Below are 115,343 nucleotides of genomic sequence, written 5' to 3' on the forward strand. Positions count from 1 at the left end.
AATCGTAACCTTGATTAGTTGAGGGTTGACCGTTGTTGGTTGATGGATTCTGGCTCTTCTGGATAGAACTGCCCGAAACCAGGTATTGCCCATCAATCGTAATGGCTAAGCCCGAAAGAAAATCCTGGGTATTGGACTCAATGTTCTTTTGCCACGAAACTTTTTGTGAAAAAAGCACGGCAGAAGACAACAGCAATAGCGTGGTAGAAATCTTTTTCATATTTGAGTTTTCTTATTAGTTATGGTTCACGGTGCAATAATAGCACAGCAATGCGTCAAATCTTGTCGCATTATAATTCTTGCGCAAAAATAATGTTATTTCTTAATCCTCAATTACGGGAAAACCGTAAAACACAAACTTTTACAGCATTTTTTCGGAAATAATGCTACCATCGAACCAACATCGAACAAAGGATATGGAAGGGATATACAACGGATATAGAATGGTTATACAACTATCGAAGAATGGATATACAAGGGATATACAAAGGATATACAACTACTCATATTATGTTAAATAAAAATTCGTAAACAACAAAATATCAGTAGATTAAAAATAAAAAAACATTCGCAACTTCAAGCACTTAATATTAGAAATGTCACACTGAGCGGAGTCGAAGTGCCTTAACATTTCACCATCAATCAAAAAACACATTCAGGTTAAAGCTCTCGAAGCCACATAAACAAAATTCCTTGATGAGCGAAGCATCCTCGCGCCTCCTAAAACATACCCAAAAACAAAAACTTCGCGTCTTTGCGTTTAAAAAAACTCCAATAATCCCACAGCATAACACTGTCACACTGATCGGCGTCAAAGTGTCTTAACATTTCACCATCAATCAAAAAAACACAGTCAGGCTAAAGCTCTCGAAGCCACATAAACAAAATTCCTTGATGAGTGAAGCGTCCTTGCGCCTCCTAAAACATACCCCAAAACAAAAAACCTTGCGCCTTTGCGTTTAAAAACATCTCCAATAATCCCGCAGCATAACAATGTCACACTGAGCGGAGTCGAAGTGTCTTAACATTTCACCATCAATCATAAACCAATGTCAGGCTGAGGCTCTCGAAGCAAAATAAAAACCAACTCCTTGATGAGCGAAGCGTTCTTGCACCTCCTAAAACACACCAAACCAAAAAACTTCCGCCTTTGCGTTTAAAAACCACCTCAACAATCCAGCAGCATAACAGTGTCACACTGAGCGGAGTCGAAGTGCCTTAACATTTCACCATCAATCAAAAAAACACAGTCAGGCTAAAACTCTCGAAGCCACATAAACAAAATTCCCTGATGAGCGAAGCATCCTTGCGCCTTTGCGTTAAAAAAACCTCCAATAATCCAGCAGCATAACAGTGTCACACTGAGCGGATTCGAAGTGTCTTAACATTTCACCATCAATCAAAAAAACACAGTCAGGCTAAAACTCTCGAAGCTACATAAACAAAATTCCCTGATGAGCGAAGCATCCTCGCGCCTTCTAAAACACACCCAACCAAAAAACTTCGCGCCTTTGCGTTAAAAAAATATTCAAAAAAAATAAATCACGTCAACTTTTGACGCCACACCCCAATACTTTTGACCCATCAGCTGATACAAAACAATTTTCAACAAATCATTAAAAAAAACATCTATTATGGGAAAATTATATGACTCATTACTATCAGGCACTTCAGGACGCACAGGACGTATCGTAGTAGCCAATGTTTCCGGAAACGAAATCTCCAGAGTTCGTCCAAAAAAACGCTCAGGACAACCAACAGTCAAACAACTTCTGATTCAGAACCGGATGAAAAAATGCGCTCTCTTTATGCAATCCTACCGCGGCTATGCTTGCAAATATTTTGGTACTCGTACGGGGATGAAATCCTCTTACAATCTGGCTATGACCAATCTGATGGAAAACTTCAAGATCAATTTTGCGGATGCCACCATCACACCCAACTATCCAATGCTATCTTTTTCCAAGGGTAATCTTTTAGCACCGGTTCCGCTTGCTTTGAACCTAGCTACAGCTAGTACACTGGAGGTCACCTGGCAGGATAATTCAGCAGGAAACACAGAAAGGGAAAACGATTTTTTACAGATTCTGGTGGCTATTGAAGAAGAAGATATCTCCATCTTTGTAGAGAATGCCGCAAAACGTGCCGATGCCGCTTACACAGTTAACCTACCAGTCAACTTTCAGAACAAACCGCTTCATATCTGGATGGCTTTCCGGACAGAGGATGGCGAAATGGCTTCCAACTCTCAGTATGCAGGCACTGTTTCTTAAAACAAATCAGTCGTAGGATTTCTTACGGCTGATTTTTTTTATCTATTTCCGAATCTGAACTGAAAATAATAAATTCTTAATATTAAAAGTTTGTTAAATATTAGTTTATTACACTGTAAACCTTTATTTTTGTATTGTTATTGATTCGGTCTATTAAAATCAGAAATGATTTCAGCGAAATAAATAATGATAAATAAACGTTTAAAATGGCAAAGTCGTACGAAGCTATTTTCGAGAACAATAAGAAGTGGGTAGAGTCTAAAATCTCGGACAATCCGGAATATTTTCACCAACTCGCTAAAACACAAAATCCCGAATACCTGTACATCGGATGTTCCGACAGCCGGGTAACAGCAGAAGATATGATGGGTGCAGAACCGGGCGAAGTGTTTGTTCACAGGAACGTAGCCAATGTCATCAACACTTTGGATATGAGTTCAACAGCAGTCATTCAGTACGCTGTGGAACATCTGAAAGTAAAGCATATTATCGTATGTGGCCATTATAACTGTGGTGGTGTAAAAGCAGCGATGACATCTCAGGATCTCGGACTACTGAATCCTTGGCTGAGAAACATCCGGGATGTGTACAGACTGCACCAGATAGAACTGGACGCTATAGAAGATGAAGCCAAAAGATATGATCGCCTGGTGGAGCTGAATGTTCAGGAACAATGCATCAACGTCATCAAGATGGCTTGCGTACAGGAACGTTATATTTTGGAAGAACAGCCTGTTGTCCACGGCTGGGTGTTCGACCTCAGAACAGGAAAAATAATCGACCTCGAAATCGATTTTGAAAAAATATTAAAAGACATTCAGAAGATCTACAACCTGACAGATTCTGACTGGGTGATGAGCCGAAAAAAATAAAGCTCATACCATAAAAAATGATATGAAGTATTTAAGTATCTTAATATTAGGGATTTTTCTCAACTTTACAGCTTTACCCAGTTTAGCTGCAATATTTGGTTGGGAATTGCCAAGAACTAATGTTGTGATCAGTGAGGAAGAACATTCCCACTCCAACAATACGATCATTATCTACGAAAAAACCATTCCTAAAACAATGGATATCCACGATTTCCTGAAGTTTTATGAAGCGGATACACACAACAAAATCGCTGTAAGCTGGGAATCTACACTATATTTCCCGCCATCTCTCAGCATCTTCTCTCCACCTCCGGAAGCATAAATAACATTCTGTTTTTCTCAGAAAACGCTTGAGCATTGGCTGTAATCACACAGCGAAGAGCATCTGCTGTTTTTTGAATTCATTTTAACCAATTGTTATTGGTTATCAATTATATCTGTTATTTATATTGATGTTGTCGCCTTTAGGTCAGGTTACGACATCAGACAAACTTTATTATTTTCTTATGAAAAAGTCACAATCTTTGTTTGGAGGAATCAAAGAGAACTTTCCATCCGGTCTTGTCGTATTTCTTGTGGCATTACCATTATGTTTAGGTATTGCATTGGCATCCGGAGCTCCTCCATTATCCGGTATTATTGCAGGTATTGTTGGAGGTATTGTAGTGGGATCAATCAGTAACTCCAACATCTCGGTTTCAGGACCAGCGGCTGGTCTTACGGCTATTGTTTTGGTAGCAATTACCGATATTGGTGCATTTGAGTTATTTCTATGTGCCGGGATTATTGCCGGAGTGATTCAGTTGATTCTGGGTTTTATCCGTGCAGGTAGCATCTCCAATTATTTCCCGAACAATGTTATAGAAGGAATGTTGGCCGGTATCGGAATCATTATTATTTTGAAACAGCTGTCGCACGCAGTGGGATTTGATAAAGATTATGAAGGGCATCAATCCTTATTCGATAATGGGTTTAATACGGGTTATTTCACCGAATTATTTGCGGCGATCCATCCGGGAGCTATCATCGTGACATTGGTATCGATGGGAATTCTATTGGCTTGGGATCATGTAACAGCTTTGAAGAGATTGAAATTATTACCTGGAGCATTAGTTGCAGTGATTGCCGGAATCTTGATGAATGAGTTTTTCAAATTATCAGGAAGCTCATTAGCAATCTCTCCGGAGCACTTGGTAACACTGCCGGTTCCAACCACATTGGACGAGTTCAAGAATCTGGTAACTTTTCCGGATTTGGCTGGATTTACTAATCCTAAAGTTTGGATCACAGGCGCAACAATTGCTATTGTAGCATCGATTGAGACTTTACTTTGTATCGAAGCTTCAGACAGATTAGACGTAAGAAGAAGAATCACAGACACCAACCTGGAGCTTAAAGCACAGGGAATTGGAAATTTAATCAGTTCATTTATTGGAGGATTACCAATGACATCCGTAGTGGTTAGAAGTTCTGCTAACGCAAGTGCAGGTGCGACTTCTAAAGCGTCAGCGATAATCCATGGGGTTTTGTTATTGATTTGTGTTCTAACAATTCCTGTCATACTGAATTTGATTCCATTAGCGACATTAGCAGCGGTATTGATTTTGGTAGGCTATAAATTGGCGAAACCGGCAACTTTCAAGCATTTTTGGCACAACGGAAAGTATCAGTTTATCCCATTTGTGGCAACTGTGGTGGCTGTTGTGGCAACGGATTTGCTGAAAGGGGTTGGGATTGGATTATTAATTTCAATTATTTATATTTTACAGGGAAATATGAAGCGTGCTTATTACCTGAGCAGAGAAACATTGAACGATGCCGACGAGATCACCATCAAATTGGCAGAAGAAGTTTCTTTCCTGAACAAGGCGGCAATCAAAAAAACATTGAAGAATATCAAGTCTGGTTCCAAGGTAATTATCGATGCCAAGACGACTTCATATATAACAACAGATGTATTGGAAATGATTCAGGATTTTGCCAATGTAAGAGCAAAAGAAGAGGATATAGAAGTAGAACTGGTGGGATTCAAAACCTCGTATAGAGATTATGCGAGCGACCAGGACTCCCACGTGGTGGTCAACCACAAAAGAGCAATGTAACCAAATTATTTATTATTAAATTTTAACAATCAAAAAACACAAATATTAAAACATTTTAAAAATATGAAAGCACATACATCAGAAACGCAAGCGACTATCACTCCGGAAAAAGCATTGGAAATCCTTAAAGAAGGCAATGCAAGATTCGTCAACAACCTAAAAGCGAATAGAGATCTTCTGGAGCAGGTGAATGCAACGCGCGCAGGACAATGGCCATTTGCAGTTATTTTGAGCTGTATAGACAGCCGTACTTCCGCTGAACTAATATTTGACCAAGGTCTGGGAGATATCTTCAGTGTAAGAATTGCCGGTAACTTTGTGAATCAGGACATCCTTGGTTCTATGGAATTTGGCTGCAACGTAGCGGGTTCCAAATTGGTTGTCGTTTTGGGACACTCCAAATGCGGTGCATTGAAAGGTGGTCTGGACGCAGCAGCTATCGAAGGAATGGGAATGGATAACTTGAATCACTTGATCGGACATTTTGATCCTATCATCAAAAATATCATTAAGGATGGCGAGGAGCGTTCTTCTAAAAACGAAGATCTTCTTGAGAGACTGAACCATCATAATGTAAAACATGCGATAGAAGACATTCGTAAGCAAAGCTCCACTTTGAAAAGGCTGGAAGACGAAGGTAAAATCAAAGTAGTTGGTGCAAATTACGACGTAGAAACTGGCGTTGTAAATTGGTTATAGGAAACATTTTTTCTTCATACAATTAGGGTGGTAGGCCGGGTAATTTATTATCCGGCTTACTTTTTTAAACAAGACAATATATTATATGCTCAAATAGTTATAGAATAAACTATTAATATGAAATGGCTTATAAGGATTATTCTAATTGTAATAAGTATTCCGATTATATTCTTCTTGGTATTTTCAATTTACTACGCCAATCACAAGTCAAAATTCTTTAAAGTCAAGAATGGAATGCAATTGTCCAATGCAAGAGCAATATTAGGAAATCCCGACGAATCAAAATACTATGATAATCAAATCATGGATGTTTACTACTATTTTCCGATGTCAGAAGCCAGATTTTTTTATTCGAAAAAAGATAGCACGTTAGTCCGCTCTTGGAGAACAGATGCGGATTGAGATTTATTTGCCGTTGAATGAAGTCATAGTATTCTGAACACCGGCAAACACAAAAGATAAAGCTGCTTGCGAAAACTTCTCTATTCTTTCAGATAGCTTTTCTCTTTCCTCCTCGTTCCATTTTCCGAGAACATAATCCGCTTGTTTTCCTTCGGAGAAATCCGCAGAAATCCCAAATCTTAATCTGGTGTAATTTTGAGTATTCAGTTGTGCCTGGATACTTTTCAGCCCATTATGGCCGGCATCAGAACCTTTCATTTTCATTCTCAGAGAACCAAATGGTAAAGCCAAATCATCAGTTATAATCAGAATATTTTCTAACGGGATATTCTCTTTCTGCATCCAGAATTTAACCGCATTACCGGAAAGGTTGACGTAAGTGTCAGGTTTTAGAATAAAGACTTTTCTGCCTTTATATTTGCCTTCAGCCAAAAGACCAAAGTTGGAAGATTTGAAAGGTGTTTCTATTTTCTCAGCAATCTTTTCAGCAACTTTGAAACCGATATTATGTCGGGTTTCCGCATACTCTTCCCCTTTGTTCCCGATGCCGACAATAAGATATTTCATTATTTATATTGGAAATTTAATTTATCACCTGCATTAGAAGTCATCTCTGTAGGATAGCTATCAGAGTTGTATTGATATGTCATTGTAAGAGATTGAGACATTCCCATTGCTGTAACTTTGACAGTTTTGTAGTTATTTGCAGAAAGTCCTAACATACCTTGATTAGAAGTATTATAATGCGTTGATAAAATATTGTAAGCTAAAGGTAACGAAGCAAAAGGATTTTTGTTCGTATCATAGTTGCTTAATGCAGATTCAATAACAATTGGTGGAATTGTAATAGGACCAGCGCTAGCAGTAGTCGTTGCCAATTTCCAGTTAGAAATATTATTTCCGGCATAAGTCAGATTACTTGTCACTTCATATTCTAAAATGAATTGTCCAGGATTATCAGGATCTTCAGCATTCATTTTAGTTAGAACCTTTGTAACTTTTTCACCGCTGTAAGTTATATCTGTTGTTGATTTATATAAAAGTGTTCCACCAGATTCTGTAGTTCCGCTGACAGATTTTAATTTCCCAGAATCATAAACTAAATCCAGTTTCGTGAGTTTTGTTTCGCCAGATTCTACATTGGTAATATCCATATGTGTAATCTGATTATTGCTATTGTATGTCAGAACGGCATTTTCATTACCATCGTCAAATTGACTTTTAACTGATGTAAGTTTGCTTCCCGTATAGATATAATCTACAGTCGTTCTTTCTCCGTCAGAATCAATACCAGAAACTTTACTTAAAAACCTAGTTGTGGTCGATCCACCATTGCCACTTCCGGTATTAGTACTCGTATCATATTCAACGCCTCTTAAAAAATCTCCATTCACATCCTGATTAGGACTGCAAGATGACAGGATAAAAAATCCGAATATATAATAAAGTATATTTTTCATTGCTTAGTTTTCTGTTTGCAAAGTTAATTTTTTAAAATAAATAGTTTATTAAGCCAAAATCCTATTCAAAACCAGATTCACTTCATCCACATTTGTCACATTATCTTTTCGCATCATCAGCTGGTTGTTCTTTTCTTTTAACGTCGCTTCTGCCGGATTTTGTGTGAGATAAGATATGATTTTTTTGAATTTTTCGCTTTGGTAGAATTTGTCCTGAGGATTCGCTGGGAAATAACCAAGAAACACTTTATTCTTCACCACCAGCTTATCAAATCCAATTTCAGCCGCCAGCCATTTCAGTTCTACAGATTTCAGAAGGTTAATGGCTTCATCCGGCAGTTTTCCGAAACGGTCTTTTAGTTCATTTTCAAATTGTTGCAATTCCTTAGCATTCTGAACATCGGCCAGCTTTTGATACAATGACAACCGTTCTTCCGTAGAACTCACATAATCATCTGGCAACATCAATTCCAGATCAGTATCGATATTCACTTCTTTCGTGGATTTGAACAGCTTGTTTCTATCTTCTTCATTTTCAAAAAGATTTTCAAAATTCTCATCATCTTTGAGTTCTTCTAAAGCTTCCTGCATCATTTTCTGATACGTCTCAAATCCCATTTCGTTGATGAATCCACTCTGTTCTCCGCCCAACAAATCACCTGCACCACGAATTTCCAAATCCTTCATCGCAATCTGGAAACCACTTCCAAGATCCGAGAATTGCTCAATCGCTTCCAGACGTTTTCTCGCATCAGACGTCATCATATCGAACGGTGGCGTTATCAAGTAACAAAATGCTTTCCTGTTGCTTCGCCCGACTCTTCCACGCATCTGGTGCAGGTCTGCCATCCCGAATCGTTGCGCATCATTGATGAAAATAGTATTTGCGTTTGGGACATCCACGCCGGATTCTACAATAGTTGTAGAAACGAGAACATCATATTTTCCTTCCATAAAATCGAGGATGTTGGTTTCCATTTGTTTCCCGTCCATTTGTCCGTGACCGGTAATCACTCTCGCATCGGGAACCAGTCTTTGGATTAATCCTGCAATATCTTTCAGGTTTTCGATTCTGTTGTTGATGAAATAAACCTGTCCGTCTCTCTGCAATTCATAAGAAATCGCATCACGCAAAATTTCTTCATTAAATCCAATGATTTGCGTTTCCACAGGCTGACGGTTAGGCGGCGGCGTTTTGATAACTGATAAATCTCGCGCTGCCATTAATGAAAATTGCAAAGTTCTCGGGATTGGCGTCGCAGTCAATGTTAAGGTGTCCACATCGGTTTTTAGCGTTTTCAATTTGTCTTTAACAGAAACACCAAACTTATGTTCCTCATCAATAATCAACAAACCTAAATCCTTGAACTTGATATCTTTTCCAACCAACTGGTGGGTCCCGATGACAATATCGATTTTACCATTTTTAAGACCTTCTTTGGTTTCCGATTTCTGTTTGGCGGTCCGGAATCGGTTCATATAAGAGATATTCACCGGAAAATCCTTCAATCGTTCTTTGAAACTTCTGTAATGTTGGAAAGCCAGAATTGTTGTCGGAACCAGAATCGCAACCTGTTTTCCGTCGGTTGCTGCTTTAAACGCAGCACGAATCGCAACTTCTGTTTTACCAAAACCAACGTCACCGCAAATCAAACGGTCCATCACACCTTCCGCTTCCATATCCTTTTTCACATCCAGCGTTGCTTTTTCCTGGTCTGGCGTATCTTCGTAAAGGAAACTCGCTTCCAACTCATTTTGAAGGTAAGAATCCGGCGAATACTGGAAGCCTTTTGCAGTTTTTCTTTCCGCATAGAGTTTTATCAAATCAAAAGCAATCTGCTTAACTCTGGCTTTGGTTTTTTGTTTTAATGATTTCCAGGCTGGTGAACCGAGTTTACTGAGAACGATTTCTCTTCCTTCAGGTCCGTTATATTTCGAAATTTTATGAAGTGAATGGATACTTACGTAAAGCAAATCTCCATTTTTGTAAGTCAGTTTGAAACATTCCTGGATCTTGCCGTCATTATTAACCTTAACCAAACCCATAAATTTCCCGATGCCGTGGTCGATATGCGCAATGTAATCACCGACTTTCAAAGACATCAGATCTTTGAGTGTCAGTTGCTCTGACTTTGCAAAAGTGTTCTTGGATTGATATCTCTGGTAACGGTCAAAAATCTGGTGATCTGTGTAAATCAGAATCTTATTATCAGAATCTACAAAACCTTCGTGCAATTCCGATTTGAAGCTTTTGAACGGAATCTCGTGCTCTAATTCCTCAAAAATCGATTCTAATCTTTCTTTTTGTTTTTCACTTGAAAATGAAATCCAGGTGTCAAAACCTTGACTTTGTTTTTCCTCTAAATCCTGAATCAGCAATTCAAAGTTTTTATGAAAACTAGGCTGTTGTGTTTGGTTGAGTTCTACGTTCTGAATCTTTGGAAGTTCAAATGACTGAGAACTGAAATCTATTGTTTTGAATTTGATTAATTTATTCTGAAATTCAGGCTCAGAAATAAATAATTCGTCTGGACTTCTATGTTTGATGTCTTTGCTCAGCGTTTCGAATTTCTCTAATGCTTTTTCATAAAAATCTCTGATTCTTTTGGTGGAAAGGTAAAGATTCTTTGAAACTACAAAACTGTCTTCCGCTAATAGTTCAAACAAAGAAACTTTGGTCCCTGAAACCGAAAAATTCATATTGGAAACCAACTGGAATTCATCAATCTTATCCAAAGAAAGTTGGGATTCTATGTCAAAAGTCTTGATGCTTTCGACCTCATTTCCAAAAAATGTGATTCGGAAAGGCTTCTCGTTAGAAAAAGAAAAAACATCCACAATCCCGCCTCGGACAGAGAATTCTCCAGGCTCAGAAACAAAATCTGTTTGGTTGAATTGATAATGATTCAGCAACTCATCCACAAAATCAAAATCCAACTGGTCACCCACTTTTATCTGATGAGAAATTGCTTTGAAATCTTCTTTCTTCAGAACTTTTTCAGACAACGCACCAATGAAGGCGACAATCACTTTTGGCGATTTCCCGGAATTCAGTTTATTGATGACTTCAGTTCTCAGAACCAGATTCGCATTCTGGGTTTTCTCGATTTGATATGGCTCAAGATGTGTTGCTGGAAAATAAAGAACGTTGTCGCTTCCCAACAAATCTTCCATTTCCGCATTGATGTAAAGCGCATCCTCTTTGTCATCAATCAAATAAAGAATCGTTTTGTTCTGAGTCAAAAACAATTCCGAAGCCAGAATTGAACCCGCAGAACCCGCACTTCCTTTAACCGAAATATGCTGATGTTTTGATATTTGTGAAAAAATCTCATTCCCGAATTGTTTCTGAAGCAAGTCCGGCAAAAGATTTTGATTGATTTTTTTTAATTCCATTAATACAGGTATAAACGCAAAAAGCGATTCCGAGAAAATTTCGGAACCGTTATTTGTTTTACAAAGATACTATTTTTCAAAAAAATTAGTTTTAATTTTACGACCTTAAACTATGCATATTTGAAATTAGGTTTCAAAATATTATCCCTTTTCTGTCTGTTATCTATTCTTTTAACGCAGTGTAAAGATGACGACGCCAACATTTTCCGTGCTTATGTGGAAGGGAAATTCACTTATTCTGATGGGAAATTTTTAGAAGAGCCGATTCATCTTGTAGTCGATAAAAAAATAATTGCAGAAAGTTTTCCGAAAGAAAGCGGAAGTTTTGTTTTGGCCGGACCTTATGACAAAGGTGCTTACAAACTTCAACTCAAAGATTTTAAAATCAAGTCTTTTTCTACCGATACGCCGGGTTGTAAAATATCCAGCGATTCTCTCAGCATCGAGATTCCGGATGGGGTGACATACGTTATTTTCAATGATATTACTTTGAAATAATGAAGAAACTTCTACTTTTTTCTTTACTCTTAATATCGATCTCTATTTTTTCTCAAAGAAGAAAAAAGCAGGATTGGACAGAAAATGTCCGTTCTTCTATAGACCCGCACGTTAAAGTAATGACTGTACTTGGTGATAATTTTCTAAAAGACACCTTCGATTATTTTTACGGTTTCGGGATTGGCGGAAATTTGAATCTTTATAAAAATTTTGGACTTGGAGTAGAATATACTTATTTCTTAGCCAATGTCAAAAATGCTGAAAAATTCGGTTATCTAGGTGCGCCTTCAATGAACAATTTTGACTGGTATGTTTTTCATAAAGACAAAATCACAGAAGATTTTTTTGTGGAAGAAATCGTAGGTTACAGTACGTACCGAATGAAAAGTCCTTATCTCGACAATTCCGGCAAATTTTCTGAAGGAAATGGTGGACTCAATTTCGGCGCAAAAGCTATTTATACCATTGATAACGAGGGTTTTCAACAGGTAGTCTTCGGAACCAGAATTAATTTCTACAATGCTAAAATCGGAAATCAAAATCCTGATATCGCCGATTATTACTCCAAAGCGCTATTTCTCAACTTCAGTTTAGCTTATCGTTATAATTTTTAAGCCGTTTTTAAGTTGTTATAATTTCTGGTTAAAGTTTTTTATTCTTAATTTTAAATCAATTAATAATATAAATTTGTTGAATCAAAACGACACTAAAATGAAAAATTTACTTACAACATTGTTGTTAACATTCGGATTAGGAATGGCTACAGCACAAACAACACCAGCAGCTGCAACTGCAACAAAAAAACAAGCTCAAAAAACAGAGAAAAAAGCAACAAAATCTGTAGAAGCTCAAGCTGCCAAAGTAGCGAACACACCTGATGTTAAATTGAAAAAAGACGGAACTCCGGACAAAAGATACAAAGCCGCAAAAACGTTGAAAAAGGACGGAACTCCTGACAAACGTTACAAGGTCAACAAATAATTATCCTAATCAGTGAAGAAGAGAAGGACAATTAATTTTTCATAACTTTTATTTTTTTAAGACTTTACAAAATTTGTGAAGTCTTTTTTTTTGGTTCACGATTTGATTATATCTCCACATCAATCCATAAAAAATATCGTTATGAGCCCAAAACCAATGCTAACTCTGTCACAAGTTATGGAGAAGCTTAGAGAAAAAGGAATTACAGATGAGATAAGGATGACAGAGGATAAAAGATTTGTCATCTCAGGAACAGAAAAAACCCATCGTGCAGAAGATTTGAAGATTATCCGTGTTTACAGATTCGAAGGGGCGAGTGACCCGGACGATAACGTTGCTCTTTATCTGGTAGAGGATGTCTATGGCAACAAGGCGATGATTATCGATTCTTACGGTGCCAATAGTAATTATGAAGGCCGCGAATTCGATGATTTTTTAAAATCTCTACCGACAGAAGAAAAAGAAGAATATGATTTCTAAACAAGAATCCATATATTAATAAAGCTTTTCTATTTTGAATAGCTTTATTTTTTTATTAAATTTTGATAACGAGAAGCGACTTTTTTAAACCATCTTCTATGCCTTTCCAATAGAAATTGAAGAACGAGCGTTCTTTGTTTCGTTCCACATAAATATCTACAGATTCAGGGAATTTCTGAGAATCTTTTTTCACGACCAGATTGGCAATGGCTGACAGAAATTTCTTTTTCTCTTTGGTGTCTTTATCCAGAACGCTCACTTTTAAATCTTTGTGTGTGATTCTGAATTTTCCATTCATAATATCATTATTGCCTTTGAAATCATAATTGAGGCTTGTAATGGTTCCAGTTGCAGTGATGTTCATATAAGGTTTGATGAACGGATTGATGTCATTTGCTGGAAGATTGTTGATATAACCGCCAATTGTAAACTGATCACGCATATTTCCTGTGTCAAAGTTCCAATTCACCTTCATCGGAGAAACGCCCATAAACTTACAATTGATAACTATCGGAACTTTGGTATTAGCCCCTTTTTGTTTATTTGAATTAAGGTTTTTAACGTTCATATTGAAATCCGTAAAGAACACTTTTCCAGGTCCGTTAGAATCTGGCTTATCTTCTTCGTACACCAATTTGGACTTAATAAGATTCAGATTTTCAACAACTAAAGGAATTTTTATTGTTCGTAATAATTTGGAATACAACAATTTTTCTTTCGGATTATCTTTCGGGATTTTGCTTCGGAAAATGTTCGCATCTACCTGATGAAGCTTTACGGTTTTAAGGGAAATATTCGGTTGGTCATTTTCGAATTTCCATTTTAATCCGCTTAACTGAATTCTGTTTGCAGAAATATCAAATAAGTCATCTTCCATCGGAATCATTCTTACAAACTCTGCTCTGGAAACTTTTGGATTTAATTTAAAATTCAGTAAATCAATATTTTGCGGAGTCATGTTAAAGGTTGACAAATTCATTCTATAATATCGTCCCGCATCATAAAAAAACTGCTTTCCTGTAATTTTATAATCTTGGTAAGTAAAAGGAATTTTATTTTTCGAAGTTTCTTCATCCATCAAAAAATCTTTGATATTAGCATTGAACTGAACTAAGGAAAGTGATGGGTTTCCATTGGATTTTAACATTGATAATTTGCCATTAATAATATCTAAATTCTGAAAATCAATGTTAAAGTTTGACTTCTTATCATTTGACTTAATAATTTTATTATCACGGTTTTGAATGATAAATTCCGGTTCCTGGATCTTTGCATTTTTAAGACTTAATTTCGTTTTGCTAAAAATCAAATCATCGAAAGAGAGATTCTTACTTTTGATATGAAAAAGACTCTTCTGATTTTTGAAACTCTTCTCCCAATCTTTGAAATCCAACATCGGTTTCAGTTGAAAATCATTGATTGACAATTGACCATTATTGGTAACAACTTTGGAAGAATTGATGGAATAAGCCGGACTTAATAAAAAGAAAAAGGCATTTGCTGTGATTTTGTAACTATCCAAAGCAAAAGGCAATTCGCTGGGATTATCGTTGAGACTTAAATTTTTAATGTTAAGATTAAGTTTTCTTGATGAGAAATATTTTGTTCCGTTGAATTGTGTCACATAAAGATTTCCGTTTTCAATTTCGATATTTTTGATGAAAAAAGGAGTTGCCTCTTTGGCGACTTTATCAGCTTTCGGTTTGGATAAACGGATTTTTAAATTGGGATTTTTTAGCTTGATAGAATTGGCTTCAATCTGATTATCTTTTAAAAATTTAATCAAACCTAATCTGCTGATATACAATTCCTCCAGAGCTCCATCCAAAGCTATGGCTTCCAAATTGTCCGGCTGTTTTGTTGTGACTTTGATTTGGTTGGCTGAAATGCTTCCGCTTAGGATTTCGACATTCAGAGATTGGTAAGAAATCTCGTAAGGTGTTTTGTTTTTGAGGTAGTCGGGAAGTTTGTATTTTAACCAGAGACTGAATCCGATGTTCAGTAATAAAGTTAGAGCCAAAAGACTTCCAAGAACGATCAGTGAGATTTTTAAAGTTTTTTTCATCGAATTTTTTCTAATTAATTGATTACTAAAAACCGTTCCAAGTTTACAGACTCAGTTCTATCATATAACCTTCGTGTCCTCTAACGTTGATAAAATCATCTCCCTCAAAATGAAGATATTGTCCTTTGATACCTTTCAAAACGCCATTGAATTCTGGTTTTTTGTCCAAGGTAAAGACATTGATTTTCTCCGGTTTTTCATAAGGAAAATCTAACTTTACAACATTGTCTTCTGTTACCGCAAATTTCTTGAAATCGTTGGGAAAGTATTCCGCAATTTTGTTTCGGAAATCAATCAAATCCAAAGTATCTTCATAATCATCAGCAAGCATTTTTTTCGGATTAGTTTTGTCTGCAATGTGTTTTTTCAATTCAACTTCAATCATTCCGGCTTCATAACGATTATCGGTAACCGCAATTGGTAAAGCAAAAGTGGCGCCTTGGTCGATCCAACGAGTGGGGATTTGATGTTCTCTTGTCACACCAACTTTTACATCGCCCGTGTAAGCCAGATAAACGATGTGCGGAACCAATTGAATTTCCTTTTCAATTTCCAGATCTCTTTCTGCAACGCCAAGATGCGCCGTCGATAATTCCGGACGAATGATTGTATCACTCGCATATGGACTTTCGAAAAAGCATTTTTTACAAAATCCCATTCGGTAGACTTTTTCATCGCTTCCGCAATTCACACATTCGTAACCGATATGTTTGATGTGAAGTTCTTTCCCGAAAAGCTGATTCATATTAATCAAATCGCCTTTAAGATTTAGAAAATACTGAATCGGTTGTCCGTTTTGGGAAATCATTTTTAGAATTTGTCCGGAAAATTGCATCGTTTAAAATTTTAGTAAAAGTACAGAAAAAAAGGTTATTTTTGTTTAAAACACAATTGAAATGGATGACCTACAAAATACAAGAAAGCATTTTACTTTTTTATTAAATTACGTTTTAGATTGTTCTAAAAAATCATTTTTAAGTGCAGATGATTTGGTTTTAGTTTCTAATGAAGTTAAAAATTTTAAAAAGTATATTCAAAAAGCGAACATCTATAATGATTTGAAGGAAAATTGGATAAAATCCATTTTAATTATTCCTCGACTAGAGCCGACCTCTCATCTTCTTTTCTCGTGGCAATTTTAGTCATTTTCACTTTAGGCCTTTATCTTATTTTTATGAAAGTTCAGGAATTGGAACGAAAGCGATTGCTAACCAGTTTTCTGAATAGATACGAAGATTTATTAAAACTTTTTTAGAGAGATAAAATATTTGCTGAAATAAACATTTGATAATTTTTAATTTGATTTTAAATAATAGATTTGTCAACTTTTAAAACATTTTATATGAAAAATATTTATTCATTATTGTTATTAGCAATAACAAATTTCGCATTTTCTCAAACAACAATTTATTCTGAAAATTTTGGAGCTGGTGATGGTTCTAATAATCCTGTTGTAACAAGTTATTCGGGCTATCAAAGCACATCAACCACTTATTCTGGAACTGCTGATATCAGGATAACTACGCCTTCAACAGGATATACAGGAGCAAGTGGAAACGGTTGTGTGTTTTTGGGAGCAGTAACTACAACAAATGGTTTACCCGAAAAAAACATTATAATTTCAGGAATCAATACTACTAATTATAGTGATTTAATATTGACTTTAGGACAGCAAAAAAGTACTAATGCGAGTAGCAACGAATTAAAAATTGACGTTAGTTCTGATGGAATCAATTATACCAATTTATCTTACACGAGATCAACTGGAAATTCTAACTGGGAACTTATAACACCATCAGGCGCTATTCCATCAACTTCAAACCTTCGAATTAAAATATACAACCCAAGAGATTCTAATGTTGGTTTTCGTATAGATGATGTGAAATTGACAGGAAATCAAACCTTGGCAGTGAGTAATTCTAAGAAAGAAAAATTCAACATTTATCCAACTGTCGTAACCACCGGAATAATCTGTGTGACTTCTGCAACCAATCAAACCAAGAAAGTAACTATTTATGATTCTACTGCAAAATTAGTAATCAGCAGAGGAACTGATAAAGAAGTTAATGTTTCTCAACTTCCAAGCGGAACTTACGTAATGAATGTCGAAGAAAATGGTGTGGTTGAATCTAAAAAATTTATTGTTAAGTAAATAATTAATAAAACGATATTAAAAAGAATCTCTGAATAAGGGATTCTTTTTTTTGTTAAATCCTTATATTCGCAACACAATTGATGTTATGAACTATTTAGTTACCGGCGGAAGCGGATTTATTGGTTCTCATTTAGTAGAACAACTTTTAAAAAACGGACATTCTGTCATAAACATTGACAACTTCGAAGATTTCTATCATTATAAAATTAAAGTTCAAAACACTTTAGATTCTTTAGACAATAAAATTGAGTTTAATTTTACTGATAAAGACGCTGATATTAACAATTTAATATCTTTAACAAAATCAGAATCTTACCAACTTTATTATCAAGACATTCGTGATAAGCAAGGTCTTGAGGAAATATTCAAAAAATATAAAATTGATCTGGTAATTCATTTGGCTGCTCTAGCAGGCGTTCGCCCTTCTATTGAAAGACCTTTGGACTATGAAGCGGTAAATATTCGTGGGACTCAGAATCTTTGGGAATTGTGTAAAGAATTCGGAGTTAAAAAATTCATTTGCGCTTCATCTTCAAGCGTTTATGGAAATAAAGAAAAAATCCCGTTTTCCGAATCTGACAATGTAGATAATCCAATTTCGCCTTATGCAGCAACTAAAAAAGCTGGTGAGATTTTGGGTCACGTTTATCATCATCTTTATAATATGGATATGATTCAGCTTAGGTTTTTTACAGTTTACGGACCAAGACAAAGACCCGATTTGGCAATTCACAAATTCACGAAACTGATTTTTGAAAACAAAGAAATCCCTTTCTATGGCGATGGTTCTACTGCCAGAGATTATACTTTTATTGATGATATTATTGATGGAGTTCTTAAGTCCATCAATTACCTCGAGAATAATAATGATGTTTATGAGATTGTAAATCTTGGGGAAAGTGAAGTAATCACGTTGAATGAAATGGTTTCAACATTAGAAAATGCAATTGGCAAAAAAGCAGTCAGAAAAAATCTGCCAATGCAAGCCGGAGATGTCATAAAAACCAATGCGGACATCACAAAAGCCAAGTCTCTGATTGGCTATAATCCGACAACAAACTTCCAAAATGGCACAAAAAAATTTGTGGAATGGTTTTTGGGAAATCGGCAATAACAGATCTCTGATAAGAGAAATTTTGGAAATAAGATGAATTTATTTTTAAATATTATTGAAAATCAGTAGAAATATGTATAAAGTATCACCTAATTTTTTACTTTTGCAAAAATTTTAAATTATGTATTGGACATTAGAATTAGCTTCATATTTAAGCGATGCACCTTGGCCGATGACCAAGGCAGAATTAATTGACTACGCCATCAGAACAGGAGCACCGATGGAAGTTGTAGAAAACCTTCAGGCTATTGAGGACGAAGGAGAAATCTATGACGCTATCGACGAAATCTGGAGTGACTATCCTACAGATGAGGATTATCTTTGGAACGAAGACGAATATTAATTCGTTTTTGGCTTTGGGCTATTAGCCTTTTGCCAATTTTTTTTAATATAAATTAAGCTGTTAGTCAAAAGCTAATAGCCAACCGCAAATAGCAAATTATGAGTTTTTTAAATACCGTTCTTAAAAGTTTTTTGGGAGACAAAAATGCAAAAGATCTTAAAGAAGTAAAAAAAGTTGTCGCAAAAATAAAAACAATAGAACCTGGCATCCAATCGTTATCTGATGATGGTTTGAGAGATAAAACTGCAGAATTTAAGGAAAAAATAAAATCTGCAACGGCTAAGTTTACAACCCAAATAGACGACATAAAAGAGCAAATAAAAAACTCAACCAACGTTGACGAAAAAGAAGCACTTTTCAACAAAATAGAAGGTCTTAAAAAAGATTCTTATGAGGTTGAAGAAAAAGTTCTTAATGAGATTCTTCCGGAAGCTTTTGCTTTAGTGAAAGAAACTTCAAGACGTTTGGCTCAAAATGGAGAGATTCGTGTTAAAGCGACAGATAAAGATCGTGAATTAGCAGCTACAAAAGATTTCGTTTCTCTGGATGGCGACATTGCTGTCTGGAAAAATTCTTGGGATGCAGCCGGAACACCTGTAGTTTGGGATATGGTTCATTACGACACGCAGTTTATTGGTGGGGTTGTATTACACTCAGGAAAAATTGCAGAAATGGCGACTGGTGAAGGTAAAACCTTGGTAGGTACTTTACCAATTTATCTTAATGCACTTCCAGAAAGAGGAGTTCACGTGGTAACGGTCAACGACTATTTGGCGAAACGTGACTCGGCTTGGATGGGTCCATTGTACCAATTCCACGGATTGACGATTGATTGTATCGATCTTCATCAGCCTAACTCAGATGCCAGAAGAAAAGCATATCAGGCAAGTATCACTTACGGAACGAATAACGAGTTCGGTTTCGATTATCTGAGAGATAATATGGTAACCAATCCTACTGAATTAGTTCAGGGAGAATTGAATTTTGCCATTGTCGATGAGGTTGATTCGGTTTTGATTGATGATGCAAGAACACCTTTAATTATTTCTGGTCCAGTTCCTCAAGGTGACAGACAGGAATATGATGTTCTTAAACCTTCTATCGACAGAATCGTTGAAGTTCAGAAAAAAACAGTTTCTGGTATTTTTAATGAAGCTAAAAAACTAATCGCCAACGGAAATACCAAAGAAGGTGGTTTCAAATTGCTTCAGGCTTACAGAGGTCTTCCAAAAAACAGACAATTGATCAAGTTCTTGTCAGAAAGTGGAAACCGAGCATTACTTCAGAAAGTTGAAGGTCAATATATGGCGGATAACAACCGTGATATGCCAATCGTAGATAAGGATCTTTATTTTGTAATCGATGAGAAAAATAACCAAATCGATTTGACGGATAAGGGTGTAGAATATATGTCTGCGGGTAATGAGGATCAACAATTCTTTGTTTTGACAGATATCGGGACAGAAATTGCTGACATCGAAAAGAAAAATCTTTCCAAGGAAGAAGAATTTGCTGCGAAAGAAGAATTATACAGAGAGTTTGCTGTAAAATCTGAGCGTATTCACACAATGAATCAATTGCTTAAAGCTTATACATTATTTGAAAAAGATGATGAGTATGTGGTAATTGATGGAGAAGTGAAAATCGTGGATGAACAGACGGGTCGTATTATGGACGGTCGTCGTTATTCGGACGGACTTCACCAAGCGATTGAAGCTAAGGAAAATGTAAAAATCGAAGCGGCAACTCAAACATTTGCGACGATTACTTTACAAAACTACTTCCGTATGTACAACAAGTTGGCAGGTATGACTGGTACAGCGGAAACTGAAGCTGGAGAATTCTGGCAGATTTATAAATTGGATGTTGTGGTAATTCCTACCAATAGACCAATCCAAAGAGATGACAGACAAGATTTGGTTTTCAAAACCAATCGTGAAAAATACAATGCAGTAATTGAAGAAATCGAGAGATTGACCTCAGCAGGAAGACCTGTTTTGGTTGGTACAACTTCGGTTGAGATTTCTCAGTTATTATCAAAAGCATTAAGTTTAAGAAAAATCCAACACCAAGTTCTGAATGCAAAGCTTCATAAAAAAGAAGCAGAAATTGTAGCAGGAGCAGGTGGACCTGGCGTTGTAACCATTGCAACGAATATGGCTGGTAGAGGTACCGATATCAAACTGAAAGCTGAAGTTAAAGATGCCGGAGGTTTAGCAATTATCGGAACAGAAAGACACGATTCTCGTCGTGTTGACAGACAGTTGAGAGGTAGAGCTGGTCGTCAGGGAGATCCGGGAAGTTCTCAGTTCTATGTTTCCCTTGAAGATAACTTGATGCGTCTTTTCGGTTCGGAAAGAATTGCTAAGATGATGGACAGAATGGGTCATAAGGAAGGTGAAGTGATTCAGCATTCTATGATTTCCAAATCTATCGAAAGAGCTCAGAAAAAAGTTGAAGAGAATAACTTCGGTGTTAGAAAAAGATTGCTGGAGTATGATGATGTAATGAACAAACAGCGTGACGTTATCTACAAACGTAGAAAGAACGCTTTGTTCGGAGATCACCTGAAGTATGATATCGTCAATATGATTTACGATACTGCTGCTGCAATTGTTTCTTCAGCTAAAGCAGTTGGAAATTACAAAGATTTTGAATTCGAAATCATCAAGCATTTCACAATGGAGTCGCCGGTGAGTGAATCAGAATTTGGAAGTTTACAAATCCCTGCGCTTACAGATAAAGTATTCAAAGCTGCTAAAGAAGATTATGACTTAAGGTTGAATCTTCTGAAAGAAAACGCCTATCCAATTATCGAGAATGTTTATCTTAACCAAGGTTCTATGTTCAAGATGATCCAGGTTCCTTTCACAGATGGCATCAAAACAATGACTATTGTTACAGATTTGAAAGAGGCTTACGAAACCAAATGTGAATCATTGATCACAGATTTCGAGAAAAACATTTCATTAGCAATCATCGACGAAAACTGGAAAACACACTTAAGAGAAATGGATGATTTGAGACGTTCTTCCCAGGGTGCAGTTTACGAGCAAAAAGATCCATTGGTAATTTATAAACAAGAATCTTTCTATTTGTTCAGTGAAATGGTTGACAAAGTCAATAAAGAAATTGTATCGTTCTTGTATAAAGGTGAAATCCCTGCTTAGGAAAAGATTTAAACTATAAACAAAATAATCCTGTTGAGAAATCAATGGGATTTTTTATTTGGACTAATTCTTAATAATCTGATAAAAATCACAATTATTGTTAATTTAGAACAATTAAAAATAATATCTTTGCAAAAAATTATTCCCTTAATGAAGAAACTAATTGTGAGTGCTGTGGTCTTAACTTCCACTTTTGCTTATGCTCAGGAAAATGATACGATTAATAAAGCCAATGATATAGATGAAGTTGTGGTTCACGGTTATATCACCAGAGACAGAGAATCTGTGAATAAGATGCCTTTGAAGGAAATCGAAAACCCTCAGGTTTACAATACGGTTAATAAAAATGTTATTGCAGAGCAGGTTGTTACGAACTTCAATGATGCTCTTAAAAACGTGACTGGTATTGCAAGATTGTGGGAATCTACTGGTAGAGGAAATGATGGTGGGGAATATTACACAATGAGAGGTTTCTCTCTTCAGCCAACTTTGGTTAATGGAATGCCAAGTTTAAGTAATGGAACGCTTGATCCTGCAGGAATTGAAACTATCGAAGCTATCAAAGGGCCATCTGGAACTCTATATGGTGGAAGTGTGATTTCTTATGGGGGATTAATTAATGTAATCACTAAAAAACCATATAATTACTTCGGTGGAGAAGTGAATTATATTAATGGAAGTTATGGTCTCAACAGAATTAGTGCTGATGTTAATACGCCATTAAGCAAAAATCTATTTGCAAGAGTGAATGCTGCTTATCAGAAAAACAACACTTTCCAGGATGCTGGTTTTAACGAATCTTTCTACATTTCTCCTTCTGTGAAATTTGTTGCTAATGATAGATTAACGTTTTTTATCAATACAGAAATCAAATCAGGAGAATCTTCCAACGCTCCAATGGTTTTCTTGAATAGATATTTTGATCTTTCTTATCATTCTATTGGAATCTTTAAAGAAAACTATAAAAAATCATATACCAGCGATGATTTAACAATCAACAACAATTCTTTTAATCTACAGGCAACTGCCAACTATAAAATATCCGATAACTGGACATCAAAAACAATTGTTTCTAGAAGCAATACAAAAAGTAAAGGGTACTACCAATATTTGTGGGATCAATCTAACGGCAAAGATTTTCAAAGATATATTGCTAATATCAATGGAGAAACCAATACAACAGGAATCCAACAAAACATTAATGGTAGCTTTAACATTGGTAATCTTAAAAACAAATTATTGATTGGTTTAGATTATTTCCAACAAAATTTTATCCAAGGAGGTACAAACTATGCGGAATATGGAATGGTTGATATTGTCAGCCAAAGCGATACGATGGCTGGATATTTATCACAATCTGGCGTAGATTCTGTACTAAAAGATGCAAAACAATTACCTAGTAATGCAGAATCGAAAATCTACAGTGCTTATGTTTCTGATGTTGTAAATATTCTTCCTAACTTATCTGCAATGTTAAGTCTACGTGCTGATCATTTCACAGGAAGAGTTCTATATGCAACCACGGATTCAAAAGCAAAAACAACATTTTCTCCTAAATTTGGATTAGTTTATCAGCCTATTCAGGACAAGGTTTCAGTCTTTGGTAATTATATGAATGGATTCCAATACGTTGGTCCTCAAAATATAACAGATGCTAGCGGACAACCAACAAATGAATTTATATATTTTGATCCAGAGCACGCAAATCAATGGGAAATTGGAACTAAAGCAAATTTAGCCGGTGACAAATTCTCTATTACTGCAAGTTATTACGATATCAATGTAAAAAACAAGGTAATGGGTAATGGTGTAGGTACTACTCAAGGAGGAGAAGTAGATAGTAAAGGTTTTGAAGTAAGTGTTTTAGGAAGTCCAATTCCTGGAATGAACTTGATTGCGGGGTACAGTTATAATGATAGTAATGTTGTAAAAGGAGACGAAGGATATCCTGGCAACAGAACGGAAGAAGCGGGGCCTAAAAACTTGATCAATTTCTGGGGAACTTATAAAATCCAAAAAGGATCTCTCGAAAATTTTGGAATTGGTTTCGGTGGTAATTCTGCCAGCAGATTTTATACACTAAACCGAGGAAACATTGGTGCTTTCCCACTTCCGAGCTACATCATTATGAATGCTTCACTTTCTTATACAGAAAGTAAATACAGCATCATCCTGAAATTAGATAACATTGCCAACAAGAAGTATTTCTCTGGTTGGTCAACAGTTACACCGCAGAGACTTAGAACTCTATCTCTAAGCCTGAATTACAAATTCTAAAACAATAAAAGGCTAAGTTTGCAACTTGGCTTTTTAGATATTTATGAAGAAAAAACATCATCATAAGAAGAAACCTGGGTTCTTTAAAAAATGGTCAGCCAAACTACATTTGTGGTTTGGCTTATCCATTGGTATCCTGATATTTATTATTTCGATTACAGGAGCTCTTTATGTTTTCAAGGACGAGATAGAAAACTTTAGCCGTAAAGAATACATCTATCATAACGAACAAAATATCGAGTCCAAAAAAGTCATTCCGATTCGCGAATTGGAGAAACTGGTAGATCAACAAACCAAAGAAAAATATCCAATCCACTGGGTCAATGTTCCGATTGATAAAAAAATGTCTTATCAGTTCTATTGGTATGAGCATCAGCCGGATCAATGGAATTATTTTGATGAATTTCCGATTTACAAATTGGCTTACGTTAATCCATACAACGGAAAAGTTCTGCAGGTTTATGATGAGAAAAACGGATTCTTTGCCATTGTAAAGTCCATCCACTGGAGTTTTCTTTTGAAACAGGACTGGGGAACTTATGTTGTGGGGATTCCGGTCGTTATCTTTTTGATAATGTTAATTAGCGGAATTATACTTTGGTGGCCAAAAAATAAACCCGCAAGAAAACAACGCTTCAAATTCCAATGGAAAGACACCACACAATGGAAAAGAAAAAATTACGACCTTCATAACATCCTTGGCTTCTATTCTTCAATTTTCGCATTGATTCTCACAATTACAGGATTATTCTACGCATTTTTCGTCGTTCAGGCAATGATTTATTTTGTATTTTCAGGAGGAGAAACAGCTTATCCGGATTTTTCAAAAATCACGACCAAAGCACCAATTGAAATGAGAACCGACAAAACATTGGATAAAATTTCCGATAAAGTGATTGAGCTTTATCCTGATGCGTTTGCTTTTTCTTTGGACTTAGGACATCCGCATATTGATGATCACGAGCATCCACATTTCGAAGTTTATGTGAAACATCTTTCTTATTCTTATCACAAAAGCAGTAGTTTGATTTTTGATGAGAATTCTGGAGAGCTATTACACAGACACGATCCAAAAGATAAAAATTTTGGAGAAAAAGTTGTCGGTGCTAATTACGACATTCATGTTGGTGCTATATTAGGCTTGCCAACTAAAATTATTGCATTCATTGTAAGTTTGATTATTGCATCGATGCCAATTACAGGATTTATGATTTGGTGGGGAAGAAGAAAGAAAACACAAACAAAATAATTGATATTAAAACCTGAATTAAATCATTCGGGTTTTTTATTAAATTTAATTCATACTATTTTAGTATAGATTATTTATTTTCTACATTTGCTCATTAATTTTAAACTATGAGCAGACCTTCGACTTTTTTGAGAAAGGCAATTTTTGTATTTCTTATTTTGTCATTCACATTTTCTTTTGCACAAAATTCTATCTACGGGAAAATTCTTGACAGTATTAATAACAAATCTATCAGCGGTGTAAAAATATCATCGAAAACAGATAAAAATCTATCGATACAAACTGACCAAAATGGAAACTTTGTTTTGAATAATATCGATTCATTTCCTTTCGAATTAAAAATCCAGAAAAAAAGTTTCGAAACAAGATTCGTATCAATAAAAGAAATACCTACAGATACTTTATTCATAAAACTTCTTCCAAATGATGTTGTAATCACAGAAGTTGTTGTAACGGCAAGAAGAAGAGAAGAGACTGCACAGCAAGTTCCGATTCCTATCAATGTAATATCAGGGAAAAAAGCGGAAGAAACGGGCGCTTTCAATGTCAATCGATTGAAAGAATTTGTTCCATCTGTTCAATTTTACAGCTCAACGCCTAGAAACACAAGTCTCAGCATCCGAGGTTTGGGTTCTACTTATGGTTTAACCAATGACGGGCTCGACCCTGGTGTAGGATTTTATGTTGACGGCGTTTATTATGCAAGACCAGCGGCTACAACTTTGGATTTTGTCGATATAGAAAGAATCGAAGTTTTGCGAGGTCCGCAGGGAACTTTGTTTGGAAAAAATACAACTGCAGGAACTTTCAATGTTACGACAAAACAGCCAAGTTTTACAACTGGAGGAACAGCTGAAATCAGTTATGGAAATTATGGTTTCATTCAGGCAAAAACTTCTGTAACTGGAGCAATTACGGATAAATTTGCGAACAGGTTTTCTGCATCAGGAACTCACAGAGACGGAACAACTTATAATTCAAGAACCAATCAGGAGCTTAATGATATTAATTCAATCGCTATCCGAGACCAATTGTTATACAAGCCGAATGAAAACCTGAAATTCATTCTAACTGGAGATTACAATAGATTAAGAGCCAACGGATATGCGCAGGTCATTGCCGGAGTTGTGACGACCAAAAGAGCGGCTTACAGACAATTCAATAATATTATTTCTGACCTTGGTTATACTTTGCCAAAGATTGACCCCTTCAATAGAACAGTTGATACAGACACGCCTTGGAAAGCTGAACAAGATATGGGCGGACTTTCTTTGAATGTTGAATATAATCTCGGAAAAGGAAAAATTACTTCCACCTCAGCCTGGAGATTCTGGAATTGGAATCCTTCAAATGATAGAGATTTCACAGGACTTGCAGCTTTGGCAAAATCACAGGCACCGAGTAAACATCAGCAATGGAGTCAGGAAATCCGCTGGTCTGGAAACTTCAATGAAAAATTGAGCGGTGTTTTTGGAGTGTTTGGAATTTGGCAAAGATTAAGAGCCGATAAAGATGGACAAATCGAGGAAGCAGGAAAAGACCAATGGCGATTTTCACAGAATACAATAAGTTCTCTTTGGCAGACTGCAGGACTGTTAGATGGCTATGGAATCAAGTCTTATCCAAGTCTCAATTCCTTCAGTGGAGCAGTGTTTGGATAACTGGATTGGGCTTTTACCGAAAAATTTAGTTTGCTTCCCGGAATCAGAATTAATTATGATAAAAAAGAAATCGATTTTAAAAGAATCATTTACGGAGGATTGGAAATTTCTGATGATAATCCTGACAAAGAAGCATTGCAAGCAATTAAAAATTCAGTTTATAGTAATCAGGAATTCAACGCTTCAATTGATGACACCAATTTTTCTGGACAATTGACTTTAGCTTATAAACCAACTAAAAATTATAATCTTTTTGGAACTTTCTCAACTGGCTTTAAACCCGTTGGACTTAATCTAGGAGGTCTTCCCACGGACAACGGAAGAGTAATGACAGAACTTGCAGTTGTAAAACCAGAAAGAATTCTACACTATGAAATCGGGCTTAAATCTCAACCTCTTAAAAATTTGATTTTCAATTTAACGGTTTATAATTCTGATATCAAGGATTATCAAATACAAGTTCAGGCAGAAAGTTTGCAACTTAACAGAGGTTATCTTGCCAATGCACAAAAAGTACAAGTTCGAGGCATTGAAACTGATATTTCTTATACATTCAACAACTTTTATTTCTTCACGAATCTAGCTTACACAGAAGCGATTTATAAAAAATTCACCAATGCACCACCAGCTTTGGAAGACACAGGCGGTGCGAATTATGTTGATATTTCAGGCGGCGTTTTGCCTGGTGTTTCAAAATGGGCAGGTTCAACAGGAGGAGAATTTAATTTTGCTGGAAAATTCTTGAAATATGAAGGAGATTATTTCTTTGCTTTGGACAGTTATTATCGTTCAACTTTTTCATCCAGTCCGACTCCGTCTAAGTTTATGAATGTTGCCGGATATGCTTTATTCAACACAAGATTTGGTTTCCGAGTGAGACAAGGTGTTACAACATATATTTGGGTAAGAAATATTTTTAACAGAGATTATTTTGAGCAATTGCTTCCGGGAGCTGGGAACGCTGGACATTACGCTGGCGTTTTGGGAGACCCGAGAACTTTTGGATTAACGATAAAAGTCAGTTTCTAATTTTAAAATTAAATTAATATTTATCACATATTACATTGATTTTACCTAAATTTAGGGTCTTAAAAAATTAAAAATCGATGTCATTAATTGATCTATCCAAACAAATAGCAATCGGAATTGATATTGGCGGAACTAATACCAAATTCGGTTTGGTCAATCACCGTGGAGAAATTCTTGCTAAAGGAAGTATAAAAACTGAAGATTATAAACAAGTAGAGGATTTTATAGATGCTTTATACACCAATATCAAACCTCTAATAGATGAGGTTTCCGGCAGCGCCACTCTGGATGGTATTGGCGTTGGAGCACCTAATGCAAATTACTTCAAAGGTACAATAGAACTGGCTCCCAATCTTCCTTGGAAAGGTGTAGTTCCCTTTGCAGATTTGATGAAAGCCAAATTCGGAGTTCCGTGTAAAATGACAAATGATGCTAATGCAGCAGCGCTTGGAGAAATGATGTTTGGTGCAGCAAGAGGGATGAAAGATTTTATAATGATTACGCTTGGAACAGGTGTTGGAAGTGGAATCATCAGTGGAGGAAATCTGATTTATGGTCACGATGGATTTGCTGGCGAACTAGGACATACGATTGTAAAACCGGGCGGAAGAAAGCACTGGAGCACAGGTTCTGAAGGAAGTCTTGAGGCTTATGCTTCTGCAACAGGAATTGCCATTACGGCAAAGAAATTCCGTGCTGAGTTTCCAGATTCTATGCTGAATCAATACCCTGAAGATGCCATCAATTCTAAAACTGTTTTCGAATGTGCAGAGAAAGGTGACCCAACCGCGATTGAGGTTTTCAGATATACAGGACAAAAATTAGGTGAAGCTTTGGCTAATTTTGTGATGTTCTCTTCTCCGGAAGCGATATTGCTATTTGGTGGAGTAATTAAGGCTGGAGACTTTCTACTAAAACCAGCCAAATTGCATATGGAAAGAAACCTGCTTCCTATTTTTCGCTCAAAAGTAAAATTAGTTTTCAGCGAGTTGGACGAGGCAGACGCAGCTATACTCGGAGCTAGTGCTCTGGTATGGGAAAATAATAAATAATTGATATTAAGAATCCTTTGGACTTTCATATTTATTAATAGGAATAATTTTTGCTATTAAGATGTAGGAAAATCAAAGGATTTTTCTTTTCGAAGAATGACTCGTTATTTATTAATCATCTTATGTTTTTTCCTCGTCAACTGTAATGGACAGGAGAAAAAATCAAAACCCTTAACAAATCAAAAAATGGATAAGAACAATTTGGAATATGCCACTTTGGCAGGCGGATGTTTTTGGTGTGTAGAAAGTTGTTTTCATATGCTGAAAGGCGTAGAATCTGTAACTTCTGGTTATTCCGGAGGTCACAAGGATAACCCAACTTATGAAGAAGTTTGTACTGGAACTACCGGACACGCAGAAGTGGTAGAAATTGCATTTGACCCAAAGATTATTTCTTTCAAACAACTGCTGGAAGTATTCTGGTTCCTTCATAACCCTACGACGCTTAACAGACAAGGAAATGATATCGGAACGCAATACAGATCATCAATTTTCTATCATTCTGAGAAACAAAAACAAGAAGCAGAAGAGTCTATGAAAGAGTCCGAAGCAAAACAGGAATGGAACGGAAAATATGTAACGGAGATTGTTCCTTTCAAAAAATTCTGGCCTGCGGAAGCTTACCATCAAGGTTATTATAATGCCAACCCAACTCAGCCATATTGCAGTGCTGTTGTTGGACCAAAAATCCAAAAGTTCAAAAAACATTTTGGAGAAATGGGTTGGCTAAACGAAAAAGCGGAGAATTAATCTCCGCTTTTTTTATTTCAAATTTTTATTTTGTTTTCCATTCCTGGTTGCGTTTATCTTCCGAACGTTTTTGACCATTATCAATATTATACGCTAAACCAATTCCTAAGGTTTGCTTCAACTGTGTTTTCTTGATTTGATTATGATCATACAATAGATCCAAAGTAACGTTGGTCGATATATACTTATTGACTTTCATATTCAGAATTCCGGAATAGGACAAAACAAGCCTTTCGGGGTGATCCAGATAATTAGAAAAAACCGAAGCATTGTTTTGCAATGTAATATTTTCCATCAACTTTACTTTGTACTGCGCCGTTCCCAAGAAACCAAATTGGAACAGCATAGAATCGCCATCATTCTTCAGTCCATAATTCCCTGCCCATTGCAAATCTTTATCCAGAACAAAAGTGAATCTTGCGTTGGCCGGTCGTAATGTCATTGTAAAATTATCGCTGGGTTTATAAGTAAAACCTGCTCCCAGATTAACATAACCAGGAGACATGAAATTCGATATTTTAGAAGCTTCCGGATTATTGCCGTCTTCATAACCTGGCGCGAATTGGGAAATCAATCCAGCACCAACTGAAGCATACCAACTTCCCGAAAGTTTACGGCCGTAATTGGTAGAAAGATTAATCACATCCTGCGTTTTCCGGTTTCCTACACCTTGGGTATTATTCATCCCATAACCAAGAATAATGAGATTTTCCCAAAGATCTTTGTCCTTCTCATAAGTCATATTATAATTGACTCCAGCTTGCCAACCAATATTATTGGCACCACCGGCAACCCAATTGGAAAATGCCGATTGATTGAGCATCAATGTATTTTGTCCAACGATAGACCAAGCTTTGGTAGAATCTTGCACGGGCTGTTCTTGTGCATAGGAACTCAAGGCCCATAAAAGGCTTACTGATAATAGAACTTTCTTCATATTTATTTGTTTTTGGTTAAACAAATATAATAAAATAGAAGAATGATTAGTTAATGAACGGCTTTATAACACCTGTATTGCTATCTCTGTCAACCTTATAACCCAGATTATAAGTAACGCCAACTCCTAACGTTTGCTTTCTTTGGACTTTCTGAATCTGGTCGTGATCATACATTACGTCTATCGTTACAGAAGTCGTAATATACTTGTTGAATTTTAGATTAAGAGCGCCACTGTAATTGATATCAACTCTTTCCGAATGTTCCAGATAATTACTGAAGAAATTGATTTGGTTTACATAGGTTGCATCTTTGAAAAGTTTAATCTTATAAAGAACATTCACCATTGTACCAACCTCAGCTCTCATACTTTGCCCGTCTCTTTCCAAACCATAGTTACCTTTGGTTTGAAGTTTTTTATCCAATACAAAAGTGAATTTCCCATTCAAAGGACGAACAATCAGCTGGAAATTTTCATTGGGGTTATATGAAAGACCAATACCTAGGTTAAGGTAGCCTGGCGCCATAAATTTAGAAATTCTGTTATCATAAACAGGATCTGGTGTTGCAGAATAATTGAATCCCGGCGTGAATTGTGACAGAAACTGAAAACCGGTTGACAAATAATAATGCTGCGCTAACTCATACCCGTAATTGGTCATAATATTGATGTAATCATCTGTTTTTCTGGTAGATTGACCTGTAGACGAAACAAAACCATAACCTAGCTGGATATTATTATCGAGATAATGTTTATCTTTTTTATAGACAATATTATAATTCACTTTTCCGATGACACCAATGTTGTTATTTCCTCCAGCGTACCAATTGGCAAATGATGACTGGTTGAAAACTAAAGTATTTTGCCCGAATATAAACCAACGTTTCAATGTAGGTAAAGTCAAAATAGATGATGGTGTTAGCGGGCTTGCATCATTGTTAGGAACAATCACAACGCTATTATTGATTTGCACCTCGTCTCTTTTCAAAGATTTTATATCAATAATCCTTGGATTGGAAAGGCTGTCAAGATCTATAGATGTAGAGTCCCATTTTTTTCGACCGATGGAGTCGATGATTTTCTGATAATCAGTCACCTGTGCATTAAAGAAAACGCCCAACATTAGGACAAACAACACCAATACCTTTTTCATTAATATCTAAATTTTAAACAAAAATAATAAAACTAAATTTCTAATAATCTGACTTTATAACCAAATTCACATTTATTGACCTGTTTTTTACAGACAAAATTACCTTTTTTCAAAATTGGCTGTAAAATTGAGAATGTAAAATCAATGTTTTTAAAATCCTTCAATTTGCGATCTATTTTAGTACCAATTATTATGTTGGTTCTGATGTGGAGTTTTTTCCTGTTACAAAACATTGGATTTTTCCAAGGTTGTAATGGCGCTTTGATTCCTCTGATGCCGGAAGGACTGAAAGGTGTTCTCCTCGCGCCACTTCTGCACGGAAGCCTGGATCACATTATCGGAAACTCTATGCCGATTGCGATTCTCTTATTTTTACTTTTCGAATTTTATTCCAAAATAGCATTCCGTGTTTTCTTCATTGGCTGGATTGCAGCAGGATTATTGGTTTGGATGTTGCCGCCAATCGATATTACTACCGGAGAATGGAACTACAGTTGTATTATTGGAGCCAGCGGGTTGGTTTATATGTTGGCATTTTTCATTTTTTTCAGTGGTGTTTTCCGTTGGAATATGAAATTACTGACCATTTCTATGGTTGTCGCTTTGTATTACGGAAGTTTGATTTGGGGAATTTTTCCAGAAGAATTTTTCTCTAATCTGGAAGAGCCGAGCAGAATCAGTTGGCAGTCACACTTAGCAGGAAGTATAACCGGCGTTATATTGGCTGTTATTTTCAGAAAAATTGGCGATAAAAAAAAGAAATACATCTGGGAATTTCCTAATTATTATAACGAAAAGGATGATAAAATCTGGCAAGAATATATGACCAATCATCCCGAAGATTTTGAAGAATTACCTCAACTAAAACAAGAATCTATTTGGGATTATCTGGATGAAATTCGGAAAAGAGAAAAATAATTCTTAATTTGGTCATAACACAAATGACCTATGATTTCCGAAGAATATCTTTACATTCTAGCGCTGAAACAGTGCAAAAACATTGGTAACATCAATCTAAAAAAGCTGATTGCAAATATCGGCTCAGCCAAAAAAGTTTGGGAATCTTCTCCCAAATCTCTTCTTTCTACATCAGGAATTGGTAAACAAACAATTCAGAATATCGGGAATAAAGAATTTCTGCTCATTGCTGAAAAAGAAATTAAACTTTGTGAAAAACAAGGTATTAACATTATTTCTCAAACTCATCAACTCTATCCAAAACATCTTTTGAATTGCGACGATTCTCCCGTGGTTCTATTTTACAAAGGAAACCTGAATCCTGACAGAAATCCAGTTAGTATTGTTGGAACCAGAAAAATGACTTCTTACGGAAAGACTTTTATCCAAGAATTGCTTTCCGGATTATCTGGTTCAAAAGTTTCGACAGTTAGTGGTTTAGCTTTGGGCGTGGATTCCTGCGTTCACGAAGAATCGCTGAAAAATCAAATTCCGACCATTGCTGTTTTAGCACAAGGATTAAGTTCCATTTATCCTGCTAAAAACAAAACTTTAGCCAATAAAATTATAGAAAATGAAGGGGCGCTCATAACCGAATATGCATCGTTCGAAGGAATGGCCAAAGAAAATTTTCTGCAAAGAAATAGAATCATCGCCGGATTCTCTCCCAATCTGATTGTTGTAGAAACGGCTTACGGTGGCGGCTCTGTTACAACTGTTAGTTTTGCCAATCAATACAATCGCGATGTTTTTGCTTTGCCTGGTAAAATCACTGACATTTACAGTCAAGGCTGTAACCAGCTGATTTCTCTTAACAAAGCCGAAACTATTGTCGATATCAATTCATTAATCAAAAACCTGAACTTCATTCCTCAACCGGAATTATTCCCAAAGGAAGAAGTTAAAATTGAAATTGATCCTGAGAAAAAAGATCACCACAAAATTTTGGCAATTATCACAGAAAATAAGACGATTACGCTTGACGAATTAGCTGACAAATCGGGTGTTTTACATCACAAACTTTTGCCAATTCTTCTTGATTTAGAGATATATGGCTACATCAACTGTCTTTCCGGACGTCAATATCAATTAAATTAACAAAACCTACATTTTCGAAAATTGAAGTTATTTAATGTTAAATTCAAATATTGTTAACACAAAAGATGTAATTATACATTATGTAAAAAACTTAATCAATATCATTAAATTTTTAATAAAAATCAAAATATTACTTGCGAAATTCGAAAAAGAATTTAAATTTGTTGTCATAATTGTACAACAATGGAATTATTTAACGTTGAAGAAAAGATTCAGGAGTTTATGGCAAAAATCGAAGCCAAAAACCCTAACGAACCCGAGTTTATCCAAGCTGTAAAAGAAGTTGCGGTAACCGTAATCCCTTTCATCGCTACGAAAAAAGAATATACCGGAATGAAGCTCTTAGAGAGAATGGCAGAACCGGAAAGAGTAATCATCTTCCGTGTGCCTTGGATTGATGATAAAGGAGAAATCCAGGTAAACAGAGGTTTCAGAATCCAAATGAATTCTGCAATCGGGCCTTACAAAGGAGGAATCAGATTCCATCCAACGGTAAATCTTAGCGTATTGAAATTTTTGGCTTTTGAGCAAGTCTTCAAAAATAGTTTGACAACATTGCCAATGGGCGGTGGAAAAGGAGGTTCTGATTTTGATCCTCAAGGAAAATCTGATATGGAAGTTATGCGTTTCTGTCAGGCTTTTATGATGGAGCTTTGCAAACACATCGGTCCGGAAACCGATGTTCCTGCAGGAGATATCGGAGTTGGTGCAAGAGAAATCGGGTACCTTTTCGGAATGTACAAAAAAATCAGAAACGAGTTTACCGGAGTTTTGACTGGTAAAGGTTTGGCTTACGGTGGATCTTTGATCAGACCAGAAGCAACTGGCTATGGCGTTGTTTACTTTGCTGAGCAAATGCTGAAAACAATCAACGAAAAGATTGAAGGTAAAACGGTTGTAGTCTCAGGTTTCGGAAACGTGGCTTGGGGTGTTATCAAAAAAATTAATGACCTTGGTGGAAAAGTAGTGACTATTTCTGGGCCAGACGGTTATATCTATGATAAAGACGGAATCTCTGGAGAAAAAATTGAATACCTTCTTGAACTGAGAGCTAGTGGAAATAACAGGGCTGAGGATTATGCTAAAAAATATCCGGAAGCGCAATTCTTCGCTGGCAAAAGACCTTGGGAAGTAAAATGTGATATTGCTTTCCCTTCTGCAACTCAAAATGAATTAGACCTGGATGATGCAAGAGCATTGGTTGCAAATGGTTGCCTTTGTGTAACCGAAGCAGCGAATATGCCTTCGACTTTAGACGCTATCAATTATTTCTTGGACAACAAAGTACTATTCTCTCCAGGAAAAGCTTCTAACGCTGGTGGTGTAGCTACTTCCGGATTGGAGATGACACAAAACTCTATCAGACTGAACTGGACTTCCGACGAAGTAGATGCAAGACTGAAAGAGATTATGATTGGCATCCACAAAGCTTGTAGAGATTACGGTAAAGAAGAAGATGGTTTTGTGAACTATGTAAAAGGTGCAAACATCGCAGGTTTCGTAAAAGTAGCTGAGGCAATGTTGGCTCAAGGTGTAGTTTAAGCCAATTTCACTTATTATAAATAAAAATGCAACTCAATAATTGAGTTGCATTTTTATTTATTTTTGAAGATTGAATTATAATTACTTAGGCAATCCTCTTTTCAAAGCATAATTGGCTCTTGCGATTGCTTTTTTCTCTTTCCAATTCATATAATTGGCTTTGAAATTTTTCTTCATAAAATTATCAAAACCTCTTTGCACAGTAAGATTCCATAGAGAATGAGCTTTTACAGCCCAGCTTTTGTCCCAAGCTCTTAATGAGATAGAGAAACTTCCGTCCAGATATTTCATCCAGTGCCACCAACCTGTAGGCATAAAAAGTGTATCACCATGTTCCAGGAAACACTCAATTCCTTCTACACCATCCAATGCTGGAAAACTCTTAAAATCAGGATTCTCGATATCATAATCTTCCAAAGCATAGGTTGCGTAAGGAAGCTGATACAATCTCTCTTTCCATTTATAATCAAAAAGCAAAACATGTTTTCTACCGTTAAAATGCGTGTGGAAAATATGCGCCATATCTATGTCATAATGGAGAAAAGTTACAGAACCTTTACCGCCGAAAAACATAGACGGATATTTATCCAAAAATCCACCCATTAACTCTTTAGGAGAAAGATAATCTTTTAGGATTTTCGGAGCGTGCTTTATCGGATCAAAGAAGAAAATCCTAAGATCAGTCGGTTCTCTTTGGATTAGGTCGATATAATCCGCAAACTTCATCTCGGTAGTCGGCGCATTGATTGGAGCCGCAGGATCCGCTTTTGCACTGTCATATAAAGGGACTGTTACATCGCCTACAACTTCCTTTATATAATCCATCGTCCATTTTTGGTAGGCTGGCCAGTTTCTCGCCATATTTTTTATCACGACAGGCTTGCGTGGTTTTAGATACTTTTCCAGAAAATCTTCTTTAGAAATATCGTCTACTATATCAATTGGTTTTAGAATGATTCCCATATTAATGTAATATTAAGGCACAAATTTATTAAATTAATGTTTCCGAAGAGAAAAAACATTTCCTTTATTTATAACAATTACAAATAGTTTAAATCTATGTTATAATTTCTGCTTTATAAATTAATCAGTCATTTAACTTTTAATCTTTTTTACACTCCAAAAAAAACTTTGTAACATTTTGCAATTTTTAATTACTAACTATTTAGTGATACAATTAATAACAATGAGAAAATTATTATCAGTTCTATTTATCCTATCTTTTTCTATGATTGTTTTGGCACAAAAAACAATTTCCGGAGTGATAACCGATGCCGATGGAAAGCCGCTTGCAAGCGCAAGTGTAACAGTGGAAGAACCAGGAAAAAATGCAATCCTAGCATACGGCATTTCCAATGCAAAAGGAGAATACAAAGTTTCCGTCAACTCAGCGGAAGGTAATTTGGATTTAAAAATTAAAGCTTTTAATCAAAAACCAATTACACAAACTATAAAAAACGAAGATCAAAAACTTAACTTCTCAATGGATTCTCAGGCTACAGAAATCCAGGAAGTGAGACTTAAAACAAAACTGATTACCAAAAAAGGCGACACCATTTCATACGACTTAAAGTCTTTTGAAAATAAAAATGACAGAACCTTAGCTGATGTCTTGAAAAAAATCCCTGGGATTGAGGTTAATAAAGATGGAACTGTACTTTATCAAGGTGAAGCGATTAACAAATTCTATGTTAATGGAAAAGACTTGATGGAAGGTGGTTATGGAACAATCAATAACTCTTTACCAAAAGATGCTGTTTCCAAAGTAGAGGTTTTGGAAAATCACCAGCCAGTAAGTATTCTTAGAGATAAAGTTCCTTCTGAACAAGCAGCTCTTAACATCAAGTTAAAAAAATCTGTAACAATGACCGGTCGCGGCGAAATCGGCGTAGGTTTCAGCCCATTACTTTGGAATGTTAAATTAACACCGATGTTTTTTGGACAGAAAAATCAATGGGTTGTTAATTACAAAGCTAATAATAATGGTGAAAGTGTTGAGAATGAAGGAAATCTTTTATCTTTTGGTAGTAGATGGGAAGGCAGAAGAAGTCAAGTATCAGCAAACCGTTGGCTAAATGTAGAACAAGCTCAAACACCAGATTTACCAGAAAAAAGGTATTTATTGAATAATGTTCATTTTTTCTCTGCAAACCTATTAACAAGTCCTTTCAAAAATAAAGAATGGGAACTAAAACTAAATGCTAATTACACCAATAATGCTATTGAAAGAGATTCATATTCTAATGAAATATTAGTTAACGGGTCTAATATAGAAAGAACGATACATAATGATTTCTATACTAATAAAGCTAAAGGGGAAATGATCTTTACAAAGAATGCAAAAAAAGGCTTCTTTAAAAATACTACAACATGGACAGGAATGTGGTCAGATAATCAAGCTGATGCTTTTAACCAAATAAGTGCTGACGAAAACCTTAATGCGCCTACATTTAACTTTACAAACTCTTTAAGCACAATATTGCCTTGGAAGGATAAGTTATTCAATGTAATGAGCTATGTGAGTATCCAGAATGATAGACAAACATTAAGTTCGAGACCAGGAAGATATTCTAGCTTTGTCCCAGACCCATTAAGTACTCCTGAGCAATTTATTCCGAATAGTTTTGAAGCATTACGACAATATATTTCTTTAAAAAGCATCAATACAACTCATTCTGCGTCAGTTGGATTTAGCTACAGAAAATGGACTTTCACACCGGAAGCAGGAATTAGTGTTAATTTCAATTCGATGAAATCAAATCTTAATGGAATTAATGGGAATGAATCTACTTTATATGGTTTAGACTACCAAAATAATATCAATTGGAACGAAGTTCAGCCTTATACACAAGTTGGTGTCAACTACAAATCTCAAAATGTAAACTTGAATCTAACGCTTCCAGTAAACTTCTACGGAATTGATTATAACGATAACTTAAGAGGAACAGGACAAACTATTAATAAAACCAGATTTGAACCTACGATGTTTGGTTCCTATGATTTTGCTTCATTTTTCAAACTTTGGGTTTTTGGAAGTATTGCTAATAATTTTGGAAGTTTTGGAGATTTATACGCTGGAAATATTCTAACGAATCCAACTTTTGTACAAGTTAAGAGCTCTCAGTTACCTCAAAATACCTCTAGAAATGCAAGTTCAAGATTAGAATATAGAAATCCGCTTAATAATTTATTTTTCAATGTAAGTTATAGAATAGGGAACAATACTAATAATTTGGTTACCAATCAGAGAATATCACCAAACGGAACAATTCTATCAGAAATACTGGAAAGAGATAATACATCTACGTCCAACAGTCAAAGAGCAGAAATAGGAAAATATTTCCCAAGCTTCAAAACAAACTTCTCTGTTAATTTTACGAATAGCAATAGTAAAAACTATAGTATGATAAGTGATGTCAATGAAGATTTTGAAACAATCAATGAAAGATTTTACGCAATTACAAATGAGGGTCAGGCTTTTGGTCTTAAGTTCAATAACACATATTTTAGCTGGCTAAGCGTTGATTATAATCTGACAATGAATTGGAGAAAAAGCACAGATGATTCTAGCAATTTAACCAATAAAAATAGCGATTGGAATCATAACTTAGCAACATACATTTATCCTTCAGACAACCACACTTTCGGATTTATCTGGGATGATATAACAACAACACTTGCTACGGAAAGCTATAGAAATTCATTCTTTGATATTTCTTACCAATATACCTGGGTAAAAAAGAAAATTGATTTTGAGTTTAAGTGGTTAAACATCGGAAACAAAAAAGTTTATGAAACTGTTTCTGTGAATACTCTTACCAACTCTATAAGAAGAAATATATACAACATTCGTCCAAGCCAGTTTATGTTCACTGTAAAATTCAACTTCAAATAACACACTATTTTATTATAACCAAAAAGGTAGCGCGATTTTTTTTCGTCTGCCTTTTTATTTTTCTTAATTTTAAATCACTAAATCTTTAGTTATGAAGAAAACATTTTTATTATTGATGATTACTTTGAGCTTAGTATCATTTGCTCAGGGAACAAGAATTATGTACGAATACAAATTCGCATCTAATCTCGAAAAGAAAGATTCGCTTGAGACAGAACTGATGTATCTGGATATCAAAAAAGATGGTAGCAATTTCTACAGCAGGCAGAAGTTTGTGAGTGATTCTACAAGAGATGCATATTTTAAAAAACAAATTGCATCTGGCTCCACCAATTTTAACTACCGTGGCGGAAACGGCGGAAAGATAGGATATTCGGTTTCCAAATCTTATCCGGATTTCAATATTGTTTTACACACAGGTATTGGTAATTCCAGATTCAGTGTTAAAAATGAAAACCCGATGACGTGGAAAATACTTCCTGATAAGAAGATGATTGATAAATTCGAAGTTCAAAAAGCAACTCTCGACTTCGGTGGAAGAACCTGGACGGCTTGGTTTTCTCAGGATTTTCCTTTTCAGGACGGACCTTATAAATTTTCAGGATTACCCGGTTTGATTTTGGAAATGGAAGATTCTACTGGAACGCATATATTCAAGTTTGTCGGTAGCAAAAAGTTTGATGAAGTTGAGAAAATTGAAAAAGAAGAAATAGGAAGTACACGTGGCGGAATTGTTGTAAAAACCTTTGGTGTTCCTGGCGGAAAAGAAATCGAGGTTTCTGAAGAGCAGTTCAAAAAACAGTGGAAAGAATACAAAAATGATCCTGTAAAAGATACGCGCCAAATGCTATCGCAAGGCAATATGAAGTTAACACTGAATATGAATGGAAAAATGATGTCGGAACCTTCCGAAGTTCTCCGGGCAATGGAAAAAAATCAAAGAGAGGAAATCAAAAACAATAATAACAAAATTGAGCCAGCTCTTTACCCTTAATTAGACATAAAACACTATTTTTATAGTCCTCTTTCGAGAGGACTTTTTTGTGTCAATTTTTAAAAATATAAAATGAGTTACTTACCAAAACTTAAAAATATAAAAGCTTTCGTTTTTGATGTCGATGGCGTGTTTACAGATGGAAGCGTCTACCTTTTACCAGACCAGAATATGTCTCGTGTAATGAGCGTTTTGGATGGCTATGCAGTGGTTCAGTCTCTGAAACAAGGTTACATCATCGGCATTATCACTGGCGGAAATGATCCAATGGTAAAAAACAGGATGGAGTATCTTGGTATCAAAGATTATTATGCTAAATCTTCTCACAAAGTTTCTGATTACGAAGATTTCAAATCCAAATATAATTTACAAGATTCTGAAATTCTAATGATGGGTGACGATATTCCTGATATCGGAATTATGAAATTAGCTGAGATTTCTGCTTGTCCAGCGAATGCAGTTCCGGAAGTGAAAGCCATTTCAGATTATATTTCACCAGTTTATGGAGGCAAAGGTGCTGTTCGTGATGTGATAGAACAAGTGATGAAAGTCCAGGGAAAATGGAATCTGGACGAAGAAACAAAGTCAGCTTAATAATTATAAATAAAACGATTTGTCGTTCCATTTGACCATTTTAGAAAGTAGAAATAAGCAAATGAAATTATTATTAGCTTCCAACTCACCCAGACGAAAAGAATTATTAACACAATTAGGCTATCAGTTCGATGTTGTTAAAATCGATGTTGATGAGTCTTATCCTTCTGATTTGAATCCGGCTCAAATCGCTGAATATGTCTCAGCTAAAAAAGCAAAAGCTTTTGATGTTAATGAAAACGAAATTCTTTTAACCTCGGACACCATTGTTGCATTAGACCAAAAAATTCTTCTCAAACCAAAAGATGAGAGTGAAGCTTTTGAAATGATAAAAAGTCTTTCGGGAAAAATACATCAGGTTTATACGGCTTTTACAATCAAAACATCGGATTTAGAAATCAGTAAAACGAGTAAAACTGATGTGGAATTTTTTGAGATTAGCGATGAAGAAATTAAATTTTATATCAGCAATTATAAACCTTTTGACAAAGCCGGATCTTACGGAATCCAAGAATGGTTGGGAATGGCAAAGATCAAAAACATTTCCGGTTCTTTCTATTCTGTGATGGGTTTTCCAGTGGATTTGGTTTACGAAGAACTCAAAAAACTGAATTGTTTTCCAAGCAATTTGTAAAACTAACAGCTTTAGATAATTTTCCTTGCAAAATTTCGTTATTTTTACAGATTCAACCAGAAATTTCATTTTTGAAATAATTAGATGAGAAAATATTTACTAATCATACTTGCCGTCGTAAGCGTAATTGCCTGTAACCCGCGCCACAAAAAGAAAAAAACTAAAAGTGGCCCTATTAACCGGTTTATGACGTTTCATAATACTTTGTTCAACAGTAGAGAATCTTTTCTTGCCGAGATGGAAAGCAGAGACAAAGCGCACGTTGACAACTTTTACGATCCTTATATTTCTGTTTACACTACGGAAGACAATTTTACCGACGTCCAAAATGTTACAGCCACAACAGATAATTCTGATTCTGGACCAATGCCACTAAGAGGAGCTACCAGAAATACTTCTCCAGATGGTAACGAAAGAATGGGAGGTGCAAACCCCAATAAAAAAGGTGCTACAACTTTACAAATTACCGAAGCTAAAGCACTGAAAACTATTACCAAATATTCAGTTCTTGTTAACAGCGTAGAAAAGAATAAAAAGATTTTTGACGCTTATATTCTTTTGGCAAAAGCAAGATTATACCAAGGTAAATATTTGGAATCTCTGGACGCATTGGGTTACATTTTCAACACAATGAGCAAGGACAAAAGATTGCCTTTAGCGAGAATTTATCAAGCGGTTAATTATTCTAAACTGAAAGAGTATTATCGTGCTGATGAGGTTTTCAGAGATTTGGAAGAAGATCCGAAGATCAAATTAACCAAAGAACACAAAAGGATTCTGAAAGTTTATCAAGCTGATAATTTCCTGAAATGGGGCAAAAAAGAATTGGCTGCCGAAGTTTTGGAAGAAGCCTTTACTTATAATAAAAACAGAAAAATAAAAAGCAGAATTGCCTATTTACGTGGACAAATTCTTTCTAATCTTAATAGAAAAGATGAAGCCAGAGAATCTTTTGCTGCGGCTTACAAATATGCAAACAGCTATGAATTTGAAGTTAAATCTCAGATAGAAATCGCTAAAACTTTTGATGGAAAAGCCGATAGCTACGATGAGGCGATGGCTTACCTTACTAAAATTGCCAAAAAAGGAACTTATGCTTCCCGTAAAAATGAGTTGTATTATGCAAGTGGATTAATTGCTACTTCTGCTACAAAAGACTCTATCGCTGATTCTTTCTTTAGAAAAGCGTTGAAAGAAAAACAGTCTGATCCGCAGATTCGTGGACTCACTTATTCTGAATTGGCTAAAAAATATTTTGCAAAAGACGACTATTTGACTGCCGGTGTTTACTATGACAGTGCATTAGCTGTGATGACTTATAAACCTGAAAAAGACAGATTGACAGATCTTACAGCCAATATCAAGAAGCTTTCGAAGAATTATTACGTTGTTAAAAAGAATGACAGCATCCTGAATCTTTCTAAAATGAGTCTTGATGAAAAAAGAGAATATTTCGCAAAATACATTGAGAAAATCAAACAGAAAGAAGCGGTAGAAGAACTGGAAAAGAAGCGTGCTGAACGCAGCAAAGGTTTTGACAATTCGGATTATAATGCTAATTCTATTTTTGCTAATAACTCTACGGACGCAGGTAGCTTCCAAAATTTTGGAATTAATACCGGAGGCTCAACGTTCTATTTTGCTAATGCCAACAATATCCCAAGAGGAGAAACATCCTTTAAACAAACCTGGGGTAACAGAACTTTGATGGACAACTGGCGTTATTCGGCAAAAACGACAACGATTGAAGAAATGAAGAACGAAGCTTTAGGTATTGCTAATGCGCCGGATCCGAGACGTTTGGAACCAGAATTTTATATTGAGAAAATCCCAACTTCTCCGGAAGAATTGGGAAGATTAAAAAAAGACAGAGATACTGCAAGTCTAGGGATGGGAAGGATGTATGAGTCGTTTTTTGGAAACACCAAACTGGCAACTAAAACTTTGTATGACCTTGTAGATAATAAACCAGATGAGGAAACCGATTTGATGGCGTTGTACAATATCTTCATCTTCAATTATGAGAAAAATCCGGCTGATGCGGAAAAAGCAAAGCAGTTGATTTTAGAAAAATACCCATATACTTCTTACGCTGAGTTTGTGAAAAATCCGAAAAACAAGGATTTTAACAAGTCGTCAGAAGATGTGGAAAAACTCTATGCGGATGCTTATACGCTTTATCTGACAGAAAAATATGCTGAGTCCAATACAATGATTGATAAAGCTATTGCAGACAATCCAAAGGATGCGCTGGTTCCTAAGTTTTATTTACTGCAAGCCTACAATGCTGGAAAAACCGCCGGAAAAGAAATAATGATATTACAGTTGGAACAAATTGTTCTCAATTATGGTAAAACACCGGAAGGTAAGAAAGCAAAAGATCTTTTGAAATATCTGAAAAGTGATGTTAAGCTAGAACTTACAGATGAAAGCGGAAATGCAATATCTCAAAAACCGCAACCAACAAATACCGCGTCTGAAGAAACAAAACAACGATTGAAACAACAATTGGATGCTAGTGAAGGTGGTGTAGCGTCACCCGCCGCTCCTTCGATCAGCAGACCGGGAACTCCTGGAGGTAATGAAACAAATACCCAGCCTCAGCAAGTTGAATTCAAAACAACCAAAGCAGAGCAAGTTAAGAAAAACAAATAAAAAAAAATAGAGCAATTTGAATTGCTCTATTTTTATTTTATGCTTTGTCCAATTGAACTGTGAAGTGTCTCAAGATCTCTGGTTCTCTTTTGATTTTGTAACCTTTGGTGATCTCGTTTCTTCTTTCAAAAACATTGATTACTGCTGCAGCGACATAATCCATATGATTGTTCGTATAGGTTCTTCTTGGGATTGCCAACCTCAACAACTCCAGCTTTGGATAACGGTTTTCTCTTGTTTCCGGGTCTCTGTCAGCCAACAAAGTTCCGATTTCCACACCACGGATTCCAGCTTCTTTATAAAGCTCAATTGCCAAAGTCTGGGCTGGGAATTCTTCTCTTTTGATATTTGGTAAGAAGTTCAGTGCGTCTATGAAAACAGCGTGTCCACCAATTGGATTCTGAACGGGAATCCCGGCTTCCATCAATTTGTTTCCTAGATATTCTACTTGAGAGATTCGGCTTTCCAGATAAGGAAACTCTGTCGCCTCATCTAGTCCTGACGCTAAAGCTGACATATCTCTACCAGCCATTCCTCCATAAGTAATGAAACCTTCGTAGATAATGGTAAAATTAGAAGCTTGTTCAAAAATTTCTCTGTTCTTCAAAGCGATGAATCCCCCAATGTTTACCAAACCATCTTTCTTGGAGCTCATCGTCATTCCGTCACCGTACGAGAATAGTTCTTTACATATTTCTTTGATAGTTCTGCTTTCCTGACCTTTTTCTCTTTTCTTGATGAAGTAAGCATTCTCTGCAAACCTTGCCGAATCAAACAAAACCGGAATCCCATATCGGTCTGACAATTCTTTGACCGCTTTGATGTTCTCTAAAGAAACTGGTTGTCCGCCGGAGGAATTACAAGTAATCGTAATCAGACAAAACGGAATCTGTTCTTTTGGATGAGCTTTGTAAACCGCTTCCAGTTTTTCTAAATCCAGATTTCCTTTGAAAGGATGAAGGTCGTTAATGTCAAAAGCTTCATCAATGGTGCAATCTACAGCGTGCGCTTTTCTGATTTCTATGTGACCTTTTGTAGTGTCAAAATGGGAATTTCCTGGAACAATGTCACCTTCTTTTACCATTACTGAGAATAAAACATTTTCCGCCGCACGACCTTGGTGGGTTGGTAATAAATAAGGAAAACCTGTGATTTTTTCAACGGTTTGTTGCAACGCTTCAAAAGAACGGGAGCCAGCATAACTTTCGTCGCCAATCATCAATGCGCCCCACTGTTTATCGCTCATTGCGCCTGTCCCGCTGTCTGTCAGCAAATCGATGAAGACGTGGGAACTTCTGAGGTTGAATAGATTATAGTTGGCGTTTTTCAGCCATTCTTCGCGTTGTTCTTGTGTAGATTGGAATATTTCTTCAACCATTTTGATTCTAAATGGTTCTGCGTATGGTAGTTTCATAATAATGATAGTTTTAAGAATGAATAATTAATTTTTTGAGATTGAAATTAACTACAGCTTTTATCACGCTGAATTGCAGCAGCCCGGCTTGAGCGGAAATCCTTTTTGTATTGGCAAAAGCGTTGGCAAAAAAGATTGGGAGCGGAAGACGGATAAAGCTGCCCTAATAAAAAGTAATATTAATTTCGGGATGAATTGATTGATAATGAACAGAAATATCCATTACTAATCGTTAATTATTAATCAGAAACTACTCCGGTGCTTTGAAAACGTTGTCGTCTGAATGGAAGCCAGCAACACCGCCACTGACTGCAAACTTCATTGCCTCAGCGGAACTCATCCCTGTAACTTCCTTTACATTGGTATATTTGGTAATGATGACCCAGCCGGAAACGGCGTAAGAATGTGGCAGATAAACTGCGACCATTTGGTCAAGATTCACGGCGGACATATCGGATTGTGTGAGAAATCCGATTCTCCAGATTTCGGGATTTTCGTTGGTTTTAACCCAAACCGGAACATTGAATTTCTTTTTATCTCCGACGAAAGAACCTAAAACATCTTTCAGGGAAGTGTAGAGAAATTTGATTCCTGGTATGTGTTCCAAAACATAGTCCAAGCCATCAACTATTAATCTTCCGATGATGAACTTATTCCCGAAAAATCCGATAAATGTTGTGGTGAAAATAACAATGAAAAATATAAGTCCAGGGAATTTCCCCGAAACTGAAGGTACCAAATTATCAATACTACTCACAACACTCCAAATGACCCAAACCGTTATGGCAAAGGGTCCAATGATAATCAATCCTTGAATGAAGGATCGTATAAAGAGTCGAAGATAATCGTTGGGGCTTCTGTTCATTTAGCCGTGGATGGTTTCTTTGTTACCGTAGGATTTCATAATGCTAGCCTCGTATTCCAGCCATTCTTCCCAACGTTTGTTCACGGTTTCTGGATTGCCCAATTGTCTAGCAAACCCGATAAAGGCTGTATAATGATTGGCTTCTGAAACCATCAGGTCGTGGTAGAATTTCTTAAGTTCCTCATCTTTGATATTTTCTGTCAAGACTTTGAAACGTTCACAGCTTCTGGCTTCTATCATCGCAGCGAAAAGCATTTTATCGATAATCTGGTCTTCTCTTTTTCCGCCTCTTACCAGAAACTTCACAAGATCATTCACATAATCGTCTTTGCGGGTTCTTCCCAAAACGCCGCCTCTTTTCTTGATAATCTCGTGAACCTGATTGAAGTGATCCAATTCCTCCTGCGCAATGGCCAACAGTTCGGTGACCATTTCTGTATATTCTGGAACCATGGTGATGAGACCGATGGCATTGGTTGCTGCTTTTTGCTCGCACCAAGCGTGGTCGGTAAGAATCTCTTCCAGATTACCTTCTGCAATGTTAGCCCAACGTGGGTCTGTAAGGAGTTTAAGACGAAACATTTTATATTTTTTGTAAAAATAAGGATTTGATTGCTCTTTATTGAATATTTTGTTAATAAAAAATTATTTTCTGAATTCAATTACCATATAACTATACAATAATTGATTATATTAAAAATTGGCATAGATATTGAAAAATCATCATCAACCAAATAATAAAATTATGAAAAATTCAACCTTTATCAATCGAGCTAAATTATTTCTTTTTAGCTTTTTAGCGATTTTCTCATCTGCTTTCACATTTGCCCAGGATTCAGCAGTTGTAAAAACCACTAATGTAACTACAACAGCCACGGAAGAGTGGCATACCAATCCGACGTATTGGATTATTGGCGGCGTTGTACTGATTGTAATCGTCGCAATCGTAGCGATGAGCGGAAGAAAAAGAAATGATTAAAATTTATAAAGCGCTTTTAGGAGCGCTTTTTCTTGGTAAGTCTTCTTAAGAAATGAAATTACTGAGGCTTCACATTAACCAATCTGTCAAGTGAAATTAAATTTCCAAAATCATTGATTTGAGATTCAATTTTTAAATCGTTGAATTCGTTTTTTATTTTGTCAGCACTTTCTTGATAAACAACTTTAAGATTTGGAATTTCACACTCAAAATCTTCGAAGTACTTTCCCAATTTGGATTCTATTTGTTGAATTGAAACCAATCCACTTTCTTCGACATTTCTAAAAAACTTTTTATAATTTTTTTGAATAATGATAAAATCAACCGGTGGAATAATAATAGGAATATGATTTGGCCAAACACAAATTCTATAAATTTTTCCGTCATTAATATTTTTCAAAAGTATATATCCCGCAACAAAAATATCTTCATTCAAATTATCTTGAAGTTGATTTCTATTAAACTGATAATTCCAAATATAATCCGAATTCTCTTTTGAATAAAAATCGACTTGAAACGTTTCAAAATTATCTTTTACAAGTCTTTCATTTTGAACAATCCACTGATTTCCCAAATAATTTTTTTCAAATTTTTGTGGGTTATCCGGGTCTATTTCATCTTGCATATTCAAAATATACAAATCCAAGTCATCTATGATTTCATCCAAAATAGGAAAAGACTCATACCCGAAAAAATTTGGTCTGATAAAATTGATTGTAAAACAGAAGTTCAGATTTTCATAATCTTCAAAACTGTCCCAGATTTCTATTTCTTCAGCGTCTGTATTTGGTTCGTTCAAATCAATTCCAAAATAAACACCAGTTTCTTCATTATGATAACTCCATTGATTTCCATTTTCCTCAAGAACTAAATGATTTGATTTGTTTAAATAATCTTTTACTTGTTCTTCTGATAAACTGCTGGATTTTCTTTTATAGAAATATAAATCGTAGCTCATTTTAACAATATAAAAATTACGAAGCCTTTGTCTTTTCCCTCAAAAATTCCAACACCTTCCAACCCAAATCATCCACTTTTTTCAAACCTTTGGAAATCACAAACGCTAATAAAATATTCAGTGGATAAATAATCAATACCAACAAATACCAAGGCATAGAATCTTTCATCGGAACCACAAGAAAATAAACCAAGGACGAACTCATTCCTTGAGCAAAATAGAAAAAGATGGCGTTTTGCCCGACATTGGTGATGAAATTTGGTTTGGTAATTTTCAATCGGTTATAGAAAACGAACAATGTTACTAATGAGAATAATGTCCAAATAATGTAAGGAATCTTCGGCGGGAATTTTTGTTTGTTGAGTTTATAAAACATATCGCCTCCATAATTCCAGAACATCCAGGCGAGTGCAACAGCTACCAATCCGTACAAAGCCGGAATCAATTTAGTTGGAATCGTTTTGCCTTTCATTCGGTTTCCAATCAGGAATACAGCCATATAAAAAGCGACGTAGCCGCCCTGTCCATTAGGATAATATTGAGGAAGCAAATTGAATATTAAAGTCAAAGCCACACAAATCCCAATAAACCAATTGATATGTTTTGGAAAAAATCTCAGAATCAAAACACCAAGAACTGTCAGGATATAATAAACTTTCAAATACCAGAAACTTCCCATCACTACAGGAAAAGTATCACAATTGGAATACTCGTGCAAATACCAATTTCCCAATATCTGCCATTGTGGTTCAGACGAAATACTTCTCGGAACATATTTGCTTCCAAAAGTGGAATAAAAATCCTTCAGCCAATCAAAAGAGAAAAAACTTAATCCAAAAACTTTGAAAAAATAATCGAGGAAAAATAGAAACGTTACAAAAATCATATACGTGATTTGCAACTTCAACAATCTATAAAGTGTCTTTTCGATATTATTCCCAGACGTGATTCCGCTCAGTGCATAAAATAGCGCTACATCAAAAACCAAAGAAAAAACACGTGCTTCCACCGGCATATAAAACTGTCCGCTCCAAAACGCCGTGTGGATAAAGATGATGGAAATAGTTGCTAGCCCTTTGGCAAAATCAATATAGAGGTCTCTTTTCATCGATGATGGTTTTAATTGAAGTTCAACAAAGGCACAATTTACTTTTATTGATAATGTTTTAAGACACAATAAAACCGTGAGATTCTAAATTTGTGCTCTAAAGCATAACGATTGACTAATAAATACTTTGTGGCTTCGTGTTAAACAATTCTCAGCTTCAATTATCTGAAATTCAAAAATATCATAATTTTCCCAAGTTCTTTATAATTATTTAACTTTCATCGCTCGATTCTTATCCTTATTTTTGAAAGTTCAATTCTAGAGATGTCAGATATCATTCAACTTTTACCAGACCACGTTGCCAATCAAATTGCTGCAGGAGAAGTCGTGCAAAGACCTGCTTCTATTGTCAAGGAATTATTGGAGAACTCTGTGGATGCGGGTTCCAGTAAGATTCAGCTCATTATTCGTGATGCGGGAAAAAATTTGCTTCAGGTTGTTGATAACGGAATCGGAATGTCTGAAACTGACGCCAGATTAGCTTTTGAACGCCACGCAACTTCTAAAATTCGTTCTACGGAAGATATTTTCAAGATTGCGACCAAAGGTTTTCGTGGAGAAGCTTTAGCTTCTATTGCCGCAGTTGCTCAGGTTGAACTCAAAACCAAGCAGAAAGATGCGCCAGTCGGAACGAATATCTATATTGAAGGTGGAATTTTCCAGTTTCAAGACCCGATTCAAACCGTTGAAGGTTCCAATTTTTCTGTTAAGAATTTATTTTACAATGTTCCTGCGAGACGCAAGTTTTTGAAGAATGACAATGTGGAATTCCGTCATATCATCGATGAATTCCAAAGAGTTGTTTTGGCTCACGAGAATATCGAGTTTGAAATGTTCCATAATGACGAGCCTGTTTTCAAACTGAGAAAAGGGGGGCAAATGCAACGCATCATCGATGTTTTCGGGCGAAAATTGCAACCACTTTTGATTCCAATCAAAGAAGACCTTGGTTGGGCCAATTTGCAAGGTTATGTTGCAAAACCAGAAGGTGCAAAGAAAGTCCGAGGTGAGCAATTTTTCTTTGTCAATGGAAGATATTTCAAAAGTCCTTACTTGAGCAAAGCTGTTCAGGAGGCGTTTGATGGATTATTACAACCAGGTTATATTCCTTCATTTTTTCTTTATCTGGAAATGGATCCGGAGAAAATAGATGTGAATATACATCCGCAAAAAACGGAAGTTAAGTTTGAAGACGAAGCTTTGATATTCGCTTTGATGCGGTCTACCATCAAACGTTCTTTGGGAATTTATAACGTTGCGCCAAGTCTCGATTTCGAAAGAGATCCAAAAATGGAAGCATTCTTTTCCCCAACGCCAAGTAAAAGCAATTACAGCTCGCCGATGCCTTCTTCTATTAATGTGGATAGAGATTTCAATCCGTTTGCTGTAGAAAAAACTACGGAAGAGGAAAGGATTAATCTTGCCGAATTATATCAGGCAACAGCCACTGCGGCGCCTTCCAAAATCAACCTTTTTGAAGATGATGATTTGGACGAAGATCTTTTCCGATTGCCCAACGGTTATTGGCTTTTGAACAAGGACGGACAAACCTACATGTTGGATTTGGGCAGAATGCATCGTGTATTGATGTCTTCTCATCAGGAAAATCTGCCAACGAAAAAAGCGGGGCAAAGCTTGTTGTTTTCGTTAGAATATCATCTGAATGAAATCGAGAAAAATAAATACAAATCCATCAAAAAATATTTGCCGGATTTTGGTTTTGAAATGACCTTGGCTCAGGAAAATGTGTTGAGAATAGAAACTGTTCCGGAAGCTTTGAAGGAATCGCAGGTCATTAAATTTCTGGAAAAAATCTTCGAAGTTTTGGAATACAGAACGGAGGAAGACTTCTACAAATATTTTGAATACCAATGGGTTAAATTGAAAACCAAATCAAAATTCGATTTCATTTATAAAACTGAAGTTGAACAATTGGTAAAAGATTTTATCGACCTTGGTTTCCCACAATATACAGTAAACGGAAAAAAATGTTGGATGGAAGTTCCGTTTGACGATTTCAAAAATAAATTTTAAACTATGTTTCCCCAAATAACGCCTGTTACCCGAAATATAATCATCCTGAATGTCATCTTTTTTGTAGGAACACTTCTGCTTAAAAATCTGAACATTAATTTTGATGCACTTTTAGCGGGATATTTTCCATTGTCTCCAAACTTCAGGTCTTGGCAAATTATTACGCATATGTTTATGCACGGAAGTATTATGCATATTGTTTTTAATATGTTGACGCTTTACAGTTTCGGACCAGTTCTGGAGCAAGTTTTGGGACAAAAGAAATTCATTATTCTATATTTTGCAGCCGGTTTAGGTGGTTTCGTTTTATATAATATTTGGAACTATGTGGAAGTAAGTCAATTGACTAATTTCTTAAATAGTCAAGGTTTTGATATTCATGAAATATATAAAACAGTTGATACAAGTTACATAGAATATTATCCAAACTTTTCGAATGATGAAGTGATAAATGAAAAAGCGCAAAACCTTTTTGCAATCTTAAAAACTCCAATGGTTGGAGCATCAGGCGCGATCTTCGGAATCATTGCAGCGTTTTCTACATTATTTCCCGATGCCAAGTTGATGTTTATGTTTATTCCTTTTCCTGTCAAGGCAAAATATTTGACCCCAATTATTATCGTGGTTTCCATAGTTTTAGGATTTGGACAGTTCAGTGGCGATAATATTGCGCATTTTGCCCACCTTGGAGGTGCTTTAATTGGTTTTCTTTACATCAGAAACTGGAAAAAACACAGAGACAGAATCCAATAAATGGGAATCATTCGCTTAATTTTAACGGTATTTCATCTGATAATTATTGCTCTGCTTTTTGGAACAATAATGAATGCTTACATCCCGCCAAGTGTTTTTGGGTTTCTTAATCTTTTATCATTAGGATTCCCGATTCTCATTATTATTAATATTATTTTATTGCTATTCTGGATTATTACTTGGAAAAAAAGAGCGGTGGTTTTTCTTGTTGTATCTTTATTTTTTATCATTCCTACTAGACGTTGGATTAATTTCACGCCTTCGAAAAAGGAAATTCCAAACTTGAAATTGATTTCTCTTAATGGGAAATTTGGAAAAATGGGTGATGATGAGATTTATGATTTTCTCAACAAGCAGAATCCCGATGTTGTTTTCTTCCAAGAATATGATAACAAAAAGCCATTGGATGGATTTAAATATTTTGAAAACAGCCGCCCTATTACCAAGATTCAGTCTAAATTTCCGATTGTAGAAAGCGGTCAAGTAAGAACAGACGCTAACAATTCAGTTTGTATGTCTGCTGATATTAGGATTGACAACATAACAATTCGTTTCATCAACATTTATATGGAGCCGTTTTTCCTTGATAAAAAGATGGTAAAACCAAGTAAAGATATGGATGTCAACGAGCAGAAAGCTAAGAAAGTTTTGCATATGTTGATTCCGACATTCAAAAAACATCAGACGCAGATTGATCAAATTAAAGATTTTATTAATGCGTCACCTTATCCTGTAATTGTTGCCGGAGATTTCAATGCTGTGCCCAACTCCTATGAATATTACAAAGTTTCCGAAGATTTACAAGATGTTTTCCTTAAAGTAGGAAAAGGAAGCGGAACCAGTTTCCACGATTTCAAATTTCCGCTGAAAATAGACCACATTTTTGCTTCAGAATCCATCGAGCCCATCAGTTATAAAGTGGACAGAAGTGTCAGAATATCAGACCATTTTCCTGTTATTGCTGAATTTTATATCAAATAATTTTCGATATTTGCTGATATGAAACAATTCTACTTTTTTTTGATTCTTGCTTTAATGTTGTCTTGTTCAAAGAAAGCGCCTGTTCTGAACAATTCAGACCAGTTAGATGCTGCACCACAAATCACGTATGATACAACAGCTATCGATTCTTTTGGGCCGGGTGCAACTTCCGAAGCGGTAATGGCAAAAATCAATGCAGTGGCGATAAAACGAGAAAAAGATAGTCTTGCTGCGATTGCAAAAGTTGAACAGGAAAAACTTGATAAAGAGAAAGCAAAGTTAGAAGCTGAAAAAACGAAAGAGGAAAAGAAAGAATCAAAACCGGAAACTCAGACGGAAGTTTCAACAAATCAATAATATATATCAGATATTTCTTAAAAAATCATCCAGATTGTCATCTTTTTTCAGCATCAGTTTTTTCTTTAAGCGGTAACGCGCATTTTTGACGGTTTCTGTTGACACATTCAGGATTACAGCGACTTGCTTCATAGACATCCCCATTTTGAAATAGGCACACATCCTGAGATTATTTTCGGTAAGGTCTTTACAAATAGATTTTAATTTGCTGAAAAACTGGGGATGAACCTCATTAAAATGATGAATGAATTTGTGACTTTCCACTTCGGTATTCAGATTTTTTCTTACGATATCAATCACGTTCTCAGAGAAATGTTCAGTGTCATTTTCATTGTGCTCATTAGACTTCCCGGCTTTCTCCAAAATCTCCTGAAGCACATTGTTTTTATTAGATAAAATCAGCGAGTAAGACGTGACTTCCCGAACTTTAGCATCCAAAACCTCCTTATGCTTTTCCTCTCTAATTTGTTGTATGGATTTCTCATAAGCCAACTGCTTGCGAAGTGCTTCTTTTTCAGATTCTTTGACAAAAGCTTGTTGCTTTTTCTTCTGATAAAAAATAACTGATAAAGCGATTCCTAAAAGAATAATAAAAATTGAAGAAATAAGCGTAATGGTCAATTTTCGTTTTTCCAACATTGTCTTCTGTTTAGAAATCATCAGCTCTTTCTCAGCAGAAGCCATAAATGCCTCTACATAAGCTTGATAAGAATCTATGGTTTTGGAACTGCTTAAGATTTTCTCCTTTTGATTATTATATTTTTTGAGATAAGTAAATGCTTTTTCAGAAGAACCCTCTTTATCATATATTGTGTATTTTACGTTATAAACGAGTGAAAGCTGTTCTGCATTTCCAATTTCCTGAGACAGTTCTTCCGCTTTTTCGATATAAGATTCAGCCTCTTTGAAATTTCCGATTCCCAAGGAATAAACACTTTCATTAATGAGCAAAGAGGTCATAAAGGATTTATTCTCAATTTGATTTCCGATTTTCATCGCTTTTTCATAGTAGGAATGCGCCAATTCTGGTTTGTTTTCCAGCATATAGCAACCGCCAATATTGAGATATAAAACGGCAGAAACACCCAGATCATTTAATTTTTCGACCGTAGGAATCAGCTTTACCATGCCATTGATAGCTTTTTCAATTCCGGTTTTTGTAAAAGCCTGAGCGCAATACATATTGACCTGGGCTTTCATATATTCAGCTTTTGGAATCTTCGGCGAAAGTGACTGTTTATAAAATCTTTCAGAGATATCAAAATTTCTGGTTCTGAAACAAATAACGCCTAACAGAAGCTCAACACGAGATTCAAACAAAGTATTACCAAGTTCTTTATACCGAACCAATGCTTTTAAGGAATTGGTGAAGCTGTCCGTATAATTTCCAATGATGACATCATTATAAGCTAATGAATGTAACAGAAGTGCATTTTCAAATGGATATTTCTTTTCGTTAAAAAATTTCAGTTTGGAACGAATGACTGTATTGACCTTCGGGTCGGAAACGCCTTGTGCATAATTTACAAATGATTTCCAGTAAAGATATTGGGGAACTAATTCAGGATGATTTGCGGAAATCTTTTCTAATTCTTTTAGAAGATTTTGGGTCTCCAAATCTCGGACAAAGGCATTTTTACTGACCCTATTATAGATTGTTTCAAATCTTTGACTATCTGTGGCTCCAAAACAATGAGCAGTAAAAAATAAAAAGAAAAATGTAATGGATAAAAACCGCAAACGCATAGTAAATTAAATTTAGAATAAATTCTAATCCGAATTTATGAAAATTCATCAACAAGATGATAGGATTTCATAACTATTTAGAAATCAAAGATATTAAATATTACGCTCAACATTTTACAATTAATAATAACACGATGCACACCCTTTGCACACCGCCATTATTTGTTAAAAATCAGATTCGATTCTACTTTTGTTCTATACTTTTTTAACTAACAATTTTATGTACAAAATTAAATCTATTTTTTCCATCATTGTACTTTTGTTGATGTTCGTCGGCGCAAAAGCACAATTCTCCGGAACAGGAAATGGTACCGAAGCCAATCCTTATTTGATTACAAATGCCGTTCAACTTGACGAAATGAGAAATTACATTGGCTCTGCAAACAGCGATAAACATTTTTCTATAATTAATGACATCGATCTAGCAGTATTAATTGCAACTCAATATCCGAATGAAGGCTGGAAACCTATCGGATATGGAAGCGAAGAAGGTGAGAGTGCTTTTTATGGTTCATTAGAAGGCAATGGTTTTAAAATCAAAAATCTCTGGATTTCCAGGCAGGAAAGTAACTACATTGGACTTTTCAGTAATACAACGGATGCTGTTATTAATAATCTCAATATCCAGCTCGCAGCCAATGGGATTGCCGGACAAGATTACGTTGGTATTCTTGCAGGATCTACAAACGGCGGGACCATTAATAATGTAAAAGTAACCGGAATAGTAACCGCATATAACTATGTTGGCGGATTGATCGGGGAAAGCTCATCGCTAGTAAGCGACTGTCAGTCTTCCGGCGAAGTCAATACAGAAGGAGATAACATAGGTGGATTGATTGGAAAAACATCGGCCGAAGTTTCAGGTTCTAGTTCTTCCAGTAATGTTAAAAATACAGGCGGTTCTTTTACAGGAAACTTTATGGGCGGATTAATTGGTGTTAATCAAGCACCAGTTAATAACTCTAACGCTTCAGGAAATGTAACGGGAATCAGTACGCTTGGTGGATTGGTAGGAGATTCTTATGCACTTATCAGCAATTCTTATGCAACAGGCAATATTACCGGCAGGATGTGGGTTGGCGGTTTAGTTGGAACTTCTGATTCTGTTTCTAATTCCTATGCGACAGGCGTTGTATATGCAGATCAAAAAATCGGTGGCGGATTAGTTGGGCAATCTTATGGAACTATTACAGGAAGTCATGCGAGTGGATTTGTAAGTGGTAGTCAATCGCTTGGTGGATTAGTTGGGATTATGGGAGGTAATGTTTCTTTTAGTTATGCGACAGGCGATGTAACCCAAATTGTATCCGAAACCGTTCCGGAGGGTGGTTTTCTTGATATTGGTGGATTAGCTGGTTATAGTTTTTCACCATCTATTATTGATAATTGTTTTGCTTCCGGAGACGTAAAAGTCACGGATAACAATGCAATGTATGTTGGAGGATTGGTAGGTCTTAGTACTGGAATTTCCAATAGTTATGCTTATGGAACAGTTACTGGTGGATATTCGTTGGTAGGTGGATTAGCTGGTAGTACTTGGGAACCTATCGTGAATTCTGCCGCTCTTAACCCTTGGATTAAATCATCACCAACAGGAAATCTCAATAAAATCCACAGACTGGTTGGTGATATAGAGTTTGAAACAGAAGTAATCAACAGTTATGCGCTTGATAATATGCTGGTTAACGGTACAATTGTTACCGATGGCACCAGTGATTTTTGGTCTGGAGAAAATAAATCTATTGAAGAATTCCAAAAACAGTTAACATATGGAAACGGATTGAATTGGGATTTTGAGAGCGTTTGGAAAATACGCGAAAATCACGGATATCCTTATCTGCAATCAAGCGAGTATCTTACAAGTATCATATCTTCTGATATCAATAATAAAACTTGGGGAACTATTTCGCCAATGGGAATTGTAGCTATGAAAGATGGTTCATCCAAAACTTTCGAATTTACTTCTACTGATGGATATGAGATTGAATCCGTTTTGGTAGATAATGAGAATATTGGAAAACCAGATACTTACACGTTTTCAAATGTGACAGATAATCACACACTAATGGTAATTTTCAAATTGAAATCTCTTGGCACAAATGAAGCAAAAAACAAAAACATTACTGTTTATCCGAATCCAACCGCAGATTATATTTACGTTTCAGGAAACAAAAAGATTGCATCTCTGGAACTTTATAACAGCAATGGACAAAAAGTTTTGAAAGCTAACGAAAGCAAAATGGATTTAGCTCACTTAACAGCTGGAGTTTATATTTTAAAAATTATTACTGAAAATGGTGAGGTTTCCAGCAGCAAAATCATAAAAAAATAAACTACATTTAATCACGTAAAGCAAAAAACCATCAGAATTTCTGATGGTTTTTTATTTAGATAAATTTAATGTTATTTGTTATAAAGCTCTTCAACCTTATCCCAGTTAATCACATCAAAAAACGCAGACACATAATCAGGTCTTCTGTTTTGATAATTCAGGTAATAAGCGTGCTCCCAAACATCCAATCCAAGAATCGGGGTGCCTTTTACGTCAGCAACAGGCATTAGTGGGTTATCCTGGTTCGGACTTGAAGAAACAACCACAGAACCGTCAGCGTTTTTCACTAACCAAGCCCAACCAGAACCGAATCTAGTCTTAGCCGCATTAGAAAAATCTTCTTTGAATTTCTCAAAACCACCGATTTTTTCGATTTCTGCCTTTACGTTTCCAACTGGCTCTTTGCTTCCGCCTGGAGTCAGGATTTCCCAGAAAAGTGTGTGATTAAAATGTCCACCGCCGTTGTTTCTCACAGCCGGTTTATCTGTACCTGTTTTTTGGATGTCTTCAAGAGATTTTCCTTCAAGGTCTGTTCCTGCAATTGCATTATTAAGATTATCCACATAAGCCTGGTGATGCTTCGTGTGGTGGATTTCCATTGTTTTCGCATCAATCGTTGGTTCCAACGCATCGTACGAATAAGCAAATTTTGGTAATTCGAATGCCATAGTTTCGTATTTATTTTGTTATTAATAAATGAATTGGTCAAAAATACTCAATAATTATTCCTTAATCCAATAATCACAGTCATTTTATAAATATTTAACATCGAAATTTTTAATAAATTTTGTCGTAACTTTGAACCATTCTAAATAATTGTAACTAAATCTATAATTATTTGCGCAGCTTTATCCGCCTTCCGCTCCCAATCTTTTTTGCAGGAGAATTTCAGTATCAATAGAAATTGACTACAAGCAAAAAAGGATTTCCGCTCAAGTCGGGCTGCAACAATTCGACCTCAAAAATTCCCCTCCTATGGAGGGGGTGGCAAAAATTAGGAGAATTTTTGACGGGGTGGTTTAAAATAATAAAATTAAAATTCTACAATGCTCGACATCAATCATATCAGATCACAATTCCCAATCCTGAATCAGCAAGTCAACGGAAAACCATTGGTTTATCTGGACAACGCTGCGACGTCTCAAAAACCGATTTCAGTTTTGAAAACTTGGGAACAATACTACGAAACCATCAATGCGAATGTCCATCGTGGGATTCACACATTGAGCCAGTTGGCGACGGAAGAGATGGAACTTTCCAGAAAGAAAATCCAGAGATTCATCAACGCCAAACACGATTACGAAGTGATTTTTACCAAAGGAACAACCGAAGGAATCAATCTGGTGGCTTATGCTTTGACGAATCAAATCAAAAAAGATGACGAGATTATTATTTCTTATTTGGAACACCATTCCAACATCGTTCCGTGGCAGATGCTTTGCGAAAGAACCGGCGCAAAACTCCGCGTCATCCCAATGGACGAAAACGGAATCCTTCAAATCGATGTTTTGGATTCTTGGTTGAACGAAAAAACAAAAATTGTTTCTGTAAATCAGGTTTCTAACGCTTTAGGGATCATCAATCCAATCGAGCAAATTATTGAAAAAACAAGAAAACTTTCGAATGCTTACGTTTTAATTGACGGTGCTCAATCTGCACCGCATTTCAAAATCGATGTTCAGAATTTGGATTGTGATTTCTTCGTTTTCTCGGGACACAAGATGTATGCACCAATGGGAACCGGAATCCTTTACGGTAAAGAATCTGTGTTGGAAAATCTTCATCCGTTTCACGGCGGTGGAGAAATGATTGCAGTTTGCAGTTTTGAAAAAACAACTTACGCAGGTTTACCTTTCAAATTTGAAGCTGGAACTCCGAATGTTGGCGGAAATATTGCTCTTGGTTCTGCTGTTGATTTCATCAATCAAATTGGTCACGATAATCTTCAAATCCACGAAAACGAACTCCTGACTTACGCTCAGAAAAAACTTCTTGAATTAGACGGAATCAAAATCTATGGCGAAAAGGCCAATAGAACAGGTGTGGTTTCTTTCAATTTGGAAGGCGTCGGAATCGCATCTGACACGGGAATGATTCTCGACAAAATGGGAATTGCCGTGAGAACCGGTCATCATTGTACACAACCAATAATGGATTTCTTCAATATCGCCGGAACAGTCCGTGCAAGTTTTGCGGTTTACAATACTTTGGAAGAAATTGATATTCTGGTTGAAGGTGTGAAGAAAGCACAGAGAATGTTGGTTTAATTAATACCAATCATATTTCACGCAGATTATAAAATAATTCTGCAGATAATGAAAATCAGTTTAATCTGCTGAATCAACGAGAAAAAAATAACACTTACAACCCTTTCAGAGTTTAAAACTCTGAAAGGGTTTTTTGATAAAACTGACAAATTGTATTGTTTTTCCTTCTGGCATATCTCTTGCGAAATTATAATCTAACATAGAACCAGATTGATTTTCTAAGAAATATAGAGAATCAATCTTTATATCAATTAAGATTAATGACAATATGTCATCTACTATACTATGACAGAATTTGAAAATATCAATTTTGAAGAGATTCTTGATGAAGGTCTCGGAATAATTGCTGAAGAAATTAATTTCTCTGACTTCGATAACAAGGAAAGTGATGAATCTCAAACGATTTTCCCTATTCTTCCTGTAAGAAATATGGTAATGTTCCCCAAAGTGGTAACGCCAATTACGGCTGGGAGAGAAAAATCCAAAAAATTGCTGGAAGATGCTCAAAAGGAAAATAAGTACATTGGAATCATCAGTCAGAAAAATCCAAATGAGGAAAATCCTACTGAAAAAGATTTGTACGCAATTGGAACTTTGGCTAAGATTATCAAAATCATCAAACTTCCGGAAGGTAATATCACAGCGATAACAAGAGGTGTTCAGAGATTCAAGGTGAAAAAATTTGTTTCTCGGGAGCCATATTTTTTGGCAGAAATTACAAAGCAAAAAGATACGCAGCCAAAAGATAAAGAAGAATTCACCGCTTTGATGGACAACATCAAAGACTTAGCTGAGAAAATCATCAACATCGACCCCAATATTCCGAACGCAGCTCAGTTTGCACTTAAGAATATTGATGGACAGGAAGATTTATTGAACTTCATCTCTGCAAACGGAAATTATCCTTCAGATAAAAAACAAAAATTGCTGGACGAGAAATCTTTGTTGGGACGTGCAAGAACTTTGTACGAACTGATGCACGAGGACTTCCGTCATTTGGAATTGAAAAATCAAATCCATCAAAAAACAAGCAAAGACCTTGACAAACAGCAACGCGAATATTTTCTAAATCAACAGATTAGAACGATTCAGGATGAGTTGGGAGGCGGAGCAGAATCTGATGCCGACGAAATCAAGAAAAAAGCTTCCAAAATAAAGTGGAGTGCTGATGTTGAGGCTCATTTCCAAAAGGAAATACAAAGATTACAAAGACAGCACCCGAATTCTCCGGACTTCAATGTTCAGAGAAATTACTTGGATTTCTTTACAGATTTGCCTTGGGAACACTATTCCAAAGACCATTTTGATCTTAACAAAGCGGAAAAACTTCTGGATAAAGAACATTTTGGATTAGAAGATATCAAGAAAAGAATTTTGGAACATATCGCTGTTTTGAAATTGAAAAATGATATGAAATCTCCGATTCTTTGTTTGGTTGGTCCTCCGGGAGTTGGGAAAACTTCTTTGGGGAAATCTATTGCAGATGCACTTGGAAGAAAATATGTTCGTGTTTCGCTTGGTGGTTTGCACGACGAAAGCGAAATCCGTGGACATAGAAAAACCTATATTGGAGCGATGGCGGGAAGAATTCTTCAATCCATCAAAAAATCCGGAACATCCAATCCTGTAATTGTTTTGGATGAGATTGATAAAATCGGGCAAGGTGTTCACGGCGACCCAAGTTCGGCTTTGTTGGAAGTTCTTGACCCTGAACAAAATAACAATTTCTACGATAACTTCTTAGAAATGGGTTATGACCTTTCAAAAGTAATGTTCATCGCAACTGCTAATTCACTATCTACTATTCAGACTCCTTTGTTGGACAGAATGGAAGTTATCAGCATTGCCGGTTACACTTTGGAAGAGAAAATTGAAATTGCTAAGCGCCATTTGATCAAAAAACAACTTCAGGAAAATGGTTTGGATGCTAAATCCTTAAAACTAGGAAATACTGAATTAAAACATATCATAGAAGCTCATACGTCGGAAAGTGGGGTTAGAAGATTAGAGAAAAGAATTGCTGGGATTGCGCGTTGGGTAGCGCTTCAGATTGCAATGGAAAAAGATTTTGACCCGAAAATTTCTGTCGATAAAGTTGACGAAATATTGGGCGTTCCAAGACCAAAAACTTTATCCGAAATCACAGATGTTCCAGGTGTTGTCACAGGTTTGGCTTGGACAAGCGTTGGTGGCGACATTCTGTTCATAGAAAGTATTCTTTCTAAAGGAAAAGGAGGACTGACAATGACCGGAAATCTTGGAAATGTAATGAAAGAATCGGCTACAATTGCATTGGAATTCATCAAAGCACATTACGAAGAATTGGGAATTTCGGAAGAAGATATTGAGAAGAAAAACATCCACGTTCACGTTCCGGAAGGCGCGACACCAAAAGATGGTCCTTCTGCCGGAATTGCAATGTTAACATCAATGGTTTCAAGCTTTAAAAATAAAAAAGTTAAACCTCATCTGGCTATGACTGGCGAAATTACACTTCGTGGAAAAGTGTTGCCTGTTGGCGGAATCAAGGAAAAATTATTAGCTGCAACAAGAGCCGGAATCAAGGAGGTCATTCTTTGTGAGGCGAATAGAAAAGATGTGGAAGAAATTAAAAAAGATTACCTGAAACATCTGAAAGTCAATTATGTAAGAAACATGAGTGAAGTTATTGAAATCGCTTTGAAGTAAGCATTTCCATAAATTCATTTTAAAAATATCATCCGTTTGTGAAATTTCGCAAACGGATTTTTTTTTAAGTTATTTATAAAAAAGTTGTCTCAAGGCAATTCTTGAATTGGGAAAAAGAATTAATTTAGAATTCAATTAAAAAACTATTCGTCTTATGAAATATGTTAAATTTATTCTTTGCCTGCTTTTCGGATTGATGTTTATTAATGCAGGATTAGACAAGTTTCTGCATTATATGCCAATGCCGGAAATGAAACCGGAACAAATGAAATTATTTTCTGCTTTTGGGGAAATTGTTTGGTTGATGCCGTTAATTGGTACTGTTGAAGTTATTGGAGGATTATTATTTATTATTCCTAAAACCAGAGCTTTGGGCGCAATAGTAATCCTACCTGTACTGGTAGGAATTGTACTTCACAACTTCACTTTATTCCCAACGAACGAAGGCAGAATAATTGCGGTTGTTCTTTTATTAATCAATATTTGGGTGCTAATTGATAACCGAAAAAAATACAAAGCTTTATTAAGCTAAAAAATAAAAGGGAAGATTGTTTTGATCTTCCCTTTTCTATTATAATTGCTCAATTGCTTTTACGACTCTATCTTTGTCAACAACCATCGCCTGGATATGTTCTCCGGAAAATTCTAAAAACTGTTTAGGTTCTGGCGCATTGTTATAAATGACTTGACCGTGTTCAAAAGGAACTGTTGAGTCGCCTTTGCTATAAAGAAATAATTTTGGAAGTCCTTTCAAAGCTTTAATATCTTCTTTTGCAGAGTAAGGAGAAATCACATATCTTTCGATAATATCTTTCATTTCCGGTTTAAATTTGATGGCAATATCTGTGAAAGAGGACATTCCGCCGTCCAAAATCAGTCCTGATATTTTAGCCTGATTATCTTTAGCTAAGTGTGTCGAAATCTGAGACCCCAAAGAAGCTCCATAAATGTAGATTTTTGTATTCTTGATATCTTGGCGGGTCAATAGATAATTGAACATTTTTTGACCATCTTCTGCCACATTCAAATGTGTTGGTTTTCCTGTTGATTTTCCGTAACCTCTAACATCTACCATTACAACCTGAAACCCATCTTCAACCAAGGGTTTAGTAATATATTGATAAGTGGAGATATTTCCTGCCGCTCCATGGAAAAATAAAATGGTTTTTTGGATTGATTTTGATTCCGGCTTCAAAACAACTGCAGTAATAGTGTCATTTTCTACAGGCAGACTTACATTTTCGATATTTTTGAATTCCAAAGGTTTCATTTCCTTCTTTGGCTGATAGAATTTATCGTCCATTTGAGCCTTAGAAAAGATTGATAATAATATCAAGAATAGGGAGTAGAATACTGATGTTTTCATTGTTTTAATTTATTTGATGGTTCAAAAGTAGAGTGCCTGAGCATCAAAAAGAAAATTATCCGACCGAATCGTAAAAAACACTGACCGAATTGTCAATTTGAAGGATGAAGCAAAAAAAAGAGACTTAATAGTAAGTCTCTTTTTTATAATTGATTGAAATATTAATCTTTCATTCTTGCGATAACGTCCAAACCACCTTTGGTCTTGTCTCCAATTTTACAAAGGATTTCTGTATCCAAAGGAAGGAAAACATCCATTCTGGAACCAAATTTAATGAATCCGAATTCGTGTCCTGCTTTCGCCTTATCCTGAACATTACAATAGAAAACGATTCTTCTTGCTACATAACCTGCAATCTGGCGGAAAACCACTTGATGATTGGTCAAACTTTTTACAGCAACCGTAGTTCTTTCGTTCTCTGTAGAAGATTTTTCGTGCCACGCAACCAGATATTTTCCTGGGTGATACTTTTTGTAATTCACTTCTCCGCTAACAGGGTAACGGCAGATATGAACATTCAGCGGTGACATAAAAATAGAAACCTGAATACAATTAGCCTTCAAAACTTCATCTTCGAAAACTTCTTTTATCATTACCACTTTCCCATCAACAGGCGCCACTACATTTTCTGTATGGTCTAAAATTGCTCTTGTAGGAACTCGGAAAAACCAGAAAATCAATCCTAACATCACCAATAATGGAATTAGAATAACCAAAGACCATAATTGTAAATAATAAATAGATATGGTTCCGATAAATGCAATGAACAAAATTGCAACAATCAAGGTTCCTTTCGATTCTTTATGAAGTTTCATATAATTAATTTTAAACCAATTTTTCTAAAATAAAATATAAGTAAATAACCGGCGCACAAATGATAAAACTGTCCAATCTATCAAGAATACCGCCGTGACCCGGAATAATGTTTCCACTGTCTTTAACCGCAAAACTACGCTTTAACTGACTTTCTACCAAATCTCCCAACGGAGCGAATACAGAAACAAGGAATCCAACAATCATCCAATTCCCTCTCAGTTCAGGGAAATATTGTTCTACAAAGAAGCCTAAAACTAATGTCAAAACTACACCTCCGGCAAAACCTTCCCAAGTTTTTTTAGGCGAAATTCTTGGTGCCATTTTATGTTTTCCGAAGAATTTTCCTGTGAGATAAGCAAAAGTATCACTGCTCCAAATCAAAACAAAAAGCATAAATACTTCTAAAGTAAAAGGCTTACTTGGATCCAGTGTACTGAATTTTGGCAATCCTAAAGCAAAACCAAAAGGCAAAGCAAGATAAACCACAGTAAAAATCAATTTACCATTTTCGAAATAGAGTTCGCGGGAATATTTGAAAAGAGTAATCGCTGCAATTGGAATTAATGCCAAAGACAACATCTCGCTGAAGTTATAATCAAAGAAAAAACCGTGATAGAAAAACCGCTTAGAGAATTTGTAATAGATGAATGCTGCAATCGGGAAAACCAGCCATTTGTAAATGCTGTTATCAAATTTCATAATCTTGATACATTCATAAAGCCCTACAACCAGAAAGAACGTTATCAATCCGTAAAAAAGATACTGCTGCTTTACTTCTGGCAAAAAACTGCTAAACAGATATTCTCCCAAAGGTGTCGTACAAATCGCTATTACCAGAACATATATAAGTCCCGAAACAGAACGCTGAATGAAATTTTTATCCAAAACTGAAATTTAATCTTCCAGCAAAAGTAAGAAAAGTTTGGTATTATCCTTATTAGGAGTATCCAATTTGGACTGGCTTCCGCTGATAGAAGTCAAATTCTTGAGGTTTCCTGCACGTTTTACTTTCATCATCGCCTCGTTCAAATTGCTTGCAATCTGAGAAACATTGGCCATGATGATGATTTTGCTTGGTAGGCGTGAGGAGTGATAATGTAGAATATTATTATGGGACAGCATTATTCTGCCATCAAAAGCAATCAGATATTCGCAAGTGATGAAAGCGGCATCGTTATCTTCTGTAAGCTCAGGCGAGTTAGTCGTTTTGATAACATCCAGAAAATTTTTCAAATCCTGATCCCAGCAAAACACATTATTAATCTGCTCGATTTTTACAATCTGATTAAGTGTTTGCAAAGCTTCTGACTCATCCGCACAATAATTGAAAAAGCCACCAGAATGCGTAAAAAGTTGCGCAAACTTATAATCCAAATCTGCATCACGAAGCTGATCCGCCAGTTTTGTTACATCTGGTTCGGCCTCTTCGGGCTGGTTCATTATCTTATTTACGATTTTCTTAAACAGACTCAATTTCTGTGCTTTTTTTATTAATTATTACAAATGTAAAGAATTATTATAATACTCTAAAAACCAAAACTTTATTTTAATAAAAAAATCCTAAATAATATAGGATTTTTTTATTCTTTTATGAATAGATCATCAATTTAACTCTCTGTATTTAAGACATTTCCAGCATCAGCAGGATTGTCTAAACTAGACACAGGTTTTTCCGTTAATTCTGGATCCCAAGCACGTTTACCAAAGATTTCTTCAAGATCTTCACGGAAAATTACCTCTTTTTCCAGTAATTTATTGGCCAAAGCATCTAACTTATCTCTATTCTCAGTAAGAATTGTAATTGCTCTTTGGTACTGAGTTTCTACTAACTTAGAGATCTCTTCGTCAATCAGTTTGGCTGTTTGCTCAGAATAAGGTTTTCCAAAGCTATACTCAGACTGACCTGAACTGTCATAATAGGAAATGTTTCCTACTTTGTCATTCAGACCGTAGATTGTAACCATTGCCTGTGCTTGTTTTGTTACTCTTTCAAGATCCGATAATGCCCCAGTAGAAATGTTTCCAAAAACAGCTTGTTCAGCAGCTCTACCTCCAAGCGTTGCACAAATCTCGTCCAACATTTGCTGAGTCGTTGTCAACTGTCTTTCTTCTGGAAGATACCAGGCTGCTCCAAGAGAGCGTCCTCTAGGAACAATCGTCACTTTAAGAAGTGGCGCAGCATGTTCTACCAACCAAGAGATCGTTGCGTGACCAGCTTCGTGGAAAGCTACTCTTCTCTTTTCAGAAGGTTTGATGGCCTTATTTTTCTTTTCAAGACCACCTATGATTCTGTCAACAGCATCAAGAAAATCTTGTTTATTTACAGCTTCATGAGAATTTCTTGCTGCGATAAGAGCAGCCTCATTACAAACATTTGCGATATCAGCTCCACTGAAACCAGGTGTTTGCTTTGCCAAAAATTCTCTATCAATAGAATCGTCTAACTTGATTTTTTTCAAATGCACATCGAAGATTTGTTTTCTCTCGTGCAATTCCGGAAGGTCTACATAGATAGAACGGTCAAAACGTCCAGCTCTCATCAATGCTTTATCCAAAATATCAGCCCTGTTGGTTGCTGCCATTACGATGACGTTGACATCTGTCCCGAAACCATCCATTTCTGTAAGTAACTGATTCAGCGTATTTTCACGTTCGTCATTGCCGCCTTGAAAACCACCTTTTCCTCTTGCTCTACCAATCGCATCAATCTCATCGATGAAGATAATTGCCGGTGATTTTGCACGAGCCTGAGCAAAAAGGTCTCTAACTCTGGAAGCTCCAACGCCAACAAACATCTCTACGAAATCTGAACCTGAAAGTGAGAAGAACGGAACTTTAGCTTCTCCTGCAACAGCTTTCGCCAATAAGGTTTTACCAGTTCCCGGAGGCCCAACCAAAAGAACACCTTTTGGAATTTTACCTCCTAACTTTGTATATTTTTCAGAATTCTTCAAGAAATCTACAACTTCCTGAACTTCTTCTTTAGCACCTTCCAATCCTGCAACATCTTTGAAAGTAACCTGCAGTTTGTCTTTCTCATCAAATAATTTGGCTTTAGATTTTCCTATACTGAAGATTTGTCCGCCAGGACCTCCAGCACCACCTCCCATTTTTCTGAAGATGAAGAAATATATTAATGCGAAGAATCCTCCCCAAATCAATACCGTAAAGAATATCTCAGACATTCCGCTTTGGCTTTTTCCAAATTCCATTGTAGCTTGCTTCGGAAGTTTGGAATTGATTGTATCAAATTTTTCCTGAAAGTATCTCAAATCACCGTAAGTCAATACAAAATCCGGATTTGGTTTGATATTGATTACAGAAAGCGGATCGCTTTTTTTCTCTCCTTTTTCTAATTCTGCCTTTGCTGCTTTGGTAAGATAAACATCGGCTTTGGAATTATCCTTGAAGACCATTATCTCGTTTACCTTGCCTTGCTGCACAAGACTGTAAAAATCTTTTTCATCTATATTTTTCACCATAGAATCTCCCAAAAGTCCTGGAAGAAATATCAGTAAAATAAGTCCCAACAAAACCGGTATAAACCAATTGAATCCTTTGTTATTCATTCTTATTTTTTAAAATTGTTGATGCAAAATGCATCTGTTTTTAGCTTTCTACTTTCGTGATTTTGGCATCTCCCCAAAGTTCCTCGATATCGTAATAATCGCGGATTTCTTTCTGGAAAATGTGAACCACTACAGAAACGTAATCTACCAAAACCCACATAGAGTTCTCAGTCCCTTCTACGTGCCAAGGTCTGTCGTTGAGTTCGTTTCTAACTTTTTTTTCTACGTTACCAGCGATTGCAGAAACCTGTGTGTTTGAGTTTCCACTGCAGATGACAAATGTACCTGCTGCTGCATTTTCTATGTTTGATAAGTCGAAGATTTGAATGTCTTCTCCTTTTGTATCTTGAATCGCTTCTACGATTTTGTCTACCAATAATTGTTTTTCTGTACTTTTACTCATTCAAAAAATTGTCTAATTTGCAAATTTATTGATTTTTATCTATTTATCTCCCGTTTTCCATCGCAATAATCTCTTAAAGTTTTCATAAATGAGCCGCATTATACATCTTGAAGAATGTTTTTCTACCAATGACGAAATTTTGTCTCTTTTAAGTGATGACGAATCAACTGCCGTTTTTACTTTTAATCAAACCAAAGGTCGTGGACAATATGGAAATGAATGGCGAGTAATCCCGAATCAGAATCTGGCTTATAGTATTGCTGTAAAATCTTCTAAAATCAATATCTCTGATACATCTCTCAATTATTATACCGCTATTATTGTTCGGGATTTTCTTGCCAATCTGACCAATGCCAATGCTAGGATAAAATGGCCAAATGATGTTATCCTCAATGGAAAAAAAGTTTGCGGCATTCTTATCGAAAAAAAGAAAATCAATCATCAGGAATTTTACATCTTGGGCATTGGAATCAATATTTTACAAGACGATTTTTCCCACATTCCTAAAGCAGGTTCGGTTTTGACTACCGCAGGATTAAGTTTTGACTTGATGGAATTTGTAGTTCAATTTCATCAAAATGTAATTTCAAGATTAGATAACGTTCCTTCTGAAGAAGAAATTTTGGATAATTACAATCAGAATTTGTTCAGAAAAGAAGAGATTTCGGTTTTTGATAAAAACGGTGTGCGCCAAAATGGCATAATAAAAAATGCTGACAAAAGTGGTTTTCTTTGGATTGATTTGGAAAATGAAGGCTTGCAGAAATTCTTTCATAAAGAAATTGTGTTGCTTTATTGATTTATTTGAACACAAGGCTTGCAAAAATTTTATTCCATATTCCATTTATAAGTTAGCAAAGCGCTTACGCTCAGCAAAAGTAAAAATTTGAAAATCTTGAAGTTACTGATTTGCTCTTTTAATGTAAAGATAAGCTGCAATCGGTGCAAAAACGATGTTGGGTAGCCACATTGCCAATAAAGGCGTGAGTGTTTTGTTTTCGGAAACGACATTCAGAACCTGAAAAGAGAACACGAATAAAAATGCCAAGGCAATTCCTAACGCCAAGTTCAAACCTAATCCGCCACGTTTTTTTTCGGATGACAAAGACAATCCCAAAAATGTCAAAATAATAATAGAAACCGGCATTGATGTTCTTTGATAAAGCTCATTGTAAAAGGAGGTTACGTTATTATTACCTTTCATTCTTTCACGCTTTATCATCTCCAATAATTCTGGCGTGGTTTTGTTTTGAGCTACCAGTTTGTCAGGAAATAATTCGGATGGTGGTAATTTGAAATCCTGAATCTTAGTTGGTCCGCTTCCAAGAATCTCGGTATTATCTTTTTTGACCGTTCGTTCTGTATAATTGCTGATGGTAAAATTCTTTTTCTTTGCATCCCATTGGATATCCGTAGCGGTAATCTGATAAATCAGTTTCTTGTTTTTATCAAATTTCTGATACATATAACCAGTCCCCCGATTTTCCTTTTTGTTGTAGCTATTGACAAAAATATATTCGCTGGGATTGATGTTGGAGGCAATGCTCATACTTCCCAGAAGTTTTTCTTTATTAATAGCGTTGTAGGTGTAAGGCTCCAAAACATTTTTCTTGATATTGGACCAGGGTAAAATAAAGTGATTAACTGCTAAAGTGATAAATGCAATCAATAAAGAAGTCACAAGATAAGGTCTTGCAAATCGGTGAAAACTAGCGCCACTACTTACAATCGCCACAATTTCTGTATTATTCGCCATTCTGGAAGTGAAGAAAATAACGGTAATGAAAACGAGGATCGACATAAATGTCAGAATCAAATTCATAATCCAAAATGGATAGAAATTCAGTAAAAAATAACCAACTGTAAATCCGTTGCTCTCAATCCTTGGGGTTTTCGCCTGAACGTCTACCACCATAATAATCACAGATAACAACACCAACATAAAAATGAGGGTTCCCAAATATTTTTTGATGACATAAAGGTCTATGATTTTCATCTAGTTATAATTGATAAATGATGATTGATAATTGATTAAATCTTGATTTTTTTTCTGTCTTTTTACAGCCTTTGCTTCAACTGAGGAATAACCTGGTCTTTCCACTGATAAAAATCGCCTGCAATAATATGTTCTCTAGCCACTTTTACCAAATCCAGATAAAATGCCAAATTATGAATCGATGCAATTTGTTTTGCCAAATATTCTTTCGCTACAAAAAGGTGACGTACATAAGCTTTGCTGTATTCTTGGTCCACATAGCTTGTCCCAAACTCATCCAAAGGTGAAAAATCTGCTTTCCACTTTTCGTTTTTCATATTCATCACCCCTTGCCAAGTGAAGAGCATTGCGTTTCTCGCATTTCTCGTCGGCATCACACAATCCATCATATCAACACCAAAACCAATACTTTCCAGAATATTCCAAGGGGTTCCAACACCCATCAAATATCTTGGTTTATCTTTTGGTAGAATGTCTGTTACTTCGTTTGTGATTCTGTACATTTCGTCTTCAGGTTCACCTACGGAAAGTCCACCAATGGCGTTACCTTCTGCGCCAGCTTCTGAAATAACCTCAGCCGAAATTTTCCTTAAATCTGAATAACAAGACCCTTGAACAATCGGGAACAATCTCTGTTTGTGACCGTACAATTCTTTGTTTTCCTCAGTCCAATCGATACATCTTTTTAACCAACGATGCGTTAACTCCATTGAAGTTTTTACAGCATTATAATCACTCGGATAAGCAATACACTCATCAAATGCCATAAAAATATCAGCTCCGATTTGTCTTTGGATTTGCATAGAAACCTCTGGCGACATAAAGTGCATACTACCGTCGATATGCGATTTGAATTTCACGCCTTCTTCCGTAATTTTTCTGCTTTTTGCCAAAGAAAAAACCTGATAACCACCGGAATCCGTCAGGATTGGTCTGTCCCAATTCATAAATTGGTGAAGTCCGCCCGCTTGCTCCATAATATCCATCTTTGGACGAAGCATCAAATGGTAAGTGTTTCCTAAAATAATCTGGGCTTTTATATCTTCTTTCAGTTCTCTCTGATGAACGGCTTTCACCGATGCAACAGTTCCAACCGGCATAAAAATCGGGGTTTGGATTTGTCCGTGGTCTGTCGTAATCACTCCAGCTCTCGCTTTGGACTCTGAAGTTTTTTCGATTTCAAAAAATTTCATTCTTATATCTTAATTTTCGCTTCGGTTATTATTTTACCGAATAGAACTTGATTTCCGCAACGATTATCTCGCTTGTGCAGGAACCGTTCCGTTTGCGTTAGTTTCTTTTAATTTTTTATTGATGTAAGCTTCCGCTTTTGGATCTTTTGACTTGATGATGTCCTGAGCTTTATTCATAATATCTTTCAAATCTTCCGGCTTCGTCATATAATATTTATAACTGTCCGAGAATAATTGACCTTTGATATTATATTTCTTAAGAATAAATCTCGTCGCATTTTCCGTATTGATATTTCCTCCGATGGCATAACTCTGGTCATTGATGGCAAAATCTGCAATAATCTCAGACATTTTCTCTTCGGGTAAAATATGCGCAGGTTTTTGTATCGCTTCTTCGCAAGACAAAGCACAGAAAATCATTATTAAAGAAAAAATAAAATACCTCATATCATAATTTTTCCACCACATAGGCACAATAGATTTTAGAAAGAAAAAATTCTTCATTAGTTAAAATAGCTATTTGTTCTTTGCTTTTCATTTGTTAAACTACAATTCCTATGTGTGGTTTTTATATTTACAATTTTCCGATCAGGTTTTTCCATTTGAGATTCAGTACACCGAAAACGGCTTCCTGGATGATGCCGCCATTCATTTTGCTTTCACCTTCTGTTCTGTCTGTGAAAATAATTGGAACTTCTACGATTTTAAGGTTTTTCTTGAAAACGCGGTATTTCATTTCAACCTGGAAACCGTAGCCTTTCAGTTTGATTTTGTCCAAACCGATTGCAATTAATGTTTCTTTTCTAAAACAAACAAACCCCGCAGTCGTATCGTGAATCGGAAGCCCAAGAACAAATCGTACATATTTCGAAGCAAAGTAAGACAGCAAAACTCTTCCCATCGGCCAGTTCACCACATTCACACCTTGCGAATATCTGGATCCAACGGACATATCTGCATTTTTGCAGGCTTCGTAAAGCTTGATTAAATCTTTTGGATTGTGGGAAAAATCGGCATCCATCTCGAAAATGAAATCATAGTCGTTATGAATCGCCCATTGAAATCCGTGAATATACGCTTTACCCAATCCATCTTTGATTTTTCTAACAGTCAAGTGTAGCTGAATTGGATATTTTTCCCGTAAACTTTTTACAATTTCTGCAGTTCCGTCCGGAGAAGAGTCATCCACCACCAACACATGAAAATCCTGCTGCAAATCAAAAACCGCCGAAATGATTTTTTCGATGTTTTCTTTTTCGTTGTAAGTTGGAATTATGACAAGCTTCTTCATCCGTGAAATAATTCGCAAAGATAATCTTTTACACGTTAACCTTTTTTGATGGATTATAAATTAACTTTTTTTAACCAGAATATTTAATAATTAAATTTACCATTAGCCATTTCTAATTCCTATTTTTGCAAAAATTTTTTGAAGTTGATTAGAATCGCGGAACATAACGATTGGGTGATATATTGTATTCTTGGGAGTATCTTTATATACATTATCCTTTTGTCTGTTTTCCAGAGAGAGGCCAACATCAAGGATTTTTTACTTCAAAAAATTGAAGATTCTAACAACCTCACACCATCCTGGGTTATCATTTCTATTGTGAAATGTGTGATGACGGCGCTTTTATTATCACAGTTTGTTCCGATTGTTCCAAAGTCTTTATCCGACATTCACTTGTTTGGTTTTGAAATTAACAAGTTCGGGTTTACTTTTTTGACTTTGTTAAGTTTTGACATTGTTAGAAACATTCTGACTTTCTTTTTCTACTCCAGCGTTGGAAGCGGTAAAAATCTGAAAGGCCTGACATTGGTTTCAAGTAAATTTTACTTTTTGGAGTCAATCGCTTTCATTGTGGCATCATTTGCGCTTTATTACTTTCCGGTTGACTTGGTGAAGTATTTTTATTTCATCATTGGTCTGGTTATTTTTTCTTTTATTTTGAAAAACTTAATATACTTATTCCACAAACAATCCATTTTGCCAGAAAACTGGTATTATAAATTTTTGTATATTTGCACGCTTCAAATAGTACCGGTATTGGTACTTTGGAAGTTCTTATTTTATTGAATGTAACATACACATTTTAAGATGAAAATCAAATCTATTTTAGTGTCACAGCCCGCTCCGAATGAATCTTCACCTTATTTGGAAATAGCGAAAAAAGAGAAAATCAAAATCGATTTTCGTCCTTTTATACACGTAGAAGGTGTGGATGCGAAAGAACTCAGAACTCAGAAAATAGACCTGACGCAATATACGGGCGTTATTTTCACGAGTAAGAATGCGATTGACCATTATTTTCGTCTTGCTGAGGAAATGAGATTCAGCGTTCCGGATTCTATGCGTTATATCTGCCAGTCGGAAGCGATTGCCAACTACTTGCAGAAGCATATTGTTTATAGAAAAAGAAAAATCAGCTTTGGTGAGAAGAACTTTTCAGATTTAGCAGCTTTGTTCAAAAAGCATCCGTCTGAGAAATATCTTTTACCTTCTTCTGATGTCTTAACACCAGAAATCCCGAAGGTTTTAGATGCAGCCAACCTAGACTGGACAAGAGCAATAATGTATAAAACTGTTCCGAGTGATTTGACAGATATCAACATCAAAGATTACGATATGTTGGTATTTTTCAGTCATCAGGGAATCAAATCTTTAGGAATCAATTTCCCAGATTTCAAACAAGAAGATACAAAAATTGCTGTTTTCGGAACTACTACCCAAGCCGCTGCAGAAGAAGCAGGATTGACAGTTAACGTAATGGCTCCAACCAAAGAAAATCCGTCTATGACAATGGCCATAGAAAAATATATCAAAAGTATCAATAAATAATTATTGACCACATAAATCAAAACCGTCCCGAATTTTTTGGGATGGTTTTTTGTTTAAATTTGTTAAATCTGAAAAAATCTCTTCAGAAAACTTTTTACCACATAGACACATAGTTTTCCGAAACTTAAATATAATTCTAGAGTTCAAATACAAAATATTTTAATTCTATGTGCCTATGTGGTTTTAATAAATATCAATTTCAAAATGAACGCTCCACAAGCTAAAAAAATAGATAAACTTCTAGAAATCCATAACGATAAAAGAAATGACCCATATTTCTGGATGAATGAACGTGAAAATCCGGAAGTCATCCAATATCTGGAGGAAGAAAATGCCTACACAGATTTTGTGATGAAGGATACAGAAGACCTTCAGAACGATTTGTATGAGGAAATGAAATCCCGATACAAAAAAGACGACGAGTCTTTGCCTTATTTCTTCAACAGTTATTGGTACATCGTACGTTATGAAGCTGGAAAAGAGTATCCGATTTTCTCCAGAAAATTTCAATCTTTGGATAATGAAGAAGAGATTTTACTGAATGTCAATATTCTGGCAGAAGGCGAAGCTTTCTTCGAAACCGGAAGTATGTCTATTAGCGTGAACAACGATATTATGGCCTACTCTACCGATAATGTTGGGAGAAGAATTTACAAGATTTATTTTAAGAATCTTAAAACCGGAGAACTTTATCCTGATGTTATCGAAAATGCAACCGGAAAAGCAGTTTGGGCCAATGATAACGAACACGTTTTCTACATCAGAAAGGATGAAAGTCTCAGAGCATTTCAAATCTACCGTCACAAATTAGGAACAGATTCTTCTGAAGACGTTTTGATTTTCCACGAGGAAGATGAGACTTTTGATGTTAGCGTCTTTAAAACCAAATCTTTAGAATACATTTTCATCGCTGCTTCATCTACTAATGAAGATGAAATGAGATTTATTCCGGCTAATAATGTTTTTGCAGACTGGACAATTGTTCAACCAAGAACAGAGGATTTGGAATATTCGGTGGAGCATTACGAGGATGATTTTTATATCATTACGAACACAGATGATTCTACCAACTTCAAAATCGTAAAAACTAAAGTTGATAAGCCGTCAATGGAAAATTGGCAGGATTTCATTCCACACAGGGAAAATGTTTTGTTGGAAGGTTTTGAGATTTTCAAAAATTATTTTGTAATCGAAGAACGTGAAAAAGGTCTTTTACAAATTAACATCATTGATAATCAAAATAATAACTCCTATTACCTGCCATTCTCAGATCCGACTTATACCGCTTACATCGGAATCAATCTGGAGTTTGATACGGATATTTTGCGTTTCGGTTATACATCATTGACCAAACCAGCCTCTACTTTCGAATATAATATGAAAGACAAAACCACCGTACTTCTTAAAGAACAGGAAGTTTTGGGCGGTAAATTCTTCGCAGAGAATTATATCTCAGAAAGAATCTGGGCAACTGCAAGAGATGGAAAAGAAGTCGCCATTTCTTTGGTTTATCACAAAGACACACCAAAGTCAGCAAATACACCTCTTCTACTCTATGGATACGGAAGTTATGGACACACCGTTGATGCAAGTTTTTCCAGCGTGAGATTATCTCTTTTGGACAGAGGATTTATTTATGCAATCGCACACATCAGAGGTGGCGAATATCTTGGTCGTGAATGGTATGAAGACGGAAAAATGCTTCAGAAGAAAAACACATTTTTTGATTTTATCGATGCAGCAAAATACTTAATATCAGAAAATTATACATCTCCAAAACATCTTTACGCAATGGGCGGAAGTGCAGGCGGACTTTTGATGGGAGCAGTAATCAATTATAATCCGGAATTATTCAATGGGATTGTGGCTCAGGTTCCTTTTGTGGATGTTGTAACAACTATGCTGGATGAAACAATTCCTTTGACGACGGGAGAATACGACGAATGGGGAAATCCGAATGACAAGGAATATTATGATTATATGAAGTCCTATTCGCCTTACGACAACATCGAAGCCAAAGATTACCCAAATATTTTAATTACAACCGGATTCCACGATTCGCAGGTTCAATATTGGGAGCCTGCAAAATGGACGGCGAAGTTGAGAGATTTGAAAACAGACAACAACATTCTGATTTTCAAAACCGATATGAGTTCCGGACACGGTGGTGCCAGCGGAAGATTCGAAAGTCTGAAGGAGATTGCTTTGGAATATGCATTTTTGTTAAAAATCGACCAATAACTTCTCTTTCACCTCATCTTTATATTTTCTCCCAACAGGAATTGTCAAATTATTGATTTCAATCTTGCTGGGAGAAACCGAGGTCATATGATCTTTATTAATCAAAAATGAGCGATGAATTCTTACAAATTTGGATTCGGGTAATAGTTCCTGAACCGATGTCAATGTTTTGAGAACCGTGATTTCAGTATCGTTCAGTTTTATCTTGCAGTAATTTCTGAGACTTTCCACAAAAACAATATCATTGATTTTGATTTTCCTTACACTTTTATCGACTTTCAGATTGATGTAAGAATCATCGTTATTATCCTGAATTATAGTGTCCTCTTTTAACAATTTATTTTCTTCATTCAACTTCGAATAGTTTTTTTCAAGATTTTCAATCGTTGTCAGATAAGTATAAGCGATCGGAATCATCGCTGCGATATTGATATCCAAAGCCGTATTCATAATTTCTGACAGGACAAAAAAGCCGTTATTCTTAAACTCCGGAAGAAAATTAGGTTGAATAAAATAAAGAAACAAAGGACGTTGGATAAAAACACTTATCAGTCCGACCAATATCACATAAGAGATAAAGAAACTGAAATATTTTTTCCGATTGAAAAACTTTGGCAATAGGTAAAAAAGCGTGACATAAACCAATAGCATCCGCGAAGGAAGACAGCAAATCTGAATCATAATATTCCGCAAATAATTGTCATCAGAAATACCCCAAACCAATCCAAAAAACAGCACAAACGCTATCCAGTAGAAAGCGTGCTTCATCCAAAATTTGGATTTGAAATGTTCAAGAATGGATTGATTCATATTTTTAAGGTTGCTCAAATTTAATTATTTATCTGAAATCATTTCCAGTGATTTGCTTTTTGTACAGAATAACCTGTCGTTTGTCCAAAAGGCTTGTAACAAAAGGAAAGTAGAAATAGTTTTGTTCAAAATTCAAACTAAAAAATGAAACTTTCAATTTCTTTTTCACTTCTGTTTTTAGCATTTTTCTTTCCGATTTTAGGATTCGGTCAGGAAAACAAAGCCACTCTTGAAGCTGTAGAATATCTTAAGCAAAATCCAAAAAGTCCGAAAGATTATCTCGTTTCAAAATTCAAGAATTATCCTATTGTACTTTTGGGTGAAGACCACGCTGTGAAAGAAAATCTAGATTTTGTCAAAAGCCTTATTCCGGAACTATATCAGGCCGGTGTTTACAATCTCTGTATGGAATTCGGTGCTTTCGAAAAGCAGAAAGAGCTGGATGAATTGCTGAATTCTGAAAAATTCGATGAGAGAAAAGCAAAAGATATGTTCTTTTATTACAATGTCGGCTGGGCTTACAAAGAATATTTTGACATCTATAAAGCGGTTTGGGAATTCAATAAAACCTTAAAATCTGATGCTAAAAAATTCCGAATCGTCAATCTGAGTTATCAATACCGTTGGGAAAACTTCAAAGGTGGTGCAAGAACGCCCGAGAATATGAAAGCCGTTTTCAATCTGGGAACGCCAGACCAATTCCGAACGGAAATCATCAAAAAGGAAATCATTGATAAAAATGAAAAAGCCTTGATTTATATGGGACACGTTCACGTTTTCACCAAGTACAAAATGCCAATCCTGAAAGTGAACAACGATGATTTTTGTGATTATGATGAAGGAATGGTCGGAAATCGTCTTTACAGATTGATGCCTGATAAGGTTTTCAACATTATGTTTCACACACCTATGTTTTCCAAAACTCAGTACAATCCGGCTTATGTTTCGCCTGCGAATGGAGAATTGGAAAATGCACTTCAAAAACTCAATTATCCACAGATTGGCTTTGATTTGATTAATACGCCTGTTGGAAAATTAAAGGATAATAGCTTTTTCAGTTTTTGTCATCCTGATTTTAAAATGGAAGATTTTTTTGACGGTTATATTTTCCTCAAACCTTTCAAAGATTTGACTGGTTGCACGTATGATGATGATTTTTTCTCTGGAAAGGATTGGAATTATATTGAGAATAATTTTCCGGATCCGGACTGGAGAAAACCTAAAAATCTGGAAGATTACAAAACAGAAATTAAGAAGTATATCAATATCAAAGACCGTTACAGAGATGTGATTCAGACTTCGGTTCCTGATGTGAGTTCCGGTAAAATCATCAGAATTAATCAATTCCCTTCGAAATATGTGTCGTCCAGAAATGTTGATATCTGGTTGCCGGAAAACTTCAATCCCAATAAAAAATATGCGGTTCTCTATATGCACGACGGTCAGATGCTTTTTGACCCAAAAATCAACTGGAACAATTCCGAATGGAAAGTGGATGAAAATTATACAGAACTCAGCAAAAAAATTAAACTGAAAGATTGCATCATTGTCGGACTTTGGAATACTGGCGCAACCCGGCATTCGGAGTATTTTCCACAAAAAGCTTTTGAAAGTTTATCTAAAGAGCTACAAAATCAAACACTTGAAAAATACTTTCTAGGAAAAGTGCAGTCGGATAACTATTTGAAATTCATAGTAGAAGAGGTAAAACCATTTATCGATAAAAATTATCCAACGCTCAAAGACAGGGAAAATACTTTCATCGCCGGTTCCAGTATGGGCGGATTGATATCGATGTATGCGATTTGTGAGTATCCCGAAGTTTTTGGCGGCGCAGCTTGCCTTTCCACCCATTGGGTTGGAATCACAGACCTTTCTGATGACGAAATCCCTTCTGCGTTTGAAAATTATCTCAAACAGAAACTCCCGAATCCGAAAACGCATAAAATCCATTTCGATTTTGGAACGGAAGGATTGGACAGTCGCTATGAGAAACATCAGAACAAAGTCGATTTGATAATGACGGAAAAAGGATTCAACAAAAATAACTGGACAACCAGAAAATTTGAATCGGCTGATCACAGCGAAAATTCCTGGAGCAAACGGCTATCAATTCCATTAGAATTTCTTCTGAAAAAATAACTAATCTAAATCTATTAATCAATGAAAAAATCACTTGCAATACTCCTACTTTTCATCAGTTTCAATCTCATTCTTTCTCAAAAAATCGAAAGAATAGAACCGGCCAATTGGTGGGTTGGGATGAAAAATAATTCGGTCACTTTATTAATTTATGGTAAAGACATTTCAGATTTACAGCCTGCAATTTCTTATCCCGGCGTTACCATTACCGAAAACAAAACAGTGGAGAATAAAAACTATCTGTTTCTGACCTTGCAAATCAATCCGAATGCAAAAGCCGGAAATGTAAAAATTAAATTCCAAAAAGATAAAAAAATTGTTCTGACCCAAGATTTTCCAATTCTTGCTCGGGAAACTAACAGCGCTAATAGAGAAAGTTACGGGTCAAAAGATGCGATTCTTCTGATTTTTCCGGACAGATTTTCAAATGGTGATGAAAAGAACGACATCATCAAAACAACCTTGGAACAAAAACTTGACAGAAATAATGAAGACTCCAGACACGGCGGTGATATCCAGGGAATTATTAATCATTTGGATTACATCAAGTCTTTGGGTTACACTCAGATTTGGAACACGCCTTTGATTGAAAATGATGAGCCGACCTATTCTTATCACGGTTATGCAGCGACAGATTTTTACAAGATTGACCCGAGATTTGGAACTAATGAAGATTTGAAAAAACTATCCACAGAAGCCGGGAAAAGAAACATTGGTTTGATTTGGGATGTTGTGCTTAATCATTGTGGATCAGAGTATTATTTCGTCAAAGACTTGCCTGAGCAAAGCTGGATTAATTATCCTTATTCTGAAAACAGAGTCAGAACTAATCACCTTAAAACCACCATCACAGACCTCTACGCCACTGAAATTGATAAAGAAGAATATCTCAACGGCTGGTTCGATGGTCATATGGCAGACCTCAACCAGAAAAATCCTTTGCTGGCAAGATATCTGACCCAGAATATCATCTGGTGGATTGAGTATGCTGGGCTTTCCGGATTGCGTGTTGACACCTATTCTTATTCTGACAAAAAATTCCTAGCTGATTGGACCAAAACCATTCTCGAAGAATATCCGAAAATGAACATCGTTGCCGAAGAAATGACAAGAAATATTGCCCAGACTTCCTATTGGCAAATCGACAAAGAAAACAGCGATGGTTACAAAAGTTATATGACGATGATGATGGATTTTTCTATAAATGACAATATTGTTACTGCACTCAATGAGAAAAGCGGTTGGTTTTCAAGTTGGCGAAAGGTCTATGAAAGTGTTGCAAACGATTTTCTTTTTCCACATCCTGAGAATCAGTTGATTTTTCCGGACAATCACGATTTGGATAGGTTTTATTCTCGTCTCAACAAAAACTTTGAGAACTGGAAACTCGGGATTGCGATGTATATGACAATGCGTGGAACGCCTCAATTTTTCTATGGAACCGAAGTTCTGATGACCAATGACAAAGCCGGAAGCGATGGGCAAAGAAGAAGTGATTTCTACGGCGGTTGGAAAGGCGATTCCAAAAATGCTGTGACCGAAATAGGATTAACTAATGAAGAAAAAGAAGCGAAGAAATATTTTTCTACTTTACTTAACTGGAGAAAAACGAGTGATGCGATTGCCAATGGAAAATTTAAACATTATGCGCCAACCAATAATGATGTTTATGTTTACTTCCGATACACCGACAATCAAAAAGTGATGATTTTACTCAATAAAAACAATAATAAAGTAACGCTTGACCTTAGTCGATATAAGGAGATGATTCCTAATCACTTCAACGCTAAAAATATTATTTCTGACAAAGATTTTAGTTTTCAGAACACAATAGATATTCCGGCAAGAACAGCAATGATTTTGGAAATCCGGAATTAAAAATCATTTTTTGTAAATTCGCATCAAGATTACTAAAGCTCTGGTTTAAAATTTTAGCCAGAGTTTTGGTTTTTAATGCCAAAGTTGAGAAGAAAACTCTGGACAAAATTTAAGTAAATAAAAAATGAACGAATCCGAAATCTGGAAAAAAATAGAACACTTTTTTGAAGTTAACTTTCAAACTGAAAAAAACCCGCCAATAGAAACATTTCTATTCATTATCGGTGTTCAGGAATTGGGAAGTGGACAACAGAAATTCACCAAAGATGATAAGGTCAATTTGGTTCACATCGCAGTTTGCAGATTGTTGGAGCCTTTTGGTTATTACAAATTCACGCATTATGAAGATGGCTGGCCACAATTTGAAAAGTTGGATGACCTTCCGGAATTGAAACCCAATGAACAATCGCTATTAATGAAAAAAGCGATTATTCAATATTTTATTGATGAAGAAATTGCTTTGGATTAAGATTTACTTCTCACAGATTTAGCAGATGATAAAGACTTCTTTGAAGTTATTATCTGCTAAATTCGCTTAATCTGAGAGAAAATTATTTAGAATACTTTTCTTCCAAAATATCTTCCAACTGATTCAGTCCCATTTTAAAGCCTTCTTCAAAACCCATTTCCAGAATTTGATTCAGTTCTTCCTTTGAATTGAAATGCAGATTGAACGTCATTCTTGTGCCTTCATCTATCCCTGTAAAGCCAATTAACCAAGCCGTTTGTGGTAAATCTGTTTTGACTTTCCCTTTTTCATCTGCGAAAGCATCTGTCCAAGCAATACTTCTGTGAGGCATTATTTCGCCATAACTGGCTAACGCAAATTCTTTTTTTCCATCCGTACCTTTCATTGCATACAACCAAATACCATTTTCACGAAAATCCATTTTTTCGGTTTCGCATTGCCAAGGTTTTGGTGCCCACCACTGGTCAATCAATTCCGACTTTGTGAAATAATCCCAAAGTGTGGAAACATCAGCCTTATAAACCTTCATCACATAGACTCCGGTGTCTGAATCCTTATTAAAAACAATTTCTGAATTCATAATATTTTCTTTCATATAAAATTAATATTAAAAAATCACACCAAAGTTTTCATATGGCAACATTTTTGATTATTCACAATAAAATGTTAAATATTGTCGTTTTAAGAAAAATTTAATAATTGTAAGCCGTTTTTTTTATTGAGATATTCTTAAAAAGAGTAATTTTAACTTTTCAAACTTAAAAATTGATATGAACAACAAGTTTATTCCTATTATATCTGTATTTATGACGATTTCTTTGGTAGTTTTCGTTTCATTGCAGTTGTATTGGATTAAAGAACTATATACTTCGCTGGAGCAGGATTTTTCTAATAAAGTTTATTCGGCTTTAGAAACATCGACTCAGAAAGTGAATCAAATTGAGGTTAATAAATATTGGAATGAAACTTATGGCGGTGTTGGAAAAGAAGTTTTAGCGTCAGCTAATCAACCCGTAAAAACTTACATTCAGCAAAGTTCTGATTCTGCTAATCGTTCTAATATCCTTTTCCAAACAAGTATTGTTGAGAAAAAAAACATACCGGTTTCTGCCAAAGGAGACACTTTATATACAACGAAACTTTACAAAGACGAAGGCCAATTAAAACTGAAAAGAAATTCACCTGAACCTTTGACAACGAATATCAGCCGAGACCTTGATAACAATTCTTATCAGATGAAAGAATTTGCCAGATTAAGCGCGACAAATCTTCCCATCGAAAAAAGAGTGGACAGCAAGACCATTGATTCTGTTATTGCTAAGGAATTGAGATTGAAAGGAATTGACACCAAATTCGGCTTTGGTGTTATCAACAAAACCAATCAATTAACAACTGTTGCAAACAATATCTATCTTGACCAAAAAGACAAAACGAATTATACTTACCCACTTTTTACAGACAGCAAAGACAGAACGCTTTATACGCTGGCTTTGGTTTTTCCAAGAAAAGATTATTCTCTGGTGAAGCACAATTTACCAATGCTGTTAGGGACTTTCATATCATTATTGACGATTTTGGGGATTTATATTATCTCAATCAATTATATGATGAGACAGAAAAAAATTGCGGAAATCAAGACCGACTTTATCAATAATATGTCTCACGAGTTCAAGACGCCTTTAGCAACAATTTCTGTTGCAACAGATTCTTTGGCTAATGATAAAATTGCTACCGACCCGGATAAAGTCAAATACTATTCGGGGTTGATAAAACAGGAGAATCTGAGGATGAAAAAACAGGTAGAAACTGTTCTGAATATGTCCAAATTGGAACGAAATGAAATGCCTCTTCATCTCAAAGAAACCAATGTACGAGAATTGATTAAAAGTATCGCAGAATCTTTCCGATTAATCGTCAATGAAAGAAATGGAAGTTTGACAACGGAATTTACGGCAACTAAATATAATTTTTTGATTGATGAATTTCATATTTCGAATGCATTGGTCAACTTATTGGATAACGCCAACAAATATTCTCCCGACACGCCCGATATAAAGTTAAAAACAAGAAATGAAGGAAACTGGTACGTGATAGAAATTTCCGACAAAGGAATGGGAATGGAATCGACCAATAAAAATAAAATCTTTGAAAAATTTTTCCGCGAAGAAACCGGAAATATCCATAATGTAAAAGGACAAGGTCTTGGATTGTCTTATGTGAAAAAAATTATCGAAAATCACAAAGGGCAAATCCACGTAGATTCTCACAAAGGAAAAGGAAGCACATTTACAATAAAACTTCCGATAGTATAAGCATAAGCGATATTTGATAAGTGATGATTGATTAATTAGTATGGATAATAATTACAATCAGATTTTTTGCAAAAAGGATAAAAGATTTGTCAGTAGATATTATCAATCAATTGTCAGAATTAGCTTACTCAGAAAAAGTTTCTGTTTTAAGAAAACAAATTTTCAGAAGTTCATCTTCCTCAGCTGCAAATTATAGAGCAATGTGTAGAGTTAGGTCGACAAAGGAAAGATATTCTAAAATTTGTATCGTTGTTGAAGAAGCTGATGAAACTCTATTTTGGATAGATTTTATGCAAGATTTGAAAATGTTTTCAGAAACTACTTTGAATAAATGGTTTAATGAAGCAGAAGAAATTGTAAAAGCAACATCTAGCTACAAAAGATATTTAAAAGAAAAACTAACAGAAAATCAATAAATTAGAATGCAATCATTGAGATTTATCTGAATTTATATAAAATCAATTATCATTAATATAACATCAATCATAAATTATGAGCAACAGAATATTATTAGTAGAAGACGACCAGAGTTTTGGCGCAGTTCTTAAGGATTATTTAACCATCAACAACTTCGAGGTAACATTGGCAACTGACGGAGAAATGGGACTGAAAGAGTTTACAGAAAAAGAATTCGACATCTGCATTTTCGATGTGATGATGCCGAAAAAAGACGGATTTTCTTTGGCAGAAGATGTGAAGAAAATTGATAAAAACACACCAATTATTTTCTTGACCGCAAGAAATATGCGTGAAGATATCTTGAAAGGTTACCAAATCGGCGCAGACGATTACATCACAAAACCATTTGATACGGAGTTACTTCTTTATAAAATCAAAGCCATTCTACAAAGAAGTGCCGTTTTGGAAAATGAGGATCAAGAGCAATTCAAAATCAGTAATATTTTCTTCGATTCTATGTTGAGACAACTGAGAGTTGGTGAAAATGAATACAAGCTTTCTCCAAAAGAAAACGAACTTTTGAAATTGCTTTGTATTCACAGAAACGACTTTATGCCTAGAGATTTGGCATTGAGAAAAATCTGGAAAAAAGAAAATTATTTCACAGCAAGAAGTATGGATGTTTACATTGCAAAATTGAGAAAACTTCTGAAAGATGATGAAGGTTTGGAAATCATCAACGTTCATGGAGAAGGTTTCAGACTATTAGTGAAAAACCCATAAAAATAAAAACCCTTCAGAAAACTCTGAAGGGTTTTTATTTTTTACAAACTCACAGATTGATCTGATTAGTAATAATAATCAGCTAATTCTGCACAATCAGCGATAATTCTTAATTCGTTGCCATATTTTCTTTTGGAGAATCAAGGATTGAATCAGTTTTCTCCACATTTTTTAACCATTGAGAACTTGCCAGATAATTTTGGTCTGGAAAATAAATGAATAGACAAGTTCTGTTTTTTATCGTATTGATAATTGGTTTTGCCAAATTGGTTGGAACTGCTGGGCAACCCCAACTTCTCCCCAACCTTTTTTCAGATTTGATAAAATCCTCGCTTACATACTTGGCGCCGTGCATCACAATGCATCTTTCCAGAGCTGCATCGTTATAACCTCTATCCATCCCGAATAATCGCAAAGAATAGCCGTTATCACCGTTGTAGGTCTGTTCTGTCACATAGAAACCCATACTCGACTGATGCGAATCTTCTGTGTTGGAAAAGCTCGTTGCGAACTCTTCTCCCGTTCCTTTTCCGTGTGCTACCAAAGTGTTGAACAATACTTTTTTCTCACCCAAATCTATAACCCAAAGCCGTTTTCTGTTGGAAGACAAACTAAAATCACAAACCGAAAGCAACTTAGCTGTCGGTTCCAATTTTCCGGAGTTCTTTAAATTTTGGAATCCCAAAAACGCTTTTTCGAAGACTTCAAAATTCAATGTTTCATCCGTAAACTGAAGTTCTTTGTAGATTTCTTCTGCTGGATTTTGTGGTGAGAAATTCTTTTTTGGACTTAGCTTAATTTCTTTGACACTTATCTTGGGCTGTGAAAAATCCTCAGAACTCGCAGGATAAAAAGAAGTAGTTACCAAATAAACTAAGCATAACAATAATGGGAATTTCTTCATTAATTATAAATATTAAGTATTTTATTTTAGTGGGGCAAAATTATATATAAATCATTTCCAAACTCTTATAATCAATTTTTTTTAACTAATATTTAGGAGACTTTAACGCAAAACAATCCTTTTTGAACGATTTTTATTAAGACTTTATTATGATTATATTTTACTAAATAATCTTCGAAAACCTCAGACCAATAAAAATGGATTTATATAAAGAGACGAAGTCTTGAAATATTGGTATAGAAGTATAACAAGGAAATGGAGGAGCGAAGCTCCGAAATGTTGGTTACAATTTATTTCAATAATAATTTAAAATCATAAATTGCAGTAAACTTTTGAGGTATGTCAACACTTAGAATCGCAGGATTAAACCTAGATATTGCTTGGAAAAATAAAGAAGAAAATTTCAAACAAATTGAAAACGAATTTGCTTCAGTAGAGGCGGATTTATTTCTATTACCAGAGATGTTTTCTACCGGATTTTGTATGGAAGCCGATGAAGTGGCGGACAGAAATGAAGAATCTTTAACTTGGATGAAGTCCTTTGCTAAGGACAAAAATTCGGCAGTTGCAGGAAGTGTCTCCGTGGCAGAACATGGGAAATTCTATAACCGTTTTTATTTTGTCTTTCCTAATGGGAACTTCGAATATTACGACAAAAGACATTTGTTTTCTTATTCAGGAGAAGATAAAATCTATACAGCAGGAACAGAGCGAAAAATTATTGATTACAAAGGATTTAAAATTCTTTTGCAGGTTTGTTTTGATTTGCGTTTTCCTGTTTTTTCAAGAAATCAAAATGATTATGATGCGATTTTATACGTCGCAAATTGGCCAAAATCCAGAGTTGAAGCTTGGAAATCTTTGCTAAAAGCACGTTCAATTGAAAATCAGGCTTATCTGTTTGGATTAAATCGAATTGGAACCGACGGTTATAATCTTAAATATGAGGAAAGTTCGTTAGTTTATTTTCCGGATGGAAGAGAAATATCTGAAAGAAAAAAGAACCTCATCACAATTGAATGGAATTTGGATGAATTGAAAGATTTTAGAAGCAAATTCCCTTTTTTGAATGAGAGAGATGAGTTTGAAATTATTCCTTAGTTTTGCAGAAAAGCTTTAACAATGAAGAACATATTTACATTATTCTTTATAAGTCTTATTCTGTTTTCTTGCTCGAGAGATAATGAAGATGAAATTATCGAAAATAATGAGCCACTAATTACAAAAATGAATCTCATTTTATATCCAAACTCATTTCCGTATGGTAATTCAGAATTAAGTTTTAATTTTCAATATGATAATGATAAACGTCTGATTAAAAAAACTGGTGGTTTTCTTTCTGTTTCCGGATCTACTGGATTTAGTGGCTATTTTACAGATAAAATATTTACTACACTTATCTATAATAGTAATAATGTAACTATAGAGAATTTTTCTTCTTCTCCAGATTTTACTGTTCCGAAAAACTCTAAGTACTTTATATTAAATAATAACCAACAGATAAAACAAAAAGACGTTCCGAGTACTTTTTATAGTAATTATCGGGATGAAAAGCAATTTTTCACATACAATACTAGCGGGCAACTTACCGAAATAAAAACAACTTTACCAAATATGCCTTATTATCCACCAGATGATTACATAGAAACTTATTTAGAAAAATTCTATTATGACTCAAAAGGTAATTTGACAAAATCAGAATACTTTGAACAGAGGGACGGCGTAAATAAAGGAATAAAAATCATAAGAACATTTGGAGACTATGATAATTCTTTAAATCCGTTTAAGAGATTTTATTTATTAGACGAATATTTTTATCGAGCAATATCTAAAAATAATTATAGAAAATATACTGAGATTAAATATAACGAAATAGGAAATATCACATCTAGTATTGAACAGACTTGGACCTTTAATTATGATTCTAGCGGAAATATAATCATTAATTAGAATACCGCTCCAGCAACCCAACTAAAGAATTAACATCGTGAACACCACTTTCTTTCCAAAGCAATTCGCCATTCTTGAAAATCGCTAAAGTCGGAACACCGCGAACGCCATTATCAGCAGCAATTGAAGGGAATTGGGCAACATCAATTTTAACGATTCTCGCTTTTTCTCCCACTTGCTCTTTTACAGAATTCAAAACGGAAGACTGAACTTTGCAAGGCTGACACCAGGTTGCAAAAAAATCAACGAGAACAGGACGTTCGGATTGGATTAATTCTTTAAATTTTTGTGACATAGTGGTAGAAATTAGAGATTAGAATTTAGATGTTAGATTCTACAGAGTTTTACTTTGGCAAACAAAATTGCTCAATGGAAATTTCTCATTTTTCTTGATTGCATTGAAACCACCATCAATCTCAGTGAAATTCCTATAACCTCTTGCCTGCAAAATACTTGCCGCAATCATACTTCTGTAACCACCCGCACAATGGATATAAAAATGCTCAGAATTATCTAAAGAATTAACCCAATCATTGATGTAAGCTAAAGGTTTGCTATAAGCCTCATTGATATGTTCTGCTTCGTACTCTGTCTCTTTTCTGACATCAATAACTTTCACATTGTCAGAAAATTCGTCCGCAAATTCTTCCACAGAAATTCTCTTGACTTCATCTGTTTCTTTCCCGGAATTTTTCCAAGCCTCGAAACTTCCATCCAAATAGCCTAAAACATTATCAAACCCTACTCTGCTCAATCTGGTAATTGCTTCTTCTTCGGTTCCTTTATCAGAAACCAAAAGAATTGGTTGCTGAACATCTACAATCATCGCTCCAACCCAAGGCGCAAAATCACCTTTGATACCGATGTTGATAGAATTGGGAACAAAACCTTTATGAAAAACAGATGCACTTCTTGTGTCCAAAATCAAAGCTCCGGTTTCTTCTGCTGCAGTTTCAAAATCTTCTACAGACAAAGGATTATTTCCTTTCTTCAGAACTTGGTCAAAACTTTCGTAACCGCCTTTGTTCATAGCGACATTCATCCCAAAATATTTTGGAGGTGCGGTTAATCCGTCAAGAACTTCATTAATAAAAGATTCTTTATCCGGTTGATTAAGTGCATAATTGGTTCTTTTCTGATTTCCTAAAGTATCCACTGTTTCTTTCTGCATATTTTTTCCACAAGCAGAACCAGCACCGTGAGCCGGATAAACCGTGATAGAATCATCTAAAGGTAAAATCTTGGTTTGAAGACTTTCATAAAGCATTCCAGCCAAATCTTTTTCTGTGATTTCGCCAGCTTTTTGAGCCAAATCCGGTCTTCCAACATCACCCAAAAACAAAGTGTCACCAGAGAAAATAGCCGTTTCTTTTCCGTTTTCATCAATCAGAAGAAAAGTCGAACTTTCCAAAGTATGTCCAGGCGTATGAAGAACTTTAATCTTGATTTTTCCTATCTCGAAAACCTGATTATCTTCTGCAATAACCGCTTCAAATTCTGGTTTCGCCGTTGGTCCAAAAACAATAGGAGCATCGGTTTTTTGTGATAAATCCAAATGTCCCGAAACAAAATCGGCGTGAAAATGCGTTTCAAAAATATACTTCAGTTTTACTTTATCTTTTTCTAGTCGCTCCAGATAGGGTTTCACTTCTCTTAGCGGGTCAATAATTGCGGCTTCATTTTCAGAAGTGATGTAGTAAGCGCCTTGAGCAAGACAACCAGTATATATTTGTTCGATTTTCATTGTGAATCAATAGATTATATTCAAAAACTTAGAATTTAAATTATTTGAACTTTTTATAGATACAAATATGAGGTTATTTGGATTAACTATAAATAATTTTTAACTGATATTATTTATGATTCCGATTTAAAATTAAACAAATGCTTGATTTTATAAATCGGTTTCAAAACCTTATCGAACCAAAGCCCAAATTCCAACACCAATTCCTGCATAAGCTGCAACTGTGATGACATCCGCTACCGGCTGAGAAAAACGTCTTTCAGCAATGGTAGATTGGTTGATTTGGTTTTTATGGAATTTAAGAATCTTTTTCGGTTTATGGATAACGTGTGCCACCAATGTGTCACTTTCCCATTTGTCAACCTGTATTTTGTAGCTTCTGTCTGCAACATCAATTTTAAAAAACTTTCCTGCCTCCAACTTTTCTGTGATGCTGGTCGGTTTTGGCTTTTTATCTTTATTGATTTTAGCATTTCGAGGACCTTTAGAATTGACTTTTGGATTTACCTGACCTTCCTCAGCCATTGCGCTCATGGCAAGCTGTTGCACATTAGATTTTTCCTTTGGCTCAGGTTTTCTTTTCGGTTCACTTTTGTCCTGCGTTGTTTCATCTGTCTCTGCGCCAACTTTATAAGTGTAACAATTGGTCAGAGAGAATGATATAAGAAAGAGGTAGAGATATTTTTTCATTAGCTAAATTTAAGAATTAAACGGATTATTCCTAATTTTCTTTTGATGAATCTTATTTTTATTAATTTTTGAAAAGAACATTTTTATTATTTTTATTGAATCAAACCAATTAATATGATTCTGAATCCTGTTGACGTTGTAGAACACATTGATAAAGAAGACTTCCAAAAGAAATATTTCAAACCGCACAAACCGTTACTAATCAGAGGTTTTGCAAAACAATGGGGCGCTTACGAAAAATGGAATCTGGATTATATCCGAGAAAAAGCCGGAGACCAAATTGTTCCCATCTATGACAACAAACCCGCTGATGCGAACAAGAGTTCTGACACGCCGGCTACCAATATGAAGATGAAGGATTATATTGATATTATCAAGAATAAACCTTCTGACCTCAGAATCTTTTTTTACATTATTACCGACAGATTGCCGGAATTGCTGAAAGATTTTACCTATCCTGATTTGGGAATGAAATTTTTCAAACGTCTTCCCACTCTGTTTTTTGGAGGAAGTGAAGCGCACGTTTTGATGCATTATGATGTGGATTTGGGAGACTTTTTCCATGTTCATTTTGGTGGTAAAAAAAGAATTTTACTATTTGACCAGAAGCAGAACGAAATGCTCTATAAAGTTCCACTTTCTGTCCACACGATAGAAGAAATTGATTATGATAACCCTAATTACGAAAAATATCCTGCCCTGAAATATGCGACAGGAACCGAAATACTGATGGAACACGGCGACGCTTTGTTCATCCCTGGCGCTTTCTGGCACTACAACCGTTATCTGGAGCCTGGTTTTTCTTTATCTATCAGAGCATTGCCCAATCGACCTTCAAAATTTTTGAGTATGCTTTATCACGTTTTCATTATGCGATATACGGATAAGCTGATGCGAAAAATCTTCAAGGCAAAATGGGTGAAATATAAAGAGGAATGGGCTTACCGGAAAAGCTCCAAAGCTCTGGAAAAGTTGAAGAAAAAATAATTTTCAGCGAAACATCCTTCTTTTTTCTGGCTATTAATTTCGTATTTTAGCGCTTCTAAAATTCAGACAATTGGCAAAGAAAGAAACTCCGTTAATGACACAATACAATACGATTAAGGCGAAATATCCTGATGCATTGCTATTGTTCCGGGTTGGGGATTTCTACGAAACTTTTGGACAAGATGCGATAAAAACGTCGCAGATTCTTGGCATTGTTTTGACCAAAAGAGCCAATGGCGAAGGTCATATCGAACTGGCCGGATTCCCGCATCATTCTGTGGATTCTTACCTGCCAAAACTGGTAAGAGCCGGAATGCGTGTCGCCATCTGCGACCAATTGGAAGATCCCAAATCTGTCAAAGGAATTGTGAAACGTGGTGTTACGGAATTGGTTACACCGGGCGTTACTTTCAACGACCAAGTCCTATCTTCTAAGAAAAATAATTTTCTGCTTTCCCTTCACAAGGAAAAAGAAAAATACGGAATGGCGCTTGTAGATGTTTCAACAGGTGAATTTCTTGTAAGCGAGGGAAATTTGGAGAAATTACTTCACATTGTTCATACCTTCGACCCGAGCGAGATCATTTATCAGAGAACTTCGGAAATACCGAGCCAATTGAAAAATAAAAATGTTTTCAAGCTGGAAGACTGGGCGTTCAGATATCCTTATGCTTACGAAAAACTGACTTCACATTTCAAAACACAATCTCTGAAAGGTTTTGGAATCGAGGATTCTAAGTTGGGAATCACGGCTGCCGGAGCAATTTTCGCTTATTTGGTAGAAGATACACATCACGCATTGTTGCAGCATATTACAAGAATCCAAGTGATTCCGCAAGATGATTATCTGATGATGGATAATTTCACGCTGAGAAACCTCGAAATTGTTTATTCGGCTAATCATAATGGGAAATCGCTTCTTGATATCATCGACAAAACTTGTACTCCGATGGGTGGAAGATTGTTGAGACGCAGATTGATTTTACCTTTAAAAAACATTAGTGACATCAACCGAAGATTAAGCCTGATTGAATTCCTAAACAAAGAAGATTCTTTGAAATACGATATCAAAGATTTGCTGAAAGGCATTTCTGATTTGGACAGGTTAATTGGAAAATTAGCGGCTGAAAAGATTTCACCGAAAGAATTAGGCTATCTCCGTCAAAGCATCATTAATATTAATGAAATCAGAAAAAAACTTCTGAATTTCCCAGACGTTTTGGCTTGGATTGACCCTTTCATTAATCTTGAAGAATTAATTACTTTGATTAATGAGCATCTGAATGACGAACTTCCCGTGAACATCAACAAAGGAAATGTCATCCGAGAAGGAATCTCGGAAGAACTCGATTATCTAAGAAATCTTCAAAGTAAAGGTCGTGGCTTCCTGGACGAAATGTGTCAGCGTGAAATTGAAAGAACAGGAATCACAAGCTTGAAAATCGATTTCAACGGTGTTTTTGGCTATTATATAGAGGTTAGAAATACGCACAAGGACAAAGTTCCGGAAGACTGGATCAGAAAGCAAACTTTAGTAAACGCTGAACGTTATATTACCGAAGAACTTAAGGAATATGAAAGTCAGATTCTTGGTGCTGAAGAAAAAATTGGAAAGTTAGAATTGGAACTTTACAGAAATGTCTGTGAAAATGTTCTGATTTATATTGACCAATTACAGGAAAATTCAAAGTTAGTCGGCGAACTGGATTGTGCAGTTGGTTTGTCTGAATTATCGGTTGAAGATAATTACACCAAGCCGATTCTGAACGATTCTTTCTCGATTGATATCCAGGAAGGGCGACATCCAATCATCGAAAAGTCTTTACCACTTGGTGAATCTTATATTCCAAATGATGTTTTTCTTGATAGAGATTCTCAGCAGATCATTATGGTAACCGGACCGAATATGGCGGGTAAATCTGCAATTCTGAGACAAACAGCAATTATTTCTCTATTGGCTCAAATTGGAAGCTTTGTGCCTGCAAAACACGCAGAGATTGGAACTCTGGACAAGATTTTTACAAGAGTTGGCGCAACGGATAACTTATCTGCTGGCGAATCGACTTTTATGGTGGAGATGAATGAAGCCGCAAATATCCTTAATAATATCTCGGACAGAAGTTTGATTTTGCTGGACGAAATCGGGCGTGGAACGTCTACTTATGACGGTGTTTCCATTGCTTGGGCGATTGCAGAATATCTTCATCAGCATCCTACGCAACCGAAAACATTGTTTGCAACACATTATCACGAACTTAACGAAATGTCTGTGAACTTCGAGAGAATCAAGAATTTCCACGTTTCAATCCAAGAAGCGAAAGGCAGTATTATTTTCCTCAGAAAACTGATTTCTGGTGGAAGTGAACACAGTTTTGGTATCCACGTGGCGAAGTTGGCTGGAATGCCTTTTAAGGTTGTAAATCGTGCAAATGAGATTCTTAAAACTTTGGAATCCAGCAGAGCAACGCAAGATTCCGGAGAGAAAATAAAACGTGTAACGGAAGAAAATCTTCAGCTTTCATTTTTCCAATTGGACGATCCAGTTCTTGAAAATATTCGTGAAGAATTAACGAAAATCGACATCAATACTTTGACACCAATTGAAGCTTTAATGAAGTTGAATGCGATTAAAAAGATGATTGGAAAGTAATTCTATTTTCCAGACTCTTTTGTAGAAACCGTATCTGCAACATTCTTATTGGGTGATAAAGCAGCCGAATCTACACCTTTGTTTCTCATATGTTCTGCGCTGTGATCTGCTTTTCTTTTATCTCTTTTGTCTTTATCCGGCACACAACTGAAAATTAGTGATGACAATACACCGATGAATAATAGCTTTTTCATAACAATAAGATTTGGTTAAGATTCTATTTTCAAAAATCAAACCGAAAATTATTATTAAATATTGATGGCCGCCGGAAATCTAAATCTTGACCTTACTGTGGTTCCATCTTTTTTTGCCGGGGACCATTTTGTTTTTATTTTTTTCATGGCTTTTACCGCCTGTTCGTTAAAGCTTTGATTTTCTCCGCTGGCTTTCAATTCAGAAATAGTTCCATCTTTTTCTACAACAAAAGTCATAACAGTACGAAAAGTTCCTTTTCCCAGCACTTTTTTTATGTCAACATTTTTCGCAAACTCATTTCTAAAAGAAGAAATTCCGGCTTCAAAAGTTGCCGCTTTATCGACAGTTTCAAAGACTTCGTTTTCAGTTTTTTCTTGAGAAAATGCTGTAATGCTGAATAATAAAACAAATAGTAATAAGATTTTTTTCATAGTTATTTTTTCCAAAGATATTCAATAACTGAAATTATCAAAAGTATTTTTTAAATTTGAATATGAAGACTTTAGTAAAATTTCTCTTGTTGATTTTTCCTTTCTTGATAAATGCTCAGATTCAAACTGATGTTTCTTTGATTAAGTATGAAGATTTAGAAAAGCGTATTCAACAAGAAAAAGATAAGTTTGTTGTGGTTAATTTTTGGGCAACTACTTGCGCACCTTGTGTCAAAGAATTGCCACATTTCATTGAAGTGAATAAAAAATATTCTCAAAATCCGAATTTCAAAATGCTGTTAGTTTCTTTGGATATGGCGAGAGATAAACAGAAAGTCATCAATTTTATCAAGACCAAAAACCTGACTGCAGAAGTTGTGATTTTGGATGATAACAAAAGGATGAATACTTGGATTCCGAAATTCCAGAAAGATTGGGAAGGCGAGATTCCGGTAACGTTTTTCTATAAAAATGGAGAAAAAGTATTCTTCAATAATGGCGAAATGTCCTTGGAAGAGCTAGAATCAGCAATTAATAAAAATTACAATCCATAAAAATATTTAAAATGAAAAAAAGAAAATGGCTTTCCTACGGTCTAATCCTGATTTTGGGATTATTAAGTTTTACCAAAGTTTATAATTCCGGTTACCAAGTTGGCGATGAAGCAACAGATTTCAAACTGAAAAACGTGGATGGAAAAATGGTTTCATTAAGCGATTTCAAATCTGCAAAAGGTTTTATCGTTGTTTTCACCTGCAACCATTGTCCGTATGCGAAAAAGTATGAAGACAGAATCGTTGCGCTGGACAAAATGTACAAAGACAAAGGTTATCCTGTGATTGCCATCAATCCGAATGACCCAACTGTTCAGCCTCAGGATGGTTTTGCGGAGATGCAGACGAGAGCGAAAGAAAAAGGTTTTACGTTTCCATATTTGGTAGATGAAGGTCAGAAAATTTATCCCGTTTATGGCGCTACGAAAACGCCACACGTTTATATTTTGAAAAAAGAAAACGGGAAAAATATCGTGAAATACATCGGAACGATTGATAATAATTACGAAAACCCGAATGATGTTTCAGATCATTATGTTCAGGATGCTGTGAATCAGCTTTTGAAAAACGAACCCGTCAAAACCGAGAAAACAGTTGCGATTGGTTGCACAATCAAAGTGAAAAAATAAAAAAATCGAGGTAATAATTGCCTCGATTTTTTGTTTTAGTTAAAAACAATTCCGTGAAAATTAATTTTAAATTCGATTACAAAAACTTTCTGATTGCAGTTTTGATTTTTATCGTAGAGGTTTTGATTGCTACAAAACTCAAAGATTGGTTCTTTGTCAGAGCTTATTTGGGTGATGTTTTTGTTGTAATGCTGATGTATTATTTCATTAAAGCATTCTTCGATTTCAATTCAACAAAACTGGTTATCGGAATTTTCATTTTTTCCTGCCTGATTGAGTTTGCCCAATATTTTCACTTCGGAGAATTATTGGGTTTCAAAGACAATCGCATAATGATGATCGTTCTTGGCAACTCATTTAGCTGGATTGACATTCTCTGCTATTTTGCCGGATGTGTGGTTTTGTATATTATAGAAATCGGTTCAGTTAAACTTAAGTCAAATTAAATTATTGATTTTTAATGAAATAAGCATAGTTCCGCATCACATTCAAAGATTTTTCATCCATAGTTGAAAACTCGAATATTTCATTTTTTTTGAGAACAAATTTTGTGTTGAAGATTTTATTGCAATAGCCTTGGCCGGAATTGCTTGCATTTTCTAATAGATTGAATTGATTATTAGCAACTTCTTCGTTTTCAAATTCATAAACGCATAACTTGAATTCATAATTGTAGCGTCTAAATTTTTTATTAGAATAATCTCGTCTCTTGTATCGTACGTTTTCCGAATTACTTTTTATAGAATAAGAGCGCATTCCTGTTTTTTCGAGATCATACTGTGTCTGCTTATCACAATCCGACACAAAACTATATTCTGGATTATCTTCTTCTACCTTATATGCGTAAATTGAAAAATCATTTTTTTCAAGTTCTTTTGTGAGATTATTTATAATTTCGACATTATCAACCATATTTACAGTTCAAACGGTGTCGTGCGTATATTTTGAAACAAACAGTTGGTTGAGGACGGAATCTTCTGACTGTTTATGGCAAGAGCTTAAATATAAACAATTTACGATGAGAAAAAACAAAAACTGGACTTGGTACTTTTTCATCACTTCATCTAAAAATTATGTTTTACTAAAAATTCTATCGTCCAAAAGTGTCGTAATGATCTTCAGCATATTTTTCCAAACGGGCAAGAAGTGCCACATTTTCCTTTTCCAAAGGTGAAAGGTCAGCATCTACATTGTTGGAGACAGGAACGTACCAATCTGTATTCTCGAAAAATTGGCGGTAAGTAGCTTTTTTGAAAGAATAACCATGGCGTGCAAAAACCGTATTTCTGATAATCTGAAGATCTAATTTGCGAAGGTTTTTTAAATCTTTTTCAGCTAATTTTTGTTTGGAAGCATTGATAACAAAAACCTTGTCAGACGCGCTTCTGTAAAATGTATTTTCGTAAGTTTCTGTTTTGCCTTCGTCAGTCACATAAGATTCCGTTTTCACTTTTCCGCCATTCCAATCTACGGGATTTTCGTAATCACTTTCTTCATAACTTTTCTTTGAAAGCATAAAATTAGGATTATAGGCAAACTCTTTTCTTATCAGCTTCACGGTTTTCTCCGGTGATTTCACATCAGATTTGTTGTAAGCAGACCAATCTCCAACCAAACTGTCCTGCTTAATCTTGAGTTGAAAACGCCCGTCCGATTTATTACTTCCAGGCTCATCTAAGACAAAACCCAAAGTATTTTCATTCAGAATGCCGCGGAAGGGTCTTTGGTTACCATTCACAACAGAATAACCATAAACGCTGTCTTTTGTGATTCTATTGATTTTGACTGATATCTTTTTGTACTCTTCGATTTCATTGCCATACTCGGTCGCAATTGGCTTTGAGTTGAAATCTCCAGTGTAGATTCCGTACCAATCTTTATGGAACTCCTGCTCCACTTCCTTTTTAGAAGCCAAAGAATCTGCTTTTATTTTTTCTTCAGATTTCGTTTCTTTTTTACAGGAAATAACAGAGACAGTCAAAATTGCACTTGCGAAAATTAGATTTAAGGTTTTCATCGGTTTTGTTTTTTGATTAAATATTCTACTAATAACAAGTTGGGAATCCATCCAAGCCAAGCAATAACCTGATAAATATCCATTGGATTGGGCTGGAATAAATATACTAAAATTACTTTCCACATCCGCAATGTGATCGCAGAAACGGCCAAAGCATAACTTCGCCACATCCAGAATTTGTGCCGTGCGATATTTTTTTTCCGAATTTCTGAATACGATTTGCAGGTCGTGTAAAACCAAAGAATGCCAAGCAACACAAATGAAACTTTTGCTGTCCATCCGCCGTTGGCAAAAATGCCAATATAAATCCCTGATAAGGAAGAAAAAGCAAGCGTTATAAAAACATAAATTCTGCCGGAAAATCTATGTAAGTATTTCAAATTTTTATCAAAAAAAACAGCAATAAATCCTGCCAACAAAGCGAAAATACTGCTGTATACGTGTATGTAAAAAATAGGGAGATATTCCGGTCGGGAAGTCACTTCTGTCTGCTTGATCATTAAGAAACTGACGTCAGAAGCTATCGGAACATAATCCAAAGTAATGTTCAGCATCAGCCAAAAAAAATAAATAAAAGTAATTGCAACAATTGCTTTTAAGATAAAATTCCTGGGTTTTGCCGAACCAAGCATTTTTTTTAAATCGGAACAAAAATAACGGCAGCAACCGCTGCTACAACAATTGCAATGGATGCTAAAACATCTGGTTTTTTGATTTCGCGCACTTCGCTTCTTTCAATTTCAACCATTTCTCCAGTTTTGTTTTTACCATAGATTTTGGTCGCGTCCACTTTCAAAACTTCGATTTTCTGAGTCTTGGCATCTTTGGTTTGGATAGAGTATTTTTTGTAAAGTTCTAGTGTATTGTCATACATCGGCTTGTTGGGAGATACAACTGTCGTCTTACAAGAAACCATTAAAAAAAACACGGCTAGCAGAAGTGTTTTCAGAATATTTTTCGAATATTTCATTTTCAAATTTATTTTTCAAATTTAATAAAAGATTTCATTACAAAGCGTTCAGATGTTGAGAAATCAGCCAAGCTTCGCTCCAACAGGCTTGGAAATTAAAGCCTCCTGTAACTGCATCTATATCAAGAACTTCGCCAGAAATATAAAAATCAGGCAAAATTTTGGAAGACATATTCTTAAAGTTAACTTCTTTGAGGTCAACACCTCCTGCCGTTACGAACTCATCTTTGAAGGTTGATTTGCCAGTAACCAATAGTTTTTTCTGACAAAGATTTTCAAGAATCAAAGTCATTTCTTTGCCGGAAAGATTAGCAATTTGCTTTTCGGGATTGATTTGATTGATTTCCAGAATCTTGTTCCAGAAACGATTGGTCACATCAAATATTTTCGATTGTCCGATAGATTTTTTCGGATTTTGATTTTTGAATTCTTTCAGTTCTTCCTCCGCATCAGAAATAGGTTTCGAAATAAAATTAACTTCAATCTCAAACTGATATTTCAACTTTGCTAAAGTTCTGGCTTCCCAAGCCGAAATTTTTAAAACCGCAGGACCAGAAAGTCCCCAATGTGTAATCAATAAAGGTCCGGATTCTTCCGTTTTCAGACTCGGAATTCTGATTTCTGCATTTTCAAAACTTGTTCCCGGCAGGTCTTTCAACAAATTATTTTTGATATTGAAAGTAAATAAGGACGGAACCGGTTCCACAATTTTGTGCCCAAGATTCTCAATAATTTTCAAAGACTTGGGCGAACTTCCGGTTGTGTAAATCACAATATCGGCTATGAAATCGCCTTGTTTTGTTTTAATTAAATAAGATTCATTTTCATTGATAATTTCTGTAACAGAAACTTGATTTTTAACTTCAAAGTTTTTATTTCGAACTTCAGTAATCAAAGCATTCATAATACTTTGAGAAGAATCGGACTCAGGGAAAATCCTGTTATCTTTTTCGATTTTCAAAGGTACATTTCTGGATTCGAACCAATCCATTGTATCGCCCGGTTGGAATTTGGTAAAAACGCTTAGTAATTCACGATTGCCTCTTGGGTAAAATTGAGTCAACTCTCTTGGGTCAAAACAAGCGTGCGTCACGTTGCATCTTCCGCCGCCGGAGATTTTCACTTTTTGCAAAACATCCGAATTTTGCTCGAGAATTGTGACATAGAATTTTTCCTCGTCCAGATTGGCTGCCGCGAAAAAACCCGCTGCGCCACCGCCTATGATAATTATTCTTTTCTTCTTTGACATCAATTTTAATTTCTATGAAACCGATATGTCGCTCCTTCGGAGCTCTTCCTAGTATGGTGATATATTCTTTACCAACATATCTTGTCTTCAACACTTTCTATTCAATGCACAAAATTACATTTTTAATATCCACCTCAAATGGTTAATTTTGAAGAATATTAAAATCGAAAAAAATGTCTGTTTATTACCATAAATTTGAAGTGAGATGGAGTGATATTGATGCGAATCGTCACCTGGGAAACTCAACCTATGTTGATTATTGCTCACAAACGAGAATGGCTTTTCTTAATAAAAACAAAATCGGATTGACTCAACTGAATCGTTGGGGCGTAGGTCCGGTAATGTTGCACGAGCGCTATTCTTTCTTCAAAGAAATCTATGCGGATCAGACAGTTTATGTAGCTCTTGAAGTTGCTGCTTTGTCAGAAGACGGATCAATTTATCAGTTCGTTCACAAATTTTATCTGCCAGACGGAACGCATTGTGCAACAGCGGAAGCAACCGGCGTTTGGATTGATATGATGTTGAGAAAAACGACAACGCCACCAGATGATATTATGGAAGTGATGAACGAGTACAAGTCTGAACATGTGCAGACCATCACAAGAGAATATTTGAAAACTTTGCCTTTCCGTCCAGAAAACATAGATGTTTCTCTTTTAGAAAACTTTAAATAAATTTTACTTTAATGATATTCAGCTTTTATCATTAATCATTTATAATTCATCATTAATTAAAATTATGCTCGAAGATAAATCACAAGAATTAACGCCTATTTCCAAGTTGGGAGAATTTGGATTGATAAAACATTTGACCGAAAACTTTCCAATTGTTCAAACTTCAACCAAAGTTTCAATTGGCGACGACGCAGCAGTCATCGATTCTGAAAATCAAAAAGTAGTTGTTTCCACAGATATGTTGGCGGAAGGTGTTCATTTCAATTTAGGCTATGTTCCTTTGAAACATTTAGGCTATAAAGCTGTTGTTGTGAACCTCAGCGATATTGCTGCAATGAATGCAACACCAACTCAGATTTTGGTTTCCGTTGCTGTTTCCAACCGTTTCCCGGTTGAAGCTCTGGAAGAAATCTATGCCGGAATTGCTTTGGCTTGCAACAGATACAAAGTGGACTTAATTGGCGGAGATACAACAAGTTCCAACGCTGGTCTTGTGATTAGCGTTACAGCAATTGGTCTTGAAAATGAAGAAAAAATTGTTAAAAGAAATGGTACAAAACCGAATGATCTTTTGGTAGTAACCGGAGATCTTGGTGGTGCTTATCTGGGACTTCAGATTTTGGAAAGAGAGCATTCTGTCTATTTGGCAAACCCGAATATGCAGCCTGAAATGGAAGGCTACGATTATATCCTCGAAAGACAATTGAAACCGGAAGCAAGAACGGATATCAAGAAAAAACTGGAAGAATTGGATATTTTACCAACGTCTATGATTGATGTTTCCGATGGTTTGGCTTCTGAGATTTTGCATCTTTCTGATCAATCTAAAGTCGGCTTCAATGTTTATGAAGAGAAATTACCGATGGACGAAACAACAATCCATACAGCAGATGAGCTAAATCTTAATCCGGCAATGGCAGCTCTTAACGGTGGTGAAGATTATGAATTGTTATTCACAATTGCATCGTCTGATTTTGATAAAATTAAGAATCATCCGGACTTTACTATCATAGGTCATGCAACTGAAGAAGCACAAGGCAGTTTCTTGGTAGCAAGAGGTTCAAATCAATTGATTCCGTTGACAGCCCAAGGCTGGGATGCATTCCTGAATAAAGAGTAAATCTTTGGAATAAAACTTGTAAAACACAACCATATTTAAAAAATAAACGATGAAAATTTTAAAAACTTCAGCTTTCGTAATTGCAGCATTAGGAATTACTGCTTGTGTCACTAACCCAATTACAGGTAGATCATCTATCCAGATTGCTAATAATTCTGAAATTGCAACTGCTGCTGCATCAGAATATAAGACAACGCTTTCCAAAGCAAAAGTTGTAACCGGAACGGCAGATGCTAACCGGATAAAAAATGTTGGAGCCAGAATTAAAAATGCGGCTTATGCTTATTATAAGAAAATCGGTCGTGAGTCAGCTTTGACTGGGTATAATTGGGAATTTAACTTGATTCAAGACAGTCAACTGAATGCTTGGTGTATGCCTGGCGGAAAAGTAGCTTTTTATACAGGAATTATGCCTGTGTGTAAGGATGATAATGGTGTTGCCGTTGTAATGGGACACGAAGTTTCTCACGCTTTGGCAGGACACGGAAACGAAAGAATTTCGCAGGCGATGTTGGCTCAATACGGTGGGAGTCTTTTAGGCGGAACAATGTCTAACAGCCAATGGGCAGGCGTTTTTGAAAAGGTTTATCCAATCGGAGCTCAAGTTGGACTTTTAGCTTACGGAAGAAAACAGGAGTCTGAGGCAGACGAAATGGGATTGCAACTAATGGCAATGGCCGGTTACGATCCAAGAACTGCGACAGCTTTCTGGCAAAGAATGGAAGCTTCTTCTACTGGCAGCAGACAGCCAGAATTCTTATCCACTCACCCGAATCCGCAAAACAGAATAGCTGACCTAAATGCTGATATGCCAAAAGCACTGGAATATTATAAAGCTGCCGGAGGAAAATTATAAACTTTTTTTAGTTAATTTAGATAAAATTTAAAACTATGAGAAGTTTAGTAGTCATTGGAATTATTTTATTCGGTCTTGGCGCATTGCTATTTTATTTAAATGATATGGCCGTTGACCTGAGAGTCGTTTACGGTTCACTTTGCGGGATTGGAATAGGATTAATTATCGGCGGATTAGTTGGTTATGTTAGTAAAGGAAACGCCGTAAAACAAGCCAAAATCCAGCAAGAATTCAAGCTTTTACAAAAAGAAAAAGCGGAATTGGAAAGACAAAAAAGTGAAAATCTTAATAACGGAAACCTTTAAAATCAGAGATTCCTGATAAATTGTCCTGGCGTTGTCTTGGTATATTTTTTAAAGGTCTTATTAAAATAAGTAATATTATTAAAACCTGTAGCATAGCAGCTTTCTGCTATGCTTTTTTCTTGGGATAACAGAATGCAAGCTTTATCAATTCTATATCGATTAACAAACTCTACAAACGTTAATGATGTTGCTTTTTTGAAGAAATTGCAGAAAGCAGGTTTTGTAAGATTTGCCAAGTCTGCTGCCTGCATAATATCAATCTCATTCTGATACCCATTTTCCACATAGGTGAAAACAGCTTCCAACCTTGTCCGGTTTCTGGAAACAATGGTATAAGGCATCACTTCGGTATTCATTAATTCAAAATCTTCTGTCTTAGAAAGTTCGAAGAGAATCTCAAGAAGTAATAAATATTTGGCATAACCTTCTGACTCAGCGAGTTTTTTAAGTTTTGGGATGAGCTGCTTTTTAACTTCAGAAGAAAACAAAACGCCATATCTGGATAGTTCCAATAATTTCTTGATTGAATTGGCATCAGTTTCTCCTTCCGGTAATGAAAGTATCTCTTCTTTAAACAAAACTACGATTTCTTCGTGCGGATCAGTTGCATTTAATCCAAATCCTGAATGCGGGATATTGGAACCTATCACAGCCAAAGCGCCATCTTCAAAATGGCTTTTGTGGTAACCAACGTGCCTAGTTCCTTTCCCGTGCAGAACACAAACTATCTCAATCTCAGAATGATAGTGGTATTGCCAGTTCAATTCAGAGATTGGAACATCTTTAATATGCAGTACTTTGAAAGAGCTATTTTCATCCGGAGAAATATGTTCAAGAATAACTTTCATTCCAGTTAATGTTATTATGAAACAAAAATAAGCAAAACATATTAATATTGTTCTATTTTTTGTTTATTGCGTTAAAAGAAATTACAATGATAGCCTTTACTTTTGTATAACAAAATCAGTTTCTCACAAAGAATTGATTTTGTGAATTTTTAAGGTCTATATATGAAGAAGGCTGGAAATTAACTTTCCAGCCTTCTCATTTTATATAATCGTTTGAGATTATTTGAAGTTATAACCGATACCTACGATAAACATACTAGGACGGTTATCATATCTGATTTCTGTATTGTTTCCAGAAGCGTCTGCAACGGTATTGATGAACTTTCTGCTATCTTTAGAAAAAGCACCTTCATATCTTGCATTAATTACAAATTTTGAAAGAGTAGCTTGAGCTCCAAATTGATAACCTACAGTAAAATCTTTAGTTCCATTTTCTTTAAAGTCAGCATAAGTATTGTCTGTTGAAAGGTTATAGGATGCAACAGGGCCAACAAAAGCTGCTAATTTTCCTAACAGAAAGTTGTGACCTACTAAAACAGGCACATCAATTCGGTTACTTTTCGCTTTTATCTCAACATCTCCAGTAGTTTCAACACTTTTTTTGAAAGAAGTATAATAGATTTCCGGCATTACAAACCATCCACTAACGGGGAAGTCAATTTTAGCAGCCAAACCAACATTAAAGCCTGTTGAGTTATCTCCTTTTGTATCTACTGCTTGGTTAATTGATCCTTTGAAGTTTTCCCAACTTGCGGATGATGTGTCTAACAATGCGTTTGCTCTCAATCCAAATGTTATTTGTGAATAAGCAAATACACTTGCTAATACACCGATCGTGCTAATTATTTTTTTCATTGTCTTCTGGTTTATCATTAATTAAACTTGTTTGATTATTTTCTAACATAAATTCTCTCAGCTGTTTAAAGAGCTCTGAAGAATAAACGAAATCTATCAGATTTTTATTTTTTGCTGTTGCCAATATATCTTTGTTGCCTTCCCATTCTTTGATTCCTAATCTCAGGTAAAGAATTTTCTCACCAATGGTCATCACAGAGTTCATATCGTGTGTATTGATAATGGTTGTGGTGTTATATTCTTTAGTGATTTCTAAAAGAAGATCGTCAATAACATTAGAGGTGTACGGATCTAATCCAGAGTTGGGTTCATCACAAAAAAGGTACTTGGGGTTATTTACAATTGCTCTGGCAATCGCTACCCTTTTCTGCATTCCGCCGGAGATTTCTGACGGATATTTTTTATTAGCTTTATCCAGATTAACTCTGCCAATTACTTCCAGAACTTTTCTTTTTTTCTCACGATAAGTGAGATTTGTGAACATATCTAATGGGAAACTGATATTCTCTTCCACAGTCATAGAATCGAAAAGCGCACTTCCCTGAAAAACAGTTCCAATCTCAGAACGCAAGCCTTGTTTCTCTTCTCGCGACATTGTCATAATATCACGCCCATCAAATAAAATGGCTCCACTGGATGGTTCATAAACATTCAAAAGGGACTTTAAGAAAACGGTTTTACCAGATCCACTTTGCCCAATGATAAGATTAACTTTTCCGGTATCAAATGTTGTAGTGATACCTTTTAGAACTTCAACCTCCTCAAAACTCTTTCTTAATTCTTTTACTTCTATCATTAGCTCAGGAACATTTGGGTTAATAATAAATTCATGATGATTACAGAAATCATCGTCCAAACCACCGCTTGTGTACTTGCCCGTCCAACTTCCAAAGAACCTCCTTTTACGTTGTATCCAAAATAAGCAGGAATAGTTGCAATTAAAAATGCGAAAGCTGCTGTTTTCATAAAGGCATACCAAATAAAATAAGAGGGCATATACATTTGGATTCCGGTAATATAATCTGCTTTTGTCCAGCTTCCGGTAGCAACTCCTGCAATATATCCTCCATAAATCCCGATTACAATACTAATCGCAATGAGAATAGGATTGAAAACCACACTCGCTACAATTTTTGGCAAAATCAGAAAATTCGGTGAGTTAACACCCATAATATCAAGAGCATCAATCTGTTCTGTTACACGCATTGTTCCAATACTGGATGCGATATAAGAACCTACTTTCCCAGCAAGAATTACCGAAATAATAGTTGGTGAAAATTCTAGAATTAAAACCACTTTTGTTGCATAGCCCACAAAACTATTAGGAATAGGGAATGATGAAGCATCGAAGTTATTGAACATCTGAATAGCAACAACGGCTCCCACGAAAAATGATGTAAATAATACCAATCCGAAAGAGTTAACTCCAAGATCGTAAAATTCTCTCACCAAAAGTTTCATATAAACATTTCTCTTTTGGGGTTTGCTCAAGACTTTTCCCAACAGCATGAAATATTCTCCAATAGATTCAAAAAATCGTTTTACCATACGGCTAAATTAGTGCTTTTCTTATTAATATCAGCGTGCATTTTTGTCACCCACAATCACCAAGAAGATTGTTTTGAGAATGATTACAATATCCATACTAAAACTCCAGTTTCTCACATAAAATGAGTCTGCAAGGATTCTTTTTTTCATTCCGAGATTCATATCGCCTTCATCTCCTCTCAAACCGCTGACTTGTGCCAGTCCGGTAATTCCGGGTTTGACCATACTTCTGAGACTATATCTGCTAATTTTCGGTTTGTAAAAATCATCTACCAAAAGCATATGAGGTCTTGGTCCTACAACAGTCATATTACCCATCAGTACATTGATGAATTGTGGCATCTCATCCAAGCTGGTCTTTCTTAAGAATTTTCCAACTTTTGTAATTCTTTTGTCATCCACGGCAGTTGTACTTTGTGCTTTATTATCTTCAGACCTCATTGTTCTGAATTTCAAACAATTAAAAACTTCGTCGTGATAGCCATATCTTTTCTGAATAAAAAATACTGACCCTTTGGATCCATCCATTTTTATCAATAAAATGATTAATGGAAAAAGCCAGGAGCAAATTCCAATCAAAACAATCAACGAAAATAAAATATCGAAAATTCTTTTAAGACCGGCGTTTGTGAAAAAATCCAATGGGTATTTTGCCTGAGATAGTACCGGAACTGTTTCTATATAATTGAATTCATACTCAAAAAACTGATTTTGAATAATATTAGGAACCAATGAGATTTTCACTTTATTAAGTTCTGCCTGACGGAAAAGGTCATTCTCAAATTGTTTATCCAAACAATGTTCTGAGGGCAAAAAAATAGTATGAATTCCATTATCTTTCCAGAACTCTATCATATTAGGCAAGTCATAATTCCCTTGCGGATAATCGTAGATTTTGTATCCATAATCTTTTCGTTCATTGATGATATCTCTCAAGACATTAGAAGAAGTTCCCTCCTCTATAAACATCACATTTCTGTGATTAATACCTTTGCTTCTGATATATTTCAAAAGAAAATAGATAAAACTTTTAATGGGTATAACTACAAGCAACAAAATCCCAGCAAGATAAAATCGCTCTGTTTTGAGGAAATCATTCTGACTGACTTTCCCAAGCATAACTACGCCAATAAAGAAGAAAAAAACGTGAATAAAAATTCGCTCCAGATAAATAGTGTACGTTACGTTTCTAGGAATGTGGTAAAGTCTTGTTCTTCCGCTTAGTAGCAACCAAAAGAAACACAATACTAAAATTGATACAATATTCTGCTCCACCGAATCCGAATCATACTTAACCTCGAAATTCCTCCAATAATAAATCACAAATACAGATGATACCAGAATCATATCCAGTAAAATCACAAATGCTTTGAAATATCGGGAATATCGGAGTCTCTGCATAAATCAAATTTAAGGAATATTCAGATATTTATGTGTTTGGATAGAAGATCTCCATCTTGGATTTTCTAAAATGAAATCCGTAATTTTAGGATAATTTGCATCACGCTTGCTCCATTCACTTTGCAGATAAAGTTCGCAAGAATCTGAAACTTTTGCAGCTTGTTCTTCGGCAAACTTAAAATCATTTTGATTAAAGATAATCATCTTCAATTCACTCGCTTCTTTATAAATATTGGCTAACGGAAGCCCTGTTTTTTTAGGAGAAAGTGTAATCCAATCCAGATGGCCACTCATAGGATAAGCTCCCGAAGTTTCTATATGAATGGTGCATCCTAACTCTTTCAGCTTCGAGGTCAAGATTTCCAGGTTCCACATTAGAGGTTCTCCACCTGTAAGAACAATCGTCTTACAATATTTGGCTGCCGTTTCTGCAATTTCTTCCGTATTCATCAACGGATGAAGTTTTGGATCCCAACTCTCCTTCACATCACACCAATGGCAACCAACATCGCATCCGCCCAAACGAATGAAATAGGCTGCTTTCCCTGCATGAAATCCTTCTCCCTGAATAGTGTAAAAATGCTCCATTACCGGGAGCATTTTACCTTCTTTTAATAAAATATCTTCTTCTTCCTTAGTCATTATAAACTGACGTTTTATAGGCAATGATGGTATTTTTCATCAGCATTGCTCGCGTCATTGGCCCCACTCCTCCCGGAACTGGTGTGATCCAACTTGCTTTCTCTGCACAACTGTCAAAATCTACATCGCCTGCAAGATGATAACCTTTTTCGGAGTCATCATCTACTCTAGTAATGCCGACATCTACGATAACTGCTCCATCTTTGATCATCTCTCCTTTCAAGAAGTTGGGATCACCAAGAGCTGTTATCACAATGTCTGCTTTTTTTGTATATTCTTCTATATGCTCTGTGTAAGAGTGTGTCAAAGTCACTGTAGAATTCCCTGGAAAATCTTTTCTTCCCATTAATATACTCATTGGTTTTCCAACGATTCTACTTCTTCCGATGATTACACAATCTTTTCCTTTGGTTTCGATATTATATCGTTCCAATAATGTCAATATTCCAAATGGTGTTGCCGGCAGGAAAGTATCCATTTCCAAAGCCATTTTCCCGAAATTCTCCGGGTGGAAACCATCCACATCTTTTCTCGGATCGATCGCCATAATAATCTTCTCCTGATCAATCTGCTTTGGCAAAGGCAATTGAACGATGAAACCGTCCACGGCTTTTGATTTATTCAACTCATCAATCTTTTCCAACAATTCGGACTCGGAAACTGTACTCGGAAATTTAATCAATGAAGAACTGAATCCAACTTCCTCACAATCTTTCACTTTGCTGTTCACATAGGCTTTGCTTGCACCATTGTTACCAACAAGAATCGCAACCAAATGTGGCGCTCTCCTGTTGTTGGCAAGAATTTTTTCAACCTCTTGCTTAATTTCAGCCTTTACTTCTTTTGAGACCTTCAGTCCATCTAGAATTTGTGCCATTTTTCTTTCTTTTTACTTTTTAGATTTATTTTGAAAAATGAAATGTTCCTTTCCCAACACTTCACTTTTATATTTTATCGGTTAGATTTATAGAAATTGATCAATCCGTTTGTAGAACTGTCGTGTGTTTCAACTTGACCTTCAGCGTCCAATTCCGGAAGGATTTTTCCTGCCAAAACTTTCCCTAATTCTACTCCGAACTGGTCAAAACTGAAAATATTCCAGATGACACCCTGAACAAAAATCTTGTGCTCATACAAAGCAATCAATTGCCCTAATGAAAACGGTGTCAATTCTTTAAACAAGAAAGAGTTCGTCGGCGTATTTCCAGCGAATATTTTATAATTCAATAATTTCTCAATTTCTTCTTCCGTTTTTCCAGATGCTTTTAGTTCCTCATAAACTTCTTCGTGAGTCTTTCCAAAAGCTAAAGCTTCTGTCTGAGCAAAATAATTAGCTAATAGAATATCCTGATGTTCGCCAACTTCATTCGGTGATTTGGCATAAGCAATGAAATCTGCCGGAATCAATTCTGTTCCTTGATGAACCAATTGATAAAACGCGTGCTGACCATTGGTTCCAGGTTCTCCCCAAATGATTGGTCCTGTTTCATAAGTTACAAACTCGCCATTTCTGTCTACTGATTTACCGTTACTTTCCATATCACCTTGTTGAAGATAAGCTGAAAAACGGTCAAGATACTGAGAATAAGGCAAAATCGCATAAGTTCCAGCCGCATAAAAATTACGGTACCAAACGCCTAGAATACCCATCAAAACAGGAATATTTTCCTTAAAATCTTTAGTTTGAAAATGAACGTCTGTATCGTTTGCACCTTTCAAAAGTTGTTCGAAGTTTTCATAACCAACAGACAAAACGATGCTGAGTCCAATCGCACTCCAAAGCGAGTAACGACCACCAACCCAATCCCAAAATTCGAAGATATTTTCTTCTGCAATTCCGAATTTTTTTACAGCTTCGATGTTGGTTGATAATGCTACGAAATGTTTTGCAACGTCTTGGTTTGTAGCACCTGATTTCAGGAACCATTCTTTTGCAGAATTGGCATTGGTCATTGTTTCCTGAGTTGTAAAAGTTTTGGAAGCCACAATGAATAAGGTAGTTTCAGGATTAAGGTCTTTAACAACCTCAGCCATATGATTTCCGTCCACATTGGAAACGAAATGGACATTTAGTCTTGTTTTGAAATGTTTCAATGCAGAACAAACCATCACTGGACCAAGGTCAGAACCTCCGATTCCTACATTCACAACATCTGTAATTTCTTTACCTGTAAAACCTTTGTGAGAACCGGAAATTACGGATTCTGAAAAAGATTTCATATGATCCAGAACTTTCTTAATTGCAGGTTTGATATTTTCCCCATCAACTAAAATTTCTTTATCAGAAAAATCTCTCAAAGCCGTATGTAGAACTGCTCTACCTTCTGTCTCATTGATTTTATCACCAGAAAACATTTTTCCGATCGCTTCTTTTAACTGAGTTTCTTCAGCCAATTGAAGTAATAAATCCAAAGTTTTAGCATCAACCAAATTCTTAGAATAATCAAAAAGATAATTTTCTGTTTCTAATGAAAATTCCTGAAAACGATTCGGGTTATACTGAAACAAAGTTCTCAACTCAAAATCATTATTGGCAAATTGTTGATCTAAAGCTTTCCAAGCAGCAGTCTGGATAGGATTTATTTTTGGTAACATTCTTTAAGGTTTTAAATTTAAAATCAAGCTTACAAGAAATTCTTATAAGACCTGCAAATTTACGAAAAATAAGCCACTTGAATTTAAATTGTTTTTAACATAATATGACAATTGTTTTGCAATAAAAGAATGATGAAAATTTCTAAATTTTGACTTATCGTTTTTGACAAATAATTAGGTCAAAAAACAAACGAGAGTGGTATTAGATATCACTCTCGTTGTTTTATACATAAGCTAATCTTAGCTTTTTTGAAATTTTCTATTTTGCTTCTTCTTTCTCTGGAAACATTACTGAAATCAACACTGATAAAATCAAAATCCCACCAACAATTCCCAATGAAACCGGAGACGAAATATGATACCAAGGCGAGATCAACATCTTCACTCCAATGAAACTTAGAATTATTGCTAATCCGTAAGGTAATTTGCTGAACATATGGATGAAGTTGGATAGCAAGAAATATAAAGATCTCAATCCTAAAATCGCAAAAATGTTAGACGTATAAAGAATAAATGGATCTTTTGAAATGGCAAAGATTGCCGGAATAGAATCCACTGCAAACAATACATCCGTGAACTCTATCACCGCAACTACAACCAAAAGTGGTGTTGCCATTTTGATTCCGTTTTGTACTGTGAAGAACTTGTCTCCATCGTAGTTATCGGAAACTTTCCAGAAGCTTTTGATTAATTTTGCACCGGCACTTTCGCTGTAATCCTGCTCATCATCATCGTCACCGCCACCCCAGGATTTGATTCCTGCATAGACCAAAAATAATCCAAAAAGTGTCATAACTACATTGATTCTAACCGGATGTCCGAAAACATTCATTTCTGGCAGATAAGTCAAATCGATCAACTCAACACCTGCGAAGATGAAAATCGCTCTGAAAATCAACGCCCCGATAATTCCCCAAAACAAGACTTTGTGATGCAGATGTCTTGGAACTTTGAAAAATCCAAAGACGAGAATGAATACAAAAAGATTATCAACCGATAAGGCTTTTTCTATCCAATAAGCGGCTTGAAACTGGGTGAATTTTTCAATTGCCAAAGCGTGTCCGCCGGCATCCTGATTGAAAACCCAATACACAATACCTGAAAAAACCATTGATAAAGAAATCCAGATAATACTCCAGATTGTCGCTTCTTTGGAAGACACCTCGTGCGCTTTTTTGTTGAAAACTCCAAGATCCAGCAATAACATTACTATCACTACGATAGCAAATCCTACTACAAGGCCGGGATGTAAATCGATAATACTCTTCTCCATGTTTATTTTAATTATTTATTTGTCAAAGTTATGTACATTAATCGTCCGCCTTCTTCATCGGACAACATTATTTTTTTCCCATCGGTCAATTCTACCATAGAGTTGATGGGAACTGGTTTATTTTCTGTTATATCTTTCATATCCGGCAAACTTTGATTCACCAAAACCCATCTATTCTGATGAAATGTGAAATAACCAACCGGTTTTTTATCTTCAGCTGTCAAACTTTCGTTCCGAATCACTTTCTTAGAAACGTGCCATTTGAAAAGATATTGGTTGTGATAGACCATTAATCTGTGATTTTCAGGTTTCCAAACATTGTCCTTGAATTTGAAATACAAATCGACAACCGGCAAAGTTCCTTTGTGCTGAGTTCCGCAGAACGGACATCTCGGCTTCGACGTATTATCAAAAACATACCATTTTTCATCACAATTGGGGTTGCTGCAAGGCTGGATCAAATCTACGGTTTTTAGCAATGCGGTTTCCCATTCATTAGCAATTGGTCGCAACATTGGATTATGCAAGCCGTCTACAAAAGCTCTTTTGAACAATTCTGACAGATAAGGTCCTGTAACTGTGTACGGAATCTTCTGAGGATCGCCCCAAAACAGATTCCATTTTTTGAGATGGTCTACTTTTACACGATTGGTCGTATCTGTAGTACTTTCTACGAAAATTGCTTTCTCTCCCATCGATAAAACCTCATCTCTTTCCGAATCCAAATCCCAAATTTTTCCGCCACGTAAAGGATGCCTTCTGAGCAGATACATATAAATCAAAACCGCTAATGCGTGCAAATCTGTTTTCTGATTGGGTAAAATACGATTAGAATCCTGAAGTGGTAAATGCTTGGTTTTAAGAACTTCCGGCGCAATAAAATCTGCTGTACCAATCACTTCAGGAGGGAATAGTCCTGGAACTACAAGTCCATCAATATCAATAATCGTAGCCGATTTTGTAACCGGATCTACCAAAACATTGTTGTAGGACAAATCCGAATGCGCCAATCCCATCTGATGCATTTTTTTCACGCCTCGGGAAATGTTGATGGCAATCTGAAAATAACTCAGCCAATCTCCCAATTCTGACTTATCTAATGCCAATGGATATTGATTATTTCTGAATGAAGGCGTTGTAAACCACTTGCCTACTTTCTCGCCACCTTTGATAGTGTCATTGGCAGAGTATCCTTTTTTAAAGAAAAATTTGGAATTATAAATCGGAACAATGACGCCAATTTTTCCATTTTTTTCTACAGCATCAGAAGGCCAACGGAAAATCTCGTCCAAGAAATAATCCGCACTGTTTCCCTTTTTGATGTTTTCCAGGTAAAGAGAAACGATTCGTTTAATTCTATCTTTTTGATTAAAATCCAACGGATCTCTGAAAAAAGCCACAACATATTGCCGATTCGGTGCAAAATATACATCTTTTACGCCGCCTCTTTTCGGGTTTCCATCATCTACATATTCATAAGATTTTGATGGGTCTATGATAGAATTAACCTTGATTGTACTCATCATCTTAATAAATTACAGCTAATGTTCTATCGTCGTGATTGCCTTTGCTCCAAAAATCCATCCAGTCAGACAATTGATTTTCGATATTCTGATCTTCTGCGAAATCCACTTTTATTTGATCTTCATTTTTGCCATCCAAATCTTTGAGGAAATTTTTCCAGCTCTCTAAGTTTTCCAATTTACTTTCCACAACGAATTTCGGATCATAAATTCCGTCCGTCATCAGAAATAATTTTGAGAAATCTTTGAAACAATTGATTCCAAATCGGTCTGCCATATCTGGTCTGCTGAAAATGTCGGACATTGTGATAAATCTTGTCCCACCACTGAACTCGCCGACATCCAGAAAATTCAGAAGTTTTACACTTTCCTCGTTTTCATCAATGACATTGATTGGACAATCGCCAACGCCAAATGAGAGAACGACATAACCAAAATCAAATTTCTTGACCAAAACGAAAATCAAAGTCGTGTGGAGATCTTTTAGATTGATTTCTTCAGAATCTGCAAATTGGTTTAAAGCTTCGTTAAGTTGTTTTACATTT

At 35.7% G+C, this 115,343-nt stretch carries 109 protein-coding genes (2 of these 109 running past the window's edge); 59 read left to right on the forward strand and 50 right to left on the reverse strand.

All coding sequences use genetic code 11. From position 1 onward, the window contains the following. Positions 1-220, reverse strand: the 5' end (the start) of a protein-coding gene (locus KI430_RS12180; RefSeq protein ID WP_248875145.1) for a T9SS type A sorting domain-containing protein. It extends 1,520 nt beyond the left edge of the window; 220 of the gene's 1,740 nt are visible here — the first part of the coding sequence; it begins with the start codon at positions 218-220; its stop codon lies off the left edge, out of view. Between the two features lie 1,414 nt (positions 221-1,634). Here KI430_RS12180 and KI430_RS12185 point away from each other — a divergent pair. From KI430_RS12185 to KI430_RS12210, 6 genes are all read left to right on the forward strand, one after another. After that, positions 1,635-2,273: a DUF6266 family protein gene (locus KI430_RS12185; protein ID WP_248875147.1), complete on the forward strand. Its 639-nt coding sequence runs from the start codon at positions 1,635-1,637 to the stop codon at positions 2,271-2,273. Between the two features lie 206 nt (positions 2,274-2,479). After that, positions 2,480-3,145, forward strand: coding sequence for a carbonic anhydrase (locus KI430_RS12190; RefSeq protein ID WP_248875149.1), 666 nt, complete (start codon positions 2,480-2,482; stop codon positions 3,143-3,145). A 22-nt stretch (positions 3,146-3,167) separates the two neighbouring features. Then, positions 3,168-3,467, forward strand: coding sequence for a hypothetical protein (locus KI430_RS12195; RefSeq protein ID WP_248875151.1), 300 nt, complete (start codon positions 3,168-3,170; stop codon positions 3,465-3,467). Positions 3,468-3,651: 184 nt separating this feature from the next. Further along, positions 3,652-5,247, forward strand: coding sequence for a SulP family inorganic anion transporter (locus KI430_RS12200; RefSeq protein WP_248875153.1), 1,596 nt, complete (start codon positions 3,652-3,654; stop codon positions 5,245-5,247). 63 nt (positions 5,248-5,310) lie between these two features. Continuing rightward, on the forward strand, positions 5,311-5,946 hold the full coding sequence (locus KI430_RS12205) for a carbonic anhydrase family protein (protein WP_248875155.1): 636 nt from the start codon (positions 5,311-5,313) through the stop codon (positions 5,944-5,946). Positions 5,947-6,063: 117 nt separating this feature from the next. After that, a complete protein-coding gene (locus KI430_RS12210) occupies positions 6,064-6,348 on the forward strand; it encodes a hypothetical protein (protein WP_248875157.1) in 285 nt (94 codons plus the stop codon). A gap of 3 nt (positions 6,349-6,351) precedes the next feature. On the opposite strand, the gene pth is transcribed toward KI430_RS12210, so the two are convergent. Genes pth through mfd form a run of 3 tightly spaced genes read right to left on the reverse strand, consistent with a single transcriptional unit; the run spans position 6,352 to position 11,204 of the window. After that, positions 6,352-6,915 (reverse strand): aminoacyl-tRNA hydrolase, encoded by a 564-nt coding sequence (pth, locus tag KI430_RS12215; protein WP_248875159.1) that lies wholly within the window; start codon positions 6,913-6,915, stop codon positions 6,352-6,354. Further along, a complete protein-coding gene (locus KI430_RS12220; protein ID WP_248875161.1) occupies positions 6,915-7,808 on the reverse strand; it encodes a hypothetical protein in 894 nt (297 codons plus the stop codon). The genes pth and KI430_RS12220 overlap by 1 nt, the downstream gene beginning before the upstream one ends. Before the next feature lie 48 nt (positions 7,809-7,856). Continuing rightward, the gene (mfd, locus tag KI430_RS12225; protein ID WP_248875163.1) at positions 7,857-11,204 is read right to left on the reverse strand and encodes a transcription-repair coupling factor; all 3,348 of its coding nucleotides are present in this window, start codon (positions 11,202-11,204) and stop codon (positions 7,857-7,859) included. A 120-nt stretch (positions 11,205-11,324) separates the two neighbouring features. On the opposite strand from mfd, the gene KI430_RS12230 reads away from it, so the two are divergent. The 4 genes from KI430_RS12230 to KI430_RS12245 all read left to right on the forward strand — a co-directional run bounded on the left by KI430_RS12230 (position 11,325) and on the right by KI430_RS12245 (position 13,163). Next, positions 11,325-11,702 carry a hypothetical protein gene (locus KI430_RS12230; RefSeq protein ID WP_248875165.1) on the forward strand — a complete coding sequence of 126 codons (378 nt, stop codon included), beginning with the start codon at positions 11,325-11,327 and terminating at the stop codon, positions 11,700-11,702. Further along, positions 11,702-12,316: a hypothetical protein gene (locus KI430_RS12235; protein WP_248875167.1), complete on the forward strand. Its 615-nt coding sequence runs from the start codon at positions 11,702-11,704 to the stop codon at positions 12,314-12,316. Before KI430_RS12230 ends, KI430_RS12235 begins: the two co-directional genes overlap by 1 nt. Positions 12,317-12,413: 97 nt before the next feature. After that, positions 12,414-12,683: a hypothetical protein gene (locus tag KI430_RS12240; RefSeq protein ID WP_248875169.1), complete on the forward strand. Its 270-nt coding sequence runs from the start codon at positions 12,414-12,416 to the stop codon at positions 12,681-12,683. Between the two features lie 141 nt (positions 12,684-12,824). After that, entirely contained in the window at positions 12,825-13,163 is a 339-nt protein-coding gene (locus KI430_RS12245; RefSeq protein WP_074236046.1) for a hypothetical protein, read from the forward strand. 55 nt (positions 13,164-13,218) lie between these two features. Here the strand turns inward: KI430_RS12245 and KI430_RS12250 are convergent, their stop codons facing one another. Both KI430_RS12250 and KI430_RS12255 read right to left on the reverse strand, forming a co-directional pair. Then, positions 13,219-15,228 carry a hypothetical protein gene (locus tag KI430_RS12250; protein ID WP_248875171.1) on the reverse strand — a complete coding sequence of 670 codons (2,010 nt, stop codon included), beginning with the start codon at positions 15,226-15,228 and terminating at the stop codon, positions 13,219-13,221. A 43-nt stretch (positions 15,229-15,271) separates the two neighbouring features. Next, positions 15,272-16,063, reverse strand: coding sequence for a DUF2797 domain-containing protein (locus KI430_RS12255; protein WP_248875173.1), 792 nt, complete (start codon positions 16,061-16,063; stop codon positions 15,272-15,274). Between the two features lie 61 nt (positions 16,064-16,124). On the opposite strand from KI430_RS12255, the gene KI430_RS12260 reads away from it, so the two are divergent. The 11 genes from KI430_RS12260 (at position 16,125) to msrA (ending at position 30,028) form a co-directional block, all read left to right on the forward strand. Continuing rightward, positions 16,125-16,370, forward strand: coding sequence for a hypothetical protein (locus KI430_RS12260; protein WP_248875175.1), 246 nt, complete (start codon positions 16,125-16,127; stop codon positions 16,368-16,370). A gap of 200 nt (positions 16,371-16,570) precedes the next feature. Then, a complete protein-coding gene (locus tag KI430_RS12265; protein ID WP_248875177.1) occupies positions 16,571-17,380 on the forward strand; it encodes a T9SS type A sorting domain-containing protein in 810 nt (269 codons plus the stop codon). Positions 17,381-17,468: 88 nt separating this feature from the next. After that, the gene (locus KI430_RS12270) at positions 17,469-18,497 is read left to right on the forward strand and encodes a GDP-mannose 4,6-dehydratase (protein WP_248875179.1); all 1,029 of its coding nucleotides are present in this window, start codon (positions 17,469-17,471) and stop codon (positions 18,495-18,497) included. Between the two features lie 121 nt (positions 18,498-18,618). Next, on the forward strand, positions 18,619-18,840 hold the full coding sequence (locus KI430_RS12275; RefSeq protein WP_027382805.1) for a DUF2795 domain-containing protein: 222 nt from the start codon (positions 18,619-18,621) through the stop codon (positions 18,838-18,840). A 98-nt stretch (positions 18,841-18,938) separates the two neighbouring features. After that, on the forward strand, positions 18,939-22,010 hold the full coding sequence (gene secA, locus KI430_RS12280) for a preprotein translocase subunit SecA (protein WP_248875181.1): 3,072 nt from the start codon (positions 18,939-18,941) through the stop codon (positions 22,008-22,010). Between the two features lie 150 nt (positions 22,011-22,160). Next, positions 22,161-24,287 carry a TonB-dependent siderophore receptor gene (locus tag KI430_RS12285; RefSeq protein ID WP_248875183.1) on the forward strand — a complete coding sequence of 709 codons (2,127 nt, stop codon included), beginning with the start codon at positions 22,161-22,163 and terminating at the stop codon, positions 24,285-24,287. Between the two features lie 43 nt (positions 24,288-24,330). Further along, complete coding sequence (locus KI430_RS12290; protein ID WP_248875185.1) at positions 24,331-25,536, forward strand: PepSY-associated TM helix domain-containing protein; 1,206 nt, start codon at positions 24,331-24,333, stop codon at positions 25,534-25,536. Between the two features lie 107 nt (positions 25,537-25,643). Next, positions 25,644-27,197 (forward strand): TonB-dependent receptor, encoded by a 1,554-nt coding sequence (locus KI430_RS12295; protein ID WP_248875187.1) that lies wholly within the window; start codon positions 25,644-25,646, stop codon positions 27,195-27,197. After that, a complete protein-coding gene (locus KI430_RS12300) occupies positions 27,198-28,226 on the forward strand; it encodes a TonB-dependent receptor (protein WP_262920901.1) in 1,029 nt (342 codons plus the stop codon). A 77-nt stretch (positions 28,227-28,303) separates the two neighbouring features. After that, positions 28,304-29,278, forward strand: coding sequence for an ROK family protein (locus KI430_RS12305; RefSeq protein ID WP_248875191.1), 975 nt, complete (start codon positions 28,304-28,306; stop codon positions 29,276-29,278). A gap of 186 nt (positions 29,279-29,464) precedes the next feature. After that, the gene (gene msrA / locus KI430_RS12310) at positions 29,465-30,028 is read left to right on the forward strand and encodes a peptide-methionine (S)-S-oxide reductase MsrA (RefSeq protein ID WP_371868381.1); all 564 of its coding nucleotides are present in this window, start codon (positions 29,465-29,467) and stop codon (positions 30,026-30,028) included. A gap of 25 nt (positions 30,029-30,053) precedes the next feature. On the opposite strand, the gene KI430_RS12315 is transcribed toward msrA, so the two are convergent. Further along, a complete protein-coding gene (locus KI430_RS12315) occupies positions 30,054-30,965 on the reverse strand; it encodes a DUF3078 domain-containing protein (RefSeq protein WP_248875193.1) in 912 nt (303 codons plus the stop codon). 46 nt (positions 30,966-31,011) lie between these two features. Continuing rightward, a complete protein-coding gene (locus KI430_RS12320; RefSeq protein WP_248875195.1) occupies positions 31,012-32,118 on the reverse strand; it encodes a DUF3078 domain-containing protein in 1,107 nt (368 codons plus the stop codon). A gap of 144 nt (positions 32,119-32,262) precedes the next feature. Between KI430_RS12320 and KI430_RS12325 the strand changes: the two genes are divergently transcribed. The 3 genes from KI430_RS12325 (at position 32,263) to gdhA (ending at position 35,715) form a co-directional block, all read left to right on the forward strand. Then, on the forward strand, positions 32,263-33,036 hold the full coding sequence (locus tag KI430_RS12325; RefSeq protein ID WP_248875197.1) for a rhomboid family intramembrane serine protease: 774 nt from the start codon (positions 32,263-32,265) through the stop codon (positions 33,034-33,036). Between the two features lie 30 nt (positions 33,037-33,066). Then, positions 33,067-34,173, forward strand: a complete 1,107-nt coding sequence (dprA, locus tag KI430_RS12330; RefSeq protein WP_248875200.1) for a DNA-processing protein DprA — start codon at positions 33,067-33,069, stop codon at positions 34,171-34,173. 183 nt (positions 34,174-34,356) lie between these two features. Continuing rightward, on the forward strand, positions 34,357-35,715 hold the full coding sequence (gene gdhA, locus KI430_RS12335; protein WP_248875202.1) for an NADP-specific glutamate dehydrogenase: 1,359 nt from the start codon (positions 34,357-34,359) through the stop codon (positions 35,713-35,715). A gap of 81 nt (positions 35,716-35,796) precedes the next feature. Here gdhA and KI430_RS12340 read toward each other — a convergent pair whose 3' ends face one another. Further along, entirely contained in the window at positions 35,797-36,678 is an 882-nt protein-coding gene (locus tag KI430_RS12340; RefSeq protein WP_248875204.1) for a cupin-like domain-containing protein, read from the reverse strand. A gap of 223 nt (positions 36,679-36,901) precedes the next feature. Here KI430_RS12340 and KI430_RS12345 point away from each other — a divergent pair, with 223 nt between their 5' ends. The 5 genes from KI430_RS12345 to KI430_RS12365 all read left to right on the forward strand — a co-directional run bounded on the left by KI430_RS12345 (position 36,902) and on the right by KI430_RS12365 (position 44,487). Then, complete coding sequence (locus KI430_RS12345; RefSeq protein WP_248875206.1) at positions 36,902-39,610, forward strand: carboxypeptidase regulatory-like domain-containing protein; 2,709 nt, start codon at positions 36,902-36,904, stop codon at positions 39,608-39,610. Positions 39,611-39,701: 91 nt separating this feature from the next. Then, a complete protein-coding gene (locus KI430_RS12350; RefSeq protein ID WP_248875208.1) occupies positions 39,702-40,604 on the forward strand; it encodes a GLPGLI family protein in 903 nt (300 codons plus the stop codon). 72 nt (positions 40,605-40,676) lie between these two features. Continuing rightward, positions 40,677-41,198 (forward strand): KdsC family phosphatase, encoded by a 522-nt coding sequence (locus tag KI430_RS12355; protein WP_248875210.1) that lies wholly within the window; start codon positions 40,677-40,679, stop codon positions 41,196-41,198. Between the two features lie 61 nt (positions 41,199-41,259). Continuing rightward, the gene (locus tag KI430_RS12360) at positions 41,260-41,832 is read left to right on the forward strand and encodes a Maf family nucleotide pyrophosphatase (protein ID WP_248875212.1); all 573 of its coding nucleotides are present in this window, start codon (positions 41,260-41,262) and stop codon (positions 41,830-41,832) included. Between the two features lie 84 nt (positions 41,833-41,916). Then, positions 41,917-44,487, forward strand: a complete 2,571-nt coding sequence (locus tag KI430_RS12365; RefSeq protein ID WP_248875214.1) for a tetratricopeptide repeat protein — start codon at positions 41,917-41,919, stop codon at positions 44,485-44,487. A 37-nt stretch (positions 44,488-44,524) separates the two neighbouring features. Here the strand turns inward: KI430_RS12365 and KI430_RS12370 are convergent, their stop codons facing one another. From KI430_RS12370 to KI430_RS12380, 3 genes are all read right to left on the reverse strand, one after another. Further along, positions 44,525-45,901: a tryptophanase gene (locus tag KI430_RS12370; RefSeq protein ID WP_248875216.1), complete on the reverse strand. Its 1,377-nt coding sequence runs from the start codon at positions 45,899-45,901 to the stop codon at positions 44,525-44,527. A 250-nt stretch (positions 45,902-46,151) separates the two neighbouring features. Beyond that, positions 46,152-46,766 (reverse strand): DUF502 domain-containing protein, encoded by a 615-nt coding sequence (locus KI430_RS12375; protein ID WP_248875219.1) that lies wholly within the window; start codon positions 46,764-46,766, stop codon positions 46,152-46,154. Then, positions 46,767-47,348 (reverse strand): tRNA-(ms[2]io[6]A)-hydroxylase, encoded by a 582-nt coding sequence (locus KI430_RS12380; RefSeq protein WP_248875221.1) that lies wholly within the window; start codon positions 47,346-47,348, stop codon positions 46,767-46,769. It lies immediately after the preceding gene. Between the two features lie 163 nt (positions 47,349-47,511). Here KI430_RS12380 and KI430_RS12385 point away from each other — a divergent pair, with 163 nt between their 5' ends. Next, complete coding sequence (locus tag KI430_RS12385; protein WP_248875223.1) at positions 47,512-47,745, forward strand: hypothetical protein; 234 nt, start codon at positions 47,512-47,514, stop codon at positions 47,743-47,745. 58 nt (positions 47,746-47,803) lie between these two features. On the opposite strand, the gene KI430_RS12390 is transcribed toward KI430_RS12385, so the two are convergent. Beyond that, positions 47,804-48,703, reverse strand: coding sequence for a hypothetical protein (locus tag KI430_RS12390; protein WP_248875225.1), 900 nt, complete (start codon positions 48,701-48,703; stop codon positions 47,804-47,806). Positions 48,704-48,719: 16 nt separating this feature from the next. After that, positions 48,720-49,811, reverse strand: a complete 1,092-nt coding sequence (locus tag KI430_RS12395) for an acyltransferase family protein (RefSeq protein WP_248875227.1) — start codon at positions 49,809-49,811, stop codon at positions 48,720-48,722. Between the two features lie 264 nt (positions 49,812-50,075). Here KI430_RS12395 and mutL point away from each other — a divergent pair, with 264 nt between their 5' ends. From mutL to KI430_RS12415, 4 genes are read left to right on the forward strand one after another with little or no spacing between them, the layout of a single operon-like run. Next, positions 50,076-51,845: a DNA mismatch repair endonuclease MutL gene (gene mutL / locus KI430_RS12400; protein ID WP_248875229.1), complete on the forward strand. Its 1,770-nt coding sequence runs from the start codon at positions 50,076-50,078 to the stop codon at positions 51,843-51,845. Between the two features lie 3 nt (positions 51,846-51,848). After that, positions 51,849-52,598: a rhomboid family intramembrane serine protease gene (locus KI430_RS12405; protein WP_248875231.1), complete on the forward strand. Its 750-nt coding sequence runs from the start codon at positions 51,849-51,851 to the stop codon at positions 52,596-52,598. Next, on the forward strand, positions 52,599-53,579 hold the full coding sequence (locus KI430_RS12410; protein ID WP_248875233.1) for an endonuclease/exonuclease/phosphatase family protein: 981 nt from the start codon (positions 52,599-52,601) through the stop codon (positions 53,577-53,579). It begins immediately after the preceding gene. 18 nt (positions 53,580-53,597) lie between these two features. Then, positions 53,598-53,936, forward strand: a complete 339-nt coding sequence (locus KI430_RS12415; RefSeq protein ID WP_248875235.1) for a hypothetical protein — start codon at positions 53,598-53,600, stop codon at positions 53,934-53,936. Positions 53,937-53,942: 6 nt separating this feature from the next. Here the strand turns inward: KI430_RS12415 and KI430_RS12420 are convergent, their stop codons facing one another. Then, complete coding sequence (locus KI430_RS12420; RefSeq protein ID WP_248875237.1) at positions 53,943-55,553, reverse strand: transcriptional regulator; 1,611 nt, start codon at positions 55,551-55,553, stop codon at positions 53,943-53,945. A 349-nt stretch (positions 55,554-55,902) separates the two neighbouring features. Between KI430_RS12420 and KI430_RS12425 the strand changes: the two genes are divergently transcribed. Further along, on the forward strand, positions 55,903-58,014 hold the full coding sequence (locus KI430_RS12425) for a T9SS type A sorting domain-containing protein (RefSeq protein WP_248875239.1): 2,112 nt from the start codon (positions 55,903-55,905) through the stop codon (positions 58,012-58,014). Between the two features lie 71 nt (positions 58,015-58,085). Here KI430_RS12425 and KI430_RS12430 read toward each other — a convergent pair whose 3' ends face one another. Then, positions 58,086-58,682, reverse strand: a complete 597-nt coding sequence (locus KI430_RS12430) for a superoxide dismutase (RefSeq protein WP_248875241.1) — start codon at positions 58,680-58,682, stop codon at positions 58,086-58,088. Positions 58,683-59,060: 378 nt separating this feature from the next. Between KI430_RS12430 and KI430_RS12435 the strand changes: the two genes are divergently transcribed. The 3 genes from KI430_RS12435 to KI430_RS12445 all read left to right on the forward strand — a co-directional run bounded on the left by KI430_RS12435 (position 59,061) and on the right by KI430_RS12445 (position 63,501). Continuing rightward, the gene (locus KI430_RS12435; protein ID WP_248875243.1) at positions 59,061-60,281 is read left to right on the forward strand and encodes an aminotransferase class V-fold PLP-dependent enzyme; all 1,221 of its coding nucleotides are present in this window, start codon (positions 59,061-59,063) and stop codon (positions 60,279-60,281) included. Between the two features lie 285 nt (positions 60,282-60,566). After that, entirely contained in the window at positions 60,567-62,969 is a 2,403-nt protein-coding gene (gene lon / locus KI430_RS12440) for an endopeptidase La (protein WP_248875245.1), read from the forward strand. A 154-nt stretch (positions 62,970-63,123) separates the two neighbouring features. Next, complete coding sequence (locus KI430_RS12445) at positions 63,124-63,501, forward strand: MauE/DoxX family redox-associated membrane protein (RefSeq protein WP_248875247.1); 378 nt, start codon at positions 63,124-63,126, stop codon at positions 63,499-63,501. Between the two features lie 39 nt (positions 63,502-63,540). Here the strand turns inward: KI430_RS12445 and KI430_RS12450 are convergent, their stop codons facing one another. The 6 genes from KI430_RS12450 to rsfS form a co-directional block, all read right to left on the reverse strand. Further along, a complete protein-coding gene (locus KI430_RS12450) occupies positions 63,541-64,335 on the reverse strand; it encodes an alpha/beta hydrolase (RefSeq protein ID WP_248875249.1) in 795 nt (264 codons plus the stop codon). Positions 64,336-64,496: 161 nt separating this feature from the next. Continuing rightward, positions 64,497-65,150: a phosphatidylserine decarboxylase family protein gene (locus KI430_RS12455; RefSeq protein WP_248875251.1), complete on the reverse strand. Its 654-nt coding sequence runs from the start codon at positions 65,148-65,150 to the stop codon at positions 64,497-64,499. A 10-nt stretch (positions 65,151-65,160) separates the two neighbouring features. Continuing rightward, positions 65,161-66,036, reverse strand: coding sequence for a phosphatidate cytidylyltransferase (locus KI430_RS12460; RefSeq protein WP_248875253.1), 876 nt, complete (start codon positions 66,034-66,036; stop codon positions 65,161-65,163). 9 nt (positions 66,037-66,045) lie between these two features. Next, a complete protein-coding gene (locus KI430_RS12465) occupies positions 66,046-66,624 on the reverse strand; it encodes an LUD domain-containing protein (protein ID WP_248875255.1) in 579 nt (192 codons plus the stop codon). A gap of 134 nt (positions 66,625-66,758) precedes the next feature. Next, on the reverse strand, positions 66,759-68,720 hold the full coding sequence (gene ftsH / locus KI430_RS12470) for an ATP-dependent zinc metalloprotease FtsH (RefSeq protein WP_248875257.1): 1,962 nt from the start codon (positions 68,718-68,720) through the stop codon (positions 66,759-66,761). 40 nt (positions 68,721-68,760) lie between these two features. Next, positions 68,761-69,123 carry a ribosome silencing factor gene (gene rsfS, locus KI430_RS12475; protein WP_248875259.1) on the reverse strand — a complete coding sequence of 121 codons (363 nt, stop codon included), beginning with the start codon at positions 69,121-69,123 and terminating at the stop codon, positions 68,761-68,763. 88 nt (positions 69,124-69,211) lie between these two features. Here rsfS and KI430_RS12480 point away from each other — a divergent pair, with 88 nt between their 5' ends. Then, positions 69,212-69,922, forward strand: a complete 711-nt coding sequence (locus KI430_RS12480) for a biotin--[acetyl-CoA-carboxylase] ligase (RefSeq protein WP_248875261.1) — start codon at positions 69,212-69,214, stop codon at positions 69,920-69,922. Positions 69,923-70,024: 102 nt separating this feature from the next. Here KI430_RS12480 and KI430_RS12485 read toward each other — a convergent pair whose 3' ends face one another. From KI430_RS12485 to KI430_RS12500, 4 genes are all read right to left on the reverse strand, one after another. Continuing rightward, positions 70,025-71,119, reverse strand: coding sequence for an LptF/LptG family permease (locus KI430_RS12485; RefSeq protein ID WP_248875263.1), 1,095 nt, complete (start codon positions 71,117-71,119; stop codon positions 70,025-70,027). A gap of 62 nt (positions 71,120-71,181) precedes the next feature. After that, positions 71,182-72,312 carry a tRNA guanosine(34) transglycosylase Tgt gene (tgt, locus tag KI430_RS12490; RefSeq protein WP_248875265.1) on the reverse strand — a complete coding sequence of 377 codons (1,131 nt, stop codon included), beginning with the start codon at positions 72,310-72,312 and terminating at the stop codon, positions 71,182-71,184. A 63-nt stretch (positions 72,313-72,375) separates the two neighbouring features. Then, entirely contained in the window at positions 72,376-72,816 is a 441-nt protein-coding gene (locus KI430_RS12495) for a DUF4296 domain-containing protein (protein ID WP_248875268.1), read from the reverse strand. 70 nt (positions 72,817-72,886) lie between these two features. Beyond that, on the reverse strand, positions 72,887-73,603 hold the full coding sequence (locus KI430_RS12500) for a polyprenol monophosphomannose synthase (RefSeq protein ID WP_248875269.1): 717 nt from the start codon (positions 73,601-73,603) through the stop codon (positions 72,887-72,889). A gap of 144 nt (positions 73,604-73,747) precedes the next feature. Here KI430_RS12500 and KI430_RS12505 point away from each other — a divergent pair, with 144 nt between their 5' ends. From KI430_RS12505 to KI430_RS12515, 3 genes are all read left to right on the forward strand, one after another. Further along, positions 73,748-74,389 (forward strand): DUF4271 domain-containing protein, encoded by a 642-nt coding sequence (locus KI430_RS12505; RefSeq protein WP_248875270.1) that lies wholly within the window; start codon positions 73,748-73,750, stop codon positions 74,387-74,389. Positions 74,390-74,410: 21 nt separating this feature from the next. Continuing rightward, on the forward strand, positions 74,411-75,151 hold the full coding sequence (locus KI430_RS12510; protein WP_248875272.1) for a uroporphyrinogen-III synthase: 741 nt from the start codon (positions 74,411-74,413) through the stop codon (positions 75,149-75,151). Positions 75,152-75,355: 204 nt separating this feature from the next. Further along, positions 75,356-77,392, forward strand: a complete 2,037-nt coding sequence (locus tag KI430_RS12515; protein ID WP_248875274.1) for a S9 family peptidase — start codon at positions 75,356-75,358, stop codon at positions 77,390-77,392. Here the strand turns inward: KI430_RS12515 and KI430_RS12520 are convergent. Continuing rightward, positions 77,375-78,202 (reverse strand): LytR/AlgR family response regulator transcription factor, encoded by an 828-nt coding sequence (locus KI430_RS12520; protein WP_248875276.1) that lies wholly within the window; start codon positions 78,200-78,202, stop codon positions 77,375-77,377. The genes KI430_RS12515 and KI430_RS12520 overlap by 18 nt on opposite strands. A gap of 144 nt (positions 78,203-78,346) precedes the next feature. Between KI430_RS12520 and KI430_RS12525 the strand changes: the two genes are divergently transcribed. The 3 genes from KI430_RS12525 (at position 78,347) to KI430_RS12535 (ending at position 82,691) form a co-directional block, all read left to right on the forward strand. After that, positions 78,347-80,344: an alpha/beta hydrolase gene (locus tag KI430_RS12525; RefSeq protein WP_248875278.1), complete on the forward strand. Its 1,998-nt coding sequence runs from the start codon at positions 78,347-78,349 to the stop codon at positions 80,342-80,344. 21 nt (positions 80,345-80,365) lie between these two features. Continuing rightward, positions 80,366-82,222: a glycoside hydrolase family 13 protein gene (locus KI430_RS12530; RefSeq protein WP_248875280.1), complete on the forward strand. Its 1,857-nt coding sequence runs from the start codon at positions 80,366-80,368 to the stop codon at positions 82,220-82,222. 124 nt (positions 82,223-82,346) lie between these two features. After that, positions 82,347-82,691, forward strand: a complete 345-nt coding sequence (locus tag KI430_RS12535) for a hypothetical protein (RefSeq protein WP_248875282.1) — start codon at positions 82,347-82,349, stop codon at positions 82,689-82,691. An 82-nt stretch (positions 82,692-82,773) separates the two neighbouring features. Here the strand turns inward: KI430_RS12535 and KI430_RS12540 are convergent, their stop codons facing one another. After that, entirely contained in the window at positions 82,774-83,271 is a 498-nt protein-coding gene (locus KI430_RS12540) for an SRPBCC domain-containing protein (RefSeq protein ID WP_248875284.1), read from the reverse strand. A gap of 190 nt (positions 83,272-83,461) precedes the next feature. Here KI430_RS12540 and KI430_RS12545 point away from each other — a divergent pair, with 190 nt between their 5' ends. From KI430_RS12545 to KI430_RS12555, 3 genes are all read left to right on the forward strand, one after another. Continuing rightward, on the forward strand, positions 83,462-85,003 hold the full coding sequence (locus tag KI430_RS12545) for a sensor histidine kinase (RefSeq protein ID WP_248875286.1): 1,542 nt from the start codon (positions 83,462-83,464) through the stop codon (positions 85,001-85,003). Positions 85,004-85,089: 86 nt separating this feature from the next. Beyond that, the gene (locus KI430_RS12550) at positions 85,090-85,419 is read left to right on the forward strand and encodes a four helix bundle protein (protein ID WP_248875288.1); all 330 of its coding nucleotides are present in this window, start codon (positions 85,090-85,092) and stop codon (positions 85,417-85,419) included. Between the two features lie 76 nt (positions 85,420-85,495). Continuing rightward, entirely contained in the window at positions 85,496-86,185 is a 690-nt protein-coding gene (locus KI430_RS12555) for a response regulator transcription factor (protein WP_074236017.1), read from the forward strand. A 109-nt stretch (positions 86,186-86,294) separates the two neighbouring features. Here KI430_RS12555 and KI430_RS12560 read toward each other — a convergent pair whose 3' ends face one another. Further along, positions 86,295-87,089 carry a murein L,D-transpeptidase catalytic domain family protein gene (locus KI430_RS12560; protein ID WP_248875291.1) on the reverse strand — a complete coding sequence of 265 codons (795 nt, stop codon included), beginning with the start codon at positions 87,087-87,089 and terminating at the stop codon, positions 86,295-86,297. A gap of 339 nt (positions 87,090-87,428) precedes the next feature. On the opposite strand from KI430_RS12560, the gene KI430_RS12565 reads away from it, so the two are divergent. Both KI430_RS12565 and KI430_RS12570 read left to right on the forward strand, forming a co-directional pair. After that, entirely contained in the window at positions 87,429-88,190 is a 762-nt protein-coding gene (locus tag KI430_RS12565) for an amidohydrolase (protein WP_248875293.1), read from the forward strand. Between the two features lie 21 nt (positions 88,191-88,211). Next, positions 88,212-89,039: a hypothetical protein gene (locus KI430_RS12570; protein WP_248875295.1), complete on the forward strand. Its 828-nt coding sequence runs from the start codon at positions 88,212-88,214 to the stop codon at positions 89,037-89,039. Here the strand turns inward: KI430_RS12570 and KI430_RS12575 are convergent. The 3 genes from KI430_RS12575 to KI430_RS12585 all read right to left on the reverse strand — a co-directional run bounded on the left by KI430_RS12575 (position 89,032) and on the right by KI430_RS12585 (position 91,473). Next, on the reverse strand, positions 89,032-89,334 hold the full coding sequence (locus KI430_RS12575) for a thioredoxin family protein (protein ID WP_248875297.1): 303 nt from the start codon (positions 89,332-89,334) through the stop codon (positions 89,032-89,034). The genes KI430_RS12570 and KI430_RS12575 overlap by 8 nt on opposite strands. A 39-nt stretch (positions 89,335-89,373) precedes the next feature. Beyond that, positions 89,374-90,783 (reverse strand): MBL fold metallo-hydrolase, encoded by a 1,410-nt coding sequence (locus KI430_RS12580; protein WP_248875299.1) that lies wholly within the window; start codon positions 90,781-90,783, stop codon positions 89,374-89,376. 171 nt (positions 90,784-90,954) lie between these two features. Then, on the reverse strand, positions 90,955-91,473 hold the full coding sequence (locus KI430_RS12585) for a hypothetical protein (protein ID WP_248875301.1): 519 nt from the start codon (positions 91,471-91,473) through the stop codon (positions 90,955-90,957). A gap of 114 nt (positions 91,474-91,587) precedes the next feature. Between KI430_RS12585 and KI430_RS12590 the strand changes: the two genes are divergently transcribed. Both KI430_RS12590 and mutS read left to right on the forward strand, forming a co-directional pair. Then, positions 91,588-92,460, forward strand: coding sequence for a cupin-like domain-containing protein (locus KI430_RS12590; protein ID WP_248875303.1), 873 nt, complete (start codon positions 91,588-91,590; stop codon positions 92,458-92,460). A gap of 94 nt (positions 92,461-92,554) precedes the next feature. Further along, positions 92,555-95,110 (forward strand): DNA mismatch repair protein MutS, encoded by a 2,556-nt coding sequence (gene mutS, locus KI430_RS12595; RefSeq protein WP_248878310.1) that lies wholly within the window; start codon positions 92,555-92,557, stop codon positions 95,108-95,110. Positions 95,111-95,112: 2 nt separating this feature from the next. On the opposite strand, the gene KI430_RS12600 is transcribed toward mutS, so the two are convergent. Further along, positions 95,113-95,304: a hypothetical protein gene (locus tag KI430_RS12600; RefSeq protein WP_248875305.1), complete on the reverse strand. Its 192-nt coding sequence runs from the start codon at positions 95,302-95,304 to the stop codon at positions 95,113-95,115. 54 nt (positions 95,305-95,358) lie between these two features. Continuing rightward, positions 95,359-95,736 (reverse strand): energy transducer TonB, encoded by a 378-nt coding sequence (locus tag KI430_RS12605; RefSeq protein WP_248875307.1) that lies wholly within the window; start codon positions 95,734-95,736, stop codon positions 95,359-95,361. Positions 95,737-95,798: 62 nt separating this feature from the next. Between KI430_RS12605 and KI430_RS12610 the strand changes: the two genes are divergently transcribed. Genes KI430_RS12610 through KI430_RS12620 form a run of 3 tightly spaced genes read left to right on the forward strand, consistent with a single transcriptional unit; the run spans position 95,799 to position 97,365 of the window. Further along, positions 95,799-96,290 carry a TlpA family protein disulfide reductase gene (locus KI430_RS12610; RefSeq protein ID WP_248875309.1) on the forward strand — a complete coding sequence of 164 codons (492 nt, stop codon included), beginning with the start codon at positions 95,799-95,801 and terminating at the stop codon, positions 96,288-96,290. 11 nt (positions 96,291-96,301) lie between these two features. Beyond that, the gene (locus KI430_RS12615; RefSeq protein WP_248875311.1) at positions 96,302-96,919 is read left to right on the forward strand and encodes a thioredoxin family protein; all 618 of its coding nucleotides are present in this window, start codon (positions 96,302-96,304) and stop codon (positions 96,917-96,919) included. Positions 96,920-96,972: 53 nt separating this feature from the next. Further along, positions 96,973-97,365: a DUF2809 domain-containing protein gene (locus KI430_RS12620; protein WP_317231432.1), complete on the forward strand. Its 393-nt coding sequence runs from the start codon at positions 96,973-96,975 to the stop codon at positions 97,363-97,365. Position 97,366: 1 nt separating this feature from the next. On the opposite strand, the gene KI430_RS12625 is transcribed toward KI430_RS12620, so the two are convergent. The 5 genes from KI430_RS12625 to KI430_RS12645 all read right to left on the reverse strand — a co-directional run bounded on the left by KI430_RS12625 (position 97,367) and on the right by KI430_RS12645 (position 101,155). Continuing rightward, positions 97,367-97,831 (reverse strand): hypothetical protein, encoded by a 465-nt coding sequence (locus KI430_RS12625; RefSeq protein ID WP_248875312.1) that lies wholly within the window; start codon positions 97,829-97,831, stop codon positions 97,367-97,369. A 178-nt stretch (positions 97,832-98,009) separates the two neighbouring features. Then, positions 98,010-98,936, reverse strand: coding sequence for a YARHG domain-containing protein (locus KI430_RS12630; RefSeq protein WP_248875313.1), 927 nt, complete (start codon positions 98,934-98,936; stop codon positions 98,010-98,012). Continuing rightward, on the reverse strand, positions 98,933-99,490 hold the full coding sequence (locus KI430_RS12635; protein ID WP_248875314.1) for a DUF2306 domain-containing protein: 558 nt from the start codon (positions 99,488-99,490) through the stop codon (positions 98,933-98,935). The genes KI430_RS12630 and KI430_RS12635 overlap by 4 nt, the downstream gene beginning before the upstream one ends. A gap of 83 nt (positions 99,491-99,573) precedes the next feature. Next, positions 99,574-99,906, reverse strand: coding sequence for a bacteriophage spanin2 family protein (locus KI430_RS12640; protein ID WP_248875315.1), 333 nt, complete (start codon positions 99,904-99,906; stop codon positions 99,574-99,576). 37 nt (positions 99,907-99,943) lie between these two features. After that, a complete protein-coding gene (locus KI430_RS12645; RefSeq protein ID WP_248875316.1) occupies positions 99,944-101,155 on the reverse strand; it encodes an NAD(P)/FAD-dependent oxidoreductase in 1,212 nt (403 codons plus the stop codon). 173 nt (positions 101,156-101,328) lie between these two features. Here KI430_RS12645 and KI430_RS12650 point away from each other — a divergent pair, with 173 nt between their 5' ends. From KI430_RS12650 to KI430_RS12665, 4 genes are all read left to right on the forward strand, one after another. After that, positions 101,329-101,832, forward strand: a complete 504-nt coding sequence (locus KI430_RS12650) for an acyl-CoA thioesterase (RefSeq protein WP_248875317.1) — start codon at positions 101,329-101,331, stop codon at positions 101,830-101,832. Positions 101,833-101,896: 64 nt separating this feature from the next. Further along, positions 101,897-102,952, forward strand: coding sequence for a thiamine-phosphate kinase (gene thiL / locus KI430_RS12655; RefSeq protein ID WP_248875318.1), 1,056 nt, complete (start codon positions 101,897-101,899; stop codon positions 102,950-102,952). Positions 102,953-103,001: 49 nt separating this feature from the next. Further along, positions 103,002-103,808, forward strand: coding sequence for a M48 family metallopeptidase (locus tag KI430_RS12660; protein ID WP_248875319.1), 807 nt, complete (start codon positions 103,002-103,004; stop codon positions 103,806-103,808). A gap of 35 nt (positions 103,809-103,843) precedes the next feature. Further along, on the forward strand, positions 103,844-104,113 hold the full coding sequence (locus KI430_RS12665) for a hypothetical protein (RefSeq protein ID WP_074235997.1): 270 nt from the start codon (positions 103,844-103,846) through the stop codon (positions 104,111-104,113). 2 nt (positions 104,114-104,115) lie between these two features. On the opposite strand, the gene KI430_RS12670 is transcribed toward KI430_RS12665, so the two are convergent. From KI430_RS12670 to KI430_RS12720, 11 genes are all read right to left on the reverse strand, one after another. Beyond that, positions 104,116-104,961, reverse strand: coding sequence for a helix-turn-helix domain-containing protein (locus tag KI430_RS12670; RefSeq protein ID WP_248875320.1), 846 nt, complete (start codon positions 104,959-104,961; stop codon positions 104,116-104,118). Positions 104,962-105,180: 219 nt separating this feature from the next. Then, positions 105,181-105,816 (reverse strand): outer membrane beta-barrel protein, encoded by a 636-nt coding sequence (locus tag KI430_RS12675; protein ID WP_248875321.1) that lies wholly within the window; start codon positions 105,814-105,816, stop codon positions 105,181-105,183. Beyond that, entirely contained in the window at positions 105,800-106,612 is an 813-nt protein-coding gene (locus tag KI430_RS12680) for an ABC transporter ATP-binding protein (protein ID WP_074235994.1), read from the reverse strand. The genes KI430_RS12675 and KI430_RS12680 overlap by 17 nt, the downstream gene beginning before the upstream one ends. Next, positions 106,612-107,364 (reverse strand): MlaE family ABC transporter permease, encoded by a 753-nt coding sequence (locus tag KI430_RS12685; protein ID WP_074235993.1) that lies wholly within the window; start codon positions 107,362-107,364, stop codon positions 106,612-106,614. The genes KI430_RS12680 and KI430_RS12685 overlap by 1 nt, the downstream gene beginning before the upstream one ends. 30 nt (positions 107,365-107,394) lie before the next feature. After that, positions 107,395-108,765, reverse strand: coding sequence for an exopolysaccharide biosynthesis polyprenyl glycosylphosphotransferase (locus KI430_RS12690; protein ID WP_248875322.1), 1,371 nt, complete (start codon positions 108,763-108,765; stop codon positions 107,395-107,397). 9 nt (positions 108,766-108,774) lie between these two features. Beyond that, entirely contained in the window at positions 108,775-109,407 is a 633-nt protein-coding gene (locus tag KI430_RS12695) for a 7-carboxy-7-deazaguanine synthase QueE (RefSeq protein ID WP_248875323.1), read from the reverse strand. Further along, positions 109,400-110,284, reverse strand: coding sequence for a bifunctional 5,10-methylenetetrahydrofolate dehydrogenase/5,10-methenyltetrahydrofolate cyclohydrolase (locus KI430_RS12700; RefSeq protein WP_248875325.1), 885 nt, complete (start codon positions 110,282-110,284; stop codon positions 109,400-109,402). Before KI430_RS12700 ends, KI430_RS12695 begins: the two co-directional genes overlap by 8 nt. Before the next feature lie 74 nt (positions 110,285-110,358). Then, positions 110,359-112,002, reverse strand: a complete 1,644-nt coding sequence (gene pgi / locus KI430_RS12705; protein WP_248875326.1) for a glucose-6-phosphate isomerase — start codon at positions 112,000-112,002, stop codon at positions 110,359-110,361. Between the two features lie 259 nt (positions 112,003-112,261). Beyond that, on the reverse strand, positions 112,262-113,275 hold the full coding sequence (locus tag KI430_RS12710; RefSeq protein WP_248875327.1) for a TerC family protein: 1,014 nt from the start codon (positions 113,273-113,275) through the stop codon (positions 112,262-112,264). A gap of 11 nt (positions 113,276-113,286) precedes the next feature. Further along, the gene (locus KI430_RS12715) at positions 113,287-114,798 is read right to left on the reverse strand and encodes a helix-hairpin-helix domain-containing protein (protein WP_248875328.1); all 1,512 of its coding nucleotides are present in this window, start codon (positions 114,796-114,798) and stop codon (positions 113,287-113,289) included. A 4-nt stretch (positions 114,799-114,802) separates the two neighbouring features. Then, positions 114,803-115,343, reverse strand: partial view of a PP2C family serine/threonine-protein phosphatase gene (locus KI430_RS12720; protein ID WP_248875329.1) — the end only. 683 nt of this gene lie beyond the right edge of the window; only the last 541 of its 1,224 coding nucleotides appear in the window; the start codon falls outside the window, past its right edge; it ends in the stop codon at positions 114,803-114,805.

Origin of the sequence: Epilithonimonas zeae (assembly GCF_023278365.1) — a bacterium.
GTDB lineage: Bacteria > Bacteroidota > Bacteroidia > Flavobacteriales > Weeksellaceae > Epilithonimonas > Epilithonimonas zeae_A.

What these genes read in the sequence shown, in the direction of transcription:
- KI430_RS12495 (WP_248875268.1), bottom strand. Translation starts at nt 72,816, where the DNA reads ATGAAGAATTTTTTCTTTCTAAAATCTATTGTGCCTATGTGGTGGAAA.
- KI430_RS12580 (WP_248875299.1), bottom strand. Translation starts at nt 90,783, where the DNA reads ATGAAAATCGAACAAATATATACTGGTTGTCTTGCTCAAGGCGCTTAC.
- KI430_RS12555 (WP_074236017.1), top strand. Translation starts at nt 85,496, where the DNA reads ATGAGCAACAGAATATTATTAGTAGAAGACGACCAGAGTTTTGGCGCA.
- msrA (WP_371868381.1), top strand. Translation starts at nt 29,465, where the DNA reads ATGGATAAGAACAATTTGGAATATGCCACTTTGGCAGGCGGATGTTTT.
- KI430_RS12445 (WP_248875247.1), top strand. Translation starts at nt 63,124, where the DNA reads ATGAAATATGTTAAATTTATTCTTTGCCTGCTTTTCGGATTGATGTTT.
- KI430_RS12285 (WP_248875183.1), top strand. Translation starts at nt 22,161, where the DNA reads ATGAAGAAACTAATTGTGAGTGCTGTGGTCTTAACTTCCACTTTTGCT.
- KI430_RS12665 (WP_074235997.1), top strand. Translation starts at nt 103,844, where the DNA reads ATGAGAAGTTTAGTAGTCATTGGAATTATTTTATTCGGTCTTGGCGCA.
- KI430_RS12355 (WP_248875210.1), top strand. Translation starts at nt 40,677, where the DNA reads ATGAGTTACTTACCAAAACTTAAAAATATAAAAGCTTTCGTTTTTGAT.
- gdhA (WP_248875202.1), top strand. Translation starts at nt 34,357, where the DNA reads ATGGAATTATTTAACGTTGAAGAAAAGATTCAGGAGTTTATGGCAAAA.
- pgi (WP_248875326.1), bottom strand. Translation starts at nt 112,002, where the DNA reads ATGTTACCAAAAATAAATCCTATCCAGACTGCTGCTTGGAAAGCTTTA.
- KI430_RS12485 (WP_248875263.1), bottom strand. Translation starts at nt 71,119, where the DNA reads ATGAAAATCATAGACCTTTATGTCATCAAAAAATATTTGGGAACCCTC.
- KI430_RS12435 (WP_248875243.1), top strand. Translation starts at nt 59,061, where the DNA reads ATGCTCGACATCAATCATATCAGATCACAATTCCCAATCCTGAATCAG.
- lon (WP_248875245.1), top strand. Translation starts at nt 60,567, where the DNA reads ATGACAGAATTTGAAAATATCAATTTTGAAGAGATTCTTGATGAAGGT.
- KI430_RS12345 (WP_248875206.1), top strand. Translation starts at nt 36,902, where the DNA reads ATGAGAAAATTATTATCAGTTCTATTTATCCTATCTTTTTCTATGATT.
- KI430_RS12245 (WP_074236046.1), top strand. Translation starts at nt 12,825, where the DNA reads ATGAGCCCAAAACCAATGCTAACTCTGTCACAAGTTATGGAGAAGCTT.
- pth (WP_248875159.1), bottom strand. Translation starts at nt 6,915, where the DNA reads ATGAAATATCTTATTGTCGGCATCGGGAACAAAGGGGAAGAGTATGCG.
- KI430_RS12520 (WP_248875276.1), bottom strand. Translation starts at nt 78,202, where the DNA reads ATGAATCAATCCATTCTTGAACATTTCAAATCCAAATTTTGGATGAAG.
- KI430_RS12240 (WP_248875169.1), top strand. Translation starts at nt 12,414, where the DNA reads ATGAAAAATTTACTTACAACATTGTTGTTAACATTCGGATTAGGAATG.
- KI430_RS12650 (WP_248875317.1), top strand. Translation starts at nt 101,329, where the DNA reads ATGTCTGTTTATTACCATAAATTTGAAGTGAGATGGAGTGATATTGAT.
- KI430_RS12515 (WP_248875274.1), top strand. Translation starts at nt 75,356, where the DNA reads ATGAACGCTCCACAAGCTAAAAAAATAGATAAACTTCTAGAAATCCAT.
- KI430_RS12450 (WP_248875249.1), bottom strand. Translation starts at nt 64,335, where the DNA reads ATGAAAACATCAGTATTCTACTCCCTATTCTTGATATTATTATCAATC.
- KI430_RS12590 (WP_248875303.1), top strand. Translation starts at nt 91,588, where the DNA reads ATGATTCTGAATCCTGTTGACGTTGTAGAACACATTGATAAAGAAGAC.
- KI430_RS12365 (WP_248875214.1), top strand. Translation starts at nt 41,917, where the DNA reads ATGAGAAAATATTTACTAATCATACTTGCCGTCGTAAGCGTAATTGCC.
- KI430_RS12530 (WP_248875280.1), top strand. Translation starts at nt 80,366, where the DNA reads ATGAAAAAATCACTTGCAATACTCCTACTTTTCATCAGTTTCAATCTC.
- KI430_RS12290 (WP_248875185.1), top strand. Translation starts at nt 24,331, where the DNA reads ATGAAGAAAAAACATCATCATAAGAAGAAACCTGGGTTCTTTAAAAAA.
- KI430_RS12415 (WP_248875235.1), top strand. Translation starts at nt 53,598, where the DNA reads ATGAAACAATTCTACTTTTTTTTGATTCTTGCTTTAATGTTGTCTTGT.
- KI430_RS12695 (WP_248875323.1), bottom strand. Translation starts at nt 109,407, where the DNA reads ATGACTAAGGAAGAAGAAGATATTTTATTAAAAGAAGGTAAAATGCTC.
- KI430_RS12260 (WP_248875175.1), top strand. Translation starts at nt 16,125, where the DNA reads ATGGATGACCTACAAAATACAAGAAAGCATTTTACTTTTTTATTAAAT.
- KI430_RS12710 (WP_248875327.1), bottom strand. Translation starts at nt 113,275, where the DNA reads ATGGAGAAGAGTATTATCGATTTACATCCCGGCCTTGTAGTAGGATTT.
- KI430_RS12480 (WP_248875261.1), top strand. Translation starts at nt 69,212, where the DNA reads ATGAGCCGCATTATACATCTTGAAGAATGTTTTTCTACCAATGACGAA.
- KI430_RS12380 (WP_248875221.1), bottom strand. Translation starts at nt 47,348, where the DNA reads ATGTTTCGTCTTAAACTCCTTACAGACCCACGTTGGGCTAACATTGCA.
- mutL (WP_248875229.1), top strand. Translation starts at nt 50,076, where the DNA reads ATGTCAGATATCATTCAACTTTTACCAGACCACGTTGCCAATCAAATT.
- KI430_RS12340 (WP_248875204.1), bottom strand. Translation starts at nt 36,678, where the DNA reads ATGGGAATCATTCTAAAACCAATTGATATAGTAGACGATATTTCTAAA.
- KI430_RS12560 (WP_248875291.1), bottom strand. Translation starts at nt 87,089, where the DNA reads ATGAAGAAATTCCCATTATTGTTATGCTTAGTTTATTTGGTAACTACT.
- thiL (WP_248875318.1), top strand. Translation starts at nt 101,897, where the DNA reads ATGCTCGAAGATAAATCACAAGAATTAACGCCTATTTCCAAGTTGGGA.
- KI430_RS12610 (WP_248875309.1), top strand. Translation starts at nt 95,799, where the DNA reads ATGAAGACTTTAGTAAAATTTCTCTTGTTGATTTTTCCTTTCTTGATA.
- KI430_RS12250 (WP_248875171.1), bottom strand. Translation starts at nt 15,228, where the DNA reads ATGAAAAAAACTTTAAAAATCTCACTGATCGTTCTTGGAAGTCTTTTG.
- KI430_RS12640 (WP_248875315.1), bottom strand. Translation starts at nt 99,906, where the DNA reads ATGAAATATTCGAAAAATATTCTGAAAACACTTCTGCTAGCCGTGTTT.
- KI430_RS12375 (WP_248875219.1), bottom strand. Translation starts at nt 46,766, where the DNA reads ATGAACAGAAGCCCCAACGATTATCTTCGACTCTTTATACGATCCTTC.
- KI430_RS12370 (WP_248875216.1), bottom strand. Translation starts at nt 45,901, where the DNA reads ATGAAACTACCATACGCAGAACCATTTAGAATCAAAATGGTTGAAGAA.
- KI430_RS12660 (WP_248875319.1), top strand. Translation starts at nt 103,002, where the DNA reads ATGAAAATTTTAAAAACTTCAGCTTTCGTAATTGCAGCATTAGGAATT.
- KI430_RS12500 (WP_248875269.1), bottom strand. Translation starts at nt 73,603, where the DNA reads ATGAAGAAGCTTGTCATAATTCCAACTTACAACGAAAAAGAAAACATC.
- KI430_RS12625 (WP_248875312.1), bottom strand. Translation starts at nt 97,831, where the DNA reads ATGGTTGATAATGTCGAAATTATAAATAATCTCACAAAAGAACTTGAA.
- dprA (WP_248875200.1), top strand. Translation starts at nt 33,067, where the DNA reads ATGATTTCCGAAGAATATCTTTACATTCTAGCGCTGAAACAGTGCAAA.
- KI430_RS12680 (WP_074235994.1), bottom strand. Translation starts at nt 106,612, where the DNA reads ATGATAGAAGTAAAAGAATTAAGAAAGAGTTTTGAGGAGGTTGAAGTT.
- secA (WP_248875181.1), top strand. Translation starts at nt 18,939, where the DNA reads ATGAGTTTTTTAAATACCGTTCTTAAAAGTTTTTTGGGAGACAAAAAT.
- KI430_RS12205 (WP_248875155.1), top strand. Translation starts at nt 5,311, where the DNA reads ATGAAAGCACATACATCAGAAACGCAAGCGACTATCACTCCGGAAAAA.
- KI430_RS12405 (WP_248875231.1), top strand. Translation starts at nt 51,849, where the DNA reads ATGTTTCCCCAAATAACGCCTGTTACCCGAAATATAATCATCCTGAAT.
- KI430_RS12235 (WP_248875167.1), top strand. Translation starts at nt 11,702, where the DNA reads ATGAAGAAACTTCTACTTTTTTCTTTACTCTTAATATCGATCTCTATT.
- KI430_RS12185 (WP_248875147.1), top strand. Translation starts at nt 1,635, where the DNA reads ATGGGAAAATTATATGACTCATTACTATCAGGCACTTCAGGACGCACA.
- KI430_RS12295 (WP_248875187.1), top strand. Translation starts at nt 25,644, where the DNA reads ATGAGCAGACCTTCGACTTTTTTGAGAAAGGCAATTTTTGTATTTCTT.
- KI430_RS12410 (WP_248875233.1), top strand. Translation starts at nt 52,599, where the DNA reads ATGGGAATCATTCGCTTAATTTTAACGGTATTTCATCTGATAATTATT.
- mutS (WP_248878310.1), top strand. Translation starts at nt 92,555, where the DNA reads ATGACACAATACAATACGATTAAGGCGAAATATCCTGATGCATTGCTA.
- KI430_RS12565 (WP_248875293.1), top strand. Translation starts at nt 87,429, where the DNA reads ATGTCAACACTTAGAATCGCAGGATTAAACCTAGATATTGCTTGGAAA.
- KI430_RS12425 (WP_248875239.1), top strand. Translation starts at nt 55,903, where the DNA reads ATGTACAAAATTAAATCTATTTTTTCCATCATTGTACTTTTGTTGATG.
- KI430_RS12255 (WP_248875173.1), bottom strand. Translation starts at nt 16,063, where the DNA reads ATGCAATTTTCCGGACAAATTCTAAAAATGATTTCCCAAAACGGACAA.
- KI430_RS12305 (WP_248875191.1), top strand. Translation starts at nt 28,304, where the DNA reads ATGTCATTAATTGATCTATCCAAACAAATAGCAATCGGAATTGATATT.
- KI430_RS12675 (WP_248875321.1), bottom strand. Translation starts at nt 105,816, where the DNA reads ATGAAAAAAATAATTAGCACGATCGGTGTATTAGCAAGTGTATTTGCT.
- KI430_RS12385 (WP_248875223.1), top strand. Translation starts at nt 47,512, where the DNA reads ATGAAAAATTCAACCTTTATCAATCGAGCTAAATTATTTCTTTTTAGC.
- KI430_RS12535 (WP_248875282.1), top strand. Translation starts at nt 82,347, where the DNA reads ATGAACGAATCCGAAATCTGGAAAAAAATAGAACACTTTTTTGAAGTT.
- KI430_RS12630 (WP_248875313.1), bottom strand. Translation starts at nt 98,936, where the DNA reads ATGAAAACCTTAAATCTAATTTTCGCAAGTGCAATTTTGACTGTCTCT.
- KI430_RS12320 (WP_248875195.1), bottom strand. Translation starts at nt 32,118, where the DNA reads ATGAAAAAGGTATTGGTGTTGTTTGTCCTAATGTTGGGCGTTTTCTTT.
- KI430_RS12220 (WP_248875161.1), bottom strand. Translation starts at nt 7,808, where the DNA reads ATGAAAAATATACTTTATTATATATTCGGATTTTTTATCCTGTCATCT.
- KI430_RS12605 (WP_248875307.1), bottom strand. Translation starts at nt 95,736, where the DNA reads ATGAAAAAAATCTTATTACTATTTGTTTTATTATTCAGCATTACAGCA.
- KI430_RS12510 (WP_248875272.1), top strand. Translation starts at nt 74,411, where the DNA reads ATGAAAATCAAATCTATTTTAGTGTCACAGCCCGCTCCGAATGAATCT.
- KI430_RS12430 (WP_248875241.1), bottom strand. Translation starts at nt 58,682, where the DNA reads ATGGCATTCGAATTACCAAAATTTGCTTATTCGTACGATGCGTTGGAA.
- KI430_RS12315 (WP_248875193.1), bottom strand. Translation starts at nt 30,965, where the DNA reads ATGAAGAAAGTTCTATTATCAGTAAGCCTTTTATGGGCCTTGAGTTCC.
- KI430_RS12325 (WP_248875197.1), top strand. Translation starts at nt 32,263, where the DNA reads ATGTTTTTAAAATCCTTCAATTTGCGATCTATTTTAGTACCAATTATT.
- KI430_RS12700 (WP_248875325.1), bottom strand. Translation starts at nt 110,284, where the DNA reads ATGGCACAAATTCTAGATGGACTGAAGGTCTCAAAAGAAGTAAAGGCT.
- KI430_RS12715 (WP_248875328.1), bottom strand. Translation starts at nt 114,798, where the DNA reads ATGAGTACAATCAAGGTTAATTCTATCATAGACCCATCAAAATCTTAT.
- KI430_RS12645 (WP_248875316.1), bottom strand. Translation starts at nt 101,155, where the DNA reads ATGTCAAAGAAGAAAAGAATAATTATCATAGGCGGTGGCGCAGCGGGT.
- KI430_RS12195 (WP_248875151.1), top strand. Translation starts at nt 3,168, where the DNA reads ATGAAGTATTTAAGTATCTTAATATTAGGGATTTTTCTCAACTTTACA.
- KI430_RS12395 (WP_248875227.1), bottom strand. Translation starts at nt 49,811, where the DNA reads ATGAAAAGAGACCTCTATATTGATTTTGCCAAAGGGCTAGCAACTATT.
- KI430_RS12455 (WP_248875251.1), bottom strand. Translation starts at nt 65,150, where the DNA reads ATGAAACTTCATAAAGAATCGAAAGGAACCTTGATTGTTGCAATTTTG.
- rsfS (WP_248875259.1), bottom strand. Translation starts at nt 69,123, where the DNA reads ATGAGTAAAAGTACAGAAAAACAATTATTGGTAGACAAAATCGTAGAA.
- KI430_RS12685 (WP_074235993.1), bottom strand. Translation starts at nt 107,364, where the DNA reads ATGGTAAAACGATTTTTTGAATCTATTGGAGAATATTTCATGCTGTTG.
- KI430_RS12265 (WP_248875177.1), top strand. Translation starts at nt 16,571, where the DNA reads ATGAAAAATATTTATTCATTATTGTTATTAGCAATAACAAATTTCGCA.
- KI430_RS12600 (WP_248875305.1), bottom strand. Translation starts at nt 95,304, where the DNA reads ATGAAAAAGCTATTATTCATCGGTGTATTGTCATCACTAATTTTCAGT.
- tgt (WP_248875265.1), bottom strand. Translation starts at nt 72,312, where the DNA reads ATGAAATTTTTTGAAATCGAAAAAACTTCAGAGTCCAAAGCGAGAGCT.
- KI430_RS12635 (WP_248875314.1), bottom strand. Translation starts at nt 99,490, where the DNA reads ATGCTGAACATTACTTTGGATTATGTTCCGATAGCTTCTGACGTCAGT.
- KI430_RS12570 (WP_248875295.1), top strand. Translation starts at nt 88,212, where the DNA reads ATGAAGAACATATTTACATTATTCTTTATAAGTCTTATTCTGTTTTCT.
- KI430_RS12390 (WP_248875225.1), bottom strand. Translation starts at nt 48,703, where the DNA reads ATGAGCTACGATTTATATTTCTATAAAAGAAAATCCAGCAGTTTATCA.
- KI430_RS12690 (WP_248875322.1), bottom strand. Translation starts at nt 108,765, where the DNA reads ATGCAGAGACTCCGATATTCCCGATATTTCAAAGCATTTGTGATTTTA.
- KI430_RS12275 (WP_027382805.1), top strand. Translation starts at nt 18,619, where the DNA reads ATGTATTGGACATTAGAATTAGCTTCATATTTAAGCGATGCACCTTGG.
- KI430_RS12350 (WP_248875208.1), top strand. Translation starts at nt 39,702, where the DNA reads ATGAAGAAAACATTTTTATTATTGATGATTACTTTGAGCTTAGTATCA.
- ftsH (WP_248875257.1), bottom strand. Translation starts at nt 68,720, where the DNA reads ATGAATAACAAAGGATTCAATTGGTTTATACCGGTTTTGTTGGGACTT.
- KI430_RS12190 (WP_248875149.1), top strand. Translation starts at nt 2,480, where the DNA reads ATGGCAAAGTCGTACGAAGCTATTTTCGAGAACAATAAGAAGTGGGTA.
- KI430_RS12670 (WP_248875320.1), bottom strand. Translation starts at nt 104,961, where the DNA reads ATGAAAGTTATTCTTGAACATATTTCTCCGGATGAAAATAGCTCTTTC.
- KI430_RS12525 (WP_248875278.1), top strand. Translation starts at nt 78,347, where the DNA reads ATGAAACTTTCAATTTCTTTTTCACTTCTGTTTTTAGCATTTTTCTTT.
- KI430_RS12200 (WP_248875153.1), top strand. Translation starts at nt 3,652, where the DNA reads ATGAAAAAGTCACAATCTTTGTTTGGAGGAATCAAAGAGAACTTTCCA.
- KI430_RS12615 (WP_248875311.1), top strand. Translation starts at nt 96,302, where the DNA reads ATGAAAAAAAGAAAATGGCTTTCCTACGGTCTAATCCTGATTTTGGGA.
- KI430_RS12545 (WP_248875286.1), top strand. Translation starts at nt 83,462, where the DNA reads ATGAACAACAAGTTTATTCCTATTATATCTGTATTTATGACGATTTCT.
- mfd (WP_248875163.1), bottom strand. Translation starts at nt 11,204, where the DNA reads ATGGAATTAAAAAAAATCAATCAAAATCTTTTGCCGGACTTGCTTCAG.
- KI430_RS12270 (WP_248875179.1), top strand. Translation starts at nt 17,469, where the DNA reads ATGAACTATTTAGTTACCGGCGGAAGCGGATTTATTGGTTCTCATTTA.
- KI430_RS12575 (WP_248875297.1), bottom strand. Translation starts at nt 89,334, where the DNA reads ATGTCACAAAAATTTAAAGAATTAATCCAATCCGAACGTCCTGTTCTC.
- KI430_RS12360 (WP_248875212.1), top strand. Translation starts at nt 41,260, where the DNA reads ATGAAATTATTATTAGCTTCCAACTCACCCAGACGAAAAGAATTATTA.
- KI430_RS12540 (WP_248875284.1), bottom strand. Translation starts at nt 83,271, where the DNA reads ATGAATTCAGAAATTGTTTTTAATAAGGATTCAGACACCGGAGTCTAT.
- KI430_RS12210 (WP_248875157.1), top strand. Translation starts at nt 6,064, where the DNA reads ATGAAATGGCTTATAAGGATTATTCTAATTGTAATAAGTATTCCGATT.
- KI430_RS12585 (WP_248875301.1), bottom strand. Translation starts at nt 91,473, where the DNA reads ATGAAAAAATATCTCTACCTCTTTCTTATATCATTCTCTCTGACCAAT.